Raw genomic sequence first — 115,343 nt, 5'->3', positions numbered from 1 at the left:
GCTACTGTCCGCCGCGACTTTCTGGCGCGGGCACCAGGCACCCGGCGGCGGCTTCGTCGCCGCACTGATCGCGGCCTGCGGCATTTTCATGTACTACCTGGGGCAGTCCCGCGCGAAGAAGCTGTTCTCCGACCAGGTGGCTTATTCCCTCGTCGGGTCCGGCATGGTTATGGCTCTCCTCGCCGGATTGGTCGGCTACGCCAAGGACGGGTTCCTGTCCCCCATCCATGGGGAGATTCTGGGGCAGCACATGACCACCTCCCTGATCTTCGACGGTGGCGTGTACCTGGCCGTGCTCGGCCTGGTGGTTATCGTCATCAACCAGATGGGTGGCCGCGACCGCCCGGGTACGGATCCGGCAACGCTGAAGTCGAAGTTCCGCGCCCCGGAAGCGAAGCAAAAGATGGGCCTGAACTCGAAGGGCAAGCGCCCCACCCCCATCGAGGCCAAGGCGGATCCCGCCAAGAGGCGCTCCCCGGTGGCAATCACTGCCGGCGGCAGCGACATTCTGCTCAACCCCTCCCAGGTCTCCGCGGCGGCAAAGGCAGAGGAGGAAGCCCACCGGGCAGAGCGCGAAGCGGCCCGCGCGCCGGTTTCCCCCGACAAGAAAAAACTGGAGGCCGAGTCTGCTGAGGCTGAGGGCGTCGACAAGAAGGGAGAGCACCAGTGATTATCGCAGCTATCATCGCCATCCTGGTGGCGGGCGGAGTGTACCTGGTGATGCAGCGCGGAATGCTGCGCATCATCATGGGTATCACGCTGCTGGGCCACGGCGTGAACCTGCTCATCCTCGCCGCGGGCATCGGCGCGTGGCGCATGGATCCGCTGATGGATCGCGCCACGCCCGAACAGGCCGCTGACCCGCTCCCCCAGGCGTTTGTGCTGACGGCGATTGTGATCTCCATGGCCTCCACGGCCGTGATGCTCGCAATGGCCGCACTGGGCCGCGACGACGACACGGTCGGCAGCGACGACGTGGAGACCGCCTCCCGGCGCCTGCGCACCCTGCAGACCATGGGGTGGAAGAACTACGAAGAGGCCAAGGCCCAGGGTGGCGTGGTCGAGGAAAACAAGGCCACCAAGCTCGGCGCGAACGACTACACCGAGGTGCACTCGTCCGCCGATGAGGACGGAGCCAAGGCCTCCAGCAAGAAGGGAGCGCAGAAATAATGCCCGGAAGTTCCCTGCTTAGCCTGTTCATCGTTGTTCCGCTGCTAGCTGCCGCCATCGCAGCAATGGCTCCGTGGAGCAGCGTGCGCCGCATACTCGGCCTGCTGGTGCCCGCTTTCGGCATCGTCGCCAGCATCTGGGTGCTGGTGAAGGTCAGCGACCCTCACACCGTGATGGTGGATAACGTCGGTGGGTTCGTCGGCGGTATCTCCATCCCGCTGGCTGCGGACAACCTGGCGGGCATCATGATCCTCACGACCTCTGTGGTCGCGCTGGCCGCCAACTGGTTTGCCGACGTGGTCGGCGAAACGCGCGCCCGCTTCTACCCCGCCCTCACGCTGATGCTGATCGGCGGCGTGTGGGGCGCGCTGCTGACCGCGGATCTGTTTAACCTGTTCGTGTTCATCGAGGTCATGCTCATGCCTTCGTTCGGCCTGCTGGCGATGACCGGCACCTGGGCGCGCCTGGCCGCGGGCAGGATGTTCATCGTGGTGAACCTGGTGACCTCCCTGCTGCTGCTCAGCGGCGTGGTGCTGGTCTACGCCGTCGTCGGCACCACCAACCTGGCAGCCCTGGCAGGCGCGGCCGGCCCGCGCGGCACCGAGTTCGCCGAGGGCGTGTTCGGAAACCAGTGGCAGCTGGTGGTTCCGCTTGGCATGGTACTGTTGGCGCTGGCCGTGAAGGCCGGCGTGGCACCGATCCACACGTGGCTGCCGCGCGCCTATCCTTCGACCTCCCCGGCCGTGATGGCTCTGTTCTCCGGCCTGCACACCAAGGTCGGTATTTACGCGATCTTCCGCGTATACCTGACCGTCTTCGAGGGCGACCCCACCTGGTCCTGGGGCATCCTGGTGATCGTGGTGCTGGGCATGTTGATCGGCGGCTTTGCCGGCCTAGGCGAAACCACGATGCGCAGCGTGATCGCCTACCAGATGGTAAACGGCATTCCATTTATGCTGATCGGCCTGGCTTTCCTCGGCGACAACGCACGGCTGATGCTCAGCGCGGCACTGTTCTACATGCTGCACCACATGATCGTCGCCGGGTCGCTGATCATGGCCTCCGGCGCGATCGAGGAGACCTACGGCTCCGGTCGCCTGCGCAAGCTGTCCGGCCTGATGCGCCGCGACCGTTTCGTCGCCATCGTCTTCGCCGCGGGCGCGCTGGCGATTGTCGGCCTGCCGCCGTTCTCCGGCCTCTGGGGAAAGCTCGCGCTGGTATTCGGTGTGGCTCAAGACGGCACGTGGAAAACCTGGCTGGCGATCGGCGCGATCATCGTCTCCTCCATCGGAGCCTTGGTCTCCATGATCTACGTGTGGCGCGAGGTGTTCTGGGGGCGTCAGATGAACTCCAACGAGACCGACCCAGACTTGCGGGTCCCGCACCGCTACGTGTGGCCATCCGCAGTCATGATGCTGTTTTCCGTCGGCATGTTCATCGGCGCCGGCCCGATCTTCCAGCAGGTCAACAAAGCCGCCGACAACCTGACCGATACGACGGCCTATGTCGAAGCGGTGCTCGGCGATCCAGACCAGGCCATCGGCGCGGTGCTGCCGCCCGGGCCGAGCGGATTGGACAACGTCCCCGCTGGTGCGCGTAGTACGACGAATGATGACGCCCTCCGGGAGCGCACCGAACGGGACAACGCGGAGCAACCGGCTCAGCACGGGAAGGAGAACTAAGCCATGGCGAGGTTCAATGTCGTCCAAGCAATAAGGTCCACCGGCCACGCGCTGGGATACGCCGTGTGGCTGACCGGGCAGATCATCAAGGAATCCGTCGTGATGGCGATCGATACCCTGGGCACCGGCCGCAACATCGCGCCGGTGGTGATCTACTACCCGCTGCGCGTAACCAGCGAGCGGGACATCGCGGCTTTCATCGCCTCGATCACCATGACCCCCGGCACGCTCTCTCTGGGCGTGACCGGCCCAAAGGAAGTCGATTACGACGCAGCTGCGGGCGAGCGCAGTTCGAAGGACGCCTTCGCCGTGGCTCGCTCGGAGTTCAATACCCACGGGCTGAACCACGTGCAGCGCTTCCTAGCGGTCCACGCCATGTACGGCGCGAACCCGGAGGAGTTGCTGGCCAGCCTGGCGGACATGGAGGAGCACCTCGCCCCGTCGGTGAAGGACAAGCCACTAAACTTCGACGTGCAGTACCTGGTGGAGAAAGGCCGCCCCGGCCCGCGCGGTTTCCGCGGCTCCCGCGGCGGACGCGCGTCGGACGAGACTGTCTTCGATGTGGAGAAGGTGGATTCCACCCCGCACGCCGCCGCGTTCGTCGCCGCGATCCTCCAGTCCGACGAGGAGGAAAAGAACCCCGACGACGCCCGCGACATGGATCGTAAGGAGCGCTACGAGATCGCCCGCCGAAACGCGGAACGCGCCAAGGCCCGGATCTCTAACGCAACCCCCGATATTGATACGTTCCGCGGGGACAACCTGGGGGCGTCCCAACCCGACCAGGAAGGGCGCACCAAACCTGGAGAGACCTTGTACGATCCGCTCTACCCGAGAGAAAACCCGGATAGAGCCAAGAAGCGAGCGAAGAAAACCCCGAGAAAGAAAGGCAAGTAGATGGAGCCCAAGGACCTACTCAACATCCTGGTGGGCATCGCCGCCGCCATCGTGGTCATCGCGCTGTTTACGGTGCTGTGGCGCGCGGTATCTACTCACAATGACGCCCGCCGCGCCGTACTTTCCGACATGGTATTCATGGCGATGGCAGGGCTGTTCCTGTGCTATTCGATCTTCCACCGCACATCCATCACCTACGAGGTCGCGCTGTTCGCCGGGCTTTTCGGCGCGCTGTCGACGATCGCTTACGCCCGCATCATTTCCCGAGGGAGGCGCTAAATGTCCACAACAATCCTCGCCGCCGCTGGCGACATGGTCGAGTTCAGCGAACCCGGGTGGCTCGGCGCGATTACCGCAGGTGTGCTCGCCATTCTCGGGGCGGTCTTTATCTTTGTTTCTGCCCGCGCGATGTATCTTGCTCCGGACGCCCTCAGTCAGGTCAACATGGTGGGCCCAGCCATCGGCGTGGGACTTCCACTGCTGATTAGCGCCAACCTGGTGTATTCCTGGTCGACGGAAGGGTTCATCCTGGGCGAGCTGATCCGCGCCATCGTCGCCATCACCGCTTTGCTGGTGATCGGCGCCACCGGCTCCTACGTGATGGGTCGTGCGCTGCACGCAACGCACTGGGATCACACGGTACCTCTGTCCGGCGGACAGAAGGCGAAGGAGCCGAAGTAGCGCCCAGCGCGCACACAAAACGAGCCCGCCCCCACGAACTTGGTGGGGCGGGCTCGTTTTTCGCTGTGTATCGCGGATTTAGCCGACGGTGGCGACGGCCTCCACGTCGATCTCGCCGCGCATTGCCTTGGAGTAGGGGCAGAATGCGTGGGCATCCGCGACCAGCTCGTCGGCCTTAGCTTGGTCAACGCCAAAGACGGTGGCGGTGATCTTAGCGGACAGGCGGAAGCCCTCCGGAACCTTGTTCAGCGTGGTCTCGACGGTGACCTCCGGGGACTGGGTCATCTCCACTCCAGCCTCCTTGATGGTCTTTTGCAGAGCACCGTTGAAGCAGGCGGCCCAGCCGGCGGAAACCAGCTGCTCCGGGTTCGTGCCCTCGCCAGAGCCACCCAGTGCCTTCGGCGGGCGAACATCCAAGTCGATCTGACGGTCGTCGGTGGCGACGTGGCCATCGCGACCACCGCCGGTAGAAATTGCCTTTGCTGTGTACAGTGCGTCGCTCATGTGAAGAACAATCCTTTCTTCAAACTGATCTTTGTAACCATCGGTCGGCGCCCAGCCTACGTGAACCCGCAGGCTTAGTTGCCGGTGAAGATTTCCTTCACTCGGTCGCGCAGGTTCTCGTCGACCTTGCCCCAGTAGGTCCAGCACTGCTCTGCGACCTGGTCAGAGACCCCATCCATCGCGCCCGCGATGTTGTTGGCCAGGCGCTCCCGGGCGGCGTCATCCAGAACCTCGCGCACAAGCTGACCGGCCTGGATGAAGTCGTCGTCCTCGGGGTGGCGGACATAGGCGCCGCGGGTTAGGTCGGTGCCGTGCAGGTCGTCGAACAGTCCCAGCTCCTCCGCCGCGGTCACGGCGGATTCCTGACCACGACCGAAGCCGTACTGCGATTCACCGGCGGCCACGCCCTGTTCGACGGCACCGGAGCCATCGTTGACGTCGTTGGCGCCCTCCCCGCGCTCGAAGCGGTTCGGGGAGTACACCGGGGTACCGGCCGGCGGGAACTCCTGGTTACCCGCGCCGTCCTTGGCGGTATAGTAGTTCTTCTCCGGAACCACGGAACGGTTGGAGGGCAGCTGGTGGAAGTTCACGCCCAGTCGGTAGCGCTGCGTGTCGGCGTAGGCGAAGGAACGAGCCAGCAACATCTTGTCCGGGGACAGGCCAATGCCCGGCACCAGGTTCGACGGCGCGAAGGCGGCCTGCTCGATCTGGGCGAAGAAGTTCTGTGGGTTCTCGTTCAGTGTGAAGTGGCCGACCGGGATCAGCGGGTAGTCCTTCTGCGACCAAGTCTTCGTCAGGTCGAAGGGATTCCAACGGTAATCCTCCGCCTCAGCGACCGGCATGATCTGCACCTTCACATCCCACGTGGGGTAATCGCCGCGCGCGATGGCGTCATAAAGATCCTGACGGGAAGAATCGAAGTTACCCGAAGCAATGACCTTGGCGGCCTCGTCGTCAGTGTAGAACTTCCAGCCCTGGCGGGTCTTGAAGTGGTACTTCACCCAGAAACGCTCGCCGGCAGCGTTGATCCACTGATAGGTGTGGGAGCCGAAGCCGTCCATGTGGCGGAAGTCGCACGGGATGCCGCGATCGCCCATCAGGTAGGTCACCTGGTGGGCGGTCTCCGGGGAGCGGGTCCAGAAATCCCACTGCATGTCCGCGGAGCGCAGGCCGGAATCCGCCAGGCGCTTCTGGGAGCGGATGAAGTCCGGGAACTTAATGCCATCGCGCAGGAAGAACACCGGGGTGTTGTTGCCCACGATGTCGTAGTTGCCCTGCTGGGTGTAGAACTTCAGCGAAAATCCGCGCACGTCGCGCACCGCATCGGGGAAGCCCTGTTCGCCCGCAACGGTGGAGAAGCGCGCCAGCATCGGGGTCACGCGCCCCGGCTGGAACAGATCCGCCTTGGTGTACTTGGACACATCCTCGGTGATGGTCAGCTCGCCGAAGGCGCCGGAGCCCTTCGCGTGGACGTTGCGCTCGGGAATGCGCTCGCGGTTGAAGTGCGCGTGCTTTTCCACCAGGTGCACGTCGGACAGCAGCAGCGGCCCCTGCTGGCCTACCGTCGCGGAGTGCTCCTCGGTGCTGACCGGGGAGCCGTTGACGTTCGTCGAATTCCCGGAGTACCGGCACACTCCACGGGAGGCGACGTCCTTAGCTGTGGTGATTGGGTCGTCGTTGGTCATTGGTACCTCCTTGATACCTAGCCTTGATACCTGGACTTGATACAGAGCCTGATACCTGGCCTCTAGTGCCGCACTAGAACCCGAGTGGCTCTAGTGGTTCTAGCACCCCACCTTGCCAGAATTTCGTACCCTGCGTGTTAGGCTTTTTCCATGACCAGCCAGGCAACCGACAGCCAGGCACGTGATGCCGCTGTGACCGACCTCGCCCTGCGCGCCGCCAGTGGCGACCGCCGAGCCCTCACGGAGTTCATCTCCGCCACGCACGATGACGTGTGGCGCCTGCTGGCTCACTTGGCCGATACCGACCGCGCAGACGACCTCACGCAGGAGACCTACCTGCGAGTATTGAGCGCCCTGCCTCGCTTCGCCGCCCGCTCCACCGCGCGCACCTGGATCCTTTCCCTCGCCCACCGCGTGTGGGTGGATAGCGTGCGCCACGACATGGCCCGCCCCCGCAGCTCCGCCACGGAGATCGAGGACGCCACCAGCTCCACCCCCGCCGCCGAGACGACCGGTGGGCAGAGCTGGGCCGAGTGGGTAGATACCCGCGCCCTCATCGACCAGCTGGAGGCCGACCGCCGCGAGGCTCTGATCCTCACGCAGGTTCTGGGTTACACCTACGCCGAGGCTGCGAAGATCGCGAACGTCCGCGTAGGCACGATCCGCTCCCGCGTCGCCCGCGCGCGTGCCGACCTGGTTGAGATGGCCGCCGGTGGGAACGGTGGCGTCACAAAGAAGAACAACAAGCGCCGCTTCGGTGTGGCCTAAATCGGGTACAGCCACGACCCCGCCACGTTTAAAGAACTGCGGGGTCAACGGGCTAGGCTGGTGAATATGAGCACGAGCCCCAGCAACCCGTCCATCGCCGCCGACTCCGCCCTGCTACTGCTATCTTTCGGCGGCCCGGAGAAGTCCGAGGACGTGGTCCCCTTCCTGGAAAACGTCACGCGCGGCCGCGGCATCCCCCGCGCGCGTTTGGAGAAGGTGGGCGAGCACTACTTCGCCCTCGGCGGCCGCTCCCCCATCAACGACCAGAACAAGCAGCTGATCAGCAACATTGAGGCCGAGCTTTCCCGCCGGGGCATCGACCTGCCGGTGTACTTCGGCAACCGCAACTGGGAGCCCTACGTAGAGGACGCACTGCAGCAGATGTCCCGCGATGGCATCCGCCACGTCTATGTCTTCGCCACCAGCGCCTGGGGCGGCTACTCGGGTTGCTCGCAGTACCAAGAGGACCTGCGCCGCGCCATCGCCGCCTGCGAGGAGGCCGGCCTGGATGTACCGACGGTGGAACGTCTGCCGCAGTTCCACTCCCACCCGACCTTCATCGCGGAGTTCGCCCAGGCAGTGGATGCTGCCCGCGAAGAGCTGCGCGCCGAGCACGGCGAGGGAGCAGCGGCGGAGGCCGACCTGATCTTCACCGCCCACTCCGTGCCGACGGTGGCGGATAAGTCCGCAGGTCCGCACAAGTTCGGCGGGAACCTGTACTCCCAGCAGGTTCTGGATGCCTCCCGCCTGATCCAGCAGGCCAGCAGCTTCGCCGATACCCCCGGCAGCGGCGCGGACTATGCCTGGACTGGCCGCCTTTCCCGTCACGAAAACGTTGGAGGCCGTGGCGACGGACCCGCCCACACTGGTGAGAAGGTGGGGGTTGATGTTGGCGTCGGCACCGCACTCGACGTCGAGCTCGTGTGGCAGTCACGGTCGGGCTCCCCGCATGTGCCGTGGCTAGAGCCGGACGTGTGCGACCACATCGAGGCGCGCGCGAAGGCCGGCAACAAACGCGCGATCGTGCTGTGCCCGGTGGGCTTCATCACCGACCATATGGAGGTCAAGTGGGACCTAGACACGGAGGCTCGCAAGGCCGCCGCGGAGGCGGGCATCCCCTTCGCGCGCGTTGCTACCCCGGGTTTGACCGCCGGTTTCGCAGGAATGGTGGTCGATCTTGTTGTTGCTGATGACGCCCCGCTCCCCGGCCTAACCGAAGATCAGCACGCCGCGCGAGCTCTGGCGGCGAAGGTGGCGGGCGACCTGGCGACGGTGCCGGACTTCGGCCACACTCTCAACGGCAAGCCGTGTGCCCCGGGTTGCTGCGGCAGCGAGGTTTAACGGCTGCAGTTAAGCCGCTGCGCTAGACCAGCAGCTCCGCGATCTGAATGGTGTTCAGGGCCGCGCCCTTGCGCAGGTTATCCCCGGCGACGACCAGCACTAGGCCGCGGTTGCCGTCGACGGTCTGATCCTGGCGGATGCGACCGACCAGACTCTCGTCGATTCCCGTGGCGGCCAGCGGGGTGGGCACATCCACGACCTTCACACCTGGGGTGTCGGCCAGCAGCTGGCGGGCGGTATCCGGGGTGATCTCCCGGTCGAACTCCGCGTGGATGGTCATGGTGTGGCCGGTGAAGACCGGCACGCGCACGCAGGTGCCGGCCACGCGCAGCTCTGGGATTCCCAGGATCTTGCGGGATTCGTTGCGCAGCTTCTGCTCCTCGTCGGTCTCCTCGGAGCCATCATCGACGAGGTTGCCCGCCAGCGGCAGGGCGTTAAAGGCGATGGGAGCGACGTAGGGGCTCAGGTCCTCTGCCTTCAGCGCCGAACTGTCGTGTACCAGCTTGCGAAGGCCGTCGACCGCGGCGCCACTCTGGGTGCCAGCTTCGCCACCGTCAGCGCCACCCAGGTTGTCCAGCACCTGGCGCACCAGTGCGTCCACGCCAGCCAGCCCGGAGCCGGAAACTGCCTGGTAGGAGCTCACGTGCATGCGGTTCAGCCCCGCCGCCTTGTGCAGCGCACCCAACACCGGCATGGCGGCCATGGTGGTGCAGTTTGGGTTGGCGATGATTCCCTTGGGGGTGTTCTTGACGTCCTGCGGGTTCACCTCGGAGACGACCAGCGGGACCTCCGGGTCCTTGCGGAAGGCCGAGGAGTTGTCCACGACGATCGCCCCGGCCTCTACGAAGCGCGGGGAGTGCTCGCGGGAAGTTCCGCCACCTGCGGAGAACAGCGCGATGTCGATACCACGCAGATCCTCGGTGGCGGTGGCGGCGACGTCCTCGATGACGATCTGCTCGGCGCGGAACTTCAGCGTCTTACCTGCAGAACGTGCGGAGGCGAAGAAGCGCACCTTGTCCGCCGGGAAGTTCCGCTCGACGAGGATGTCGCGCATCACGCGACCTACTTGGCCGGTTGCTCCGACGACGGCGATGGTTGTCATACGGGGATCTACCTCTTCTATCCTTCGAATGTGCTTGGGATACAGGTTACCGCGGCAAGCTACCGCGTTCAGTCACCGTAACAGGTGCTGTGATCTGCTGGTTTAGCGTCCCGTTCCAGCGTACACGGTGGCTTCTTCGTCGCCGCCCAGCTGGAAACGGTCGTGGATGGCGCGCACGGCCTTATCCACGTCCGTGTCGCGGATCAGCACGGAGATGCGGATCTCGGAGGTGCTGATCAGTTCGATGTTCACGCCTGCGTCACGCAGCGCCTCGCAGAAGTCGGCGGTCACGCCGGGGTGAGACTTCATACCAGCGCCGACCAGGGAGACCTTGCCCACGTGGTCGTCGAAGATAAGGTCCTGCCAGTCGTTCTGTTCCTTAATCCCCTTCAGCAGCTGCATTGCGCGGGTGGCGTCGGTGCGCGGGCAGGTGAAGGTGATGTCGGTGCGGTTGTTGTCGATCTTGCTGATGTTCTGCACGACCATGTCGATATTGATCTCAGCGTCGGCGACGGCGCGGAAGACCTTCGCCGCCTCCCCCGGGGAGTCCGGGATGCCGAGGACGGCGATCTTGGCCTCGGAGCGGTCGTGAGCCACGCCGGTGAGTACTGCTTCTTCCATGGGAATATCCTCCATTGATCCAGAGACGAGGGTGCCGATATCGGTGCTGTACGAGGAACGGACGCGCAGTGGCACGTCGAATGCGCGGGCGTACTCCACGCTGCGCAGCATCAGCACTTTCGCGCCGACGGCCGCCATCTCCAGCATTTCTTCGAAAGAGATCGTGTCGAGCTTCTTGGCATTCGACACGATGCGCGGGTCCGCGGTGTACACGCCGTCGACGTCGGAGTAGATCTCGCACACGTCGGCGTTGAGTGCCGCGGCCAGGGCTACGGCGGTGGCGTCCGAGCCGCCGCGGCCGAGGGTGGTTACGTCGCGCGTTTCGCGGTTCACGCCCTGGAATCCAGCGACCAGGCAGATCTTGCCTTCGTCCAGAGCCTCCTGCACACGCCCGGGGGTGACGTCCACGATGCGTGCGTTGCCGTGCCGCTCGGTAGTCAGCACGCCTGCCTGCGATCCGGTGAAGGACTGCGCCTCCGCGCCGAAGGAGGCGATAGCCATGGCCACCAGTGCGTTGGAGATGCGCTCACCGGCGGTCAGCAGCATGTCCATCTCGCGCGCGGGCGGCACGGGGTTGACCTGCTCGGCCAGTTCCAGCAGGTCGTCGGTGGTATCTCCCATGGCGGAGCAGACGACAACCACGTCGTTGCCCTGTTTCTTGGTTTCTACGATTCGCTCGGCTACCCGCCGGATCCTCTCCGCGCTTTCCAGCGAGGAGCCGCCGTATTTCTGAACGATGAGCGCCACTGGTTGTTGCCACCTTCCGGTTCTAGTCTTAACAAGTCCTTAGACTACTCGGTCTGTTTCCCTGGGGCTAGGTTTCGGGTAACTCTTTTTTACTTTATGACGCCACCTCTTCCGCAAACCACATTCGTCACATACGTAACACGCGCACCGCGGACTAATAATCGGCGCAGCCCTTGGCGTCCGATAAAGTACCCAGAGACCGACCTGGCGAACTGGACCAGAAAATCTACACAGAAGTGAGGGGGCACAATGCTCGAAAACAACGCTGTCGCAGTTGTTTTCGCTTTGGGCTCCGCACTCACCATCGCCTGGGGGACGGTGGTGCGCCACCGCATCGCCGTCGCCTCCGGCGAGAATCGCAGCGGCGCTATCTGGGATGCCATCAAGCAGCCCATGTGGTGGGTCGGCGTGGCCAGCGCCCTGTTCGGATACCTGCTGCAGATCGTGGCGCTGGCGTTCGGAACGCTGCTGGTGGTACAGCCGATCCTCGTACTCTCCCTAATGTTCACACTGCCACTGTCGGCGAAGTACGACGGGCGGCGGATATCGGCGTCCGAAACAGCATGGGCAGGGCTTTTGACGGCCGCAGTAGCCATCCTCGTTGTGCGCGGCAACCCGGCGCCCGGGCACCGCGAGCCAGACCTGAGCGTGTGGCTGGTGTGCCTGGGTATCGGCGCGGTGATTCTGCTGGCGTTCTTCGTGTATGCACTGCAGCAGGCGGCGGCGCTGCGCGCGCTGGTACTGGGTTCGATCACCGGCGCGATCATGGGATACGTCGCCGTACTCTCGAAAGCCGTGGTGGATGTTTTCAGCGATGCCGGGACGGCCGCACTGCTGGCTTCGTGGGAACTGTGGACGCTGATCGCCTTCGCGGCCATTGGCACAGCGGTGCAGCAGGCCTCCTTTAATGCGGGACCGCTAAAGAACTCCCTGCCCGCGATGACGGTGGTGGAGCCGCTGGTGGCATTCGTGCTGGGCTACATCGTGCTGGGCGAGAAGTTCCAGATCGAAGGCTGGGAGTACGCCTACATGGCAGCCGCTATTGCGGTGATGACGATCTCGACGGTGATCCTGAGCCGCAAGTCGATCGACGAGGAAGAGGCCTCAGCCGCAGGCGGGGCGAACCATACAGACACGGAAGCGGCACCGAATGCTGGAGCCACAGGGGCGGAGACGGCGGCGTCATAAAGAAGACACCATAAAGAAAACAGCAACGAACACCCCACAACGAGGGACAGATTTCCCAATATGTGGGATTTGGGGCGCGTTTGTCTCGTTTTCCTGTGACGCAGCTAATACTCGGGCTATAGTCGGAGCCATGACAACGCTAGCGCGCAACCTGCTTCTGTGACGCGGCGGGGCTCAAAGGTTTAAGCGATTGTGGGCTAACAGCTCACCCACCGACCGGCACCCCGTCGCGGAGTTTGGCGTTGCCGGTCGGGAAATACAAACAAGAACACCCACTTCTTTCCCAGGAGCCCCCGCACCCATGTCCAACGACACTTTCATCTCCGCACCCGCCCGCATCAACACTCCGAACGGTGAAATCCCCGCAGACCAGCCGACGTGGAACAAGCAGCGCAACTCCACCATGTCGCACGCGCGCTACCAGCCGTTCTTCGAAGAAGTAGAAGAGATCACCCTGCCGGATCGCACCTGGCCCGACAAGGTCATCGACCGCGCTCCGCAGTGGTGCGCCGTGGATCTGCGCGACGGCAACCAGGCCCTGATCGACCCAATGAGCCCCGAGCGCAAGCGCCGCATGTTCGAGCTGCTGGTCAACATGGGCTACAAGGAGATCGAGGTCGGCTTCCCGTCCGCCTCCCAGACCGACTTCAACTTCGTCCGCGAGATCATCGAGAAGAACATGATCCCCGACGACGTCACCATCCAGGTACTGGTCCAGGCCCGCGAGCACCTGATCCGCCGCACCTTCGAAGCCTGCGAGGGCGCGAAGAACGTCATCGTCCACTTCTACAACTCCACCTCGAAGCTGCAGCGCAAGGTCGTGTTCCGCAAGGACAAGGAGGCCATCAAGAAGCTGGCCACCGACGCAGCCGAGCTGATCAAAACAATCGCCAAGGACTACCCGGACACGAACTGGCGCTGGGAATACTCCCCCGAGTCCTACACCGGCACCGAAATCGCCTACGCCAAGGAAGTCTGCGACGCGGTCGTCGAGGTCATGGACCCCACCCCGGAGAACCCGATCATCCTGAACCTGCCCTCCACAGTCGAGATGATCACCCCGAACGTGTACGCGGACTCCATCGAGTGGATGCACCGCAACCTGAACCGCCGCGCCTCCATCATCCTGTCGCTGCACCCACACAACGACCGCGGCACCGGCGTGGCCGCCGCCGAGCTAGGCTACATGGCCGGCGCCGACCGCATCGAGGGCTGCCTGTTCGGCAACGGCGAGCGCACCGGCAACGTCTGCCTGGTCACCCTGGGCCTGAACATGCTGACCCAGGGCGTGGACCCGCAGATCGATTTCTCCGACATCGACCAGGTGCGCCGGACCGTCGAGTACTGCAACCAGCTGCGCGTGCCGGAGCGTCACCCGTACGGCGGCGACCTGGTGTTCACCGCGTTCTCCGGCTCCCACCAGGATGCGATCAACAAGGGCCTGGACGCTCTCGAGGAGGAGACCTGGGAGGTTCCGTACCTGCCGATCGACCCGAAGGACGTGGGCCGTTCCTACGAGGCCGTGATCCGCGTGAACTCCCAGTCCGGCAAGGGCGGCGTGGCCTACATCATGAAGACCGACCACAACCTGCAGCTGCCGCGCCCGATGCAGGTGGAGTTCTCTTCCGTCGTGCAGGCCGTCACCGATGCCGAGGGCGGCGAGGTGAACCCGAAGGCCATGTGGGACATTTTCTCCGGCGAATACCTGGACCGCGTCACCCCGATCGAGACGATCTCCCTGACCGTCGACGGCGGCCAGAACGAGGGCGAAGAGGCCAAGGTCACCGGCCAGATCGAGTTCAACGGCGAAGGCAAGACGGTGCAGGGCCGCGGCAACGGTCCGATCAGCGCATACTGCAACGCACTGGAGGAACTGGGCTACGACGTGGAGGTTCAAGAGTACAGCCAGCACGCCCGCACCTCGGGCGACGACGCGGAGGCCGCCGCATACGTCCTGGCCGAGGTCAACGGGGCGAAGTACTGGGGAGTGGGCATCGCCAGCTCCATTACCTACGCGTCGCTGAAGGCCATCACCTCTGCGGTGAACCGTTCGCAGGATGCCGCGGCTGGGGTTTCCCAGGGAGTCTAGGCTCCGGGGAACCGCGCAACCTGCCAGCGGGGCACGGTTCCCCGCTGGGTAGTATGTAGTCCATGAACGAGAACGATCACTCGGCCGCCCCCGGCCCCGAGCACACCGGCGCGCGCCGCCCAAGGCGCCCGCGCCGCAGGGTAACTCGCCCTGCAGGTTCTCTCGCTGTTTCTTTTTCTGACGGTAGTTCTTCGGACGCTAGTACTTCGGACGCCCCCTCCCCCGCCCACAACCATTCCCCCGCAGGTGCCGAGGGGCGCTCTGAGCCGGGGGCAGAGGTGTACTCCGCTCCGGTTGAAAACCCCGAGGCCCGAGCTGCCGCGGATTCCAGCGGGAGCGTCAGCGGGAGTTCCCGCGAGGACAACGACCAGTCGAGCCCCCGCGCGGAGCTCGAGTCCGCTCTGCACGACCTCCCCTCCAAGGAGGAGGCCCCCTTTGCGGCCGTGAGCATCTCCACCTCCGGCATTCACCCGAAAACCTCCCGGCTGGTAGCGCTTTCCGTAGTCTTCTTCGGCCCCGGTGCGGAAGCCCCCGGCGACGTTGCAAACGCCGATGAACTGCCGACTATCAACATCGGCCAGGAAGTCGGCGCGCTAACGCGCCACCTCAACCCCGGCGAGGACGCCGGCCCCTGGCACCTCCACGGCTACCAAGTCAACGAGCTCTCCCAGGCACTGGGCTTCAATTCCAGCGCGCAGCTGATCCACCAGGCCTTGGACGGACGCACGCTCATCATGCACGAGTCCGACTACGTGTGGGGCTTCCTCACCCACGAGTTCAAACTGTCCCAGCGCTCGGCGAACCGCGGCCGTCGTAGCCGCGGCCGCGGGCGCGCCGGTCGGCGCTTGCCAATCCCCGCACCGGTCTCCATCATCGACACTCTCGCCACCGCCCGTCGCCAGGCCGCCGACGCCACCGACCCGCGCCTCCGCGCCATCGTCGCCAGCTACGGCCTCGCCCCCGACGCCACCGCCGACTCCGCCCCAACCACTGAGGCTCACACCAGCGCAAACGTCCCCGCAAACGCCAGCCGGTCCGCCGTGCAGGCCTCTGCGGCGGCGCTGCCAGCGGTGGGCGCGGTGGCGTCAATAAGTAACAAAGACATCGACCCCGACACGCTGCTCGAGGCGAACGCGCGCCTCACCGCCGCACTCGCCCTCGCGCAGCAGCGCAGCGGCGAGCTGACCGTGCTGGATCCCGAGGACCTCGCGGCCGATCAATTTGGGCTGCGCCGTAGCGGCCTTCGTATTGACGCCGCAAACTCCCCCCGGCCCTACGTGAACCCCGGGGCGTGGAAGCGCGGGGAACCGCTGGTCGAAGGTATGGAATTTGTGGTCAGCCCGGATGTGGAGATCGACCCGGACGTGCTGATCGGGCAGGGCGTTGCGGCCGGGCTGGCGTATAGCGAGAAGTTGAATCGTCGCAGCTCGCTGGTGGTGTGCAACGAAAACTACGAGTTGCGAGGCAAGGCGATGCACGCCGACCGGAAGGGGATCCCCCTGATCCGGGATGAGGACTTCCTGGCTCTGCTCGATAGCGTGCAGCCCGGCGAGAAGGAGGCCGTTCCGACGAAGCCGGGTGCGGACGCGCGCCCGCGAACCAGCGGTTTGGCCGGCCCTCAGGGCGGTTCCGGTAAATCTGGCAGCTCTTCCGGCAATTCCGGCAGCTCTTCCGGCAATTCCGGCCACTCCGACAGCTCCTCTAATGCCGGTAACTCTGACACCTCTGGCACCTCTGCCCACAATTCCAGTAACTCCGGCAACTCTGGCCCCAATTCCGGAGGTCACAGAGGACATATCCCTGGCCCCAACAAGAAGCGAAATCGTCGGAGGCGCCGGCGCCGCAAGGGCTCCAGAGGATCCAATGGATCCGGCGGGTCCGGCGGCAAGAGTGGATCCGGTGGTTCCGGTGGCAAAAACAGTAGTAGCGGCAAGAATTCTGGTAGCGGCCAAGGCGGTGGCAAGCGTGGCAAGAACAGCAGCAGCGGTGGCCGTGGAAGCAATTCCCACTAACCCCATTGAGATCACCAGTCCCACCAGCACCACGCCGGAGCGCCCCGGCCGGCCTGCAAAATTACGGATGTCCCAAATCTTCGAGTTATTGAAAGTAGCGAACATGAAGCCCAAAAACGCAACCCCCTGACCTGCGCAAACAGAATAGTTATGTTTTAAGACGTGGAATTTGGGACACTGAACCCCTTGAGTGTCGGAAATGTTGCAAAACTCGCGGCAAACCTACGACGTCCGTCAGGCCGATTTGCACGCACCCGGCCTCGCGGGCGCCAATAAAACCGCTTAAACGGGATTAGGGACTATCCGCTCCAACCGTCGAGCAGTTCGGCAACGAGAGTCTGCACACGGGCGTCGATATCATCACGGATCAGCCGCATGCGCTCCATACCCTCTACCCCACGCGCGGAAGGCTCGTCAGTAACCCACCGCTGAAGACTGCCTCGCGCTTCATCTGGAAGCTCTAGCTGCGCATCCTTTCCGAGAATGATCACGCGATCAGCCTCCCGCAACAATGTTGAATCAACTTCCTTCGGGTGGCCGCCGGACATATCAGCGCCGACTTCACTTACAGCTTCCACCGATTCAGCGTTTAGGTTTTCGGCTGGTTTGGTGCCAGCGGAAAATATCTCAATCATCTCACCAGCATGCTTTTCGGCTAGGGCAGCAGCCATCTGTGACTTCCCGCCGTTGCCTACACAGACAAAGAGAACTTTAGGTTTCGCACTCATTTTGATTTGCTCCCTCATTAACCGGATCGTGTGGGGCTACCGGGCTGAGCGGGCAGCGTAGGATCCCCAGCAAAAAGTTTTGGCCCCATCGAGAGCATGACATAAACCAGTCCAACCAGCACCGGAATCTCAATAAGCGGGCCAATCGTTCCGGCCAATGCCTGCGCAGAAGTCGCTCCAAAAGTTCCGATTGACACAGCGATAGCAAGCTCGAAGTTATTTCCCGCAGCAGTGAAGGAAACCGATGCAGACTGCGCGTAGCTCAATCCCGTTACCTTTGAAACGACCAAGCTAATCGCGAACATGCCAGCGAAGTATGCGACCAGTGGAACAGCCGTACGCGCCACCGCCCATGGGTGTTCGGAGATCTGCTCCCCCTGCAGTGAAAACAAGAGCACGATCGTGTACAGCAGCCCAACCAATGCAAGTGGAGAAATTGCTGGCAGAAACTTGGTTTCGTACCACTCCCGCCCCTTGATCTTCTCACCAAACACGCGAGAAGCCAGACCAGCCGCCAATGGGATACCCAGAAATACTAAGACAGAAATCACAATTGACCAGAACGAGAAGTCGGCCGAGGTTGTAGGCAGCCCCAACCAACCCGGGAGTACCTGCAGGTAGAACCACCCCAACACGCCAAACATAAGCACTTGGAACACGGAGTTAACTGCCACCAGTACCGCAGTTAACTCCCTATCACCGCAAGAAAGCTCCGACCAGACCAGAACCATGGCTATGCACCGTGCCAAGCCAACGACAATCAAACCGGTGCGCAGTTCAGGCTCATCTGGCAAACACAGCCACGCCAAGACAAACATTAATGCCGGCCCCACGATCCAGTTCAAGACAATGGAAACTGTCATCAAGCGTCTATCAGAAGCGATCTGGCGAGTCTTGTCATACTGAACCTTTGCCAGAGGCGGATACATCATTACCAATAAGCCGAGTGCAATAGGAAACGAAATGCCCCCGACTTCTAGAGCTCCGAGCTTCTCCCCAATTCCCGGAACTACATGGTTCACTAACAGCCCCGCGACCATTGCGAAGATAATCCAAACAGGTAAGAACCGATCCAAAAAAGACATACGAGAGCGCGAGGAAGCTACCATGAGATCTTCTCCATATATTGATTAGTATCAATATTAAACTAGGTGCCGTATCGACATGTGTCAATATATGATTGTTGGCATGGCCACTCCACAGATTCTTCCGCTTTCCGACCTCTCAACATGTTGTTCACTTGGTAGCGGACCATTGTCGGACTTCGAGGCCACCAGGTATGCCATCTTGTTCAAAGTCCTAGCCGACCCTGCCCGCCTGCAAATACTCTCCCACCTGGCAGCCGAGGGCTGCGAGCCTATCAGTGTAAACCGGCTGGCAGATATCACTGGACTGAGCCAGCCTACTGTCTCCCATCATTTAAAGCGGCTCACCCAGGCAGGCCTGCTCCGCAAGATACGAACCGGTCGCACAGTCACACACCAGATACAACCCCAACTTTTTGCCGAACTCCGCACGGTTCTCCAGATGGACTAATGATCATCAGGCCCGGCGCGCCAGCCTCCAATTTCCAGCACACCCCGGCGGGTACACTTAGTCCCCATGGATAACTCTGATCAAACCGGCACTCAGCCTGCGGGGGCACAAGCCGCAGGTGCCCAGCAGAGCCAGGGCGCTCAAGCCGCAGGCGCACAAGCCGCAGCCGCCCAAGCCGCCGGCACTCAGCCCGCCGGCACACGCCGCTCCGGGCTGCAGCGGTTCCGCAGCTCCGTTGCGATTCGCATGGCGCAACTGGCGACGTGGGCGTCCAAAAAGGCAGGGCGAGGGGCCGGCGGCATGATCGGCGGCCTGGTCGGCGGGGCAATCGACCCGCAGCTGATGGCGAGCCTCGGCGCCGGAAAGGGTGGCACCAAACGTCCAACGGTGCTGGTCACAGGCACAAATGGCAAGTCCACAACCACTCGCATGTTGGCGAGTGCCGTCCGCACGGCTGCGACTGTCTGCACCAATGAGGGTGGCGACAACATGGACGCGGGCGTGATCAGCGCGCTGCTCGCCGGGCGCGATGCGGAAGCAGTCGTGCTCGAAGTCGACGAGCTGCACGTCCCCAACATTGCCGAGAAACTCGACGCGGACGTGCTGGTGCTGCTGAACCTCTCGCGCGACCAGCTAGACCGCGTCGGCGAGATCAACAAGATCGAACGTGCCCTGCGTGCGTGCGTGGAGGCGCGCCCGAACATGCAGGTCATCGCTAACTGCGACGACGTTTCCGTTACCTCCGCCGCGTGGGATTCCCCGAACGTCCAGTGGGTCAGCGCTGGCTTCGGCTGGACCGGCGATTCGACAAGCTGCCCGCGCACGGAAGGCGCAATCATCCACCGCACTGGCGAGGATGGCGTGGTGGACTGGTTCGCTGCGAAGAAGCTGCCGGACGGGCGCGAATTCCGCAGGCCAACGCCCGATTGGCGCATCACCGACGAAGGGCTGATCGACCGCGAGGGCACTCTGCACCCGATGAACCTGACGCTCCCGGGCAATGCGAACCGCGGCAACGCCACCCAGGCCGTCGCCGCCGCCGTGGCGGTGGGCGAGTTGCTAGCGCAGGGCACCGAACACTCCGCGCCAGCCACGCCAGCCATCTCCACCGAACAGGCCATCGCCGCTGCGGAGAAGGTGGATAACGTCGCGGGCCGCTACTCTGTGGTCCGCTTCGGCAACCACGAGGTCCGCCTGATGCTGGCGAAGAATCCAGCTGGCTGGCAGGAAGCTCTGTCGATGGTGGATCGTACCGCCGATAGCCTCGTGATCAGCGTAAACGGCCAGGTTGCGGACGGACAGGACCTGTCGTGGCTGTGGGATGTGCGCTTCGAAAACTTCGAGGGCGTGCACGTGGTGGCCGCGGGCGAGCGCGGCACGGATCTGGCGGTCCGCCTGGGCTACGCCTCTGTCGAGCACAACCTGATCAAGGACACGGTCGAGGCGATCCGTTCTTGCCCGCCCGGCCGCGTGGAGGTCCTGGCGAACTACACAGCGTTCCGCGATTTGAAGCGGGTGCTGGACAAGGAAGGGGATGCGTAAATGAGCACCACCGGAGCCGCAGGCGCCACCAAGCCTGCCGACCTGAACATCGGCCTGATCCTGCCGGACGTGCTGGGCACGTATGGCGACGACGGCAACGCCCTGGTTCTGCGCCAGCGCGCCCGCATGCGCGGCATTTCCGCGGAGATTCACCCCATTCACCTGGGCGAGCCCGTCCCGGAGACTCTCGACGTGTACACCGTCGGCGGCGGCGAGGATACCGCGCAGGTTCTGGCCGCAGAGCACCTCATCAGCGACGGCGGCATCGCCCGCGCGGTCGCCGTCGGCCGCCCGGTTCTGGCTATTTGCGCAGGTCTGCAGGTGTTTGGCCGATCCTTCACCAGCCATGGTCGCACGGTCGAGGGTCTTGGTCTTATTGACGCCACCACGTCCCAACTCGCCGAGCGCATGATCGGCGAGATCGCCTCCACCCCGACAGCCTCCGCTGTGACCGGCGCGGCAGGCCTGACCGAGCCGCTGACGGGGTTCGCCAACCACATGGGTGCGACAATCCTGGGCGCAGATGCGGAGCCTCTGGGGCGCCTAACCCGCGGCACGGGCAACACTGATAGCCACGGCGCGGAGGCCGCCGGGCTTTCCGGCGAAGATGCCCACCGGCAGACGCGCGCCGAAGGCGCGGTCCAGGGTTCCGTCGTGGCGACGTACATGCACGGCCCCGTGCTGGCCAGGAATCCGCAGTTGGCGGACTGGCTGCTGGCCCGCGCGATGGGGGTTGCGCTGAACGAGCTCCCCGAGTTCCAGGGTGAGCTGGCGGGGCAGTTGGAGCGCGAGGTGGCGTCGCTAAGAAAGGAACGCCTCTAAGCGCCTACGCTACAGCGCGGTGCGGCCCGCGAAGGCGCGGGACAGGGTGAGCTCGTCGACGAACTCCAAGTCCCCGCCCATCGGGATCCCCGAGGCCAGGCGCGTGACCGTCAGCCCGGGGAAGTCACGCAGCAGGCGACCCAGGTAGGAGGCCGTCGCTTCGCCTTCCGTGTTCGGGTCGGTGGCGATAATGACTTCGGTGATCTCGGGGGCGGTGTCGTACTCGACGTCGGCGGTGGCGCTGGGATCGCCACCGGCGGGTGTGTCGGCGTCGCCAAGAGAAGCACCGCCACCCTTCGCACCGAGCGCAACGTCCGGCAGCGCCCCGCCGATGCGTTGCACCAGCGGCGTGACGTTCAGCTCCTTCGGGCCGATGCCGTTCAGCGGGTCAAGCGCCCCGCCGAGCACATGGTAGCGCCCGCGATACTCTGCGGTTCGCTCAATCACCTGGATATCCTTGGGCTCTTCGACAACGCAGATGATGCTCTTGTCGCGGTTAGAGTCCGCGCAGATCCGGCACACATCTTCTTGGGAGATGTTGTGGCAGATTCGGCAGAACGTCACTCCGCGCTGCAGGCGGCCAAGTGCGCTTTGGAAGCGTTCGATATCTTCCGGCTCCTCGTTCAGCAGGTGCAGCGCGATGCGTTGCGCACTTTTCGGCCCGATGCCGGGCAGCCGGGAGAATTCGTCGATGACGTCCTGTAGGGGTCCTTCGAACAACTAGGTCTCTCTTTGAACTTGCAGAAAGTTTTAGAAGCCCAGGCCGCCCATGCCCTGGGACAGCGGGCCCATCTTCTCCTCGGCGAGGGTCTGCAGCTTCTGGTTAGCGTCCTTGAATGCGCCGAGCAGCAGGTCCTTCAGGGTGTCGATGTCCTCGGGGTCGACGATCTTCGGGTCGATCTCCATGTCGGTGACCTCGCCGGTGCCTGCGATGGAGATGGTGACCAGGCCGTTGCCAGCCTCACCCTTGACGGTGGACGCTGCGATCTCGCGCTGTGCTTCCTGCAGCTGTGCCTGCATCTGCTGAGCCTGCTGCATCAGTTGGTTCATATCTGGCTGGGTCATGTTCTTAACCTTTCGTCGGCTTTTACTGGCTTTGTTCTTTCACAACTGTACCGGTCGGCCCGGACAGGCGCGTTAGGCGCTGTCGCGTGTGGGCGGCGCGCTGTTCACGCTTAGCGAACTCGCTCCGCACCGAGGCTCTTTTCGATCAGTTCACCTGCGATTTCCAGCGGCGTGCGGTGGTCGCGCTGCCCGGGCGCGCTCTCTAGGTCGGCGAGCAGCTCGTCGCGTTCCCTCTGCTCATTTCTTTGGGACGCCCCCTCGTCCCCACCAGCAACCGTTTCAGCCTGGGGCTGGCGGTGTGCGGCCTGGGACATGGGACCTTCCGTCCGGCCGGTCGGTTCGGTCGGGCCAGTCGGTTCGGACGGTTCGGACGGTTCGGACGGTTCGGGAGGCAACGGCACGTCGGCGGCATAGCCGGGGTCGGCTGCTGCGTTGGTGCCGGCGGCTGCGCCGCCATTCCAGTTGTCGACGGGTCCGTCTCCGTAGGCATCAACTGGCGGCTCGTCGGGTAGGGGCACGCCGTTGAAGCCGTTCTCCATGTTGTATTTCTTGCGTGCCTTGGCGCGTTCAGCGCGGGCACGCCAGCCGGAGTTCGGGTCTTCCTGCGAGTCAGCCTGGTTGGCGTTGGTCGCCGTCCCAGCGCCAGCACCAGTTCCAGTGCCATTCCCAGTACCAGCGCCAGCTCTTGCGCCTTTGCCTGCTGCGCCTGCGTTGCGGTGGGAGTGCGAAGCCTTGCGCATGGCTTCTTCCATCGCGCGGGCGCGCTCCAGGGCACTGCTGGCTGCACTGCGGGAGGCCGCTACGTCCATCGGGGTTTCCGCTGGCACGGGGTTCACCGGTGTGGAGGCTGGCGTTGGTCCCTCACCGGCGGTGGGCTGTGCCGCCGCCGGTTCAGATTTTCCCGGCTCATCGCCTCCCGTGGATTCATTGCTCCCGGTAGCTTCAGCAGCTCCGGTGGCTCCGGCAGCTTCAGCGGCTCCGTTTGAACCAGCGCCGATAGCTTCGTCGCCGACGAAGACGACGATGCGGGCGGTGTTCCCTGTGACGTCCTTGATCGCCCGAGCATAGGCTTCCGCGTTCTTCTGCCCGCTGACCAGTCGCGCCAGCGAGCCGGTGTGGTGGTCAACGTGGATCTCGCCGGGGGTGGGTTGGGACGAACGAAGCGTGGCCCCACGGAGGGCAATCCAGGCGCTTAGATCCTGGTCATGGATGGCTTCCATGACGCGACCCCAGGTTTCAGAGTCGATCGTGGTGGCCTTAGCTGGTGCGGACGCGGGCTGTGCGGATTCTGCCGGTGCGGACGCCTCCTGGGACGCGGCCTCCGCGGAATCCTCCGCCACAAGGGCGGGTGCCTTGGAAGCAGCCTCCGCGGGCGCAGACTCCGCAGCGCTGGCCTGGCGATGACGCTGCAAGATGTCGCGAGCCCGGCGCGCCTCAGCGATGGCCGGGGATTCCTGCTCTGGGGAAGTTTCCGCTGCCGCTGCTACAGCCTCCGTTGTCGCGGCGGACTTCGCCTCTTGAGGCTGGGGCTGCTCCGTGGCGGGAGTCTGCCCCGCAGCCGAGGATTCAGCAGCTCGCGCCGGTTCGGCGTTCTGCGGCTCGGCGTTCTGGGGCTCGGCGTTCTGGGGCTCAGCCTGGGGCACGGCCTGCTGCGCGGCCTTCCTTCGGCGCGCGAACATCTCCGCACGACTGCCACGCACGCCAGTGTCGACGCTCGTGCGCGAGCCTGAACCCGCGCCTGCGCCAGAGCCAGCACCGCTGGCGCCCGCGCTCATTCCCGAGCCAGCCACGGCACCAGGCAAAGCACCCGCGCCGTTTCCCGCGGCGCCACTAGCACCCGCGCCGCCAGCTCCGCCGTGCCCCTTCTCCAAGGCCTCCACCCGCTGCGCCAGCGCTTCTACCGTCATGCCTGCGGCGGGCAGCGCCATGCGAGCACACAGGATCTCCAGCAACAGTCGCGGTGCCGTGGCGCCACGCATGTGCGCCAGCCCCTCGTTCACGAGGGACGCGCACCGCGTCAGCGTCGCCTGCCCCAGCTTCTGCGCCTGCTCGCGCAGCACGTCGCGGGATTCCTCCGGCGCATTAACCAACCCTCGGTCGAAGGCATCCGGCACGGCCTGCACCACCAGCAGATCGCGGAAGCGATCCAGCAGATCCTCGCCGAAGCGACGCGGGTCGTAGCCCGCGTCAATCACCTCGTCGACCACGGCGAACAGCGCCGCAGAGTCATGCTCCGCCAGCGCATCCACCGCGCGGTCGATCAGGGTGGAATCCGTAACACCCAGCAGGGCCAGCGCACGGTTGTACGTCACCCCCTCCGGACCAGCGCCGGCCAGCAGCTGGTCCATAATCGACAGCGAGTCACGCGGCGAGCCACCACCCGCGCGGATGACCAGCGGATACACGGCATCTTCCACCGGCACCCCCTCGCCGGACACCACCGATTCCAGCAGCCCGCGCATATCTGGTGGAGCCAACAGTCGGAACGGGTAATTGTGGGTTCGGGAACGGATCGTCTGCAGCAGCTTCTCCGGCTCCGTCGTCGCGAAGATGAAGATCAGGTGCTCCGGCGGCTCCTCCACGATCTTCAGCAGCGCGTTGAAGCCTGCCGTGGAGATCATGTGCGCCTCGTCGATAATGAACACCCGGTAGCGCGATTCCGCAGGCGCATAGAAGGCGCGTTCGCGCAGCTCGCGCATGTCGTCCACGCCGTTGTGCGTGGCGGCGTCCAGCTCCGTAACGTCCAGGTTCCCCGGCCCGCCAGGAGCCAGCGATACGCAGGATTCGCACTTTCCGCAGGGCATGGACGTCGGCCCTTCCACGCAGTTCAGCGACCGCGCCAGAATGCGCGCCGACGACGTCTTGCCACAGCCGCGCGGCCCGGAGAACAGGTACGCGTGGTTGATCCGCCCGCTGTCCAGCGCCACCGACAACGGCTCGGTCACGTGAGATTGCCCCACGACCTCGGCAAACGTCGCCGGACGATATTTCCTATAAAGTGCCACGAACCTACCCTACATTCCGCTGAGGACGACCAGTTGCGGTTGCCTTAGCGCCAGATGTTGTTGATATTGACGCCCTCACGCACCAACCGCTCCTGCACCGCAGCCACACCGGCCGTCTGCGCTAGTTCAGCTTCCTCGTCGGTGAGCATCACCAGTTGCGCGACGATCGTCAGCCGGCCGGGGTGGGTGAACTCCACGTCCGTGTCGCCTTCCTTCGAGTGGCGGCTCGCGCCGCCGGAGGTGACTTCGTGGACGTGCGGCACGCCGTCGTCCCATACATAGGGAACCACCAGCAGACCGTTGCGGGCGGTGATCTTCCGTTCGGAATCCGCATCCATCTGCTGCACCACGTCCGGCAGCAAGGTGCCCGGCTGCGGTGACCAGTGGCCGGGATCCTGGGAGATCATCGACGCGGCATGTGCCAGCAGGTCGGCGGCGGTATCGTCGTGCCCGCTGACCACTGTCAGCAGCTCAACGCGCAGGTCGGAGCCATCTTCTGTTTCCAGCCCCGATTCCAATCGCCCTGCGTCAATGGTCATGGCCACCGTCTCCGCTAGCACGGCTTCATCGCCACTCTCCGCGGATCCAGCGTCACCCTCCTGGGGTGTGTGGTTCTGGCCCGCGGGGGCGTCACCAAGAAACACCTCGGCGACAGCGAACTCGGGGAAGGAATCGCCGATCCTGCGACGCGCGATGGTCGGCTCGCCGGGCAGTAAGCCCTGGACCCAGACGAATGTTTCCTCGGTGTTGATGACGACCTCCTCGAAGCTGGCTGACGGTGCTAGGTCTGTGCTGTCTGCGCTGTCTGCGCTCTAGCGCTGGCCCGCGGCGTGCTCGACCATCTCGATCGCGGCGTAGAGCACGCAGGTGGCAAAGCCCTCCATGGCGATCTCCAGCTGTTCGATCGTCGGCATGGACGGCGCCAGGCGCAGGTTGCGATCGTTCGGATCCTGCTTCAGCGGGTAGGTGGAGCCCGCGGCGGTCAGGGCCACGCCGGCCTTCTTCGCCAGCTCCACAACGCGGGAGGCAGTGCCGTCCAGCAGGTTCACGGAGATGAAGTAGCCACCCTCCGGGACGGTCCACTCGGCAACGTTGGCCGAGCCCAGGCGGCGCTCCAGGATCTCCACCACACGGGTGAACTTCGGCCCCAGGGAACCCGCGTGCTTGCGCATGAGGTCGCGCACGCCCTCGGCATCCTTCAGGTACTGCAGGTGGGCCAGCTGGTTGACCTTGTTCGGACCAATGCCACGCACGTTGGCGATCTTCTTGTACCACTCCAGGTTCTCCGTGGAGGAAGCGAAGAAGGCCAGGCCCGCGCCCGCGAACGTGATCTTAGAGGTGGAGGACATGGCCCAGAAACGGTTCGGGTTGCCCGCCTTTTCGGCGACGTCGAGGATGTTGATGATCTCCGGGAACTCGCCGGTCAGCGTGTGTACCGCGTAGGCGTTATCCCAAACGATGCGGAAGTCCGGGGCGCCGGTTTCCATCGCAGCCAGCGCCTCGGCGGTCTGCTGCGAGTACGTCACGCCCGTCGGGTTGGCGAACATCGGCACGGCCCACATGCCCTTCACTGCCGGGTCCTTCGCCAACTCGCGAACCTGGTCCATGTCGGGGCCTTCGTCGGTCATATCAACGGTCAGCATCTCGAAGCCAAACAGCTCGGTGATGGAGTGGTGGCGGTCGTAGCCCGGCACGGGGCAGATCCACTTCAGCTTCTCCTCGGCCGACCACGGGCGCTCGGAATCGTTGGTGCCGAAGGTGTAGGCCCAGTTGATCAGGTCGAACATGATGTTCAGGCTGGAGGCATCACCGGCGATGACGTTATCCACCGGCAGCCCCAAGACGTCCGCCCACAGCTGACGGACCTCCGTCAGGCCAACGCCACCGCCGTAGTTGCGCACGTCAACCCCGGAGGGCGAGGTGAAGTTCTCCCCCGGCAGGCTCAGCAGATCCACCGAGAAATCCAGCTGCTCCGCCGACGGCTTACCGCGCGTGAGGTCGAGGTTCAGACCCTTGGAGTGAAGCTCTTCATAAGCCTGACGGACATCCTCCTTCATGCTGAGGAGGAGTTCGGCGTTGACGTTATCGATATTCATATGCAGTCTCTCCCGCTTGTGGCGTGCTGGGCTAGCCATCGGTGTGGCTTTCTTTCTGCAAGTCTAACCGAAGCCCCGGACAGCGCGCCCCGGCGCTGTGGGCGCCGCGGCCCCGGCGATCCGCACCACCGCTACCTGCAGGCGGCACCGCCGAGCGCTAGGATATCGACGAGTTGAAGCGCACAAGCATGCCCTAGCGCCCTCCCGCGCCCCGCGCGCACTACCCGTGCACTGCCCACGCACTGCCCGCGCACCGTCTGTCGGATTGAGTTGGAAAGGATCCACCATGGCACACACACCACCCAACCGAATCCGGGTACCCGTCGAACGCGCCATCCGTGAATGTCGCCTTTACGTGCAGGGCAAGCAGTACCCAGGCCAGGCGAACTACGCCACGGCGCTGAAAGACATTGAAGCGCTGTCGGATGGCACCAGCAAGGACTTCGTCCTGGTCGACCTGGAGGAACCCTCCGAGGAGCAGATGACGAAGGTGGCCCAGCGCTACGACGTCGACGAGCTCATCGTCGAGGATGCCGTTAACGCCCACCAGCGCGCCAAGCTGGAGCGCTACGAAGATCAGCTGTTCACCGTCGTCCGTTCCGTCCGCTACGCGGGCAACAAGGACCTGGTCGACCGGCGCGACATCATTCAGACCGGCGAGGTGCAGATGGTCATCGGCCGGAAGTTCATCATCGTCGTGTCCCACGGCACGGATCTGCCCAACCCGGAAAGGCGTCTAGAGCAGGCGCCGGAGCTGCGCAGCAAGGGGCCGCTGTCGATTGCCTGGGCGATCACCGACTACCTCGTCGACGAATACACGCGCATTGCGGAGGCTCTAGAAGACCGAGTTGATGGACTGGAAGAGGAAGTCTTCACCCTCGGCGCCGAGTTCGACATCGAGAATATCTACGTCCTCAAGCGCGAGATCCTGGAGATGCGCCACGCCATCGACCCCCTGATCCCCGCCCTGCGCGCGCTGATCGACAACCACAAGGATCTAACGTCGAAGCAGATCAGAGCGTTCTTCCGCGATGTTTTGGACCACGCCATGCTGGCCAAGGACAAGATCGATTCTTTCGACGAGCGCCTGACTTCCCTTATTCACGCGGGTTCGGCGATCATTTCTTTGCGTCAAAACCAAGATATGCGCACGATTTCCGCGGTCGTCGGTATGGCCGCTGCCCCTACGATGATTGCGGGTGTGTACGGCATGAACTTCGAAAACATGCCGGAGCTGCAGTGGCACTACGCCTACTACGTCTGCTTGGCCGCGATGGTCGGCGTGGTTGTGCTGATGTGGTGGTGGTTCAAGCGCAATAACTGGCTGTAGCGCGGGCACCGAAGCGGGCATAACACGGGCATAAAAAGGGGACCCCGCGCACCCGTCAGAGCTCGTTGACCCTTGCTGCATTCCTGCCCTGGGGGAGTTCACAAGATACACGCCGCGCGGAATCCGCTGCCCATACTAACTCACGCGCACTCGTTGTTCCAAAGGCTCGTTCTTTCTTGTGTATGGACGCCCACTTTCCAACCCCTAGCACCGGATTTGGAAACTAAAGGCAGCGTTGTGTAGCCTGTCATGAGTACGTCAGAGCTACTCTTTTGTTCTGCCGTTCGGCATGGAGGATTCGACTAGCGGCCTATGTCACACGCCTGGAACGCGTGCGGGAGTCACATCCCTCAGGGGTTCAAATCCCCTATCCTCCGCCACATCTCACATAGTGAGGCACCGGCGCTCGGTGACCGCAACGCGGTTCCCGGCGCCGGTTTTGTTTTTCTACTGCTTACCCTGGTGAACCTGCCTAGCCCCTGGTTTCTCCAATCCCGCCACTGCACGATCCGCCGTGCCCTAGGTTGAAAGGCATGACTGCTACCAGCCCGTCCAGCACCGGCGCGTCCGACACCAACCCACTCGTCACCACGGAATACTCCGAGTCCATTCCCGGCCTCGTCTACGTCCGCCTGAACCGCCCCCGCAAACTGAACTCGCTGACGATAGACCTGCTCCAGCAGTTGATCTCCACCGCGCACACGCTCCGCCGCGACCGCTCCGTCCGCGTGGTCATCCTCTCCGGTGCGGAAGGCAACTTCTCCGCGGGCCTTGACTTCGCGGATACGCTGAAAAGCCCGCCGCGCATGCTTTCGCATTTCATCCCGCGTCCCCTACGCGGCACCAACACATTCCAGGAGGCGCCGTGGACGTGGCGTCGCCTCCCCTTCCCGGTGATCGCCGCGGTGGAGGGCTACTGCTTCGGCGGTGGCGTGCAGATCGCTTGTGGGGCGGATTTTAGGTTTACGAGCAATGACGCCCACTGGTCAGTGCTGGAAGCGAAATGGGGCCTCGTGCCGGACATGTCGGGGATCATGTCCCTGAAGCAGTTGCTGCCGATCGACGAGGTGAAGCGACTGGCCATGACCGGGGAGATATTCTCCGGGGAACGCGCCGCGGAGCTAGGCCTGGCCAAGGCTGTGGAGGATCCACTGGCCGCAGCGGAGGAGCTGGCACAGCAGATCATTGAGCGCTCTCCCGATTCGGTGGCGTTGGCTAAGAAGCTGGTGGACGAGACGTGGGAGTCCGGCGAGCGGCGGACTTTCGCCCGCGAGCGCCTGCGCCAGGCTCGGCTGCTGGTGAGCAAAAACGCAGAGATCGCACGCAAGGCCGCGCAGAAGAAGATCCCGCCGAAGTTCCGCCCGCGCGCAGTGCGCTAGCGCGCGGAACCTCCGCAGGGCGCTAGCTTCCGCGCGTCGGCCACGCTGCGCATCGACTTGCCGCGCCCTAGTCCTCTGCGTTTTCCGCGGGGCGCCAGGTCACGGGCTCGCGGGGAAGTAGTTCGGGTCGGAACGTCCGCAGCATGCCAGCGGGCGAAATTCCCCCGCCCACTGCCACCTCAGGCTCGCCAGCGGCCCCGGCCACTCCCGCCGCCTCCACTTCAGCGCCTACTGTTTCTGCCGCCGAGACGTCCACCGCCTCACCGAGCGAGTCCGCGATCCACCGCAGCATCCCCTGCGCCCCGCCCGGGAAGTCCCGCAGCGTGACAGCCCCGTCCCGCTTCGCCAGGCGCTTGCCGTCCGGCCCCAACACCAGCGGAACGTGCACATACTCCACCGGAGGCAACCCCAGCAGGTGTGCCAGATACGCCTGCCTCGGCGCGGAACTCAGCAGGTCATCCCCGCGCACGACCTGCCCCACCCCGGCCAGCGCATCGTCAACAACCACGGCCAGGTTGTAGGCGTAGTCCCGGTTCACCTGCCCGCCCGCAGCAGCTCCGCCTGCCGACGCCCCCACGCCTGGTCTCGCAGCTCCGCCACCGTCCGGCGCGCCCGCGCCCACGCCGGCCCCCGCGCCCTTCGGCGCGTTCCCGCCGCGCCGCAGCACCATGTCATCCACCGCCCCGCGGTACACCCCGCCGCCCACGGCGAACCGCTCGCGCACTTCCCACTCGTCCACGCCCGCGCGCAGCCGCAACGCCGGCACTCGCCCCCGCGCCGCTAACTCCGCGCGCTTGGCCGCCCGCTCCGATTCCCCCAGGTCGCGGCACGTTCCCGGGTACGCTCCCGGCGCGGCGTGCGGCGCGCGGACCGCTTCGGCGATGTCCTTCCGCGAGCAGTAGCACTCGTACACGAGCCCCTTTTCTCGCAGCGTCTGTAGCGCTTTTTCGTACTCTGACCAGCATTCTTGTTGACGCCACAGCCTCCCCTCGAACCCAATCCCCATAGTGGCAAGGTCCCGTAGTTGCTGTTTCGCACTTTCTTCCGACGAGCGCTGAGCATCAATATCGTCGATCCGCATCCGAAACTCGCGGCCCTCGTGCTTGGCGAACAACCACGCCAGCACGGCGGTCCGAAAATTCCCCAGATGCAGATCCCCCGAGGGGCTGGGCGCGTACCGCCCCGCCCCTCGCTGTCCCCCGCTCGCAACCTCAGCCAACTCCGTCGCCTCCTGTTTCCACTTTCTCTGGCAAGGCTACCCGCGGATCTGCGATACTTTGAAGCCAAGGGGACAAGCTCAACGTGTGGGGGAAATGTGAATTCGTTGGCGTGGGGGCGTCAGAAAGAAAAGACAACAACAACGCTGCTCATCGAGGCGAAAGAGCTCCCGAGCAGCGCGCGGCGACGGCTGTCGCGCGGGCGGAAGCACCACAAGATTGCGCCGGGGATCTACGCCGAGCGCGCGCATTGGGACGAGCTGCCGCGTGCCGAGAAGGTGCGATTGAACGCGATCGCACATGGCCTGAGCTGCACAAACGGCGTGCTGTGCGGGCGCTCCGCGGCGCTGCTGCACGGGCTGCCGATCGCGGGACGGGCAGAACCGAACGCCGAGATCGGATACTACCCGCCGGGTGGTAGCAACGTGACACGCCACCTCCGAACAGCGCGGCCGTTGCATGCAAAAGCTACGCAACGTCTAGAAATGCTACAAGTAGTAACCGCGAATGGGCTGCGTGAAGTGCGGCTCACCTGCATAACGGACACAATCATCGACCTCGCCCGTTGGCACAGCGTGGCGGATGCTGTCGTGGCCGCGGAATTCGCCGCACCGGCCGGTGCCGACGGCGTGGGGATTTCGGAATTTATTACGGCTCTGCTCGCTGATGCAGGCAAACTGCGGAAACTCCGGGGGATCTCAAAGGTGAGGGACGCATTGCGACTGATCAACGGTGCATCCGAGAGCCCGCGAGAATCCGAGCTAAAAGTGAAACTGTGGGAGGCCGGACTGCCTGCGCCTCTCCAGCAGGTGGAGTTACACTACGAGGGCTACTTCGCAGGTCGCGTGGACTTTTTCTATCCCTGCGGACTGGTGATCGAATATGACGGACAGGGTAAGTACCAACCCGGTTCCACGAAACTCGACGATGGCCAACTGAGCGGCGCTGGTGTTGGCGCAGGCGGCGTGATCAACGAGGAAGTCTTCGCCGCGCGGCAGATCCTCAGTGAACGCGAGCGCGAGCGGAAACTGCAGAACCTAGGGCTGCGCATTTACCGAGTAGATCGCAATAACTTCCGCGATGGAAGCGCCGTGGCGGACATCTGCAGGATTCATAAGCAAATGACGCAGCATGGCCTCGAATTCCCCACCACCAACTACCGGGGAGGTGTGCCGGCGTGGGAGTAGCAGCTCCTAGCTGGAGGTAGTTGCTTTCCTAAGGAAGAAGAATGGCGTCGGCGCGGGAATAAGTTCACCTGTAGGGCGTGCATCGAGTCGGCACGGAAGACGCCAAATCCGGCAGAGCGATTCTAAGCCCGTTTAAGCGATTTTCTCCGCGCCGAAAGGGGCGAGAATGCGCCGATCAGTCAGACGAGCCGACGCCGTTCTGCAGGTTTTCCGACGCTTGGACGGCCAAATGTCCCAAATTCCACGTCTTAAAATATAACCATTCTGTTTGCGCAGGTCAGAGCGTTGAGTTTTTGCGCTTCATACCTGCTACTTTCAATAACTCGAAGATTTGGGACATTCGCATTTTGACCCGCCCCGAGATTCGGCAGCCCTGGGACTGATGGGACTAGAGGGACAGATGGGGCGGGCCGGAGGGAGGGGTAAACGCTCAGCCAATAGGCCCGGGCAGAAGATGGGACCAGTGGGGCTGATGTGGCGGCACGGGAGCCCGGCAAGCGGGAATGGGGAGGAATGCAGGCGGGAAATCGACCACACGGGAAGGGGAATCAGCCGCGCGGAAGGGGAATCGGCGGCGTGGAAGGGGGCGCCGACGGAAGCGGAGGATAAAATAGGGCGCCATGGCCGACAATCAGGGAAACACCAGCGCAGGTACAGGCGCACGCACTGCAGACCTATCCTTCGAGGTCCGCACCCGGCTGCGCGATAGCGACAGCGCGGGCGCGGGCGCAGGCGCAGGCGCGGGCGCTTACGGAAGCGCTGGCACGGACGCGGATGCCAATTCCGGCGGAAACGCGCGCCTTAACGGAAGCGCGCGCCTTAACGGAAGCGCTGGCGCGCTGGGGCGTACGGGCGTCATAAAGACTCCGCATGGGAACATCCACACCCCAGCGTTCATCCCGGTAGCGACAAAAGCAACGGTCAAGACCCTCACGCCCGAGCAGGTGCGGTCGACGGGCGCGCAGGCGATGCTGTCCAACGCGTACCACCTGTACCTCCAGCCGGGCCCGGACATCGTGGACGAGGCCGGCGGGCTCGCAGAGTTCGAGAACTGGCACGGGCCGACGTACACAGACTCCGGCGGCTTCCAAGTCATGAGCCTCGGCGTGGGCTACAAGAAAGTCCTGGCCATGGACACAAAAGGCCGCAGCGAGGCGGACATCATCCAGCAGCAGAAGAAGCGCATGGCCGTGGTGGACGAGGACGGCGTGGATTTCCGCAGCGTCATCGACGGCAGTAAGCACCGCTTCACGCCGGAGGTTTCGATGCAGATCCAGCACCAGCTGGGCGCGGACATTATGTTCGCGTTCGACGAGCTCACCACGCTGGTGAATACCCGCCCCTACCAGGAGCAATCCGTCGCGCGCACGCACCGCTGGGCTCGCCGTTGCCTGGCGGAGCACCAGCGCCTGACGGATCTGCGCCCGCACCGTCCGCTGCAGTCGCTGTGGGGCGTGGTGCAGGGCGCGCAGTACGAGGATCTGCGCAGGCAGGCCGCCCGTGGGCTGGTGCAGCTGTCCGAGGAGGCGGAGGCGCAGGGCAACCGCGGTTTCGGCGGCTTCGGCATCGGCGGAGCGCTGGAGAAGGAGAACCTCGGCACGATCGTCCGCTGGGTCGCCGAGGAGCTGCCGGAGGATAAGCCCCGCCACCTGCTCGGCATCTCGGAGCCGGATGACCTGTTCACGGCGATCGAGGCCGGCGCGGACACGTTCGATTGCGTCGCGCCGACTCGCCTGGGCCGCCGCGGTGGCGTGTACACGCTGGACGGTCGCCTGAATCTTATGGGCGCGCGGTTTAAGAGGGATTTTTCTCCTATTGACGCCGCAGTAGGCGGTTATGTCTCGGAGAATTATTCGCGCGCTTATATTCACCACTTGTTGAAGGCGAAGGAATATCTGGCCGGGACGTTGTGTACGCTGCACAATCTGCATTTCATGGTGGGGTTGGTGGATCGGATTCGCGAGTCCATGGAGCAGGGGCGTTTCTACGAGTTCCGGGAGGAGTTCATGGCGCGCTACTACGGGCCGACGTGGCGGGAGCGCCTGGGCTCGCGCTAGCGCGGGCAGGCCGGGCGGCCGGCGGGCAGGCGCGGGCATGCATGCCGCGCGCCTGTTCGCTAACGCACGCGCTCCAGCGAGCGCCCGTTCGCCGCTAGCGCGGGCTCGCCGGGCGCCCGGCGTTGTCGAAGCGCTGGATCTCCCCGGAGCGGAAGTCGCGCTCCAGCTGCGAGCCTTCAATGTCGAAGGTCGGCAGCACCCGGTCCAGCCACTTTGGCATGTACCAGGTGGCCTTGCCGAGCAGCATCATCATGGCGGGGATGAAGGTCATGCGCACGAGGAAGGCGTCGAACAGCACGGCGGCGCCCAGCGCGAAGCCGAAGATCTGCACGAACGGCAGTGGCTGGAAGATGAAGCTGGCGAACACGCCGATCATGATCAGCGCCGCCACGGTGACGACTTTCGCACCCATGCCAAAGCCGAAAATCACCGAGTCTTCGACGGGCGTGTACTTCGAGGTCCGCGCCGCCTCAGCGGATTCATGCTTGAAGCGTTCCCGCATGCGCGACACGATGAACACTTGGTAGTCCATCGCCAACCCGAACGTCACGCCGATGAGGAAGATCGGCATGAAGCTGATCAGCGGCCCCGGCGAGCTCCACAGCCCGCCCCAGCCTTCCTGCCAGACCAGCACGGTCAGGCCGAAGGCACCGCCGACGGACAGCAGGAATCCGAGTGCCGCCATGATCGGCACGGTGATGCTGCGGAAAATCATCAGCAGCAGCACGAGCGCCAACCCCACGACCAACGCAAGGTAGATCGGCATGGCCTTCGACAACTGGCTGGTGACGTCCTGCTGGATGGGGATCAGTCCGGTGATGCCCATGTCCACGCCGGTTTCCTTCTCGATCACGCTCTGCTGGCTGCGCAGAGCGTGGATCAGCGAGGCAGTGCCTTCGTCCGTCGGCCCGCCCTGCGGTGTGATCAGCAGCTGCGCCACGTACCCATCGTCGCTCTGGCCGATGAGCTGCGCATGCTTGACATGAATGTTGCTGCCCAGGTTCTCCATCGTGTAAATAAATGACGCCTGCGCCGCGGCCTTAGCCCGGTCGCCAGCCCCCTGGCCAGCCTCCGCGGCCTGCTCGTTTCCACCCGGCGCCTCCCCGCCCGGCGCCTCCGGCGCATCTCCGCCTGGCGCATCTCCGCCTGACGCGTCCCCGCCCGGCGCCTCCGCGGCCTGCATGTCCGCCTGGCCCTTAATGTACGTCGCCAGCGCGGACGAATCCGGATCCGCATTCTTGCCGTTGACGATCACGAGGAACGGGGCGTTGCGCCCCGGGCCGAAGCCCGCCTCCGTCATCTCCGCGGCCTTGCGCTGGGTGGAGTCCACGTTCGCCGTCTTGTCATTCGGCAGCGATAGCTGCAGGTTCAGCGCCGGCAGAGTCAGCGCTGCCAGCACCAGCATCACCACCGCGATCGAAATCCCTGGGAAGCGGTACACCAAGCTAATCCACCGGCTCGCCAGGCCGCGCTTCCGCGCACCGTCGTCCACGCGCTGGCGCTCCCCGTGAGTGTTCTCGCCGTCAACGCGCACCGCGCGCCTGCGACCCGCCGGACCGCCCGTGAAATACCCGTGCGCCGAATTCTCCCCCACGAGGGCGGAGGCGTACTGCTGCCCGAAATTGGCGTCCTTACGAAAGACCCGCGAGCCACACGCCCCCAGCAACGCGGGCAAGAACGTCAACGCCACAGCCACCGCGACCACCACACTGATCGCCGCGAAGAGGCCCATGTACGACAGGAACGGGATGTTCGCCAGGCGCAGCCCCAGCAGCGCAACCGTTACCGTCAGGCCCGCGAACACCACCGCCGAACCCGCAGTGCCCGAGGCCAGGCCGATCGCATCCGGGCGCGACCTGCCCTGCCGCAGCTCGTCGCGGTAGCGCGACATGATGAACAGCGCATAGTCAATGCCGACAGCCAGACCGATCATCAGCCCCAGCGTCGGGGTGATGGAGTTCAGCGGCAGCAGCGCCGTCGCGCCGACCGTCACCAGCGCGCCAATGCCCACGCCCACAATCGCGGTGGCCAGCGGCAGCCCCGCCGCCAGCAGCGAACCGAACGTGAACGCAAGGATGATCAGCGCCACGACCACGCCCGCGATCTCAGAGATCGGCTCGACCTTAATCGGGTCGCCGAAGCCGGGGCCGCCGACTTCAACCTCCATGCCCGCGTCGCGCGAGATCTGGATCGCGTCGTACACCGCCTGCCGGTCCTCGTCGGTCACGTCGGCGGGCAGCGGCACGTCGTAGCTGAAGGTCGTCGTGCCGTAGCGCCCGTCCGCGGAGTACATCCGCAGATTCTCCGCGTCGGATTTCGCGGTAGCTTCGGGCATGCCCTGCTTCGTCATCTGCTGTACCAGCAGTTTGCCCAGCTTGTCGTTGAGCTCTACGGGGTTGCCGAACTGCGGCCCTTCTTTGAAGTCGGGGACGTTCTTTCTTAATGACGCCACCGTCTCATCCATCGCCGCCATCAGCTCTGGGTCTTCGAGCTTCTTCCCCTCGGGGGCTGCGAAGACGATGTTGACGTCGGTGGATTCGGCCGGGTTTTTGGTGCCAGGGAAGTTCTCTTGCAGCATTTCCGTGGCGTGCGTGGAGGGGACGTTCTTAATCTCGAAGACGTCGTTGAAACCCTTTTGGAACCCCAGGGCGGCGGCTGCGATGCCGACGAACAGCAGTAGCCAGGCGGCAATCACCCGCTTTTTGTGCAGGTAGGACCATCGTCCGAGGTTAAACAGGATTTTCGCCACTGGTTGACCTTCCGCCGGCTGGTGCGTTCGCTTGTGTCTGCTTTTACGTTTGCTTGCGCTTGCTTCTAGTTTGCTCGCACTCGCTTGCGTTTCCGTTCACTTGCGCTTGCTTGCGTTTCGTTTACTTGCGCTTGCTTCTAGTTTGCTCGCACTCGCTTGCGCACGCACTTACGCGCGCTCGCGCTTGCTTTCGTGGAACTTCTGCACAGTGGGTATTTCCCAGCTTCGCAAATAGTTCTCGAAATATACATCCTACAATAACTAAAACTGCAGGTGGAATGTTACAGGAGTTGCGCGTGTTGCCAGAGTTTCCCACCCCGCCTGCGCCTCCAGTCCCCTCGTTCGCAACCGCCACATCACACTAACCTCACACCCACCACACCCCTACGACCCATGCCACACGCCACACGCCCACCACACCCCACGATCATTCGCTCAAGCCATTCCGAACCTTCACCCCCACCTACAGAGGCCGCTCGCGCGGGCCAATGTCCCAAATCTTCGAGTTATTGAAAGTAGCGGATCCGCAGCAGAAAATCGCGAGTCTCTGACCTGCGCAAACAGAATAGTTATATTCTAAGAGCTGGAATTTGGGACAATCCCCTCCCCGCCAAGCCCCCGAAAGGCTAGTTTCCAGACAATTTCCAAATAAGGGGCTCAATTTCACACCCCTACTCAGGTATCCCCTACCCCTGTTTAGGCCGTCTATGAGCCTTACAGAGCTTCGACCTTGCGGCCACCCCAGCCGAAAAAGTGTGCGAACTTAAGTTCACGCACCGCATCGGCACATCTTCAAAGGGGCATTGTCCCAAATCTTCGAGTTATTGAAAGTAGCGGATCCGCAGCAAAAAATCGCGAGCCTCTGACCTGCACAAACAGAATAGTTTTATTCTAAGACGTGGAATTTGGGACATCCCCCTGTTCGGCCGCACGGAGCAACGCCCTCACAAGACCCGGTCGCGCCACAGTGTTCGCCTCATCGCGCCCAGTCAGACAGGCGCTCGCGCTAACTCGCGTTCTCACCCTCCGCGCTAACCCGCGTTCTCACACTCCGCGCTAACCCGCGTTCCCACCCTCCGCGCTAACCCGCGCGCGCTCGCGCTGCTCGCGCTTTTCCTTCCTCCGGCGCCAAGCCCTGTACTCGCGCCACGCTACCAACAGCAGCACCAGGAGAATCACGATCAAATCCAGGATCATCCACCAGGACAGCACCGGTCGCCATCCGTCAAAGGACTCTCCCGAGTTCCCCAGCGGCACACGCTCCGCATTGACTAGCAAGCGGTCAGTATTGATGCCGTACGGCGTGCACGTCACCAATGTCAGCTTGTCTTTGCCTTTTTCATACGTCACCTGCTGCCACTGATCAGGTTTCACTACTTTCCGGCCGTGCACCTCATACTTCAGCGTTTCCCCCATCACTTCGACGAAGACCTCGTCACCGTCCTGCAATTTCCGCAGGTTATCGAACATGGAGGCGTTCACCATCCCGGTGTGCGCCGACAGCAGGGAGTTCGTCCCATCGCCACCAACCGGCAGGTCAGAGCCATACATGTGCCCCACGCCCTTGTACAGCACACTGGAGTTCGTGGTGTGGTAGACCGGCAGATCCACGCCGATGGCGGGGATCCGCAGACGCGCCATCACGCCTTTGGTCTCCGGCGGGTTTAGGGTCTTCATGTATTCGTCGAAGCCGTCGTCGCCGTTCACTGCGGGTCGCGCGTGGTGCCCCTTTCGCGCCAGCTCTGCATTGTATGCACGTGCTTCCTGCAGGTAGTGCTGGGTCAGCTGCGGTGGTTGGATGCTTTCAACGTCGTGGGAGTATTCCTCCGCCTGGCTGTTGAGCTGCCAGTCGTTGTATAGCGTCGCCACGATCGGATACAGCAGGATCAGCACACCCAGCAGGATCCACACGAGGTCCCGGCGTTTACGTCGCTTTTTTCTTTGTTGACGCCCCCTCGCTTCCGCCTGCCGACCGGCAGGTTCGGCCCGACCGTGCTGCGTTGGGGCAGCGTCGGTCGGGTCGTCAGCTGGTTCAGATCTCGTCATCGTCCTCCAGCTCGCCGTCCTCCAGCTCGCCGTCCTCCAGCTCGCCGTCCTCCAGCTCGTCATCCTCGTCATCATCGCGGCGTCGGAGGTAACGGTAGAGACCAAAGGCAACGGCAAGCAATCCGAGCAGGATCACGTACAGCAGGGTTTGCATGCCGGTATCAGGCAGCATCCAGCCAATAGCCTTCTGCAGGCGGATAGCGCCGTAGGTGTCCGTGTCGGAGACGGCGCCGGCCTTGTTATCCGCGGTGGCGGTCACCTTGACCTCACCCTTGTAGCTGAAGAACTGATCCTGTGGTTCGGTGATCTCCACATCGAAGACACACTCGTGAGTGTTGCCGCTTGCTAACTTCAGCCCTTCGATGGAGCAGAACGTCGGATCGATCGCGCCGTCTGGAGGCACGGTGATGCTCTGCCCCGCAGCGTTGGTGATTTTGCGTCCTGCCAGCGACGGATCCTTCAGCGCAATATCGCCAATGGCCTGCGCACCCGTGTTGGTGATCTTGTAGTGCATCTTCATGGCAGTCGCGTCGTCCGGCAGCACAGCAGTATCGGCCACGGCACCCGTTATAGAACTGATCGGTGAACCGTCGATCTTCTTTTCGATTTGCACGCTGGGGAAGTTGTTCTTCGCGGTCAGAGTCCATTCCGGACCACTGGTAGACGGGTCATCCGCACGTTCAACAGACAGGACCTTGAGGTCTACGCGACGCAGGTTCTCTTCCAGAGGCTCGCCTTCCTTCGGTTCCGGAGCAGGCTGTTGTTCCACGTTCACGTCCGTGATACGGCTGCCGTTCTGAGTTACCTCGAGGATGGAGTTGGCGGTCTTCACCCCATCGTCGGTCTCCTGCACGAAGCAGGAGGAATCGACAGGCACCGACTTGAACGTGAGCGATTCGCCGGACTTCAAGGTAAACGTCGGGTTATCAACCGAACAGGTCTGGCGGAAAGCAAAGGTAGCGTTCTTGCCCGCTTCACCCGCGGAGGTCTTGGTGAACGTGACGTCCGCAAAGCCACGGTAGCTGTGATTCTCCGCACCAATCACCATCTCATTCTCCGTGGAGGAAAGATCCGCGGGGACATTGAAAGTGAACTGGCGGTTCTTTTGCGCCGCAGTGACAGCGCCGGGATCCACCTTCGCCAGCGGGGTGCGGGGCGCGCCGTCGGGGTCCTTGCCCCGCACCCAGGAGTTGAACTGGGTAGCAGGGGTTCGAGCGCCAGCGGTAACAGCCAGCTGCTTGCGTGGCGCAAGCGCGGGGCTTTCGCTGAGGTCCATGTTGCACTCCGCGCCCACTGGCAGGTCGACGATGAAGCCACCTGGCACAGGTGCAGCTGTAGCAACGTTGACACCTACCGGAGTGTCCGCGGTCGTCACGGTTTTGGAGAATGTGGTTCCCTTCGGATCCTTACAGGTGAACTTGGCTGTGTAACCGCCCTGGTCAATACCCTGCAGGTAACCGGACTGGTTAATGCTGACGCGCACGGGAGTCGTGCGGCGCTCGTAGCGGTTCACGAAGTCCCAAGACTCCACCGGTGCGTCTTCCTTGTCACCGGCATACTTTGCGATTTTCGCCTTTTCTACCGTGTGCTTGAGCTCCTTCGGGGTGCCATTGGGCGGACTCTCCTCGAAGGTGCAGTAGGCACCGACGGGTACGGAGACCTCCGGCGAGGTGTACGTCCGCGCTACCTCACCGTTGCCAGCATCCGCATAATCGCTGAAGCCCTTGTCCAGGAAGATCGCGTTTTCGATCTTCTTTCCATCGGAGGCCAGTTCCGAGTACTGGTATCCCACACCCTTACACTGCATCGTAAAGTCGAACGCTTGGTTCGGCTTCAGCAACTTCAGGTCATCTTGTCGGCCAACGACCTTCTTGGACATCTTGATCTTGGTCGTAACGTATTCGTAGTAGCTGGTCAGGTCAACAATGTTGTTAACCTTTCCATCCGCACCGTCGTCAACGGTCGGGAAGTACTGCGAATCAGTCACTCCGTCAGCAAGGTCCTTGTCGAAGAACGATGTACCGTCGTTCTTGTCAACGACCCAGCCAATCTGACGCGGACGTAGCGTCGCCTTCAAGAGGGGTTCGCCCTTAGGCTGCAGTTCTAGGTTGAGGTCGCCGTAGTTGTCCCCTTGGAAGTGGCATTCAGCACCTACCGGTACCCCTTCGTATTTGGCAGTTCCCGCGCCAGCAATAGTGCCCTCGTAGGTCCCCAACAAGGCTCCCGAAGCGCCGTCGCCGGTTTCGGGGTCGTGACAATCCAGCTTGAATTGGTGGGAATTGTACGGAGGTTTTTTACCAGCAGCCTCGTACTGTTCCTCCACGGCTGCTGGCAAGTGTCCCCTGGTGTTTAGGGTTACCGTCGCAAGTCGGCGGGAATACGTGTTGGTGAAGGTCACAGCGTTGTCGCCGTTCACGACGTCGAAATCGTTCGACTTTTCCTTATTGGCTCCGCCATTGATCGATACTTCCTGTTTGACGGAAATACCTGCCGCAGTGGTCGTCGCTCCTTCGGTGGCCGTGCAGTCTGATCCCACCGGGAACTCACCGAAGTCTAGAGGCGTATTTGCGGTAGCGGCGGAAACCACACCAGAGTCAATCGTCGGAGTATCCGGGTTATCAGGCGGCAGGCAGGAAATCGAAACGTTGAACTTGCGGTTGTTCTTTACGTCCTTACGCTGAGCAGAAATGTACTGCTGGGTCGCCGGATCAAACACCACAGACTTTGCACCCGTTACGTTGGTGTAGATGAAGTCGTAGGCGTGCGTGATCGTCACAGATGTCTTAGCCCCAACCGTGACATCCTCCGTGACCGGCGCCAGTTCGCTGAAAATTGCTGGCTTGCCCACGCCATCTTCATTGGCCACGGAAACGGTTGTTTCACGGGTCATCGGGAAGTCACCCGGCTGCCCGTTAAGCTTCTTACGCGTACCGGGGTCCTTCCCATCCTCGGCGATGTTGCAGCTGCTGCCCTTAGGAACAACATTCGCCGGAATGGTTACAGAATTTGGTTCCTTTTCTGGTGTGGAGGGATCATCACCGAGAGTTACGTTTCCGTACTCGCCCATTTCCAATGCTTTGCCGTCAGAGGCAGTGCATTGAACGGTATAGGAAACTTTTCGCACAAAAGCCTTGTTGGATCCCGAGTTCTGGGTGATCAGCAGACCATCACCCGTGGCTTTGTAGTCATTGGTGATCGTCCGAATGTTATCCGGTTGGTTAACGGTAAACGTCGCTGTGTCAGCGTCAGTCTCCCAGACCACCCCACCTGTGCTCAGCGTTGGTGTCTGCTCATCAAAACTACATTTATTGCCATAAGGTACGCCAAGGTTGCCGTTTTGGTCGTTGACGAGGTTCTTCAGCTCTGGATCGCCGCTACTGAGCTTCAAGGTGCCCGTACCCTCTTCACTCACGTAAACGGTGCCTTCCAGGGGAACATACTCGACCTGGCCATTCGCCCTGGTAACCGAACGAGGACCACATTTGAAGTCGAACTTATATTCACTCGGCAAGTTAACCGATAGACCGTTGCGTTTGATCAACTTCCTAAGCTGAACCTGCCCCAGCTTCGGCTCGTAAGTATTCCGAACGTGTACCTCGTTCTGGGCATCAGACGTATCAGCATTGACCTTCAGGATTGGCTTAGTCTTGGCCTCTTCGTTCGTCAGCGTGGTTACGTTATCGCTGGCATCAGCAGAGGAAAGGGTTGTACCCTTCAACTTCACATTGGGGAACTCGGGCAGATCCTTTTCCCAAATGAGGCAATCCGCGCCCACCGGAATGTCCTTGATTCGGGCGACCGGTCCAGAATCCGCAGTCTGGATATCCACCGTTCCTTCCCGATTCTGGCGGTTGTTATTTCCGCCCCACGTGCACTTGTACTGCACGGGGAACTTCTTTCCGTCCAGGTCAGGCGAGGCCGCAGCGTTACCGACAAGCTCCTTCAACACCTTCACATCGCGCAGCTGGTAGGAGTACTTCGCCTTAACGTGCAGATCGCCTTCAGATGGAGTACTGCCTTCCTTAAAGTCAGGCAGACGGAAGTGGTACGTTCCCGCAGCGTCGGCTCCCACGGGCTTTCCGTCATAGGTCACATCGCGCCCATCGAACTTGATGCGAGCACTTTCCTCGGCGCTGAGACCGGTCAGCGGCTTCAGCCAACAATCGCGCTCCACCGGGACGTCGGTTAGCTCCACCGCGCCTGTCGGCACTCCGCCGCCACTGCGGTCGATCTTCATGGTGATGTGGCGGTTCTTAACAGTCGTTCCGTCACACGTCAGCTCGAAGTCGTACTGGCGCGGGTATGCGAAGTCACCCACCGGATCGCCCGCCAGTTCCTTGGAGAGGTGCACCTTGCCAGCACGATAGTCGTAGCGGTTGTTCGCACGCACAGACACGGTCGTCTGATCCAACTTATTTGTACTTGTGGGTAGCGGATCACCCGGGGTGGTGCCGGTGCTCCAGGTCAAGGTCAGTTTTTTACCGGGTCGCGCTGGCGGCGCACCATCGGGGAAGCTCTCGCTAATGGTGCAGTTAGTACCCAGCGGCAGATTGGCCACGGTGGCACTCTGCCCCTTTTGCAGCACCCTGTTGCCTTCCAGCTTCACCTCTGGGTAGGCATTGGCGAACCCGTTGACGTCCGAACACTTGTAGTTCAACTGGAACGTGCGCAGCTGAACTTCGTCGAATTGCGCAGCGGAACCATCCACAGTTTTAGATAGCTGCAGATTTGATGCCTTAAACTTCGGTTCCCACTTCACTACGCATTCGGTCAGGTCGTTGTTTCGCTCTGCAACGACCAGTTCGCTGGTGTTCGTCGACGTGTTCTTCGTTAGTTGGTACCCGGCAGGAACCGAACCTTCCTTGATGGTCACAGCATTTGCGTTGCCCAACGTGCATGTCCACACCGGGTTGTACCGGCCGAATACTTTGGATGCGTCCCGACCGCTTGCGGTGGATCTAAAGATGTAGTCGTCCAGGGTCTTGCCGTCTGGTCCGGATGCGGGAATACGAGTTGTCTCCGTGTACTTACCAGGGGTCAGTAGCACTGGGTTTTCTTTGGCTCCCTGTGACGGCAGGCGCGTAGCTGCCGTGATATCGAATTTCGTGGCCTGGTTTGTTGCCGCCTTTTCGTACGTTGTATCGGAGGCAACGGCTCCCGAAACTCGGCCAATATTGATGGCCAATGCGATCGCTTGGGTACGCAAAACGCCAGTTGCAAGGGCGAATTCCAATTTATTGGGGTTGGGGGCGCTGACCAAGAAGGTACCTGGAGATCCCGAGGCATCTTGGTAGCAGATAAATCCACGCTGGTATTTTCCAGCCTCCCCGCCCCAGTTCTGCGGCTCAGTGCCTTTACCGTAAATGCTGTTGCATGCTCCGATAAAGTCATTTGGGGTCAGTCGAGTGATCTCATCGACCCTGCCGCCGACGTTATCCATACTGATCATCTCGTTCGATACGCCAGCCACGGTGGTGCTTTCCGCATCGGCCATCATGATTCGAAAATCTGGAACCTTGTTGCCCTTTTCGTCCTTCAGCTCAACATTGTCCATGTAGAACCGAACGATTCGCTCGCTGAGGCCACCCGCAGTGAAGCTCAGGATAGGCTTCGAAGTGTCGTCACCATAGCGCGTAAAGGTTCGCTCGCCTAGCTTTTCCCGGCCGAAGGCGGAGTTGATCCACGTCGGATCGCTCGCACCGAAACGATTTGCAGGTCCGTAATCAACCTTGGCCGTGAAACTTAGGGTATACCGACCAATCTTTCGAGTTACCCTCTCTCCGTTCTTCCAATCGAAGTTGGATCCGTCCGGCTTAGCCATGTTGATCCAGCACAGCTGCCGAGCCCACGGTGCGCTCGCCCCGTCGCCCTGGCGGAAGTTGCAGTCGCCCAAGTCGTTTGCCGCGGTTGCAGCCCGATCTCCCGTTGCACGTGTCTGCGCGTCGGCCTTCGGTGGCTCTGGAACGAAAGGCACCTCCGGGATCGACATCAAGCCCATGCCCAGCACAAACGTCACTGCCACCATCGCAGTGCGGCGCAGCGCCCCGCGGGCGTTCGCATATACGGCGCGGATCGCGGCTCGGGTGGTATTCGCCAGCGATTGTGTCTGCTGTCCAAATCCCATGGTGTGCCTTTCGGAGGTTTCTTGCTGTGGGTGCTTGTGCTGTAAGTGTGCTTGCTTAGTGCTCTTGCGTCGCGGGTCGCGCGGGGTTCTACTCATGGTCGCCCCTGTCCTCTAGCTGGGATCCAGGGTCGCGGTGGGTGTGGGCGTCATTGTCTTCTTGTTGACGCCTACGTCGCGCAACAACAAAGAAACCAACCAACAGCAACGCCACACCGACAACGAGTACCCCGATCACGCTGGCACCAGTCATCGGCAAGCGGTCGAGGAGCCCCGGCAGCCCGGTGCGGGGCTCTTCCTTGCCGCCGGGCTTGCCTGTCGAGTGGCCAGGCGCGGTGACTCCCGGCTTGCCAGACCCGCACACACCATTAGGCGGGCACTGCGGACGGTGGCCCGGCAGCGGGTGATTGCCTGCTCCCGGAGGCAGGGGGCGCTGCGGATCAAAGATCCAGTCGGGCCACTCGCCTGGCTGAATCGGCAGTTGCTCTTCCGGGTCCGACGGCACGGCCTGGGCGGGCAGCACGGTAAAGACAACCTCGTTGGATTCGACCTGCCACTCCGGCGGTTCGGCGCCGAGCACCAGCCAATAGTCGTGCCCATCGGGGAACGACAGGGCGGTGTTGCGAATCTTGGTGCCGGCGGGAGTGCCGGGCTTCACCACGGCGTGCATGTCGAATACGGCGCGTGCCTCCGGGTGCCCGGCGCGCATCTCGGCAGCGGTTTTCAGGCCCTTGTCGGTCAGCGTGATCTTCACGGTCTTGTCCGCGTAGTCATAATCGCCGCCGTGCGGTGCGTCCTGCACTTCTACGCGGTAGTCCTCGCCTTCGCGCAGCTCCACGGTCTTCTTGCTGTTCGCGATCAGGCCGTTGGTCACGCCCTTGAAATCCAGGTTCTTGTCCAGCGGGTCGGCGACGATCAGCTGGTACAGCTTCCCGCGAACGTCCGGCGCGGGCATCGTGGTTTCCAGTCGGAAGCGAACCTCGCCCCGCTTCTGCTCTTCGGCAATGCGCTCGGCTTCCGGGGTGCCGGGCAAGCCTCCCAGAATGTTCTTCGTCGCCATGATCGGCTGGTTCTTCGGGCGCACCACCACGTTGCGCTTTCCTGTCACATCGGGCAACGCAACCAGGAACGGCGTGGTCACGGAGTAGCGTTTGTTGCCCACTCGGCTCGGCTTTTCCCGCACCAGGTACACGCCTTGCGGCAGGTCACTAAAGGTCGCTTTGCCGTCGGCACCGGTGGTTTCGGTGCGTTCCTTGCCCAGCGGGTAGCCGGACTGGTCCGTCAGCGTGCGCGGGTCGGCCTGCGCCAGTGCATTCAGCTTTGTCTGGTCGTTAATGTCCAGGCCTTCTAGCTGGTTGATCTGGAACGTGATTCCGCCCAAAGGTTGCGGTTCTGGGGCCTCTGCGCCCATTTTTTCGGACGCCGGATCCCCCCCGAGCTTCACGATCGTCACACTGTTGGCCTCGCGCCCGGAGCCGTTGTCCGAGTTCCCCCCGGACTGCGCGCCTGCGATCCCGGCACCCGGAAACGCAGCGCCTAGCGTCATAAACAAAACACCAAAAATAGCAACAAGAGCCAGAACGCATGCACGGCCGCGAGCCGTCGCGTTTGCAAGCTGCGCGCGAGCGCTAGACCGTGCGTGCATCACTGTTCTGCTTCCTCGTGTTGTTCTTCTTGGTTTCTTTTACGACGCCTACGCCACAGCCACCACAGGAGGTACAGCAAAGCGATAAGGCTGATCACGATGGCCGCGATCATCCAGGGTTGCCAGGGACTGTGGTATTCCTGCTCGATACCGCCCGGCGGAAGGGCAGTGCGCTCCCCACGGACCAGCAGTCGGTGAGAGTTCACGCCATACGGCGTACACGTCACCAGCGTGACATAGTCTTTGCCCTCTTCAGGGCGTATTTTCTTGATTTCGCTGGGCAGTACGGTTTCGATCTGGTCGACTTTGTACGCCAGCTTCTCGCCCATCACTTCGATGACGAAAATATCGTTCATCTTCATGTGAGTGAGGTTGTCGAACATGGTCAGCGTGGCCAGGCCGGTGTGGCCTGTCAGCACACTGTGGGTGCCGGGTCCGCCGACTGGCAGCGCGGTTCCGTAGAGGTGGCCGATGCCGTGGGACAGGGTGCTTTGCGACGTGCCGTGGTAGACCGGCAGATCCATGCCCACAGTGGGGGCGTGGAGCCTAGCCATGACTGAATTGACGTTGAGCTGCTGCTCGTACTTCTTGTATCCGGGCGAGTTCACGTCCACGCCGTTGACCCACGGGTCCGCGGCACCGAAGGGCGGGAGCTCCCGGTTGTACTGGCGGGCGGATTCTAGTGCCCTGCTGCGTTCCTCGGGGGTCAGGGCTTCAACGTCGCGGCTATATCCCTGGGCTATGCGATTCTGCTCCACGTTCTTGTAGTGGGTCAGGATCACAGGCGCTAGCAGCACCAGGATGCCCAGGAGGATATAGACCAGGGAGCGTCGACTGCCGGCCTTGCCTCGCTTGCCTGACTTGGCACGTTGAGCCGGCTTGGCGTGCTTGCCTTGCGTGGCGCGCGCGGCGTGGCGGCTAGGTGCAGCCATGTGCTCCCTCGGACTTTCTCCCTATCTACGCGGTTGCCTGTTCCTTGTTATCGCGGTAGCTGGTGTACAGGCCGCGGGCCAGCAGGGCCAGGCCCAGCAGGAAGATCAGGACGATGCCCCATGCACCCGTGGCCGGCAGCTGGCCGAGGATGGAATCCTTCTTGTTGTCCACCTTGACGGTCATGGCGCGGGTCTGGGCGTTGACCTCCACGTGGCGCGGTTCCGGATCTCGGACGAAGCCTTCCGGAGCCTTGGTCTCGATCACGCAGTAGTCGAACGTCTGAGTACCGGTAGCTCCACCTGCGGTGGTGCTGATCGGGATACCGTATGCGTTAGCCTTGGAGACCTTGTTGGCCGTGTCGCCCGTGGTGAGGGTCGTGTTCAGAGTCTTGCCGTCCTGGGCGGTGGCAACATTCAGAGCGTCGCCGAGGACGTTCCACTTGCCATCCTTTTCCGGATCCTCGCAGCGGTAGAGCTCAAAATCGGCACCCTTCAGGTTCGGATCGCTTTCCGCCTCGGCAGTCTTGGTGATCTCCAGGTTGCCGAAGGTGGTGCTGGTCGGCTGCTTCTCGCCATTGTTGTCAACGTCGGTCGTGATCTTGCCGCCGTTGGGCAGGGTGATCTCTGCGGTGTTGTTGATCTGACCGTTCGCGGGCAGGGAAACCACCTTGGCGTCAAAAGCAACATGTACCTGCATGCCAGCGTTGGTCTTGCGTGCCTCCTGCAGCTTCGCACGACCGGCATCGGTGAACACGACGTTGACGGTGTTGTCATCGGTCTTCAGGGTGTAATCACCAGCAGCCAGCTCTACACCGTCCGCGGTTACCTTGACGCTGCCGGTCTGCAACTCGAGGTTTTTGACCAGCGGGTCCTTGATCTCGAACTGGGTCAGGTTACCAGCCGGAACCGGGGCGTTAATTGTGTAGGTCATGTTGCTACCCAGGGAAGTCTTGGAAGCGTCGACCTGCTTGTTCGGCTGCACATTCTGGTTCTTCGGGTAAACGGTGCGCTCGTAGACCCACTTACCGTCGGTGCCGGAGTACGGCAGGGTGATCAGGAACGGCGGAGCGACAGTGTAGCCGCCCTTCTGGAGCTCGGTGACGCGGTAAACGCCGACCTTGAACTCTGCGTTGGAGGCGGTATCGATAGTGGCCTTGCCGTCAGCGCCGGTTTCGATCGTGTCGACTACCTTGGCAGTCTTTCCCTTCAGATCGGCCGGGGTCATGCCAGCCAGCTCGCCCCAACCCTGAGCGGTGGTCAGGTCAACGCCTTCGATGCGCTCGATCTTGAACTGGACACCTGGAACAGGCTTGAGCTTGCTGGTGTCCTGCGGAGCACCGCTTCCCTCACCTGGCTCGCCTTCGTACTTCTGGATGTCGAGCTTGACCTTGGCATTAGCGTCAATGAGGTTGGCGGATTCCGATGCGGTGGGAGCAGCTGGGACACCGGAGGGGGTGGTAGCGCTCGGATCCTGCGCGAGCGCGGAAGGCGCACCCAAAGCAGCGGTGGACAGAGCGATGGTGGAAGCGGCGACGGTAGCGACGAGCTTCTTAGAGAACGTGGTCATACATCTTCCCTTGTGTAGTGGTGAGGCCAGTGAGGGGCGAGGCAGCAAAGTACTACTCGAGCTCACGCAACGAGACGGCGCCCAACAGGATCATCTAACCAGCTTCAAATGCTTTTACCAGCTGGATTTTACTTCCATCCCACGCTGCCAGCAAGTTAACCTGACCAGCCCCTTAACCTCCACTAATTGGGTTTGCCGACCGCAGCCAAGGCGTCACGTAGGCCTCTTCGTCCCAATCAGCCCCCGCGCGACCGGATCCCCCGGAGCCCCGCTGCACATACCAAAACCGCGCGCCGCCCCGGGATCTCATCCCGGACAGCACGCGGTAAAAACTTTGGCGGTGGCGGAGGGATTTGAACCCTCGGTTGCTTTTACACAACACTCGCTTTCGAGGCGAGTACCTTCGGCCGCTCGGACACGCCACCATAGTCGGCGATTGCAGACTCGTATTAGGTTAACACCCCCACTTTTTCGCACCAAAACCCCACCCCGCGCCCCGTGCATGCGAAAGCCCGCCGCGAACCTCCACCAGTTCGCAGCGGGCTTGCAATTCAGCACATCAGCGCGCCGACAGCCTCGGAGGACTTACTTGTCGCCCTCGCCGAAGACCTTGTCCATGCCCTTGTTCAGGCCGTCCTTGGCCTTGTCAGCCTTGTCGCCATCCAGCTTGCCGTCGATGAACTTGTCGGCGCCGTCCTGGATCTTGTCGCGGTGCTCGCCTGCCATGTCCTTTGCCTTGTTCAGATCCATTGATCTCTCCTTGGTATCGGTGTAGTAGCTAACTTTGTTGTAATTTGTGCGCCCCAGCCGCAGCATTCGTACGACCAGGACGCTCCATTCCCAACGTAGGTTCGTTTCCGCCACCTCGCCACCGCCGCGCCCATTTCCACGCCGCCAGCCAGCTTTTCCGATTGCAAATGCACTGTTCAGCGCCAGTCATTAAATTTCTGTAAAGGTTTTTTGACGCCCCGCTCCAGCTAGCACAAACCCCGGCGCAAGTGCTAGCGCACCCCCACCTCGAGGTCAGCTCATCCGCTACCGCAGGCGGGCGAAGAACTGCCGCAACAGCTCTTCGCATTCCCCCGCCAGCACACCTCCGCGGACGTCCGCCCAATGCAGCGGAGATTCCCGCGGCACGTCCCAGACGCTGCCGCAGGCGCCGGTGCGGGGCTCAAAGGCTCCGAAAATGATTCTTCCAATCCGCGCCCCGACCAGTGCCCCCGCGCACATGGCGCAAGGTTCCAAAGTGACCACTAGCGTGCAGTCCTCCAGCCGCCACGCGTCCCCAAGCTCCCGCACGGCTTCCCGGATGGCGAGGATCTCCGCGTGCGCAGTGGGGTCGCTGTCGGCTTCGCGCCGGTTAACGCCCCGCCCGAGCTCCCGCCCGTCCGGGCCGAAAATCACAGCGCCGACGGGCACGTCGCCCGCGGGAGTCTCCGCCGCAACCTCCAACGCCCGGCGCATCAGCGCTTCCGCGCGCACGGTCCCCGCGGCCCGCGGTAGGCCGCCACCAACGCCCACGTCAGCGCTGCTGTCCGTTCCAGCCCCGCGTACGTCAGCGCCACCAGTGCGCAGCGCGCCCGGCGCGCACACCCTGTCCCCACGCTCGCGCCGCTCCTGCGACTCCCGTCCCACCGGCTAAAACTCCAGCTCCACGCCCACCAGGTCCGCCAGTTCGTCGGCGAAGCCCAGCTCGTCCGCCACGCGCAGAACCTGCTCCGCGCCGTACAAATCATCGTCGTAGAAGATGATGGACATAATCTGCTCGCTGGCGCCTAGATCCTCCAGCAGGTCGAAGTCGCCCTCGGGCCACGGATCGTCGGAAGCGTCCGCCTCGTCCTCCGAAGGCGCATCAATATCGAGAGTGTCCAGCGCCTCGCTGGCAATGTTGTAGTCCAAGGCGGCGGTGGCGTCACTAAGAAGAATCCGCACACCCCCCGGCACCGGACGGAGCACAACGGACCAGTCGTCGTCAACGCAGAGCAGGCCGACGACGGGGCCTTCCGCGCGCGAGGCCCGCAGCTCCGCGATCAGGTCGGACAGGCTTTCGGTGGCGCGGGTGGGGAGTTCGCGCAGGTTCCACTGGCCGTCGGCGCGGATGGCGGACACGGCGAAGGTCAGGTCGCTGTCGGTGCTCATGTCCACCAACGCTAGTCGGCTTTGTGGAACACTGGGTAGCGTGAGCCACGAAATTTCTTCCGATTACCGCCTGAGCACCCTCCCCGAGGATCGCCGTCCGCTGTGCATCCTGGGGCTGGGTCTGATCGGAGGGTCGCTGATGCGCGACGCGCAGGCCGCCGGCTGGCCGGTGTTCGGCTGGAATCGTTCGGAGAAAACCGTCACCCGCGCGCGCCGCGATGGCTACGACGTCTCGGGGGACCTCGAGGCCACGCTGCGCCGCGCCGAGGAAGCCGACGCGCTGCTGATCCTTGGGGTGCCGATGCCAGCACTGTCTTCTCTTCTGGACGCCATATCCCAGCACGCACCGACCTGCGGCTTCACGGACGTGACCAGTGTGAAGCAGGAGGTGCACGACCTCGTGGAGGCGAAGGGCATGTCCGATCGCTTCGTGGGTGGGCATCCGATGGCTGGCACTGCGAACTCGGGTTGGCAGGCGACGATGCACGGGCTGTTCAAGGGCGCGGTGTGGGTCGTGACGTACGACAACGCGCGGGAGCTTGCGGGGGATGGGGCAAGCGCGGGCGGCGCAGGTTCCAGCGCGGCAGGCGGCGGCGCAACTTCGGGCGCAGCGGGCGCGGCTGCAGGCGCCGGCAGCGTGGCAGGCGCAGACGGCGCTGACAGCGCCGACGCGGTGAATAAACGCTGGCTGGATACGTGGGTGCGCGTCGTCGGGCTAGCCGAGGAAGTCGGCGCAGCGGTCATCCCCGCCATCGCGCACCGTCACGACAACGCCGTCGGGCGCGTGAGCCACCTGCCGCACATCCTGGCCGAAGCACTTGCAGTTGCGGGCGATTACGGCGGGCCGCTGGCGCTGAGCCTGGCTGCCTCAAGTTTCCGCGACGGCACCCGCGTGGCGGGCACCGACCCTGACCTGGTCCGCGCAATGGTGGAAAACAACCGCCCCGCGGTCCTGGACGCCCTCGATCAGACCATTGAGCTGTTGCAAGGAGCGCGCGCGGACCTTGCGAACCCAGACCGCTCGCTGAAGACCCTGGCCGAGGAAGGCAACGCCGCCCGCGGCCGCTTCGAGGCCCGCGCCGGCCGCAACAAAGGGGACGCCTCCAACCGGCCGATTATCCGCGTCCGGCCGGGGGCTCCGGGCTGGCTGGATCAGCTCCGCTCGGCGGAGTCCATGGGTGCGCAGATCGGCATCTTCTAGCGGGCGCTAGCATGGCGCGGCACTGCGCGCCCGCTATACCCGCGCCCGCGCTAGCACTCCTCCTCCGCCTTCGCCGCTGGAGCCCCTTCCAGCAGTTCAGGCAGCTTCTTCCCCAGCGCATCCACGCCATCCCACGCAGTTGGTTCCAACCCATCGTTTGGAATCGCCATAATCGCAACGGGGGTCATTTCCCCGTCCGCGCCCGGCACCAGCCCAAGCTGCCGGTAGATGAAACGCCCGTCCGGCTCCGGCCCCCAGCCGCCCTTAAACTGCGCGCCCTTGATCTTCGCCAGCCCGTACTTGTGCTCCGGGATGATGTGCCCCATGCGTGCCAGCACCTTGTCCGAGCCATTCATGCACCGGAACCCGTCCATGAATTTCACCTGATCCGTCAGCTTCCACTTGATCGCGCCGAACCCAATGTAGGCCCCGTCTTCAAACTGCTTCGCCGCGTTCGTCGGGTCGCCTACGCGCCGCATGTAATCGCGTACATTGTAGGCAGCGGTACGGTCCGCGCCGTCGCCGACATACATCCAGAGCCGAAACGCGGCGTCATTATCCGAGTAGTGAATCGCCGCGTCCATGTCGGCTTCCATCGCGGCGCGCGGGGCGGGCTGGCCGTGAGCTTCCGCGTGCCGCAGCTTCTCCTCGACCGCGCCGGAGATCGGCACCTTGATCGTCGACCAGGCGCCTTCCTCGTTGAGCTTGCCCGCGTGCAGTGGCCCATTCTCCCCTAGGATCGCCACCCCGACCTGCACATTGTGCTTCTTCGAAACCTCGGTCGCCAGCTTGTCCAGCTTCGCCTGCTGTTCCTCGTCGGTCGGCGGGGCCGCGTCGGCGCCGTCGCCGTCGCCGCCGTTGTCGCTGAGGGGCGTTGCGGCTTGTTGGGTCTGTTCGCCCTGTTCCTTCTGGACGCCACCCTCTCCCCCGCGCAACCCCATCACCAAACCGACCGTGATGGCGAGGACGGCGGCTCCCACCGCGACCATTGCGGCGATCCCGCCTTGCCCGCCGGCCTGCGCGCCAGCCCTGCTGGCCTGCCCCTCAAAAGGAGGGCGCGAAGCACCCTCTGGGCGCTCGTTGTTCGCCATTTTCCCTCCTTGACCAGGCCTTTCCTTCTTCTCGCACGCATCCCGCGCACGACTCCGCTACCCAGCTCCCGCCGTGCGGCTTCACCACTGGCCGACGTTTCACCGCCGGGCGGCTTCACCACTATGCAACATCGTCGCCGCGCAGCTTCACCACTATGCAACATCGTCGCCGCTCGGAGCTTCGCAGCTGAGAACAACAGGCGTTAAGTCTAGTAAGGAAACCCCGCGCTCGCGCTTCATTCACTCCCCTCTGGCGATTCTCTTAGCCAGCGATTATCCTCCCGCTGACATTATCCGTACCCTCCCGCTGGCAACCCCTGACCTCAGCTTGGCGGTTCCCCCGACCGCCAGTTGGCAGCTCCCATACCCTCTGGTTGGCGATGGTCTCAGCACCCTCTGCAGTTTCCCGCCCCAATGTCCCAAATCTTCGAGTTATTGAAAGTAGCGGATCCGCAGCAGAAAATCGCGAGCCTCTGACCTGCACAAACAGAATAGTTATATTCTAAGAGCTGGAATTTGGGACAATCCCCTCCCCGCCAAGCCCCCGAAAGGCCGGTTTCCAGACAATTCCCGAATAAGAGGCTCGATTTCGCACCCCTACTCAGGTATCCCCTACCCCTGTTTAGGCCGTCTATGAGCCTTACAGAGCCTCGACCTTGCGGCCACCCCAGCCGAAAAAGTGCGCGAACCTAAGTTCACGCACCGCACCAGCGCATCTTCAAAGGAGCAATGTCCCAAATCTTCGAGTTATTGAAAGTAGCGGATCCGCAGCAGAAAATCGCGAACCTCTGACCTGCACAAACAGAATAGTTATATTCTAAGACGTGGAATTTGGGACAACGTCCTCCGAGACTGTCCGCATTTGAGGCTCCGGGGGACGTCAGGCGCGGGTCAGACCCCGGTCAGACGCGGACCGGCGCCCGGCCACGTGGGGTTTCAGCCACGGACCGGGGCGGGACAACGTCAGGGGCAGGCAGCGCACCCCGGGGTACGGTCAGGCGCGGCGGCGGGCGACCCAGCCCAACGCGATCGCCAGCACCAGCCCGGCCGCAGCCACCGCGAGGTACCGCCCGACGTAATCGGCGCTGGTCTGCGGAGTTTTCGGCGGGGCGGGAGTAGTGTCCGCTGTCAGTACGCTCGACGTGTCACGTCCGCTGGTGATGTCCTGGATCCAGGACTTGGCGTCCGAAAGGGTGGTGATGGCCGCAGTCGGCGATGGCAGGTCCGGGTCTCCGTTGGCCGTGCCCGCGGTGGCGAGGCCCGCGAGCTTGCCGCCGACGAAGAACGGCGCGCCCGAGTCGCCGCCCTGCATTGCGGCGCGCGAGAGGGACTCTGCCTCGAGGATGCCGCCGACGATCTTTGGCATGACGCCACCCGCCCCATCCGCGGCAACCTCCCCGCCGCCCATGGCAATGTCGGCGGGGACGGACTCCACGCCATCGGGGCTGGGGGCTTCAGCGGAAGCGGAAGACTTCGAGGAGCTGGGCTTTCCGGAGGTCTCCGGGGCCGTCGCGCCTGGCTTGCCCGGCGCAGCGGCGCCCGGCGCGGCGGATCCGGGCTCCGGCATCGGGCCGTCGCCGCGGAGGATCTGCGGCGCACCCGCGCCGCCGGAACCACCGGGGGCGGGAATGGATTCCGTACCACCCTCAACGTGCGGCGCACCAGCACCCGCGCCACCGCCAGCGCCTTCACCACCGCCCGGCCCCTCAACGTGCGGCGCACCCGCGCCTCCGCCGGCACCCGGCCCGGCGAGAATCTCCCGCACTCGCATCCGCGCCACAGGCAGCTGTCCCTTGCGCGCCATCAGCGAGCTGCTACTCCAGCCGTAAAGATTCCCCTCGTCGCCCTGGGCGGGCATACTATCGGCCAGCTTCGCCGGCTCGACCCCCTCGACGGGTCGGGTGAGGTGCAAGAGGCCGGCGTCCATAACAGGCGACAGGGACCACGAATCAGCGTCGTACACAGTGCCCGCGATGCGCGCCTGCGTGCCCTCGTTGGAGACGGACTCCAGGCAATGACGCGCGGTCAGGACCCACTGCGGCGCGACGAGCGTGCCCGTGCAGTCTCCGAAGTTGCCCACGCGGCCGATCCGCAGCGAGGCGACAGTCCGCGATTCCGCGTTGTCGGGCGCGTGCTCGCCGTATTCCATGGCGCTGGCCGGGGCAACGCAGGCGCCGCTCAGGGCTGCTACAGCCGCGACGGCTGCTGCTCGAGAGGCTAGTTTCTTCATGTTCGTCCTCATGCTCGTTCTCCCGCGATCAGTCGGACAGTCTGCGCGACGCATCGTTCCGCCGGCCCCTGCCCTGCAAACAACTTCTTCGCCGGCCCGCTGGCCAGCTTCTTCCACACCCACGCGAACACCAGGAACGCCGCGATAAACGCTGCCGCCCACAGGTCGGAGTGCAGGGACACGTGCGTCTGCCACCACAGGGCCGTCAGCACGTGCAGGATGTACACCGTCAGCGCCATGGAACCCAGCGCGACCAGCGGATTCCCCGCGCGCACGTGGCGCCCGACGATCATGCACAGGTGCAGCACGATGGCGGCGACGGCGATGGAAAGCACGATCTCGCCCAGCACGCCCGTGTGCCCGGTCGCGCGCGCCCACCCGGGCACGTCGGTCTGGAATCGCAGGTAGAAGCCTGCTGCTGCGGCGAGGCACGCGATTGCGGTTGTTAACTTTTGGACGCCACCAGCCCCAGTGCCGTCCTTCCCCACGTACACGTCGAAGAGGATCATCCCGGCCAAGATGTACGCGACCCACGCGAGGTGTGGGTACGGAAGCGGAAGTTCCAGCGGGGCGTAGCGCCACGTGGCGGCGGCTGTGGCAATCAGCAGAAGCGCGGCCTTTGCGGCCGTCGGCAGTGGAGGTACCCAGGCGGTGGCAAGCATCGTCGCGCCGAGGACGACCAGCACGACCTGGATCTCCCCGCCGGCGGGCAGGAGCGCCAGGCCGATGAGGGTGATGATCGCGCCGCGGGCTGCAAGCTTCGCGATGGTCTGCGTTGGGGTGGCTTGCGGCTTGCGCGCGTTTGCGCCCGTGCCGGTTTGCGCCTGCGCTGCGGCCTGTGCCTGCGCTGCGGCCTGTGCCTGCGCTTCGGCGCGGCGGGTGGCGTTGTTCCAGATGAGCATCATGGTCACGCCCGCGATCACCGCGAACAGTGCGGCCGGAAGCCCGGACAGGATCACCTTCGCCTGCCACAGCGGGTGTCCCAGGTGCAGGTAGATCATTCCGAGGATTGCCAATCCGCGGGCGATATCTAGCCCGAGGATGCGCGGGCGCTTTTCTCCGCGGTCTGTGCTGCGGTCAGTGCTGCGGGCTGCGTCGCGGCTTTCCCCGCGGTCTGCGTTTGCCGATCCGTCGGCGGCTGTTGCAGCGCTGTTGCTGGCGCCGTTACCAGCGGTTTCGTCTCCGCGTGCTTTCGCGGAGCTCTTAGAAGTAGGTGTTCTAACCACCCGGCTGTCTCCTTTTTCAGTTCTCAAATATCGAAGCAATCCGCATCGCGTCGGCGAGCGCACATTTGTCGTGCTGTCGCACAGTTCGCGTGCCAGCGCACAGTTCGCGTGCTCGCGCACAACCGTCGCGCCAACGCTCTTAAGCGGAACCATCGTCTTTTCTAGCCCCCGAACATTGAATCCCCCTGCCCCGAAATTGTGAGCAGCCTGTAAGTTCCTCTTAAGTTTCCCCCACCCTGGCATCAACGAGCCTGAAACCCCACTTCGCGGCGACATTTCGCGCCACAATGGCACCTTCTCGACAGGACGATGTCCCAAATCTTCGAGTTATTGAAAGTAGCGGATCTGCAGCAAAAAATCGCGAGCCTCTGACCTGCGCAAACAGAATAGTTATATTCTAAGACGTGGAATTTGGGACATTCCCCTCCTCGCCCGGCTATCGAATCGCCCGATTGCCCGCGTCTCCCGAGTAAGAGGAGTAAGAGATAGCAGTTCCCACCCTCGGCAGGTCGTGCCCACTCCTCGGCGGGGTCGTGCCCACTCCTTGGCAGGTGGTGCCCGCCCCCTCGCCAACGCAAAGCCACGGGGGACAAACACAAAGCTCCGCACCAACGCAAGAACCCCCGTGACCGGCGGGGAACCGCTGGTCACGGGGGAAATTTGTGCGCCCGGAGGGATTCGAACCCCCAACCTTCTGATCCGTAGTCAGATGCTCTATCCGTTGAGCTACGGGCGCATCATCGCCACCACAATGGGCTTGCGATTAGGTCTGCAAGGTTACCCCTGCAACGCAGGTTTACTTTACACACCACGGGCACAAAACAACAAATCCCTTCCTCACCTGCGGAGATGAAACCACAGATCCCGCGGAAACGGGGCGGTGCGTCACGGGCACAACGGGAATCACAACGAAAATCACAACGGGAAAGGCAACAGGGAATCAGTACGAGCGCGGGGATGAGGCGCAAACGCGGGAACGGGGCGCAAACGCGGCGCGCGCCGGAAGACTCAGCAGCCGAAGTGTGCGGGTGTGCGGAGGCGATCGCTCCGCGATCGCCGCTGTAGCCGCACACCGCCTGCGGCGCGCACGCTACCGCATGCGCGCGGCAGTCGGGAAGACGCACGTCGCGCGTAGGTCGCGCAGCTTTCGCGCGACCTACGTGCGCCGTGCTGACGCTCCGCGTGCGCACCCGCGCACGCTCCGCAAACCCCAACCAACACAAAACCCCCGCAACCAGCGGAAAACCGCCGGTCACGGGGGAAAATTGTGCGCCCGGAGGGATTCGAACCCCCAACCTTCTGATCCGTAGTCAGATGCTCTATCCGTTGAGCTACGGGCGCTTGGGAACTTCGACAAAGCGCTTCACGCCGGCACAATCCCAGCGGACCACCACAGGCGCACCACACGCCCCACAACACTGTCCGCAGCTGTTAGCCCCGGAACCTCACCACAAGTAACCGGGCAGCTATGTGGGCAGCTCTGGCGTTCCACGCTCTGTCGAAGTTGCGGAGGCGACAGGATTTGAACCTGCGGTCCCCTAAGGGACAACTCCTTAGCAGGGAGCCCCATTCGGCCGCTCTGGCACGCCTCCGTACGTCGTATTATGGCGTACCGTTTCCAGTTTCCACAATCTCGACCGGATTTAGCCTACACAACCTGCCCACCTTCCCCAAAATCCCGCACACTCCCCGATCCGCGCCCCCATCTGCCCTAGCCACATCCCATCTGCCCCGCCACCGCACACTCCCCGATCCGCAGGCCCGTCCATCCCGCCAACTACACTGAGCAGTATGATTCGCCCCGACCTTTCGACCCTGCCCGCCTACGTCCCCGGCTCGCTCCAGCCGGGCGCGCTAAAGTTGGCCTCCAACGAGTCTTCGTTCTCCCCGTTACCTTCTGTTAGTGCCGTTATTAATGACGCCACCTCACACCTCAACCGCTACCCGGATATGGCTTCGGGCGCGCTGCGTGGAAAGCTCGCGCAGTGGTTGGGCGTGGACCTCGACAATGTGGCGGTAGGCAACGGCAGTTCCGCCATCTGCCAGCAGCTGGTGCAGGCCACATGCAAGGACGGCGATGAGGTTGTGTACGCCTGGCGGTCGTTCGAGGCATACCCGATCCTGTGCAAGATCGCCGGTGCGGTGGGGGTGGGTGTGCCGCTGGAGAGGGGGCGTCATGACCTAAAGGCAATGAGCGACGCGATCGGCGAGCGTACGCGCCTGGTTTTTGTGTGCAACCCGAACAATCCGACGGGCACGACGGTGAGCCGTGGCGAGTTCCGCGAGTTCATGGGGCGCGTGCCTGCGCATGTGACGGTTGTGCTGGATGAGGCGTATGTGGAGTACAACCGGAATGCGGGGTCTCCGGTGGCGTTGGAGGAGTTGCAGCGCTACCCGAACCTGGCGGTGTGCCGGACGTTTTCGAAGGCGTATGGGCTGGCGGGGCTGCGGCTGGGCTACATGGTCGGGCCGGCGGAGCTGGTGGAGGCCGTGAATAAGGTGGGGATTCCTTTCGGCGTGAATGCGCTGGCTCAGGCGGCGGGGGTTGCGAGCGTGGAGGCGCAGGGCGAGCTGGCCGCGCGCGTGGACGCGACAGTGGCGGAGCGCGAGCGGGTGGAGGCGTACCTGGCGGGGGTTGCTCCGGCTGGGGGTGCGGACGGTGCTGAGAGCGCCGACGAAGCCGCAGCGGCCGAGCCGCTGACGTACCCGTCGCAAGCGAACTTTGTGTGGCTGAACGTGGGCGAACGCGCGGAGGCGCTGGATGAGGCTCTGAAGCGCGAGGGTGTCATCGCACGGTGTTTTGCGGGCGAGGGCGTGCGCGTGACGGTGACGACGGCAGAGGAGACGGATGTGCTGCTCCGCGCGCTGGATCGTGCGCTGCCCGCTGCTGGGCTGGCTGAGGCTGGCAATGTGCAGGCCGACTCGCAGACCTCCACACAGGCCGACTAGAGCGCCATGCATCCGGAGGATCCGACGCGCATCCCCGCCGTGGTGGAACGTCTGCGCGCGGCGTGGGAGGCTCAGCCTTCGGTGCCGTTTGCGCAGTTGTGGGCTCAGTTGGAGTCGGTGGGCGTGGGCTTCAACGCCACCGACGCGGAGCTGGTGGAGGCGTGCGATGAGTTGCTGCGCCGTCACCCTTATTCTTTTGCCCCGGTTCTTTCTGGTGACGCCCCTTCGGCCTCCCCTGCCCCGCGCACCGTCGTGGTGGAGACGGCCGATCCGGGGCCGGTGGTAACACTGTCCGTGGAGCCTGGGGAGCCGCTGGGCTGGGCGGTTGTTCGCAGCCGGCGTGCGGGGGCTCAGCCGGTGGTGTGGCGTTTTCGGGCGGTGCGGGCGTGCCGGGCGGGGGCTCCTTTGGTGATGGAGGATGCGGAGGGGTTTGTGCATCGTCTGGGCGTGGTGGAGCGTTTGACGGCTGCGGGGTTCTCGGTGGCGCCGGGGGAGAATGCGGCCGCGTTGGAGGGGTTGCAGCGTGCGGAGTTGGGGGATCGGGTGTTTGTGGTGCGCTTTGGGGATGATTCGTGGGCGCTAGTGGGGCACGCTGTGTGGTGGTTTAGGGTGGGGCGCCGTGCGGTGGATGCGCGGAGGTTGAAGTGGGTGGGGTTTGATTCTGGAATGCCAGGAGCCCCGCTCCTGGTGCGTACACCGGGAGCGGGGCTCGAGGAGTTGCCGCTGGTCGCGGAGGTTTTCCGCGCCAGCTGACGAGAGGCAACCCAGCCTGCGGAAGTAGAGGGATTTGAACCCCCGGATGGTTTCCCATCGCTGGTTTTCAAGACCAGTGCATTCGGCCGCTCTGCCATACTTCCAACACGGCTCATCGCCGCCCAAAGTATCTTACACGCCACCCCACTACGCACCCATTCCCAGCCACCCATTGTTTCATTAGGGTGGGGAACATGAGCATCACCACGAACGCAATCGTCCAGACCGACTCCACCGACCCCAGCTCCCTAGCCTGGCAAACCACCAGCATCGCCGACCCCCAACCTGGCGAAGCACTGGTGCGCATCCACTACGCGGGCGTCAATAGAGCAGACACCCTACAAGCCCAAGGCCACTACCCACCACCCCGCGGAACCACTGACATCATCGGGCTCGAAGCCGCTGGCGTGATCGAAGACCCCAACGGAGCCGCCCGCCCCGACGGCTCCCCCTGGCACCCAGGCGACGAAGTCGCAGTCCTGCTCTCCGGAGGCGGGTACAGCGAATTTGCCACCGTACCCGAAGGCCAACTCCTGCCCATCCCCGCCGGATACAGCCTTGCCGAAGCCGCCAGCGTGGTGGAAGTCGCCTGCACCGTCTGGTCCAACATCATGATGACCGCCCGCCTACGCGAAGGCGATACCATCCTGTTCCACGGCGGCGGCGGAGGCATCGGCATCTTCGGCATCCAACTGGCCAAAGCCCTGGGCGCCACCGTGGCCGTCACCGCCGGCTCCGAAGAAAAGCTCCACGTGTGCCGCCGCTACGGCGCGGACATACTCATTAACTATAAGGAAGAAGACTTCGCCGACACCCTGGCCGCAAACGGCGGGGCGGACGTGATCCTGGACATCATCGGCGCCAAATACCTCGACCAGAACATCCAAGCCCTGGCCCCCGACGGGCACATCGTGATCATCGGCATGCAAGGCGGCGTGAAGGGCGAGCTGAACATCGCCAAGCTACTCAACAAGCGCGGAAACATCAGCGCCACCGGCCTGCGCTACCGCGACAACCAAGATAAGGCACACATCGTCGCCGAAACCCTACGCAACGTGTGGCCGCTGTTGGAAAGCGAGAAGATCACCCACCACATCGACCGGATCATGCCCATCGCCGAAGCCGCCGCCGCGCACCAGGCGCTGCTGGCCGGGGAGGTCACGGGCAAGATAGTGCTCGAGCTGCCGCAGGGCTAGGCGCGCGGCTTGCCGCGCCGCCCGCGGACCCCACGCGAGCGCCTACGCGGCCACCCGCCCGTCTGCACCAACACCAGCGCCGCCAGCACCAGCAGCAGGCCAACCCACTGCACCAGCGAAAGCCGCTCACCAACGAACACCACCCCCAGGAACGTCGCCGTCACCGGGCTCAGCACGCCCAGGATCGCCACCTGCACCACATCCAACCTGGCCAGGCCGTGGAACCAAATGCCATACGCAATCAGGGCACCGAAGATCGTCAGGTACGCATAACCCAATACGTTCTGGCCGGTCAGGTGATCCGGCAGCCCCTCCATCACCAGCAACAGCGGAACCAGGAACAGCCCGCCGAAAGTCAGCTGCCAGCCCGTCACCGCCAGCTGTGGCACATCGTCCGGCTTACCCCACTTCTTCGCCAGAATCACACCCAGCCCCATGCACACACTGGCGCCTAAGCCCGCGAGGATGCCGGCGACATTGAGGGCTGCGGAAGGCGTCAATACCAAACAAGCCACACCCACCACAGCGACAAGCGCGCCGATCACCTGGTACGGCTGAATGCGCGTGCCCAATAGCGCAGGACTCAGGGCGATCACCCACAGCGGCGCCGTGTTCGTCACAATCGCCGCCACGCCGCCCGGCAGCAGGTACGCCGCCGCGAAAAGCAGAGCAAAGAAGCCGCCGATGTTCACCACCCCCAGCACCGCGGACTTCCACCACCACTGCCCGCGCGGCAGCCTGCGGAACCACAGCAGCAGTAATAGACCCGCAGGTAGCGCGCGCAGCACTCCCGCCAGCAGCGGCCGCCCAGGCGGCAGCAGGTTCGTGGTGACGATGTACGTCGTTCCCCAAATTATCGGTGTAAGCGCAGTAATCAGTCGTAGCACACGGCCACGCTATCTTACGGACGCCACCACCCGCACCAACTGGTCCACATCATGCGCGGTGTTGTGCGGGGCGAACCCGACGGAAACTGCACCGGCCTGCTCTAGTGCCGATCCCAGCGCCGACCCCAACGCCGCGGCCGACCCCTGCGGAGAGCTCTGCGGAGAACTCTGTGCCGAGGCGGCGTCCGCCGCCTTGCGACCGTGGCGGCCACGGGAGTTCGCGCCGGGTGCCGCGGGGAGCTCCTCGAAGACCCCCATGCGCTCCAGCAGCTGCGACTGGCCCGGCGCGACCACTCCCGCGACCACTCCATTGGCCAGCAGGCGCTGCACCACCACGCCCGCGGGCACACCATCCACCAGGAAGCTCACGCGCGGAATACGATCCACGGCGGCGAACTCCTCCAGCACAGGGCCGTCCCCATCCACGCCAATCACGTGCACGGTACCGAGGCTCTGCAGGCCCTCCACCAGGTGCGTTGCCAGCGTGTTCAGGTGCTCGGCGGCGCGGGGCAGGCCCTTCTTCAACCGCGTACGGCGGGTGCCGCGGGCGGAATCGTCCAAGCGGGCCAGGTGATCCACGGCATCCGCCACGCCACCCAGCAGGCCCTCCGACACGCCGCCCACGCCATGCGCAGAGTGGAAGACCTCGCGGCGGGTGGCATCATCCTTGAACACCAACGCGCCGACACTCGGGCCGCCCAGGCTGGCGACTTCCAGAGCCAGCACATCAGCACCCATCTCCTCCACGTCCACCACGCGATAAGGAGCGAAGGAATCCACATCCACCACCAGCAACGCCCGGGACTTCGCCCGTACGCAATCCGCGATGGCCCGCACATCCGTCACCGCGCCGACGTACCTGTTCGCGGCGGAGACTGCCACGACGGTGGTCTCCGGCTCCACGAGGTTCGTGTACTGCCAGGCCGGCAGCACTCCACTGGAAAGATCCGGCTCCGCCCAGCGCACCCGCGCGCCATATAGATCCGCCGCATGCTTCCACGGGGTGACGTTCGCCGGATCGTCGATACGGGACAGCACGACCTCCTGCCCCAGGCGCAAGCGCCGGTACAGAGCATGCGCCAGATCATCCAGCAGCGCCGCGCGGGAGGCTCCCAGCACCACATTCTCCGGGCGCGCGCCCGTCAGATCTGCGATGGCGATCCGCGCGGAATCGCCGAAAGACTCACCGATCCGGCGGCCCGGACGCTGCGCGCGGGAATGCGAACCCGTCGCCGACTCCGGAGGCTCCAGCAAAGAAGCCACCCGGAAACTACGCGCCACCGCCGAAGACACCCGCTCCGGAACCTGCGGGAAATCCTGCGCGTTTAAATACGTCCAGCCATCCGACAGCGATGCATACAATCCCCGCACCCGTGGCACATCGAACACTGGAACTCCTTATCCACCTAGACTGCACTCCCAGACTGCGCTACCTGGGCTATCTAGATTGCTTCAAACTGCGATTGCTTCAGACTGTGCTTCTGCCCAACCGATACTAGCCTGCCAGCCGGACACGCAACACCGTCGCCGGTCGCGGCCACCGCCGTCGCCGGTCGCGGCCACCGCCGTCCCCGGTCCCCGGTCCCCGCCGTCCCCCGTCCCCGCGAGCCAACGCAGCCACCAACACGATCGCGGGACGCGCCGAGAATAGGAGGCGTGGGCGTCACAAAGTAAAATAGACTGCCTCAAAGCAACAGCAACAGAAGCAGGAACACATGCCACAGAAAATGCCAGAGGCCGCGGATCTCCAGCGGATCACCGCCGCGGCAGACGGCGACATCCCAGCTAGCAACTCCCAAACCTTCGCCGCCGCGTGGGCGGACCTGAAGAAGGGGCTGGCGCAGCGCGAACTTTGGCTGGCGCTCGGCTGGCAGGACATCAAGCAACGCTACCGGCGCAGTACCCTCGGCCCGCTGTGGATCACCATCGCCACCGGCGTGATGGCCCTGGCCCTCGGCCTGCTGTACAGCCTGCTGTTCCAGCAAGACCTGGCGAGCTTCCTGCCGCACGTCGCCGTCGGCCTGATCCTGTGGGGCTTCATCGCAGGCTGCATCAAGGACGGCGCCGAGGTCTTCATCGCCAACGAAGGCCTGATCAAACAACTGCCGTCCGCCCTGTCGGTGCACGTATATCGCCTGGTGTGGAGGCAATTCCTCTTCCTGCTGCACAACCTCGTGATCTGGCTTGTACTGCTGGCCGTGTTCCGCCCATCGCTCGGGTGGGAAGTGCTGCTGATCGTGCCCGCCATGGCCCTGATGATCGCCAACGGCATCTGGGTGACCATGTTCTTCGGCATCATCGCCACCCGCTTCCGCGACGTAGCCCCGCTACTGGATTCGCTTGTCCAACTGGCCTTTTATATGACGCCCATCGTCTGGACCACCAAAACCCTCCGCGACCAAGGCGGGGCAGTGGCCGAGCGAGCAAAAATTGCGGAGATCAACCCGCTATACCACTACCTGGAGATCGTCCGCGGGCCGATGATCGGCGAGCCAGTCCCCGCCTACCACTGGGGCATCGTGGGCGTGCTGACCGTGCTGGGGCTTTCGCTGGCTCTGCTGGTGATGCGCCGCTGGCGCTTCCGCGTGAGCTACTGGGTTTAGCCGTGCTAGCTGGTGTGCTTGGTATGGCTTGGCTTGCGGCTGGCTTAGCGGCAGGCGGGCTTGGGGCCCGCCAGCCGCGACAACTGAAACAACAAAGTGAGATGACATGGTTTCGATTGACACTTACGACGCGTGCGTAGACTTCCCCATCTTCGATGCGAAGACCCGCTCCATGAAGCAGACATTCCTGGGGGCTGCCGGCGGCGCGATCGGCAGGAACTCGTCGAATACGGTGATGGTGGAGGCGCTTAAGGGCGTCAATCTGCATCTACAAGACGGCGACCGGATCGGCCTGGTCGGGCACAACGGCGCCGGCAAGTCCACTCTGCTGCGCCTGCTCAGTGGGATTTACGAGCCGACGCGCGGGTCCGCGATCGTGCGCGGGCGCGTGGCACCCGTGTTCGACCTGGGTGTGGGCATGGATCCGGAGATCTCCGGGTACGAAAACATCATGATCCGCGGACTGTTCCTGGGGCAGACGCGGAAGGCAATGCGGCGGAAGATGGACGACATTGCGGAGTTCAGCGAGCTGGGCGACTACCTGGAAATGCCGCTGCGCACGTACTCGACGGGTATGCGGATTCGGCTGGCTTTGGGGGTTGTGACCAGCATCGACCCGGAAATTCTGCTGCTGGACGAAGGCATCGGCGCCGTGGATGCTGCGTTTATGGCGAAGGCGCGCGGGCGGCTGGTGGAGATGGTTGAGCGCAGCGGCATCCTGGTTTTCGCCTCGCACAGCAACGAATTCCTGGCGCAGCTGTGTGACAGTGCGCTGTGGATCGACCACGGGGAGGTTCGGCAGGTCGGGCGCGTGGATGATGTGGTTGAGGCGTATGAGGGGCCTGAGGCTGGTGAGCACGTCCGCCAGGTGCTGAAGGACCTGGGCCGGGGTTAGTGCTGGTTGGGTTGGGCGCCTGCTGAGGTTTGGTGGGGGTGCTGGGGTTTGCTGAGATTCGCGGGGCTCTTGGCGGGCCGGAATGTCGCTAGAACGAGAAAGCACCAGCTAAATCAGGCTGTGCAGGGCGCTCGGCGGGCCAGAATGTCGCTAGAATGGGAAAGCACCAGCTAAATCAGGCTGCGCAGGGCGCTCGGCGGGCCGGAATGTCGTTAGAACGGGAATACGTCGGCGCCCGCAGAGCTCCGCAAAAATCCACAACGCCCTGACCTGCAGTTTTGCAAACTTGCAAACCAATCCCATTAACCCATTCCCGATCTAACGACATTTCCAGCAGGCCGCAGCCTCCGGGAAACCCCCAGGCAACCCAGCCCTCCGCACTCCCCAGCGACATAAGTGGAGCTAGGGAGAGGCTGGGGCGTCAAAAAATAGGAACAGATAGTACCGCCTGTGGTACTATTAGTGTATGGGCAACAGCGTCCCCGAGATCCTCGAGAAAATGCGCAGAGCGCCCACGAGCATCCGGTTTACCGAGCTCACGAAGGTCTGCGACCATTATTTTGAAAGCCGGAAAACCACCAAAACCTCCCACCGAACATACAAAACACCCTGGCGCGGCGACCCGCGCGTGAACATCCAGAACTCCAGCGGAAAAGCGAAGCCCTACCAGGTCCGACAAGTCCTGCGGGCCGTCGACAAGCTAGAAACTAGCCACAGGAAAGGCGAACAATAACCATGGACGTGCACAAGTACACCTACCAAACCGCCTGGTCAGACGAAGATCAGGAGTTCGTCGCAACCGTGACCGAGTTTCCGTCGCTGTCGTGGCTGGCCTGCGACCGCGCGCAGGCCGAAGCTGGGTTGCTGGACCTGGTGACCGAAGTTGTTGAGGACATGACGCAGGCTGGGGAAACCGTGCCGGAGCCGTTGGGATTGCGGCGATTCTCGGGGAAGTTCAACGTGCGGACCTCGCCGTCGTTGCATCGGATGCTGGCGATCGAGGCTCAATCGGAGGGTGTTTCGCTGAATACGCTGGTTAATCAGAAGTTGGCGGCGCGGTAGTTGCGGATTTTTATTGACGCCCCCTAGGAGGCGGCGGTTGAAACATTCGTCTGGCCTGGGAGCTTCGGCGCGCAGGGGGTTGTGGGGGCGCTTGGTGGGCCGGAATGTCGCTAGATCGAGAAAACGTCGGCCGGAGCAGGCGGTGCGGGGCGCTCGGCGAGCCGGAATGTCGCTAGAACGGGAAAGCACCAGCTAAATCAGGCTGTACAGGGCGGCCACCGAGCCAGAATGTCGCTAGAACGGGAATACGTCGGCGCCCGCAGAGCTCCGCAAAAATCCACAACGCCCTGACCTGCAGTTTTGCAAACTTGCAAACCAATCCCATTAACCCATTCCCGATCTAACGACATTTCCACCCAAAGACAACCCCCGGAGCCCCTCCATCGGCCCCCATTCCCGATCTAACGACATTTCCAGCCAGGCAGCCGCGCAGTGTCCCAGCTTCCATACACCATCGCGGGGATCTCTGCATCAAAAATTCTTGTGCCTGTGGATAAATCCGATGACGGGCGCAAACTATCCACAGCCCACCGGAACTGGAGCACACTACTCACGTGAAAAGTGTAAAGATACATCCCATGACGGGGGACAACACCAAAGCAAGCGCCAGCAAATCCACCAAGCCAACAGCCACCAAGCCAACAGCCACCAAGCCAACAGCCACAAAGCCGACAGCCACCAAGCCAACAGCCACCAAGTCCAGCGCCTACACGCCAGCCAAGCATCACCAGCCCTTAAAACACCTGGTCGACGTGCGCCGAATTGACCCCTCCCAAGCCCGGAAGTGGCAACGCTGGGTCGAGAAAGGCGAGGCCGTCCGCCTCACCCGCGGGGTCTACATACCCACGGGCCTCTGGCGCGAGATCAGTCAACAACCAAACGCGGCAGAAATCCAAGCACAGGCCTTCATCGTGGCGGAGTACCTGCGCTATTCGCATAGAATCTCTGCCGTCGTGGCGGGCAAATCCGCGGCCTTCCTCCACGGCCTGCCCCTAGAGAAGTTCGGGCCGCCGGAGACGGTGGAGTTGGCGTCACCAAAAAGAAGCCTGATGGGAAGAAACGGCAGGTCAGAACGCCACCTCGCTACGCCGGGGCAAGGCCAGCGCGCCGTGCTGATTCCCACAGAGTTCGGCGAAATCTGGACCAGCGGACTGCTGGATACGTGCCATGACCTGGGGCTTCGGCATTCACTGGACGACGCAGTCATCGCCACGGAGGCCGCGCTACACACAAAGAAAATCACGTGGCATGAGTGGTGCAACTGGCGCGCGTGGCAGAGTGAACAGCCAATCCGCCACGGCGCGCAGCGGGCTCGCACGGCGGCGCGCCTCATCACCCGCTACTCCGAAAGCCCGCGCGAGTCGCAGCTGAAGATCCGCTTCTGGGAACACGGCCTGCCCGCACCGTTTCAGCAGGTCAACATACTCAATGAGGCCGGCTGGACCATCGGGCGCGTCGACATGTTCTTCGACGTCGGCCTCGCCATCGAATACGACGGCCGCGAGAAGTACGGCTCCACCGCGCCGGCCATCGAGCGCGCCCTGCTGCAGGAACGCCAGCGCGAGAACGACATCCAAGCCCGCGGCGTCACGCTGCTGCGCATCACGGCGGAAACGTACCACTCCGGCCACGCAATCGAGCAGGTCAGCGAACATTTCCACGCCCTCGCGGCACGCCCAACCCGCCCGCCGTGCACGCTCTGGAGTGGCGGCGCGCTCGCCTGGTCGTAGCCATTTCTGTCCTTTCTTATTGACGCCCCCTCGCCTCCACCGACTTCACCTCCAGCTTCGCGAACCGTCAGCCCCGCGGGCCGTCTGCCGAGCCCGGCGCGAGCTAGGCGCGAACTAGAGATAAAAAGAGAATTAATGAACCGCGCCAGTTGGGGCACGCGAAGCGTTAGACTCGGTCACGGACGTGCAAGCGTGACTGACGGCACAGTGCAATTAGACACTGACGGCACAGTGCAATTAACGCAGCCACGCAGAGCAAATACTCCCCCCAGAACACACGCAGAACCAGGTGAAACAGTTGACCAACCCAGCAGGCGACAACGGCGCAGGCACCCCCGCCGGCAGCGAGGAAGCCACTCCGGCCAGCACCCCCGCCGGCACCAACTCCAGCGACGGCGCAACCGCATCCGAGGCCTTCAACTCCAAGGCATGGCTGCAGCACTACACCCCGTGGACGCAGCGCACTATCGACCTCGACGACCCGGCGGAAAACCCCGCGGGCTTCACCATCCCGGAGGTCTTCTGGCACGCGGTGGACACGATCGGCGAACGCAACGCCTTCACCTTCTTCGGCAAAGCCACCACCTACGAGCAGTACGGCCGCCAGGTCGCCATCGCCTCCTCAGCCCTGGAGAAGCTCGGCGTGCAGCGCGGAGACCACGTCGCCATCGCGCTGCCGAACTGCCCCCAGGCCCTCATCGCCTTCTTCGCAATCCAGAACGTCGGCGCGGTTCCGATCCTCCACAACCCGCTGTACACCGCCACCGAGCTGCACCACCCCTTCAACGACCACGGGGCAAAGGTCGCCTTCTTCTGGGACAAAGTCGGCGACGTCGCTGAACAGCTCCGCCTGGATAGCCCCCTGGATACAGTCATCGCCGTCACCCTCCCCGACGAAATGCCCGCCCCGCTGCGCTACGCCCTGAAGCTGCCGATCCCGAAGATCAAGGCTATGAAGGACAAGCTCACCGGCCCGGCGCCCTCCGCCGTCTCCTGGAAGAGCTTCATGCGCACGGGCGGAAATGGCGAGAAGTGGCTGCGTGGGGGCGTCAATAATAAGAAGACCGACCCCACCGACCCCGCGCTGATCCTCTATACCTCCGGCACCACCGGCAAGCCGAAGGGCGCCGTGCTGACTCACCGCAACCTCGTAGCGAACCTGCGGCAGGGCCAGGCCTGGGTGAAGGGCCTGGGCAAGGGGCCGAAGCCGGAGGTCATGCTGGCCGCGCTGCCGATCTTCCACGCCTACGGTCTGACCATGAACATCACGCTCGCCCCGATGATCGGCGGCGAAATCCAGCTGCTGCCCGCGCCCGAAATGCCGCTGGTCATGCGTGTGATGAAGAAGAACATGCCCTCCTGGATGCCGGGCGTGCCCGCGCTGTACCAGAACATCATGAAGGAAGCCGAGCAGCGCGGCATGTCGCTATCCGGCATCCGCAACTCCTTTAGCGGTGCCAGCGCACTGCCCGCAGAGACCGTCCGCGAGTGGGAAAGCTCCACCGGCGGCAACATCGTCGAAGGCTACGGCCTGACCGAAACCGCGCCGATCATCGCAGGTAACCCCATGGGCAAGGGCCGCGAGGGCTACATCGGCGTGCCTTTCCCCTCCACCGAAATCCGCGTAGCTAACCCCGACAACCCCGCCGAAACCATGCCCGACGGCGAGGCCGGCGAGCTAGTCGTCCGCGGCCCGCAGGTGTTCAAGGGCTACCTCAACCGCCCGGACGCCACCGCCGACGCCTTCTACGAGGACTGGTTCCGCACCGGCGACATGGCCGTCATGGAGTCCGACGGATACCTGAAGATCGTCTCCCGCATCAAGGAAATGATCATCACCGGCGGCTTCAACGTCTACCCCGCCGAGGTCGAGGAAGTCCTGTGTGAGCACCCCTCCATCGAGCAGGCTTCCGTCGTGGGCGTGCAGCGCAAGGATGGTTCCGAGACCGTCGCCGCCGCTGTGGTTCTGGCGAATGGCGCTGTTATTGACGCCGACGACTTCCGCGACTTCGCCAAGAAACGACTGACCGCATACAAGGTGCCGAAGGTTTTCCATGCTTTCCAGGAGCTGCCCGCCGACCAGCTGGGCAAGGTGCGCCGCCGGGAAGTGCAGGAGCTAGTCGCAGAGAAAGAACAGGCCTAAAACATGCCGCTGAGCAGGAAAGACACCGTCGCCGCAGTGATCGTCACGCATAACCGCGTGGAATTGCTGGAGGCCTCGCTGCGCCAGGTTGCAAACCAGGAGGGCGCGGAGGTCGCACACGTGGTGGTCGTGGATAACGGCAACGACCCGGCGGTGCGCGAGCTGGTGGAAGCGGTGTGCGGGTCGCGGGCGCACTACGTGGGATCCGCGACGAACCTGGGTGGAGCCGGGGGTTTTGCGCTGGGATTCCTGACGGCGCTGTCCCTGGGTGCCGACGCGATCTGGTGCGCCGACGACGACGGGCGGCCAGCCGACGAGCACGTGCTGGCCACCCTGCAGGAAGCTGCCGAGCGCGAGGGGCTGGAGGAAATCAGCCCGGTCGTGTGCAACATCGAAGATCCGGAGCGGCTGGCCTTTCCTCTGCGCCAGGGGTTGGTGTGGCGGCGGACGCTATCCGAGCTGGAAGGTTCTTTCCTTCCGGGGATCGCCAGCCTGTTTAACGGCGCGCTGATCAGTGCGCGGGCGATGGAGATAATTGGCGTTCCCGACTATCGACTGTTCATCCGTGGCGACGAAGTGGAATACCACCGCCGCCTAGTCCGCAGCGGCCTTCCCTTTGGAACGTGCCTGACCTGCGCTTACCTGCACCCCGACGGATCGGACGAGTTCAAGCCGATCCTCGGCGGGAAGATGCACACGCAGTACCCGGACAACGAATTCAAGCGCTACTTCACGTACCGCAACCGCGGGTACATCATGAGCCAGCCGGGCATGCGCAAACTACTGCCGCAGGAGTACGCCCGCTTCGGCTGGTTCTTCCTAGTGCAGAAGAAGGACCCGAAAGGGTTCGCCGAGTGGCTGCGACTGCACGCACTCGGCCGGCGCGAGCAGTTCCGCCGACCGGGACGGTAGCGGGCGGCGCACCCCGGAGCACGAGTGCGCCCGCCGCCCGCCGCCCGCCGGCCGAAGTTCTAAGCAACTTTTTAAGCGCACACACCGACTTCCATTTTCCTTTTATCCCGGCCACGGGCGTAGTCTAAAGAGACTGTCGCGGTGCCAATGCACAATGTCATTGCACAATGCCAATGCAAAATGGCATTGCAAAATCCAGCAAACCAAAGCAAACCCCCCGGCACCGCCTTGCACCACCTAGCCGAGGATAAAGTTAGCCGAAGTGACCGTGTCCGAAACCCAAACGACCCCTAGCGCTGAGCCCACCGGGCCCGCTGACGACGTAGGCGTCAATAAGAAGAACGCCGAAGGCGCCGCTCCTTCCCGAGCCCGCCGTCACCGCCACGTCGCGCGGCAGTTCATCCAATTCGGACTGGTCGGCGCGTCGGGATTCGTGGTAAACCAGGCGATTTTCGTGCTGTCGAAGAAGCTCGCGGAGTCTGGCTGGGATATTCATGTGCAGGATGCGTTCCTGAACCTCCTCGGCAGCCAATACCATTTGCGCTGGTACCACGTGTTTTCTGTGATCGCGTTCCTACTGGCTAACATTTGGAACTTCTGCCTGAACCGCTACTGGACTTTCCGCCACGAGCCGAAACGCGCCTGGTGGAAGCAGCTGCCGCAGTTCATGGCCGTGGGAGTGTTCGGGCTGCTGATCACGCTGGTGGTCTCGACGGCGTTGGTGAATCCGGAGTCGCCGATCGCGCTGCCGCACGACATTTTCGATAACTCGACGGGGCTGCGCACGCGCGCGTACTGGGGCAACTTCATCGGCGTGATCCTGGCGGTGCCGGCGAACTTCCTGTTCAACAAGCTGTGGACGTTCCGCTCTGCCCCTCGCGAGCCGAACCGGGTGGTGCGCGTAGTCGAGCCGCGAAGTGGCGGTGCGGATGACTAGCCCTTCTTCTAATGACGCCCCCTCGCCGCAACAGGCCGGCGGTACCAGCCGGGCCGGGCAGATGCTCCAGTCACAGCTGGTGAAGTTTGTGCTGGTCGGAGGCTTCAGCGCCATCGTCGACTTCGGCTCGACGGCGCTGTTCACCTTCGCGTTTGGCTTGAGCGATGGCGTGGCGAAGGCACTGGGATTCGTGCTGGGAACCCTGACGGCGTATTTCATCAACCGTCGGTGGACTTTCCAGGCGGAGCCGAGTGGGCGTCGATTTGCAATAACCATGGCGACCTACGGCCTAACCTTTGCGGTGCAGTGGGGACTATACAAGGTGTCGATCCCGTGGCTGGAAGGCTTCGACCTGAATGCGTTCTGGGTGCGTGCGATCAGTTTTGTGATTGCGCAGGGCACGGCGACGGTGCTGAACTTCCTGATCCAGAAGTTCCTGATTTTCAAGCGCTAGCTGGGCTTCGCCTCTGCCTCTGCCCCGCCGGCTCTGGCTTCGCCTCTGCCTCTGCCCCGCCGGCTTCGCCTCTATCTCTGCCCCTGCCTCGCCGGCTTCGCCTCTCCAGTCACTCCGAGCTCTCCAATCACTCCAGCCCCTTTCATGTCTTGATGTGAGGCAATATGAGGCAACGTGAGGCAAGCTCAGCCACTCCCAGATGCTTAAATGTCGGAAATGTTGCATTTTGTTATTGACCTCCATTTCCAACTTTGTAAACCTGCAGGTCAGAGCGTTTTCCCAGTCTTCCTCAAACTACACTCAGGAACGTTTTGCAACTTTTCCGACATTTAACAACTGGGACTGCAACTTTTCCGACAGTTAAGACCCTAAGCAGCTCCGCCGAGGTGCGGATGTCGCTAGAACGGGAATCCTGCGCTATTTGAGGTCCTCCAGGGGCTCCGCCGAGGCCCAAATGTCGTTAGAACGGGAATCCGTTAATGGCAATGCTTTGCAAATCTGCAAAAGCGCAGGTCAGAGAGTTGCGGAATTTTGCAAGGAGCTGCGGGCGCCGACAGATTCCCGTTCTAACGACATTTCAGCCCGCCGGGCGCCCTGTTGGGCCTGATCGGGCGGACAGATTCCCGTTCTAACGACATTGCGACCCGCCGGGCGCCCTGTTGGGCCTGTTTTGGCCGACAGATTCCCGTTCTAACGACATTGCAACCCGCCGGGCGCCCTGTTGGGCCTGTTTTGGCCGACAGATTCCCGTTCTAACGACATTGCGACCCGCCGGGAGGGGCATCTAGGGCAGGTCAGCGGGCAGGCTCAGCCGGGTCAGCGGGCAGCCTCGGTCAGTTCAGCGGGCAACTAGGGCAGGTCAGCGGGCAGGCCCAGCCAAGTCGGCGGGCAGAGGCGCAGGCCCAGCCGGGTCAGCGGGCGAGCCCAGCCAGGCTACAGCTGCAGGATGAAGCGGTACATCTCCAGCCGCTCCAGCACCGAGCACTGCGGAACCAACGGAACCGCCTGGTCATCGGGCTGACGCTCCCATTTGCAAGCCCCCACCTGCGCCAAGATGCGCCCGGTCCGCCGCGACAGCCATTTGATTTCGCTGGCGCTGAGGGCGTCCGTACCAAGAGCAGTTTCGGTCGGCGGCAGCTTCGCGTCCGCGCGCGTGTAACCGAGTGCCGACATGAAGGCTTCGCTGACCTCGTCGGTTTCCGCATCAACCAGGGTCGACAGGGCGATGATCCGCGCCCACGCGGCGGCGCGCCCGATTTTGCTTTTCTCGATCGGCGCGTCGGCCAGCAGCTCGGCGGCGTGCTCGGAGACGTTGGCTGGCCGCTCCAGATCCAGCGCCTGCAGCAGCGGGATGAACTCGTACATGGCCCCGTCGCGCAGCAGTTCGCGCAGCTCAGGGTCAACCTCGGCGAGGACCTGCTCGACGGTATCCTCGCCGGCCAGCGCCACATTCACCTCGGTGATGTCGACCATCGCCGGAATTCCGGCAGGGTGCAGGTGCGCGGCGAGCTCGTCTTCCTGATTTTTATCGACGCCACCCGCCTCCGCCGCATCACCATCAGCATCGCTGAGGAAGTCGGCGGCCAGGAGGACTGCTTCGGCGTTGGTATCGCCGGGCGTGTCAGCGGTGGAGCCGAAGAGGGAGTTGGAGGATCCGAAAGGCGTGTCGGCCGAGACGGCGAAGGGGGAGTCGTAGGCGGGGTCGAGCTCCTCGTGGCGGGTGGTGGTGTCGGTGACGGTGATGCTGAAGTCGTAGCCTTCGACCTTCAGCACGCCGATGGTTCCGCGGCGGAAGATATCGCTGAGAGCAGTGCCGATGGAGTTGGCTCCCTTGGCGTAGACGCGAACGCGGCCGGCGGTGCGGGCGCGGAAGCTCCAGGTTGGGGCGCCGGGTGTGCCAGCGCCAGCAAAGCCGGCGGCGGCAGGCTCGCCGTTGTCGGCGGCCTGATCTTCCAGCGCGCCCCGATCTTCCCGCGCGACGTAGCGCGTGGGGTGCGCCTCGGGCACCCGGTTGACGGCCTCTGGCCAGCGGAAACTCGTGAGGATTGCGTCGGCGAAATCGGCCACGCTCATGGCGCCGGAGACGCTGAGCAGGCGCGAGTACCTCCCCACGCTGGGGTAGTGGTGCTCCACTGCCACGGTGAATGCTGTGGTTTGTGCCCTGAATTCCCTGTTCATCCCCATCCCCCGTGTGGACATGACCCCCAGGGTTTCCTGTGTCCAACCGGCTCTGCTGCCCTCCGCCCGCGCAGCACCAGAACCGCCAGCGGATTCATACCCGCCGACGGCTCTGATGAGGGGTGTGGGTTTCATGGGTTTAAGCGTAACCGCGCCCGGCTAACCTCGCTTGGTGAGCACCACCGGCAGCGGTCGGGCATTCGAAAACTCGCTGTTCACGGCACCAATTCTGCGAACCCGGAGCTTGTCGAACGCATTGTACTGGGAGATCCAGCCTCGGAGGGCGGCAGCTTCTTTCAGTGCGCTCGCCACGGCCGCGCGCTCTGCGTAGTCTGCGTCGCCCGCGCCCGCACCGTCAGCACCCTCGCCGTCCGCGGCCGCATCGTCGGCACCGTCGCCCGCGGAAGCGCCAGCGCCCGCAATCCCCGCCTCGGCCTCGCGGAACTCCGCCAGCGGGCGGAAGCTCCCCCACGCTGGCTGCTTCTTATCCGGGAACTCCGAGCTGAAGTGCTGCTTTGCGGAGGCGAGGGCGTCCTCAAGACCAGCCTCCGTGGCGGCCACATCAATCAGCGCGACCTCCCGCGGCAACAGCTCGGCCGCCGCCGCGTCCCCCACGAACAGCACCGGATAGCGCAACAGGGCCGCGAGCATGGCCGCCCGGTCGTCGGTACCCTCAATCCAGTCGGCGTTGGCGGCGAAGCCGTGGATGCCCGCGCCGTCGATCAGCCAGGCTCCGGAGAAGTCGCCGAGCTGCACGTCAGGGTCGGTTTCCACCTGCCAGATGGCGAAGGTGGGGTCGTCCGCGGGGCCAGCAGCAGAGCCAGCAGCAGAGCCAGCGGCGGCAACGACCATGATCGGGTCGTAGCGGACGGATGCGGACTCGCCAGCCTCGGTGGAGTTCGCGACGGCGCCAGCGGCGGTGCTCTCAGGTGCAGTTGTGCTCATCGCTTTCGGAGGTTACCACCAACTATGATCATCCCCATGGCTGTTTTTGATAGGTTCCCCGCCGCCGCGAAACTCTTCAAGCGCACCAAGCCCTCCCCCGCCGAACAGGAACACAGGAGTGCGCCGGTGCGAATTGGTGGCGTCGGTAAAGAAAGCAGTTACGAGGCTTCCACCCGCACGAACCTGCCGCTCAACGAGTACATGACCCGCCTCATGGCCCAGGAACTCCCCATCCTCGACAGCACTAGCCGCCAGCGCGTGCGCGACATCCTGCGCGACTACGACGGCCCGACCATCACCGAACCCGAGGAGTTGCCGGAGGAAATCCGCCAGATCATGGAGCTCTACTAGCCCTCCGTTTGCCCTTTTTTAGTGACGCCACCCACACCGCAACTGCGAAAACGCTGGCAACTTGAGCCCCACGCGGCGCCGCACCCCGGAGTTGTCCCACCCGGGCGCTAGGGTAGAGAACATGGAATTGCACACCAGCACTCGTACCCTCACCGGGTGGGGCCGCACCGCCCCCACGACCGCCGAAGTTCTGTCTACGCAGGATGTCGACCAGATTGCCGCCGCCGTTGCGCGCGTGGCCGACGATAACGCGGATAAGCCCAGCCACCTGCAGCGTGGCGTAATCGCCCGCGGCATGGGCCGCAGTTACGGCGACCCGGCCATGAACGCCGGCGGGCTCGTTATCGACATGCAGCAGCTGAACACGATCCACAGCATCGACCCCGATACCGCCATCGTGGACGTGGACGCGGGCGTGACGTTGGACCAGCTGATGAAGGCCGCCCTGCCGCACGGCCTGTGGGTGCCGGTGCTGCCCGGTACGCGCCAGGTGACCATTGGCGGCGCTATCGGCCCGGATATCCACGGCAAGAACCACCACTCCGCGGGTTCCTTCGGCAACCACGTCCGCTCCATGGAGCTGCTGGTGGCCGACGGTCGCGTGCTGCACCTGACCCCGGAGGGCTCCGAGGACGACCCGGACGGCGAGCTGTTCTGGGCCACCGTCGGCGGCATGGGCCTGACCGGCATTATCCTGCGCGCGACCATTGAGATGACGAAGACGGAGACCGCGTACTTCATCGCCGATGGCGACATGACGCACTCCCTGGACGAGACCATCGCCTTCCACTCCGACGGTTCGGAGCACAACTTCACCTACTCCTCCGCCTGGTTCGACGCGATCAGCCCGGAGCCGAAGCTGGGCCGCGCGGCGATCTCCCGCGGTTCCCTGGCCACCCTGGACCAGCTGAAGGAATACGCGCCGAAGCTGGCGAAGGATCCGCTGAAGTTCAACGCCCCGCAGCTGATGACCGTGCCGGATATCTTCCCGAGCTTCACCATGAACAAGCTGTCCATGGTGGCCATCGGCGAGCTGTGGTGGCTGAAGTCCGGCGAGTACCGCAACCAGGTGCAGAACCTCACGCAGTTCTACCAGCCGCTGGACCTGATCGGCGAGTGGAACCGCGGCTACGGTTCCAAGGGCTTCCTGCAGTACCAGTTCGTCGTGCCGACGGAGGCCGTGGAGCCGTTCAAGGAGATCATCCGCGACATCCAGGCTTCCGGCCACTACTCCGCGCTGAACGTGTTCAAGTTGTTCGGCGAGGGCAACAAGGCTCCGCTGAGCTACCCGATGCCGGGCTGGAACGTCTGCGTGGACTTCCCGATCAAGCCGGGCCTGGGTGCCTTCCTGGATGACCTGGACCGCCGCGTGATGGAGTTCGGCGGCCGCCTGTACCTGGCCAAGGAGTCCCGCACCTCCGCCGAGAACTTCCACAAGATGTACCCCGGCCTGCCCGGCTGGCTGGCCACCCGCAAGCGCATCGACCCGACGGGGGTTTTCGCCTCCGACATGTCCCGCCGCCTAGAGCTCTAACTGCACAGAGCTTTAACTGCACAGCGCTTTAACCCCGAAAGAGAGTCACAATGATTGATGCCGTTGGCAAACCCCAGTCCATCCTGCTGCTCGGCGGCGCGTCCGACATGGGCCTCGCCGTCGTCGAGGAGTTCCTCTCCCGCGGCCCCGCACGTGTGATCCTGGCCGCCCGTGCTGGCGAGTCTTTGGATGACGCCACCGCACGCATGAACGCCGCCGGTGCCAGCGAGGTCGTACCCGTCACCTTCGACGCAGTGGACTTCGATTCCCACCCGCAGGTTTTCGAGGAAATCTTCAGCCACGGCGACGTGGATCTGGCCATCGTTGCGTTCGGAATCCTGGGCGATAACGAGAAGCAGTGGACCAACCAGAAGCTGGCCGTGCAGGCCGCACAGGTGAACTTCACCGGTGCTGTCTCCGTCGGCGTACTGCTGGCGGACTACATGAAGAAGCAAGGCCACGGCCAAATCGTGGCGTTCTCCACCGTTGCAGGTGAGATGGTTCGCCGCTCCAACTTCGTCTACGGCTCCACCAAGGCCGGCCTGGATGGTTTCTACCGCATGTTGAACGAGGCCCTGCGTGGCACCGGCGTGCGCGTGCTGACCGTCCGCCCGGGCCAGGTGCGCACCAACATGACCAAGGACCTGGACGATGCCCCGCTGACAGTGGACAAGGAAGACGTGGCCAAGGCCATCGCCAAGGCCGTGGATAACCGCAAGTCCCTGATCTGGGTACACCCCCTGTTCCGCCCGATCATGCTGATCCTGAAGCACCTGCCGCTCCCGATCCTGCGCAAGCTGCCGCTGTAGCCGTATGGTCCAGGACCGTTGATCGACTGTTTTACCAGTGTTGAGGGTTGACGCTTCGCGCATGGACAGGCGGTATTCCGACCTCGTTGATGTCGTGACCGGAACAACGTTCACTGGTCACAACAGCCTTCTTCACCCGTGACAGCGCGAACCAACGGATCGCTGATCGCAATCGGCACCATGCGACCAGATACCAACGCCCGTCGGTAAAGGCGAACAGCACCGGTTCAACATCGCGGCAGCTTTCAACCCCCTCATTGGTGACGTACTGGATCCGAGCCACCTTTTGGTCTGTCATCGCTTGTTCCAATGCAGAGCGTGTAGTCCTCAACGAAGTGGCAGAGGGATTAACCCATACACGCTCAGCTAGTCGCTCAGCTTGCTGTCTCGTACGAGGATCAAGAACGTCGACGATTTTCTCTGCCGCCGCTGTTGCCAGGTCGGCATACGGCGCATCAGTCGACACGCTCGCAGCCAACAAGGCCATTGCCTCCGTCGGGGACAGCCGCACCGGGGGAAGCGATGCACCCGGGACCAGACCATATCCACCGCCCGGACCAGGGCGCGACCAGATGGGCAGTCCGGCACTTTCCAACGCAGCTAGGTCACGCTTGATGGTGCGGACCGACACCTCAAACTCGCTCGCTAGTCGCTCAGCGCTGGCCCCTCGGGAGCCGCTACGCCGCAAAACATCCGTGAGAGCGTGAAGACGCTCGGAACGCTTCATGAAATTGCCCATTCAAAATTCATGACATAAATAGTGACACACAGCTGTCCAACAGCACTGAAATGATGGCACCATGACATCAAAACAGCAGGAAAAGACCCCTCCCGTGATAATTCTGATCGCGGGCCATTGGCTCGGGGCATGGGCATGGGACGAAGTCGCTGAACAACTGACATCCAACGGCATGCACGCTATCCCCATCACTCTTCCCGGCCTCGACGATCAAGACCCACAGCGCGCAACCAGGACTCTCGATGAGCAAGTCGCGGCGATCCAATCAGTAGTCGACGCACAGGGAGGCAATGTAATTCTCGTCGCACACAGTGGTGCTAATGCTCCGGTCAGTGTCGTCATCGATCGACACCCGGAACTGATCCAGCGGGTCGTGTGGGTCGACTCCGGTCCAGTGTTGCCCGGTAGCATCTTCGCCCCGGATCTCCCCGAATCAGTTTCGGAGATACCCCTGCCCTCTTTCGAAGAGCTCGGCCAACAGGCCAGTCTTGAAGGCCTCAGTCCAGAGCACCTCCAGCGCTTCCGCGAGAAGGCCGTCGCCGAACCGGGACCTGTCATGCGTGCAGCTGTCGAACTAACCAACGATGGCCGCTTCAGCGTGCCGACCACGATGGTGTGCTGCTCGATACCAAGTGAGCAAGTGCTGGAGTTGGCCGAGGAGGGACACGCGATGTTCGCTGAAGTGGCCCGACTCGACAATATCTACGTCATTGATCTTCCCACCGGGCACTGGCCGATGTGGAGCTGTCCCGATGAATTGGCCAAAGTGATTAGCCACACTGCGGGGCAAACTGCCTGAGCGGCCCCTAGCTCTTCGGTGCGCCCGGGTGCGCGGACTCCCGCGCGTCCAACTTCAGGAACGCCGACAGCACCATCAGCACCACCGACGCGAAAGCCGCAACCAGGAACGCCACGTGGATGCCCTGGCCCACCACCTGCGCCTCCACCAGCGCAGGATCCGTCGCAGCCAGGCCTGCCAGCTCCGCCGCATTACTAGAGGCGTAGCGGGCGGATGCGAAAGTCATCACAGCCACGAAAATCGCCGTTCCGGCGCCACCCGCGACCTGCTGAAGGGTATTCAAAATTGCCTGCGCGTGGGCAGCCAAAGAGTCCGGCACGGCGGCCAGGGCGTTGGACATAAGGGGCGTCATCATCAAAGCAATGCCCAAGTTCAAGATCACCGTAAGAACCATGAGCTGCACAAACGCCGGCCACGTCCCGGATCCGACCCAGGCGAACAGGTGCTCCGTCTGTTCCAGGGCGGCGAAGCCCATCATCGCGATCGTGATCAATATGCTGCCCGGGATGATCAGCATGCGCGTGCCACGGGCATCGTAGGCGCGCCCAATGGCCGGGCCCAGCAGGCCCATGACCAGGCCACCGGGCAGGGAAACCATGCCGGTCTTCAGCTCCGACAGGCCCGCGACGTTCTGCGCATACAGCGGCATCAAGATGATGAAGCCGAAGAGCATGGAGAAGGAAAACAGCAGCAGCCCCAGCGAAAGGTTGTACTCGCGCACGCGCACCGGCTGCAGGTTCAGCAGCGGGGTGGCGTTCGGCTTGTCGCTGCGCTCCAGGGAACGCTGGCGCAGGAAGAAAACCACCAGGATCGCCAGGCCTGCGGCGAGGATAACCAGACGCTGCACAGGTACGCCGTCGGCCAGCTCCGACAGGCCGGCCAGGCCGTAGACCAGGCCCGCAAAGCCGAAGGCAGAGAGGAAAACAGAGAGCACGTCCAGGGAAGGGCGGGTCGGCTCCTCGAAGTTCTTCACCAGGAACAGGCCCGCGACCAGGGAAATCAGAACCAGCGGAGCGACGAGGATGAAGATCCAGCGCCAGCCCAAGGCCTCCAGCGCCACCCCGGAGAACGTCGGGCCCAGTGCCGGAGCCACCGCGATAACCACCGACACCAGGCCGAACACCGCACCACGGCGGTTGATTGGCACCAGGCGGATGATGGTGGTCATCAACATCGGGATTACCAGCGCCGTGCCGCTGGCCTGCACCACGCGCGCGAGCAGCAGGATCGGGAACGTCGGCGCTGCCGCAGCCAGGATCGTGCCGACAAGGAACGTCGTCAGCGCCGCAATGTAGATCGACCGCAGCCGGAAGCGCTGCATGATGTAGCCCGTCATCGGAATGACCACGGCCATCGTGAGCATGAACGCTGTGGTCAGCCATTGCGCTGCATCGGCGGTGACGCCAAACTCTCCCATCAAAACGGGCAGCGCCACAGCCAGGGTAGTCTCGTTGAGAATCACTACGAAAGCCGCAGCGACGAGCACGCCGATCAGGAGTTTTGCACCGGGCGCTGGCTCGCCGGGAGGGACGGAGTGCTCCGCGCGGTCGGAGTCGGGCCTAGCGCTCAATTTCGCCCTGAGCTTCGCCAGTGCCTTCGCCGCTACCCTCGCCCCGCTCGAGAGCGTTAGCACCGTTTTCGGCATTCATCTGGGCGCGGATTTCCTCCAGGCGGGAGCTGGCTCGCATGTCATTTCCAGCCGATTCGATTTCCGCCATCCGACCCTGCACGGAGTTCTCGACAAGCTCCTGACTGCCGAGCGCCTGAGCGTAGCGCTGCTCGATCTTCTCGCGCACGCTATCGAGGGTCGGCACGTCATCGTTCTGCACCAGGCCATCCATCTGCTGCATGGAATTCGCGGTGGCCTCCTGCATCTTCGCCTGGTCAATCTGGGTGCGCAACTGGTTGATCTGCGCCATCTGATCCTCCAGGCGGGCAGCAGACTGCTGCTGTTGCTGCTGCGCCTGACGGGCTGCTTCTTCCGCGCCGGCGTACAGCTGCTTGGTTTCCTCCAGCTGCTGTTCGACGGAGACCAGCTGCGATGCGAAGAGCTCTGCAGTCTGGTTCAGCTCGTTAGCCTTGGTCTGGTCGCCGTCAGCTGCGGCCTTGTCGGCCTGCTGGATGGCGGTGCGGGCATTGTTGGAGAGCTTGTCTGCGTCCTGCTGCAGGCGGTTCAGCTTCATCTCCAGCTGGTTGCGGTTGCCGATCACGCGCGCTGCACTTTCGGAAATCTGCTGGTGCTGCTTGCGGGCCGCTTCCGTGGCCTGCTGGATCTGCACATGGGGATCCGCGTTCTCCTCGATCTTGGTGTCGAGGGACTGCATCAAGTACTTCCAGCCCTTAGAAAAAGGATTCGCCATGGGAAAACTCCTGTGTCGGTGTGTAGTCGGTACTTAGTCGGGATGTAGTGGTTTGTTTAAGTTAACTGCATTCCAGCGTACTGACTTTCCGTGTGGCGCACGGGGCGAAAGCAAGAGCGGGGCGACAACCCGCCACTAGAGCGGGTACAGGTGAACCACCGGGGCATTCATGTCCCGCCCGGTCAGGTGCAACAGGTCCAACTTCACTTGCTTCAGGGAGACGACCTCCATCACCGGGTCCGGGATCGGCGCCTCGCTAGGAACCAAGCCCAGCTGGTGTAACACATCCCCCGCGCCAGCGGAGATATCGACCTTCACCGGTACCGTGGAAATCTCAGCCAGCGCGGGCACGGCCTCCAGGGACGTAGCCTCCACCACGACGGGGCCGTCGATCACGTAGGTCTCCACATCCGGGCCGGTCTGCATCAGTCCGTCACCCCACTGGCCGGGCAGCTTGATCTGCAGGTTCTTGATCTCCAGTCGGTCGCCGGTGATGCGCAGCAGGTCGCGGCGGCCCTGCTCCGTGCCCACGGAATCCACGCCGACACGCACGTTCCCCTTGAAGGTCACGTTATCTGCGGTGACCTGGCCTACGTCGCCCACGCGCGCGGGCTGCGCCACACTGTACGGGGCATTCGCATTCAGGATGCCCAAGCCGGTCGCAATCCCCACTGCCACCAGCAGGGCTGCAACCGTCGCGGAGTACCCGCCGCCGGAGCCCCCGTCCTCGTCCTCGCCCCGGGCCTTCTTCGGCTTACGCTCCCCAGGCTCCCAGGCTAGGGCAAACGCCCCGCCGAATATACCCAGCAGCGAGCCCAACAAGAACCCGCCGATATTGGAGGCCGGCAGCGCCACCAGCGATGCCAAAATGGCGAAAACTCCCAGGTAGGGCGCCGTGGCAGGCTTCAGCCAAATACCCAGTGCAAACATGATCTGCGCTGCGCCCAGGAATAGCGTGGAAACTCCCGACAGCGTGGAGATCATCACCAGTAGGTCAGAGATCCGCAACGTCAGATACGCGGGCGTCATTATGACAACACCCGAAAGCAGCACCAACAGTCCCGGCACAAACGGTCGGTTGCGGCGCCACTCGGCGAAGCGCGCTAACCGCCCTTTAGCAGGCATTCTCGGTTCCTCGGCGCACGCTCGCCTCCACACCGGAAACGTTCAGCTGCTTTGCACCAACCGACGTGGCAATGATCTTATCCGCCACAACCTGCACGTCCTTCGAGTGCAGACCCCAAGCGTCGTCCGGTGCTTCGGGGTTGACCTGGCTGGCGTCAATACCAAGGTTGGGATCGGCCATCCGCAGGCTGCCCTTGATGTCGGTGGAGCCTACGATCAGGTCGTCCGCATCAACGCTGTTCTGTCCGTTGGCGCGCAGCGAAAGGGTGGCCTCGCCGACGGCGGGAAGGTTCGGCACAGTGGTGGAAAGGCACAGGTCAGAGGCCTTCGCCTCCTTTATCTTCACGCGCGCGACGGGCAGGTGGTCGTCACCTTTCGTGTCGTTATCCATGAACAGGGAGAAATCCTGCCCGGACAGGCCGCCGATAGTCACGGTGAAGAAGGTTCCGGAAAGCGCCAAGTTCGCGGAAATACCACCCTTCGCCACGGCCATTCCGGTGCCGGCAAAGCCGACCAGCCCGGCGGTAAGCGCAACTGCGGCCTTCCTGCCGTTGATCCGTCCCATTCTTCGTGCCTCCTGTTGTAATGCCCTTATGCATTATCCCCGCGGTGGCACCGTTGCGCGAATTGCGGTTCTTTTTGGTGACGCCCTCTAGGCCGCGCCCGCCCGCGCCTCAGCGCGCGCTTACTACTGCTCGGCCTGCTGAGCCTCAAGCTGCTTGCGAACCTCGTCCATGTCCAGCTTCTGCGCCTGATCCATCAGGTCGTTCAAAGCCTTCGCAGACAGCAACCCAGACTCCCTGGCCAGCAGCACACCGTCGCGGAACATCATCACAGTCGGGATCGACTGGATCTGCAGCGCAGCGGACAACTCCTGCTGAGCCTCAGTGTCCACCTTGCCGAACACCGCATCCGGGTGCTCCTCGGAGACCTTCTCGAAGATGGGTGCGAAGCGCTGGCACGGGCCACACCACTCCGCCCAGAAGTCCAGAACAACGATGCCGTCGCCCTGCACGGTTTCCTGGAAGTTCTCACCGGTGATTTCTACGGTCGCCATTTCTTTCCCTTCGGTTGGTTGTCGTTGGGCGTGCACGTTTTTCCAACATTACGCAACGCACACTTTATTCCCCGTTTAGAGTTCTTTTTATGTCTATTTATGACGCCAACGTGAATCCATCCGGCACTTTCAAAATGTACAAGAAGCTTGCGCAGAAGCCATTCGGCAATGGCCTGTTCTCGCTGGTAGCCAGCGCAAAGGCGCCATACTTCCTTACCGTGCAGCCGCGCCTGCAGGAGTTGCGCCCCGGCTACTGCAAGGTTCGGTCGAAGAAGTGGTGGCTGCTGAACAACCACATTGGAACCTTCCACGCCATTGCGGCCTGCAACGTCGCAGAGTTTGCGATGGGGATGCTAGCTGAGGCGTCCATACCAAACACGCACCGCTGGCTACCGCAAGGAATGCGCACGCAGTACCTGAAGAAGACGAAGGGCAGCCTGACGGCCACCGCGACGGCGGAGCTGCCGGACTTCGAGAAGATCACGAAGGAATCCGGCGGGCAGACCGTGCCGGTGAAGATTCACTTCGCGGATGACGAGGGCACGGAATCCACTTACGTGGAGATCGACATCTGGGTGACGGCGAAAAAGTAGCGGGTCAAGTACCCGCCAAGACCGCGCCAGCTAGGCGCCCGCCAGTGCCGCGCCGCCCCAGATCGCGGGCAGGAATACCGCGCAGCAGGCCAGCAGCATCGCCGCCACGCCGACGATCCGGCGGGCCGGTTGGGGTTGGGTGAACACCTCCACCATGGCCGTGGAGAACGTGGTGAAACCTCCGGCTACGCCTACTCCTATCAGCGGAAATAGGATACTCAAGGGGCTGTCGCCGTTGAAGGATTTGCCCAGAGCGCTGGCCGCTCCCCCGGAAGGTTGCAAGGCTTCGGGCTGTTGCAGAGCCCCGGGGTGCTGCAAAACAAAGCCGAGGACCACTCCCAGCGCGATGGTGCCTAAAAGGTTGACAACCGCCAGACTCCACAGCGGCGCCCAGCCGCGCCGGGATTTCAGATACGTATCCAGCTGGTAGCGCGCAGCGGCGCCTGCTCCGCCGCCGATTGCGACGGCCACCAATTCCACGAGTGTTGCCCCGGCGCTCATCGGCCTCCCCCTCCCCGAGCCTCGCGGCCTGCGTCAGTGCCGCCTGTGGGAGCTTTGCCGACCGCCGCGCTCCGCATGCGCCCCAGCGTGTTCAGGTCGCGCCCCAGCCGCAGGCCAGCGGCGGCCGCAAACAGGCCAAGCGCCAGCGTGCACACCCCGTAAGCTGCGCCGATGAGGACGGGTGTGGTGGAGGAGGTGGCGTCATGAAAAAAGAGCGCCCGAGCCGCATCGGCACCGACCACGGCCGCGGCGAGCGAGCTAAACGAGGTGAATCCGCCGAGCACGCCCGTGCCCCAGAAGGCCCGACGGGGGTCGGCGGCGCGTGGGATAAGGCCGACAAGTAGCGCCAGGATGAGGGCTCCGAGGACGTTGACCAGCAATAATGCGGCGTCCCCGAGGGTGACGAAGCCGAAGGCGTTTAGCTGCGTGGCCGCGCCGGGGACGCGCGTTGGGTCGCCGAGGGCGGGGAGCCAGATGGTGAGCGCCCAACGAAGAATCGCCCCCAGCGCGCCACCGAGGAAGACCAAGGCGACGGGCGGGAGGCGTTTCATAGGGGCTATGTTACCTAGCCCGGTGAGTGAGGTGAGTTAGGCCTGCTTAATGGCGACGAAGCCGATCTCGGAGTGCGCTGCGTCGATCTGGAAGTTGTCGGCGTAGTTGATGCGTCAACTAAGTTGACTGATGTGCGATACTGGAGCACATGACACGAGCAAACACTTCTCTCCCGCCAAGCAAGCAGGCGAAAGAGGAAACTCAGTGGTTGAACAGCCGCGAACAGCAGGTGTGGCGAGCGTGGCTCAACACCCACATCCAGATCAATGCCGAACTGGCACAGCAGCTATCGGCGGACACGTCCCTTTCTTTGTCGGACTACGAAGTTCTGGTGCACCTTTCGGAGTCGCCGGACAACCAGCAGCGAATCGTCGCCCTGGCGAACACGATGCAGTGGAGCCGTTCCCGCTTGTCGCACCAGATCACGCGCATGGCTAAGCGCGGCCTGGTGCGGCGCGAGACATGTGACGCCGACGGCCGCGGGGCCTTCGTTGTCCTCGAACCCGCAGGCCTCGAGGCGATTACTAATGCTGCTCCCGGGCACGTGAAGAAGGTCCGGGAGCTGATCTTCGACCACCTCAGCGACGCCGAGGTGGAGAAGTTGCTCGCGCTACTTTCGAAGCTGGACGCGCAGTTCTAGCTCCGCGCGAACGCGCAGGGAGGCTGGGCGCTGGGGCTGGACTGCTGGGGGGGCAGCTACCTAGGGCATCGGGCTGATGTCGCGCGCCATGTCAGAGAACTTGGAGAACTGTAGCTGGTTCGCCACCGTCACGGTGCCAATCGGGCCACCACGGTGCTTCGCCAGGATGATGTCGGCCTCGCCGGCACGCTCGTGATCCGGATTCTGGGAATCCGGGCGGTTGATCAGCATGACCATGTCGGCATCCTGCTCCAGCGAGCCAGATTCGCGCAGGTCAGAGACACGCGGCAGCGCGTCGTCACCACGGGACTCCACGCCACGGTTCAGCTGCGAAATTGCGATCACCGGGACGTTGACCTCCTTGGCCAGCAGCTTCAGCTGGCGGGAGAACTCCGAGACCTCTTGCTGGCGCGATTCCACGCGCTTACCGGAAGACATCAGCTGCAGGTAGTCCACCACGATCAACTGCAGGTCCACCTGCTGCTTCAGGCGGCGCGCCTTCGAGCGGATCTCCATCATCGTCAGATTTGGCGAGTCGTCGATATAGATCGGCGCATCCTCGATCTCGCCGATACGCACGGTCAGCCGGTCCCAGTCGTCATCGGTCAACTTGCCGCCGCGCATAGAGGCCAGGCGCACCTCCGCCTCCGCGGAGAAGATGCGCATCATCACCTCCGACTTGCTCATTTCCAAGCTGAACAGCGCCGACGCTTTTCCATGTTGGATCGACGCCGAACGCATGAAATCGAGAGCCAACGTCGACTTACCTACACCGGGTCGCGCGGCCACAATCACCATCTGTCCGCCGCGCAGGCCGTTCGTCAGATCATCCAGGTCGGCGAAGCCCGTGGGGATGCCCATCTCCACGCCATCCTGGCTCTCCAACTGCTCGATCTCCCCCACCGTGGAGGCAACCAGTTCCGCGAAGACCTCGTAGTCCTCTTTCGCGGCATCGTTGGTGATGGCGAACATCTCCTGCTGCGCGCGGTCGACCACGCTGTCGACTTCCGCACCCTCCGTGCCCGCGTATCCTAGCTGCACGATCGTCGTGCCCGCCTGCACCAGGCGCCGCAACGTGGCCTTCTCGCGCACGATCTCGGTGTAGTAGCCAACGTTTGCCGAGGTCGGAGTCTTTGAATAGACGCTGTGAATGTAGTTCGCGCCACCAACGAAGCCCAGCACGCCGTCCCGGTCCAAGCGCCCGCTGACGATCACCGGGTCTACTTCCTTACCCTCGCCGTAGAGCTGAAGTATGGCGTCAAAAATAGTCTTGTGCTTCGGCACATAGAAATCGTCGCCGACCAGGACCTCCACGACATCCGCGATCGCGTCCTTGTTCAGCATCATGGCGCCGAGCACGCCCTGCTCGGCCTCGGCGTTCTGCGGCATCTCGCGCACGATCTGCTGGTTGCCCGCGCCACCGCCGCCTCGCCGGCTGCCACCCCGGAAGTTGCCGCCCTGGAAGTTTCCACCCCGTCGGCTGCCGTCGTTGAAGTTGCCGCCCTGGAAGCTTCCCGCACCCGCCCCGGAAGCTCCGCCAGCTCCGCCGTCGAAGGCGCCGGGGTCGCCGAAATCATCGAAAGGCTCGTCGGGCAACGGGGCGCCGTCGTCGAAGTTCATGCCTGCGTTCTTCTGGCTCATGCAGTCCACTTTAGTGGTACGGCCAGACAACCCCCTAAGCATGTTTTCCGCGCCTTCCATGCGAGCTTTTCTGGCGCGTGCTGGGCGCGCGCTGGGCGTGAATTGGGCTCGAGTTGGGCGTGAGTTGGGCGTGAGTTGAGCGCTATTTTGCACGGAAGCAAATCGAGTTATCCACAGGCTCTGTGGATTATTCTGTGGAGGCTCTGTGTATAACTCACAACGCCCCAGGATGGCTTGTGGATAAGTTGTGGATAGTCGACGCCCTCACCTGCACCTTTTCACATTCTCCCAGGTCAGGAGCGTGTGACTAGTGTGAAAAGTGCTTTTTACATCAGTGGATAACTTGGGGATAAACAAACATGCAGGCCAGGCGATTAGGCTCCTGTAAAGTCCCAGGTCGCCCGATCTTGGAAAAATATTCACACAGAATTCACCTTTCACCCCAAGAGTCACGCTGCTTATGCACAAGCCTCAGCGCGCCACCTGCGGCAAGCCGATCCGCGCCCCTACAACGCTGCCGTCAACGCCGTCCCCACAGCGCTGCGCACCACGCCACAGTCAACACCGCCACAGTTTTCTATATAGAAGCAAAATATTGGTTTCCCCACGGCACCCTCCCGGGGTGAAGTAGCCTGTCCCCCATGAACGCCACACCCGACACCTCAACTGCACCGACCAACGCCACCTCTCCCCTGCCTCAGCTTGCAGACGCCACCGCCGAGCGCCCCCTCGACATCCTCATCGTCGGTGCCGGCCTCTCCGGCATCGACCTCGCGCACCACGTCGCCAAGAACTTCTCCGACTGGAACTGGGCGGCCGTCGACTCCAACTACGACCTCGGCGGCACCTGGGCCACCTTCCAATATCCCGGCATCCGCTCGGACTCCGACATGGCCACCTTCTCCCTCCCCTTCAAAAAGTGGCCACACAAGGGCACCCTCGGCTCCGGCAAGCAGATCCGCGACTACTGCCACGAAGCAGCCGAAGAAATCGGCATGCTGGACCGCCTGCAACTATCCACCTGGGTGCAGGCCGTGAACTTCCACACCGACCAGGGCCTGTGGGAGGTCACCATGCGCCTTGGCCGCCCCGGCCACGCAAACTCGGAGGGCACCGACGGAGCCACCGCCCCCGCCAGCCCCGAGCAGCCAACCCTCACCACGTGGACCCGCCGCCTCCACTTCGCCACCGGGTACTACCGCCATTCTGAAGGGTTCACGGCGGACATTGAGGGCGTCAATACCTTCGAAGGCACCGCCCTGCACCCACAGCAATGGCCCCGCGACCTCGACGTGCGCGGCAAGAAGGTCACGGTGATCGGCTCGGGCGCGACCGCGATCACGCTGGTCCCGGCGCTGCACGAGATGGGCGCGGAGGTCACCATGCTGCAACGCACCCCCACCTACATCGCGCCGCTGCCGGAGACCGACACGATCAGCTCGTTCGTCGGCCTGGGCCTCAGCACCGAGCCCGGCACCTTCGGCCACCGCCTGGCGCGCAGCCTACACATCGGCCGCGACATGGCGCAGTACCACCTGTGCCAGACATTCCCGAGCATCGCGAAGCTGGTGTTCCGCGGCTGGAACCGCCTGTACCTGCCCGCCGACGAGGTCCGCCGCAACTTCACGCCGCCCTACGGCCCGTGGGATCAGCGCGTCTGCAAGTCCCCCGGCGGCGATTTCTTCAAGGCTGTGCGCGGCGGGGCGCGGGTCGTCACCGACCACATTTCGCGCGTTGACGCAAGTGGGGTGCAGTTGCGCTCCGGCGGGTACATCGAGTCGGACGTTCTGGTGATCGCCACAGGACTACAACTTCTTGCTTTTGGTGACGCCCACTTCTCAGTCGATGGCACCCCAGTTCCCACTGAGTCTTTGGTGGCTTATCGTGCCATGATGGCTAACCGCCTGCCGAACTTCTCCTACACCATTGGCTATTTGAACCAGTCGTGGACGCTGCGTGCGGACATGACCTCGCGGTACTTGGTGCAGCTGTGGAAGGACATGGATGCCCGCGGCGAGCAGTGGGCTTGCCCGGTCCTGCCCGCCGGCGAGGCCGCTGACCTGCCGTTGTTGGAGATGTCCAGCGGTTATATTCAGCGCAGCGTGGCGACTCTGCCGCGCCAGGGCGCTGGGGATCCGTGGCGAATGGAGCAGGATTACATCAAGGAACGCCGCGCCTACACGGGCGCTGACAATAAGCACGACATGGCTTTCGGCACGGATGCGCTGGAGGCGGCGGCACCGCTGGCAGCTGGCGAGGGCGGCGGCGGTGCCGCTGAGCTGCGGGTTTAGCTGCAGCGCTGGCTTTGCGCTGGCTTTGCGCTGCTTTGCGGCGGTACTTGGGGCGGCTTTGCGCTGACTTTGCGCCGGCTTTGCGCTGGTACTTGGGGCGGCTTTGCGCCGGTACTTGGGGCGCCGTGTGTGTGCTGAGCTTCGCAGGTTGGGCTCGGCACAGAGCCTTCTGTCACTATGGGGAGCGTCCAGGGGCTCGGGCAGAGTGCCCGAGGAGCGCAAATGTCGGAAAAGTTGCAGTTTGTTATTGAAAGTCATTTGCAGATTTGCAAACATGCAGGTCAGAGCCTTTCACGTGGCCTGCGAGACTGACGGAGTTTTTGGTTTTGCAACTTTTCCGACATTTAGCCCTACGAAGTGCAACTTTTCCGACAGCTAACGCCACCTACTGCAACATCCACGACCTTTAGTGCCGCGCACTGCAACTTCCCCAGACTTGGACTGCCGCCTACTGCAGTTTCCTTGACATTTAGCGCCCCTGGCGAGGGCAGCCAGGCAAAATTTGTGCAGCTCTACTGAGGATCAGCCGGAAGCAATCAGGCAAAGGAAAAGGCCCCACGCACGAATGCGTGGGGCCTCAACCTGCTGTTGTCTAAGTTGAAAAGTTTTCTACTGGTGCGTTCTCGTCGCACGCGCAATTTCGCAGCTCGTTGGCTTGGTAGTAGGGCTCAGCGGCATGTTTGCAGCTCAACGCCACATTGTTGCAGCTCAGAGCCTAAAGCCCACGCGTGTTGTCTAGGCACGCGACCCGTGGTTGTCTAGGCACGGGAACAGGGCTTCGCTGGCAAACAGCTATGCGAGCCGGCTCAAACGCCAGCCAAGCAAAGCCAGCCAACTGAAACCAGCCAAGCCGACTCAAACGCCAGCCAAGCAAAGCCAGCTGAAATGTCAGCCAAGCAAAGCCAACTGAAAACCAGCCAACTAGCTGGAAAGCCAACCAAGCGGGGCGAAGTTACGCGGAAACGACCTCGAAGCTCAGGGATGCAACGATGCCGTCGTGCAGCTGAACGTCCACAGAGTAAACGCCGGTTGCCTTAACATCGCCCTTGCGAAGCTTGATGCTGTGCTTGTCCAGGGAACGACCGTTGGCCTTCTTCACTGCGTCAACAATGTTGTCTGCAGTAACAGAGCCGAACATCTTGCCGGATTCTGCAGTGCGGACCGCGATGGTCACGCCGCTCAGGTTCTCCAGCTCTTCCTTAACTTCGCGTGCGTGGTCCAGGTCACGGATCTGTCGTGCTTCCTGTGCGCGCTTAATTCCTTCGATCTGCTTCTCAGCGCCGCGGGTAGCAACGATTGCGTAGCCGCGCGGAAGCAGGTAGTTACGTCCGTAGCCAGCCTTGACCTCTACGATGTCGCCGGGGACACCGAGCTTGTCAACGTTGGCGGTGAGGATCAGCTTCATGATCCAGCCTTTCGTTGTGCTTTGGTTTGACCAATTATGTTCAAAAAAAGTTTTAACGCTGACCAGCAGCTTTTAAGCTAACCGATCAGAATGGCGGCTCGTCGTCGCCATCACCAAATCCGGACTGTGGGGCAGAGTTCCACGGGTCATCATCCATGGCAGCATTGTGGCCGCCGAAGCCCTGGTTGTTCTGACCCTGATTACCCTGGCCACCCTGGTTGCCGGCATTACCGCCGAAGCCACCCTGGCCGCCATTACCATTACCCTGGCCACCAGCGTTACCGCCGAAGCCACCGCCCTGGCCACCCTGGCCGCCGAAGCCACCAGCGTTGCCGCCCTGGCCGCCCTGACCGTTGCCGCCCTGGCCACCGCGGAATGCCTTGTTGATATCCGCAGTTGCAAAGCGCAGCGAAGGTCCGACCTCTTCAACTTCAATTTCGAAGACGGTGCGGCGCTCGCCATTGCGATCCTCGTAGGAACGCTGGCGCAGTCGGCCGGTCACGATCACGCGGTCGCCCTTGTTCAGGCTGTTTGCCACGTTCTCGGCAGGTTGGCGCCACACGTTGCAGGTCAGGAACAGCGGCTCACCGTCGACGAACTGACCAGCCTGCTGGTCGTAGCGACGGGGCGTGGAGGCCACGCGGAAGTTCGCCACTGCGGCCCCGTTGGGGGTGTAGCGCAGCTCCGGATCCGCAACGATGTTGCCGACCACGGTGATTTGGGTATCTCCCTGTGCCATGTTTCTTTCCTAACGTTGTGTGGTGACGTGTGGGCGTCAAAAAGAACAGAAGCCCGAAATGGTTACAGTGCTTAGGTTAATGGTTTAAAGGTGCCTGTACAGTCCGATCGGAGCCTGCAGCTTTCGCCTTATATGGCGTGGTGAAAGCTACTGGTCCTTCCGCAGCACCTTGGTGCGCAGAATCTGGTCGTTGATGTTGAGCAGGCGGTCAATTTCCAGCACGGTAGCCGACTCACACTTCAGGTCGAGAACAACGTAGATGCCCTCGTCCTTCTTGTTGATCGGGTACTCAAGGCGACGCTTGCCCCAGACATCAACCTTTTCCACGGAACCGTTTTCCTTGCGGACAATCTCCAAGTACTTGTCCAGCGACGGGGCAACGGTGCGTTCATCCTGGGAAGGGTCGATGATGATCATCATCTCGTATTGACGCACGGACCTCATCACCTCCTATGGTCTTGTGTTTCGGCCATACCCCTTTTGGGCATGGCAGGAGGGTCGTTGCGTCAGCAACGTTCTCAGCCTACAGGTTGCCCCGCGTTTTAAGAAATGCTCCCTGCGCCCGCCCCGCGCAACCCTGCGCCTCTTTACGTCGCGGCGAATACCGCCAGGCTCACCGGCACGATCGTCAGGCACACGATGGCGATGCAGAAAAGCGTCCACACTTGTTTCTTCGATTTGCCGTACATGAAGCTGGCGAAGCTGCCGCCAAAGAAGAGGAACCCCACAAACACGCTGGCCATGGTGATGAGGAGTGTCGTGTTATTCATCGTTGCTCTCTTTCGCTGCCGTTGTTGTGGTTGTCTTCTTTATGACGCCCACTTTTCCGCCCGAGCCATTCCCGTGACGGTGGTGCTTTCCTGTCGGAACGTCTGCAGCCAGCACTCCGGCCAGCGGATCGCGACCGCCATGGGCCTCGCGGATCGGGTCGGCGCTGCGCCCCATGATTTGGCGGATGACTAGCACGGCCATGAATACCAGCAGCGCCAGGCGCACGACGGTCACGGTATCGACCAGCCAGTTCGGGGCCGCCTGGTTGGCTGGCAGGAACTGCCACATGCGCAGGTACCAGTACACGGCTTCCAGTGCTGCCCAGCTGAAGACCAGGCGCCAGCGGGGGAGAGCCAGCACCAGCAGTGGCACCAGCCAGATGGAGTACTGGGGGCTCCATACCTTGTTGGTGATCATGAAAGCCAACGTGGCCAGGAAGGCCACCTGGCCGACCCGCGGTGTGCGGGGGGCTGCGATAATGACCAGCCAGGCCAGGCCCAGCAGTGCGACGAGCAGCAAACCACTGGTCAGCAGGTTCAGCGTCTCTGCGCCGTCGACGGACTTGGAGGGGCTTACGCCGTTCCAGGAATCGTTACCCGTGATGTGGGCGATGACGGCGTAGATCGTGGAGCCTTCCCAGCCGCGCTCGGAGTTCAGTCTGAAGAACTCCCCCCAGCCTTCGGGCGCGGCGACCATGATGGGCACGTTAACGATCAGCCAGGTGCCGAGCGTCCCGCCGACCAGCTTGGCAAGTGGCCCCCACGCACGCTGGCGCAGGCACAGCAGGATCAGTGCGCCGCCGATGAACGCGGGCCACAGTTTCAGCGCCACGCCCACGCCGACCGCCACGCCCGCCCAGCCGGGACGCCGATTGGCCCAGAGGCTGAAGATGGCTACCGCCGCCGCGCACGCCAGAAGGTCGAAGTTGGTGAAGGCGTGGACGATGACTAGGGGAGAGGCCGCCATCAGCAGCGTGTCCCATACCCGGTTGCCGGTCAGTTTCGTCATCAACCCGGTGGCGACCAGCCAGAACAGGCCCAGGAAGAAGGCGTTAACGCCGAAGAAGATTGCCACGGGAGTTGCCTCTGGCAAGGGCAGGAAGTCCCACAGCACGCCGACCGGCCGGGCGATAGCCGCAATGATCCACTGGTACAGGCCCGTCAGCACGGGGTATTCCATGTAGTGCACGGAGCCGTCGCTGCCGGTTATGGACGTGAAGTAGGGGAAGTCGAGGTTATCTAGGCCTCGGCCAGAGTAGAGCGAGATTGTGTCTGAGTAGCAAGCGGAGGTGTATTGACGCTTACCGGACCAGTCCACATAAGCCTCACCTGCAGAGGTAAATCCAGTGCGGATGCACTGTGCTTTTTGCAACCAGCCGAAGGCCAGGAAGGTAGCGGCGGTTGCCAGCAGCACGCGGAGGGGAGTCCACCACTTTGCCCGCCCGATGAGGGCGTGCGCCCCCGGTGGACCGCCGATGAAGCGGACGAATCCGCGCGCCATCGGCTCGGTCCGGGAAGGCAGTACGCGCTGCTGAGAACTGGTCTTCTTATGGGTTGAGGATTCCATCGAGCAGGTTCTGTAGATCGTTGTTTGGCGGACGGTTACCACCCTGCGGAGCGGGCTGGCGCGGCGCCGGGGCCGGAGCTGGCGATGGCGGGGAAGCGGGGGAGGCCGGTGCCGGAGATTCCTGTTCCTGCTCCTCTGGCTGGTCGGCGCCTGCTGCGCCGCCTGCGTTTCCGCCGCCAGCGTACCCACCGGTGTAGCCGGAGCTGGCGGCTGCGCCGGTATTGAACTGCTCGATCTCCGTGTTCTCCAGCGAGCGATCCATCACGCCCTTCCAGATCTGGGCGGGCAGGCCGGAGCCGTACATAATGCCGCCGTAGCTGTTGTGAATCGGCTTGCCCTCGGCGGTACCAACCCACACTGCGGTGGACAGCTGCGGGGTGGAGCCGATCATCCAGGCGTCCTTATTTTCGCCGGTATCGCCCAGCTGCGCCGTACCGGTCTTTGCAGCCGAGGGACGGCCACCGGCCAGCGAGTTGCCGTTGGAATACGCCGCAATGGGCTGCATCGCCTGGATAACGCCGTTGGCAACTTCCTCAGAGACCACGCGGTCGCCGTCGTCGTTGGTGTTATCCAGCAGCACGTCTCCATTGGAGTTCTCCACCTTCTGCACGAAGTGCGGGCGGTGGTAGATGCCACCGTTGGTCAGGGTCGCCAGCGCGGTTGCCATGTCCAGCGGGCTGGACTGGTACATGCCCAGCGTGATGCCATCCGCCGGCTTGCCGTTCTTTTCCTGCAGGGTCTTGCCCACACCCGGCAGCGACTCGGCCACGCCCAGGCGGTGCGCCATGTCAGCCACGTCTTGCGGACCGCCCTTCAGCGCCTGGGTCAGGCGGATGAAGCTGGTGTTCAGCGACTGCTTCAACGCTTCGGCGATGCTGCATGTGCCGCAGCTTGCGCCGCCGTCGTTGTTCACCTGCGCGTCACCGGTCATGACGGGGGAGGAGTCGAACTGGTCGTAGAGGCTACCGCCCTGGTCCAGGTATGCGGCCAGCGTAAAAATCTTGAACGTAGAACCGCTCTGCAGGCCCGCACCGGCGAAGTCGAAACCAACTGGGTCGTCGCCGCCATACCAGGCGCGCACCCCGCCGGTCTTCGGATCCACCGAGGCCACGGCCGTACGCAGTCCCTGCTGCTGGCCTTCCATCTTCTTGTGGATCTCATCCACCGCGTCGGCCTGCATCTTCGGATCGATGGTGGTGGTGATCTTCAAGCCACCCGTGTTCACCTGTTCCTCGGTGATGCCCGCCTGCTCTAGCTCCTCGATAACCTTCGTCTTGATCAAGCCATTCGTACCGACGGCCTGGGTGTTCTCCGCGGTCTCCGCAGGGTCCTTCACCTTCGGGTACACGGCCTTCCGACGATCGGCTTCCTTCATGGCGCCGATCCCAACCATTCCGTCCAGAACGTAGTTCCAACGCGATTCTGCGCGCTCGCGGTTCGTCCACGGATCCAGGCTGGAAGGCGCCTGGATCGTCGCGGCCAGCACTGCGCCTTCCTCCGGGGTGAGGTCCTTGACGTCCTTGTCGAAGTACGCGTGCGACGCTGCGCTGATGCCGTACGAGTTACGCCCGAAATAAATGGTGTTCAGGTAGGCCTCCAGAATCTCGTCCTTCGACCATTCGCGCGCCATCTTCGCGGAGATCACCAGCTCCTTGGCCTTTCGGCTAAGGCTGAATTCGTCGCCGACCAGCGCGTTCTTCACGTACTGCTGGGTGATGGTCGAGCCACCGCCGGCGCCCTCGCGCCCCAGCACCTGGCCGACTGCCGCACGGGCGAAACCAGACACGGAGAATCCGGGGTTGCTGTAGAACTCGCGGTCCTCTGCTGCCAGAACAGCCTGGCGGACGGACATTGGAACCTCGTCCAGCTTGACGTTCTGACGGTTGCCCTCTGGCGGAACGATGCGTGCCAGTTCAGTGTTGTTGTCGCTGGCCATGATGTAGGAGATCTGGTTGTTCACCAGCTCTTCCGGCTCCGGCACCTTCGTCACCGAGTATGCGGTAAAAAACGCCACCAGCGGCACAATAATCATCACTGCCATGACGGCTGCTAGGCCCGCGAAGAAGTTGCGCAGGGTGCGCTTGTCGCGCCAGCTGCGCTTCTTGCGAGTTCTTGCCTTTAGTTTTCCATCTCCCACGGAGCGGCTTCCATTCTTCTTCACACGAGTCTGTGGCCCATTGTTTTGGGGCCTCTTTCTTTGTGACGCCGACACGCCCGCCGCACCAGCTCCAGCTCCAGCTGAGGCTCGTGCCCGGTGGGCACCACCGGATCTCACCGGCTTGCCGCCGCGCTGCACGGTTCCACGCTGTGGATTTCCACGCTGAGGATTTCCCCGCTGCGCAGCTCCCCGCTGAGGATTGCGCTGCTGTCCAGCACGCCGCTGGCCCGGCTTAGCGGGCTGTCCAGCACGCCGCTGGCCCGGCTTAGCGGGCTGCCCGGCGCGGCGCTGGCCCGGCTTAGCGGGCTGACCTTGTCCAGCACGCGGCTGACCGGCACGCGCCTGGCCCGCGCGGCGCTGGCCCGGCTGACCCTGACCTGCCCGGCCCTGCCCAGCGCGGCGCTGACCCGGCTGCCTGTGCCCACCACGGCCTGCACCGGAGTCACCAGCACCACCGCGGGAGAAAGGGTTCTTGGACGGCTTGTCGCTACTCAACTAGACGAGTCTCCTGATTGTCGATCGTGATCCCGATCAGCTCTTCTCGGATCAAGTGATTCCATCTGCATTTCATGCACACTTCAACAGTATGTATCGAAAACTCAGCATCCTGCTGTTCATTCACTAGCGTCTCAATCACACCATTGATCTCTCTTACACTACGCGCTGTACCCGACTTTTCGCCTAATACACCGCCATGAATCCACAGTGTTTCCCTTAATTCATGCCTCCCACACACCGGGCACGGACGGTCGACTGCCCGTCCTAGAACCTCCGCGGAGGAAAGGAGGCGCGGGGTGGCGTCCCCAACAAAACGCTTAACCCCACGCACCTCCAACAGGGAGCGACGGCGATCAAGCGACCTATCTATAACCCTTCGCGAAATCGACACACCCACATTCTAAACACCGCCCGGACAACCCCACCCCGCGCGAGCTTGATCGATAAACTCGCCGGGCTTAATCGGTTAACCAGCCAAAGAACAAGGGTTCTTAGCAGCCAGCGCCCTACGGTGATTCGCATGACATCTAAGACTTGCAACATCGCCATCGTGGGACTCGGCAACTGCGCGACTTCCCTGATCCAGGGCATTCACCTTTATTCCGACGCCGACGCGACCCAGAACGTCCCCGGCCTCATGCACACCAAGTTCGGCCCCTACTCGGTGGGCGACGTGCGCGTCACCGCCGCCTTTGATGTGGACGCCGACAAGGTCGGCAAGGACGTCTCCGAAGCCATCGACGCGGGCATGAACTGCACCATCAAAATCGCCGACGTGCCACACACCGGCGTGACGGTCCAGCGCGGCCACACCTTCGACGGCCTGGGCCGCCACTACCAGGAAAGCATCACCGAATCCGACGCAGAACCCGTCGACGTACCCCAGGCGCTGCGCGACGCAGAGGTGGACGTACTGGTCAGCTACCTGCCCGTCGGCTCCGAAGAGGCCGACCGCTTCTACGCACAATGCGCCATCGACGCAGGCTGCGCCTTCGTCAACGCGCTGCCGGTGTTCATTGCCTCCGACCCTGAATGGGCCGAGAAGTTCCGCGCGGCCGGCCTGCCGATCGTCGGCGACGACATCAAGTCCCAGGTCGGCGCGACCATCACCCACCGCGTGCTGGCCCGCCTGTTCGAGGAGCGCGGCGTGCGCCTGGAGCGCACCATGCAGCTGAACGTCGGCGGCAACATGGACTTCAAGAACATGCTGGACCGCGACCGACTGGAGTCCAAGAAGATTTCCAAGACTCAAGCCGTGACCTCCAACCTGAAGGAAAGCCCGCTGGCTGGCAAGGTGCACGACCGCAACGTCCACATCGGCCCGTCCGACTACGTGGAATGGCTGGACGACCGCAAGTGGGCATACGTCCGCCTGGAAGGCTCCGCCTTCGGCGAAGTGCCGCTGAACTTGGAGTACAAGCTGGAGGTCTGGGACTCCCCGAACTCCGCGGGCATCATCATCGACGCCGTGCGTGCCGCCAAGATCGCGCTGGATAGGGGAGTAGCCGGCCCCGTCGACGCGGCCTCGAGCTACCTGATGAAGTCCCCGCCCGTGCAACTGCCGGACGACGTCGCCCGCGCGCAGCTGGAAGAGTTCATCAACGGCGCATAGGGCGGAGGCGGTGGCGTCATTAATAAATTGCGTCACCGCGTAAACACCCAGAAACATCCCCACAAACGCCGGACGACGTGCCCGAAAACACCGGGCTAAGCACCCCGCGTGAGTATTTACAGCCAAAACTGTTGTATTTTAGTACCTATGGCTTCCACACCTTTAGAAATCGCCAAGGAACTGCGCCTCCCGTTGACGCGGTTGTACCTGCTGTACTTCCGCCAGACGGAGAACTCCCACATCAGCATGGCGCAGCTATCGATCCTGATGATCCTCGAAGAAAACGGCCCGATGCGCATCAGCCAGATTGCGGCCACCGAGACGATCCGCATGCCCACCGCCTCCAACGCGGTCAACCAGCTGGAGACGATGGAGCTGGTCACGCGCGTGCGCGACACGTCCGACCGCCGCGGCGTGAGCGTCACCCTCACCGACAAGGGTCGCGAGGAACTGCGCCGCCTGTCCGAAGAACGCGCCGAGCAGCTCGCCAGCATGCTGGATAGCCTCAGCGACGAAGAGCTCAAGGAAGTTGCAGAGGCCACCCCAGTTATCGAACTGGTCCTGCGCCGCTACACTGAAGCTATCGAGGCAAAGCTGAACAACGACCAGCAGTAGTGCTGGAGCTAGCGAGCATCTTTCTTGAGCAACACCCCTAAGTCCGACGTCCCCCGCACATCGGGCGCATCCCGCGCGCCCCTCCGCCTGCTTCTTACATGGCGCCCCGAATCGGCCGGTGACGAGGCCGCGCAGGTCGCCGCCTGGCTCGGCCGCACGGAGACCATCGCGGTGCGCACGGCGACGGTGATCTCGCGTTCCTGGACCGCGCAGCCGGAGCTTGAGTTCGACAACTACTCGGAGTGGATCGACAAGGAATCGCAGGCCGTGTCCTCCGCCGCGCAGAAGGCGCTGGCCCTGGCCAAGCTGCCCGAAGCGATGCTGGACGCCGACGAGCCCTCCACTGTCACTGTTGATCATTCGGAAACGAAGGCTCTTATCGACGCCGCCGCCGAGTTCAACGCCGACATGATGATCTTGGGCTCCCATCCCGCCGCGCCGCATTCTCGGTTCCGGATCGGCTCGACGGCGGATGCCCTGCTGCACTATGCCCCGCTGCCGCTACTGTTGGCTCCGCGGACGCCGAAGCTGTCGAAACGTGGCGTCACCAGGGTCAATTGCTGCTACATCGATACCGACCAGTCGCACGAGGCGCTGCGTCGGGCGGCGGACCTGGCGCACCGCTGGGGAGTGCCGCTGCGGCTGGTGGCGTTCAGCCCGCGCGGGGCGACGATGTATCCGACGGAGACGGAGTTCATCGACAACTCGGACATGATGGTCGAGTGGCGTGAGCAGGCTCTGGCGCTGCTGGACCGCGGACGGGACCGGGCTCTGAACAGGCACGGCGACCTGACAGTGCAGATGGAGGTCGGCAGCGGCTACGGCTGGTCCGGCGCGATTAACGCCCTGAAGTGGAAGAAGGGCGATCTGCTGGTGATGGGCTCCAGCACGCTGGGCGGTTTCCACCGCGTGTTCATCGGCCCGTCGACGAACCAGATTCTGCGGCACAGCCCGGTGCCGGTGCTGCTGAGCACCGTCTAAGCACTGTCTAGCGCGCCTTAGCGTGCCGCCCGGGGGTCGGCCGCGGGCGTCGGCGCTGGTCGTTCCGCAGGCTCGGCTCCCCGCCCACCGCGCGCCATTCCCCGCGCACCCCGCAGCCACCGCGCTCCAGGCTCGCGCGGGTTCTGATTACCCCCGGGGACGTGTAGATTTAAGGGCATTATGAGCACCGACGGTTTGAACAACGGCCCCTCACCTGCTGATAACCCGGATTCTGCCTCCGGTTCCGCGGACTCCCAGCCCTTTGGTCGCCCGTCCGCGGGCTCTCAGCCCGCCGGCTCCCCATCCGCGGGATCCCGGCCCGACGGCTCCCAATCCTATGCCTCCGAGCTGGACCGTCCCGGCGCGCCCTCCGAGCTGGACTACGAGGCCGACCCCTTGCTCCGCCTCGAGCGCAACAATAAGTCCACTCGCCAGGCCATTTGGTTCTTCGTCGGCGTGATCGTGTCCACCACTTTGTCCGCGATCCTGATCTGGATCGCCTCCAAGGTCATTGGCGGCCCCTACTGCGAGGCCGACTCCTCGGCACAACTGTGCAGCCGCACGTTCCAGCTTCTGTTCTCTATCGTTCCCACTTCGATTGCGTTCTTTGGCCTGTTCGGCTCGGCGTTTATCACCTACTACAAGTGGAAAAACCACCAGCGCTGGCGCCCGTGGGTAGCGGTGATCTGGTTCATCATGCCGTTCTGCATGGCTTGGATCACCTCGGTCGGTGCGTACCTGCTCATCGACCACAGCCTCTAGACCCGCCCGACGGTCCCGCTTCCGCTCAGGCTCCGCCCCTGCTGTCCCGCCTCCTCCAGCCCCGTCCGTCGGTCCCGATTCCGCTCAGGCTCCGCCGTACCCGCTGGAATGTCCCAAATCCTCGAGTTATTGAAAGTAGCGCGTTTGAAGCACGAAATCGCAGCTCTCTGACCTGCGAAAATAGAATAGTTATATTCTAAGAGCTGGAATTTGGGACAATCGCCCCGCAATTAGGTCATCGGAGCGCCGAAAATCGCCGAATTCGCGCCCGTCAGGAGCGTCACTGTGACGTTTCGAGGGCACACATTCGCACCGCTGTTCGATTCGGCGCCTTAGAATCCCTCAACACCGCGGGTAGAAAAAAGGGTCACCCCCGGGCACGCAGTAGCCGGGAAGCGAGGGACACACCCCAGGCCGCTACTTTGCGACGATGTTCACCATCTTGCCTGGCACGACGATGATCTTGGCCACCGTCTTGCCCTCGATGTGCGCAGCGACGTTTGGCTCCTCCAGCGCAGCAGCCTCGATCTCCTCCCGCGAAGCATCCGCCGCCACGTTAATGCGCCCGCGCAACTTGCCCATGACCTGCACGGGAAGCTCGATGGAGTCGTCGACCAGCCACTTCTCGTCCCACTCTGGGAACGGCTCGTAGGTGATGCCCTCGGAGTGCCCCAGGATCTCCCACATCTCCTCGGCAATGTGCGGCGCCACCGGCGCGAGCATCTGCACCAGCGGTTCAACGGCAGCCCGCGGAGCCGCCCCAGCGGAGTACGTCTTCGTCAGGTAGTTCACGTATTCGATCATCTTCGCCACGGCTGTGTTGTCGCGCAGCTCCGCATAGTTCTCGTGAACCCCCGCGATGGTCCTGTGCAGGGCCTTTAGGTCGTCATCCGTGAGGGCGTCATCACTCACAGAACCCTTACCCGTGCCCTCATCAACGGCGAGGCGCCACGCACGCTGCAGGAATCGCTGCGCGCCCACAACGTCCTTCGTCGCCCACGGCCGCGACGTGTCGAGTGGCCCCATCGCCATCTCGTACACGCGCAGGGTGTCCGCACCGTAGTCGTCGCAGATCTCGTCGGGCGAGACCGCGTTCTTGAGGGACTTACCCATCTTGCCGTATTCCTGAAATACTTCTTCTTCCTTTGTGACGCCCTCAGCATCATCCGCCTCACGAACCCAGAAGAACTTACCGTCGCGTTCGGTGACCTCCTCCGCGGGGACGTACACGCCGCGGGAGTCCGTGTACGCGTAGGCCTGGATGTAGCCCTGGTTGTAGAGGCGGTAGTAGGGCTCGAAGCTGGAGACTACGCCCAGGTCGAACAGCACCTTGTGCCAGAAGCGGGCGTACAGCAGGTGAAGCACGGCGTGCTCCACGCCGCCGACATACAGGTCCACGCCGCCGGAGGGGCGGCCTTCGCGCGGGCCGACCCAGTAGCGTTCGTTTTCGATATCTACCAGGGCGTTGTCGTTGTTCGGGTCGATATAGCGCAGCTGGTACCAGGAGGAACCCGCCCACTGCGGCATGACGTTCGTGTCGCGGTAGTAGGTCTTTTCCCCGTCGCCGAGGTCCAGGGTGACCTCGACCCACTCCTTGGCCTTGGCCAGCGGGGGCTGGGGTGCGGAGTTCTTGTCGTCGGGGTCGAAGCTGACGGGCTTGTAGTCCTCCACTTCGGGCAGCTCAACGGGGAGCATCTCCTCCGGCAGGCCGTGTGCCATACCGTTCTCGTCGTAGACGATGGGGAAGGGCTCGCCCCAGTAGCGCTGGCGGGCGAACAGCCAGTCGCGCAACTTGTACTGGATCTTGCCAGCGCCCTTGTCATGGGATTCCAGCCATTCGATGGCCTTGTCGATGGCCTCTGCCTTGCCCAGACCGTTGAGCTCCAGGCCGTCGGAGTTGTTGGAGTTGATGTGCGGGCCGTCCTCGGTGAACGCCTCGGTGAGCTCGGCGCCCGCCGCAACCCCGGCGCCGCCCTGCTCGGCAGCACCAGCGGCGCCAGCTGCGCCTTCCGCCGCGCCCTCAGCTGCCAGCACCGGCACGATCGGCAGCCCGAACTCGGTGGCGAACTCGAAGTCGCGGGTATCGTGCGCCGGCACAGCCATAATCGCGCCGGTGCCGTAGCCCGTCAGCACATAGTCCGCGATGAAGACCGGCACCTGCGCCCCGTTCACCGGGTTGGTGGCATAAACGCCCAGGAAAACGCCCGTCTTCTCCTTGTTCTCCTGGCGCTCCAGGTCGGACTTGGCGGCGATTGCCGCGCGGTATGCCTCCACTGCCGCAGCCGGGTTTGCCTGGCCGTAGGTCCACCGTGGGTCGACATCCGTGTAGGCGTCCTTACCCGCAGAAGAACCACCGGCCTGCGCAACGAGCGTATCGACCAGCTCGTGCTCCGGGGCCAGCACCATGTAGGTCGCGCCGAACAGCGTGTCGGGGCGCGTGGTGAACACGTCAATGTCGTGACCCAGGCAGTCGAACGTGACCTCCGCGCCGCGCGAACGGCCGATCCAGTTGCGCTGCATGGACTTCACCTTTTCCGGCCAGTCCAGGAACTCCAGGTCGTCGATCAGGCGGTCGGAGTACGCGGTGATGCGCATCATCCACTGCTGCAGGTTCTTGCGGAAGACGGGGAAGTTGCCGCGCTCGGAGCGGCCCTCTGCCGTGACTTCCTCGTTCGCCAGTACCGTGCCCAGGCCCGGGCACCAGTTCACCGTGGAGTTCGAGCGGTAGACCAGGCGGTAGCTATCCAGCACCTCCTGCTTCTCGGCGGCGCTGAGATCCGCCCAGTCCGCGCGCTCGGCAGCGAGCTTTTCCTCCAGCTCTGCGATCGGGCGCGCCTTGCCCAGGGTGCCGTTGGCGTTCTTGGCCTCCGGGTCAAACCAGGAGTTGTAAATCTGCAGGAAGATCCACTGCGTCCAGCGGTAATAGTCCGTGTCCGTGGTGGCGAAGCTGCGGCGCTTGTCGTGGCCCAGGCCCAGGCGGCCCAACTGGCGCTCCATGTTCGCGATGTTGGCCATGGTCGTGGTGCGCGGGTGGGTGCCAGTCTGCACGGCGTACTGCTCGGCGGGCAGGCCAAACGCATCATAACCCAGCGTGTGCAGCACATTTGCGCCCTTCATGCGGTGGAAGCGCGCGAAGACGTCCGTGCCGATGTAGCCCAGCGGGTGGCCGACGTGCAGACCCACGCCGGACGGGTAGGGGAACATGTCCTGGATGAACTTGCGGTCTTCCGGCAGCTCCGCGCCCGGCTCCGCGAGGTCGCCCGTCGGGTTCGGGGCGTTAAACGTGCCGTTGTCCGCCCAGTGCTGCTGCCACTTGGCCTCGATCTTGGCCGCGAGTTCAGGGGTGTAGCGGTAGGAGGTTGCGCCCGCGGACGTGCCCGCGGAGGTGTCTTCAGTGCTGCCGTTCGTCATGGTTTAACAGTCTAGTAGGTGCCACGGACAGGGCAGGCTATTGCGTTTGGCTTGTTGACCACCTGCGGTAATAGACTGTTTCGCATGATCGTGTTGACCGTTGTGTTGGTAATTGTGGGGCTGGTGTTCTTTGTTGCGGGTCTGCTGGGGGCTGTGGGGAAGCTGCCGGGTAATCCGGTCGTTGGCCTGCGCGTTCCGGAAGTCCGCAAGTCCCAGGAGCTCTGGAACACCGCACACCGGATCGTCGGCCCGGCCTGGATGGGCGCCGGTGCGGCATTGCTCGGAGCGGCTCTGATCACCCTGAAGGTGAGCGGTTGGATGTGGCTGGTCTTTGCGTTGTTACTGGTCGGGGCTGTTTTCTTGATCGGTCTGGGCTCGGCTTTGGGCGCTCACACCGTCGCGCGCCTGGATTCCCGCGCCGCCCAACTCGAGGCCGCCGATTCTTCTTGCTGCTCTAGTGGTGACGCCACCTCGGCCTCCTGCTGCTCCGATTCCAGCGAGGCCACCGGCGCTTCCGACTCCGCTGGCGCTTGCTGTTCCGACGCCGGCGCTGGCGCCAACACTGGCACGGTGAGCGCGGAGGCGTGCGCAAGCGGCCAGGCCTGCGGCAGCTGCTCGCTGAATGGCTCCTGCGAGGGCGGTGGCGTGGACTGGGAGGCCGCCCGCCGGGCCGCTTCCGCCCAGGACTCCGCCCAGGACTCGGCGCAGAACCCCGCCCAAGACCCGGCACAGGCCTAGCCCCCGATCCTTAGGCCTTCAATCTTTGGCCCTTCGATCCTTGGACCCCGATTCCTTAAGCCCCCGACCCACGTCGGGGGCTTACTTTTGCCCACATTGAGGCGGCTAAAAGGGCAATGTCCCAAATCGTCGAGTTATTGAAAGTAGAGCGTTTGAAGCACAAAAGCGCAACTCCCTGACCTGCGGAAATAAAATAGTTATATTCTAAGAGCTGGAATTTGGGACATCGCCCCCTCGATTGGGACTTCGGCACTCCGGAATCCGCCTGATTCTTCCCTTTCCCTACCGTCACTGTGACGATCCAACGCATTCCCCCCTCCTGCCCGGCAACGCAGTACCCTGGGGAACCATGAGAGACTCCAACGCCACCGTCGTCGTATCAGGCACCACCAACGTCGACACCTTTGTCACCGTCCAGAATTTCCCGCAACCAGGGGAAACGACAATCGCAAAACCCGGCATAGAGGCCCTCGGTGGCAAGGGCGCTAATCAGGCGGCGGCGTGCGCACACATGGGCGTCAATACCGTCCTTCTGTCTGCGGTAGGCAACGACCCGCAGGGCGAGCTCGCGCTGAAGCAGCTGCGCGAACACGGCGTGAATACCGACTACATCGTGATTAGTCGGCAGCCGACGGGGCGCGCGTTCATCATGAACGACCCCAGCGGCGAGAACATCATCATCGTCACCTCGGGCGCAAACGAGCTGGTCAGCCCCGCCCAGCAGCGCGAAACCGTTGACGAACTGCGCCGTCAAGGGCCGGTTCCGATCGTTCTGGCACAAGGCGAACTGACCCCCGAGCACAGCGCGCAGCTGCCGAAGCTGGTGGCGAATTCGGACTCGCGGCTGGTGCTGAACCTCGCGCCGGTGACCACGCGCGACCCCGACCTGATGGCCGCCGCCGACCCGCTGGTGCTGAATGAGGGCGAGGCCGCCGCGGTGCTCGGCGAAGCCCCCGGCACGCCCGTTGAAGAGCTCACCGATCGCTTGCGCACCATTGCGCGCTCTGTGGTGATTACTTTGGGGCAGCGTGGCGCGCTGATCTTGGAAAAGGGCGCCGAACCGGTCCACATTCCAGCCGTTCACGTTGACCGCGTGGTCGACACCACCGGGGCAGGCGACGCATTCTGCGGCACCCTCGCGGCCGCGCTGGCGCAAGGGGAGACCCTGGTGGATGCCTGCACGCTAGGCGCAGCCGCAGGAGCCCTGGCCACTCAGAAGCGAGGGGCGGCGGTTAGCTACGCCAGCGAAAACGAAGTCCGCCGACTGGGAGAGGAATAGAGACATGACTGCCAACAGCCCACAGAAAATCATTCTGGACTGCGACCCGGGGCACGATGACGCGATCGCGATGCTCCTGGCCTGGGGAAACCCTGACCTGGATCTGCTGGCGGTCACGACGGTTGCGGGTAATCAAACGCTAGAGAAGGTCACCAAAAACGCCCTGGCGCTGGCGCGGGTCGGCAACATCACTGGCATTCCTTTCGCCGCCGGGGCGGATCGCCCGCTGGTCGCGCCGCAGATCATCCCGGAGGAAATCCACGGAGACAGCGGCCTGGACGGCCCCCAGCTGCCCGCCGCCGGCGCCACCCAGGATCCGCGCCACGCGGTGAACCTCATCGCGGACATCATCCGCGACAACGAACCTGGTGCCGTAACCATCGTCCCGACGGGCGCGCTGACCAATATCGCCCTGTTCGCCCGCATGTACCCGGAGCTTGTGGAACGCGTGGGTGGCGTCACTTTGATGGGCGGAGCGCACCACGCGGGCAACATGACCGCGAGCGCCGAGTTCAACATCCTGGCTGACCCGGAGGCCGCAAAGATCGTGTTCGGCGCGGGCTGGCCCGTCACGATGGTCGGGCTGGACGTCACGCACAAGGTGCTGGCCACGCCCGAGCGGATGGCGCAGCTGGCGGAAGTTGGCACCGACGTGGCTGCGTTCATCGCGGAACTAGTGGAGTTCTTCGGCGCGGCCTACATGAAGGAACGGCACTACCCCGGCCCGCCGATGCACGACCCGCTGGCCGTAGCGGCGGTGGCTGATCCGCAGGTCGTGCGCACGATTCTGGCGCCGATCGACGTGGAGACTCAGGGCGAGCTCACGCGCGGGGCGACCGTCGTTGACCTGCGGCGCACCTGGGGCAGCCAGGCAGGAGGGCAGGACCCGACTGCTCTGGGCACGGCGGATGATTCTGATTTCGACGCCCACACCTCAGCGGCCACAGCAGGCGCAGCCGAAACGGGCACAGGCGCGGTCGCCGCGGCCGATTCCTTGCGCACCCGCGTGGCGGTAGATGTGGATGCGGATCGCTTCTGGAACTTGCTGGTAGACGCACTGCAGCGCATCGACAACACCGGCTTCTAGTCAGGCGCGCCTTCATGGCTTAGAGTTCTAGCTGCAACTACTGAAAAATCCCAATTGACTTTCAATTGGCGCTGAATCGGAGCCGCTTATGAACTCCAGCAATCCTTCCTCTACGCCAAAGCCCGGCCCGACCGCTGCCGCTTCGCCGGATCCGGTCGATTCCCGCCCGGGCGGCATCGGCCTGCTGATGACGGTGCTCATCACCGCAGCAGTCGCCTTCCAGCTCAACGCCTCCATGCTCTCCCCGGTGCTGGCCACCATGGCCCGCGAGCTGAACACCGACGAGGCCGCCACAGGCCTCACCCAGACCGCATTCTTCACCGGCGGCGCGATGTGCGGCCTGTTCCTGCCCCGCCTGTCGGATATTGTCGGTCGCCGCAAGATCCTAGTTATCATGCTGGGCGTGATGTCCCTCGGCGGCCTTATCGCCGCGCTGGCGCCCAACATTGGCGTGCTGATGGTCGCCCGCGCCATGCAGGGTATCGCGGGTCCGACGATCCCCATGACTTTGATTATCCTGCGTAGCCAGGTGAAGGAAGAGGTCCGCCTGGGCACCCTCATGGGCCTGCTGGCCGCCATCAACGGTGGTGTGGCAGGCATCGACGTGATCCTCGCCGGCTGGCTGGCAGAGAACCACGGCTTCCGCTCCGTGTTCTGGCTGATCGCCATCATCGGCATCATCGCCACCGTGGTGGTCGCGTTCGGCGCGCCGGAATCCAAGCCCTCAGACAACGTGAAGATGGACTGGGTTGGCGCTGCTCTGCTGGTGGTATCGGTGCTGTGCATCACGCTGGGCGTCAACGAGGCCGGCAAGGCCGGGGCAGCGAACTGGCTGTACGTCATCGCCATGTTCATCATCGGCCCGGCGGTCTTCGTGGCCTTCTGGAAGTACGAGAGCCGCCATGACCAGCCGCTGGTCGCCCCGAAGTACCTGGCCCGCCGCCACACGTGGGCGCTGCTGGCCACTACGGTGCTGACCATGACTGGCGTGTTCGCGGCAGTCAACGGCGTGGCTATCTCCTTGGCACAGAACCCGGACGCAGGCTTCGGCCTGGAGGCAGACAAGGCCTCCCTGTGGCTGCTGACCCCCTACGCGCTGATCGGCTGGGCCGTCGGCCCCTTCGCAGGCCGCTGGGCACCTAGGATCGGCTACGGCCGTTTGGTCATCATCGCCAACCTCGCCAGCGCAGTGCTCATGCTGGGGCTCGCCTTCGTTGGTGTGAAGTCCCTGGCCGTACTGATCATCGCCGTCATCCTGCTGGGCATCACCTACGCGGGCATCGGCAACATCGTCATCAACAACCTGGGCGTGGTGAACTCCCCGAAGGACAACGAGGGCTTCCTGCCGGGCATGAACTCCGCGGGCTTCAACCTCGGCGCAGGCGTGTCCTTCGCTATCCTGCCGGTATTCCAGGTCGCTGGTTCGCCCCAGGGTTCGGATTCAGTCGCGGGTTATGTCACCGCATTCATCGCCGCCGCGGTCATCCTGGGCATCGCTGCCGCCGTGGCCTCGCTGATCCCCAAGCAGACCGTCGCGGAGCTCGACCGCGCCATCGTCTAGCCGCCACCCAGGCGCACCCAGGCGCCACGCTCAGGCGCGCCACCCCACCCCGCCTGCGACTTTTTGAACGGTTGCGGTTTGCGGGGACGGGGGCGTCAATAAAATAGAGACACATGGCAGAAAAACAGTCGCTGTGGCAGCGCGTGATCAACTACCGCCCGGACTTCCTCATCGTCCTGATCGTCATCGCGGTCGTGGCAGCGGTGGTCGTGCCCGTGCGCGGCGAGGCGGCGGATGTCGCTGGCATCATCACGAAGGTCGCCATCGCGTTCCTGTTTTTCCTCTACGGCGCGCGCCTGTCGCCGCAAGAGGCGCTCAAAGGCCTGATGCACTGGCGGCTGCACCTGCTGATCATGGCGTTTACCTTCGTGGTGTTCCCGCTGATCGGCGTGGCGATGATGCCGCTGAAGGCGGTCGTCGGAAATGAGCTCTACCTGGGCATTCTCTTCTGCACCCTCGTGCCGTCGACGGTGCAATCGTCGGTCGCGTTCACCAGCATCGCACGCGGCCACGTCGCCGCCTCGATTGTCGCGGCTAGCGTCTCTAGCCTGCTGGGAGTGCTTTTCACGCCGCTGTTGGTGCTGTTGCTGATGTCTTCTTCGGAAGGCTTTCATATTGACGCCACCACCTTCCTCGACATCGGTATCCAACTGCTGTTGCCGTTCGCCATCGGCCAGCTTCTGCGCAGGTGGGTATATAAATTTGCGGCCACACCTGCGACCAAGAAGGTGGACCAGATTTCGATCGGGTTGGTGGTGTACGTCAGTTTCTCGGAAGGCATCGTCTCTGGCGTGTGGAGTTCCGTCAGCTGGCTGACGATTCTGGGCCTGGTGCTGGGCTCCATCGCGGTGGTGTACTTGATGCTCTCGGTAACGAGTGTGACCTCGCGGAAGCTGGGCTTCGCCTACGCAGATCAGGTGGCGATCCAGTTCGCGGGCACGAAGAAGTCCCTGGCCTCGGGTCTGCCGATGGCGGCGGTGATGTTCGGCGGGGCGAGCCTCGGCATGATGATTCTGCCGCTGATGATCTTCCACCAGGTGCAACTGGTGATCTGCTCCATGCGCGCCAGCTCCTACGCCGCGCGCTTCCCGGAGGGCGGGACGACCGTGGGCGCGCGCACCTGGTAGGCACGCGCTAGCTGGCTACTCCGGCTGCTGCAGGCGCTTGACGTAACCCATGCGCGGGCGGAAACCCGCCGGGTGTTTCAGCTGCGCCACCGCGTCGGCAATCACCAGGCGGAAGCGCGGCTGCATCGGCGGCATCTGGGAAATCGAATACCAACCCACCTGCGTAGACTCGTCGTCGCCGATCACCGGCTCATCGTTGAACTCGCCGGTCTCCGGATCCGGGATCACGGTGCAGCGGACGGTCGTATCGACGTAGCTGGTGACGTCCCCGTTCGGGTACTCGACCGGGCCGACCTGCCCCACTCCCAGCAGCGCATCCACTTGCACGTGCAGGCCGGTTTCCTCCCGTACCTCGCGGATCGCCGCCAGGTGCGGCTCCTCCCGCGGGTCGACAATGCCCGTGACGGGGGTCCACTGCCCGTCGTCGGCGCGCTTGACCAGCAGCACCTCTGGAACAGCCCAGATGGGCGCATCCTCCGGTACGTCCCGGATGACGATAGCTGTCACGCCGGGAAGCCACAGCTCGTCGTGGCCAATCTTCTTGCGCAGTTCAACGATGAAATCTGGGGTCGGCATGGGCGCCATTCTACGGTGCTGAGGCTGCGGGTGGCGGGGGAGGGGGCGTCAAAGAATAAGGTTCACCAGCACCAGATACAGCACCGTGCCCAACAAGATCGACAACGTGGCCGAGCGGCGCCAAAGGTGCAGCGCGACGGTGAAGGCGAGCGCGATGCCGACCGCAGTGAAACCACCCGGCGCGTCGGCCTGACCGGAGACGGTGTAGACAACCAGAAGGGTCATCACTCCGACGGGCATGGCCAGGCCGAGCCACGCGACCAGGTCGGATTCGCGGACGAAACGCAGAGCAGCAAAAGGCAAGCCACGCAGGGCGAGGGTGACCAGGAAAACCGCGCCGAGGATCGCCAGGGTGGGGCCAAGCTGCACGCCCTCGGGGAGGCCGGCGGCGGCGTGCAGGTGAACGGCGGGCGCAGCAGGCGCAGAGAACCCGGTGGCAGGCGCAGCCATCTACTCCACCTCCCGGGAGGCAGCGTTATCCGCGCCAACCTTCAGGCGCAGCGCGCGATCCAGCGGCGGGCACAGGAAGCGGACGATGAGGCTGAGGAAGTAGAGGCTCATGCCGATCATCAGCATGTTGTCCGGAGAGACCAGCAGGCCGACCGCACCGCACAGCGCAGCCGCAATCGGCAGGGAAAGGTCCTTGAAGCTCACGAACGCCTCGATCGCCAGCACCGCGAACAGGGCGATCAGTGCGAACTCCATGCCCTGGATCTCGAAGGGCAGGGCACTGCCACACCACGCACCGATCAGGCCACCGCCGACCCAGCCGGCCTGCTGCAGAATCTGCACCGCCATCACGCGGGCTGTCGACCACTTCGCGTCGCGCCGGGCGGCGAGGATCGCATACGTCTCATCCGTCAGCGCATAGATGCCATAAGCCCTGGCCAGCCAGCCGCGGACCTGGGCGATGGGGTAGTTCAGGGCGTAGAAGGCGTGGCGGAAGTTCACCAGGAATCCGTACAGCGCGGCACTCAGTGGCCCCACGCCACCGGTGACCAAGGAGACCGCCAGGAACTCCATCGACCCTGCGTAGATGACAAAAGAGAAGATCGGCGCCCACCACCACGTGAAGCCGACCTGGCTGATCAGCAGGCCAAAGGCCAGACCCAGCGGCACCATGCCCAGGGCCACGGGCCAGGCGTCGGCGATTCCGGCGCGCCAGGCGCGGTTGCTGTGCTGGCTCACCTAGTTGCGCTCCGGGTGGCTCGCCCAGGTCACGAACAGGTTGTCGGGGAAGGGGCGCTTCTTCATTAATTGACGCCACGTCTCCGCCGGCCGGTCTGTGAACACATCCTCGGCGGTTGCGGCCTGCACACCGACTAGCCCGGTCTCCACCCAGGTGCGGAGGTCCTCTACCTCCAGGCGGACGTAACTGTGGAAAAGTCGCAGGCCCCGCAGCATGGAAGGATCCACGTGACCGACAACCTCCGCGACCTGCTCATCCACGCTGGGTGCGCTTTCGGCAGTGCTGATCAGCAGAAATTGGCCACGCTTGCCGAAGCGTGTGGGGGCGGGGGTTGAGGTGGCGTCCAGCTCCAAACGATCAGAGTCTAGAAGGCCGACGGCGAGCACGACGGGTTCCTGGTTGCCGCCGATGAAGAAAACCTTCGGCTTGGTGAGCCGATCCGCGAGGGCGGGCATGTGGTTGGCGGCGGCCTCGCTGCTCATGAGGCCGAGCTGGACCGCGATGATCGTGGCGCCGTCCGCGCTGGATTCAGCGCTGTCCCTGCCTGGTTCCGTGCCGTCCGTGCCGTCCGTGCCGTCGACGCCAGCGCCGTCCTGCACCTCCAGCACCAGTAGCGCATCCGCGCCGGGCAACCCCGGCTCGGCCAGCACGCCCGGCGCGTTGCCGAAGACAGACATGAATTTCTGCAGGTCATCGACGGTAACATCGGCGGAATCGACAAAGCCGGCCGGGTCGACGACCGCGGCTGGGGATTGGAATATCACGTCGCCGGGCTGCACGTCGAACGGCAGCTGCTGGTCCCGGCTCTGGTCTTGGCTCTGGTCCCAGCCGTCGCTTAGCTGATCCGCGGTCACTTCTGCGTTCCACCTTCCTGCTCGGCCCACCATTGCTTCAGCGCGGTGATGGCGTCGTCGCGCTCCATCGGCCCGCGATCCAGCCGCAGTTCCTTCAGATAGGCCCACGCCTTGCCCACATCGGGGCCGGGCTTCAGATCCAGGATCTGCATGATCTCATTGCCGTCCAGGTCGGGGCGGACGGCGGCGAGGTCCTCCTGCTCCTGCAGCTGTTCAATACGCTTTTCCAAGTTATCGTAAGTACGCTGCAGCCTCTGGGCTTTTCGCTGGTTGCGGGTGGTGCAGTCCGCGCGGACCAGTAGGTGCAGCAGTGGCAGCAGCTCGCCCGCGTCGTTGACGTAGCGGCGCACCGCGGAGTCGGTCCAGGTGGATTCGTTGTT

General features: G+C 63.5%; 98 protein-coding genes, 6 tRNA genes and 1 other RNA gene (2 of these 105 running past the window's edge). 49 read left to right on the top strand and 56 right to left on the bottom strand.

Annotated features, from left to right (window positions below; all coding sequences use genetic code 11):
• The 6 genes in view from CRD15_RS04435 to CRD15_RS04410 are tightly spaced (at most 3 nt apart) and all read left to right on the top strand, a layout consistent with a single transcriptional unit that may run on beyond the window.
• Positions 1-670: the end of a DUF4040 family protein gene (locus tag CRD15_RS04435; protein ID WP_370546783.1), read on the top strand. The gene continues 2,552 nt to the left of window position 1, outside the view; the window shows 670 of its 3,222 coding nt (coding positions 2,553-3,222); its start codon lies off the left edge, out of view; the stop codon is at positions 668-670.
• The gene (locus tag CRD15_RS04430) at positions 667-1,170 is read left to right on the top strand and encodes a cation:proton antiporter subunit C (RefSeq protein WP_035002473.1); all 504 of its coding nucleotides are present in this window, start codon (positions 667-669) and stop codon (positions 1,168-1,170) included. Before CRD15_RS04435 ends, CRD15_RS04430 begins: the two co-directional genes overlap by 4 nt.
• Complete coding sequence (locus CRD15_RS04425) at positions 1,170-2,852, top strand: monovalent cation/H+ antiporter subunit D family protein (RefSeq protein ID WP_187402011.1); 1,683 nt, start codon at positions 1,170-1,172, stop codon at positions 2,850-2,852. Before CRD15_RS04430 ends, CRD15_RS04425 begins: the two co-directional genes overlap by 1 nt.
• A 3-nt stretch (positions 2,853-2,855) precedes the next feature.
• Positions 2,856-3,749, top strand: coding sequence for a Na+/H+ antiporter subunit E (locus CRD15_RS04420; protein WP_187402010.1), 894 nt, complete (start codon positions 2,856-2,858; stop codon positions 3,747-3,749).
• Positions 3,750-4,028: a monovalent cation/H+ antiporter complex subunit F gene (locus CRD15_RS04415; RefSeq protein ID WP_034975626.1), complete on the top strand. Its 279-nt coding sequence runs from the start codon at positions 3,750-3,752 to the stop codon at positions 4,026-4,028.
• Positions 4,029-4,430 carry a Na+/H+ antiporter subunit G gene (locus tag CRD15_RS04410; protein ID WP_034968740.1) on the top strand — a complete coding sequence of 134 codons (402 nt, stop codon included), beginning with the start codon at positions 4,029-4,031 and terminating at the stop codon, positions 4,428-4,430. It begins immediately after the preceding gene.
• 78 nt (positions 4,431-4,508) lie between these two features.
• On the opposite strand, the gene CRD15_RS04405 is transcribed toward CRD15_RS04410, so the two are convergent.
• The gene (locus CRD15_RS04405) at positions 4,509-4,934 is read right to left on the bottom strand and encodes an organic hydroperoxide resistance protein (protein WP_034993181.1); all 426 of its coding nucleotides are present in this window, start codon (positions 4,932-4,934) and stop codon (positions 4,509-4,511) included.
• A 74-nt stretch (positions 4,935-5,008) separates the two neighbouring features.
• Positions 5,009-6,619: a catalase gene (locus CRD15_RS04400; protein ID WP_187402009.1), complete on the bottom strand. Its 1,611-nt coding sequence runs from the start codon at positions 6,617-6,619 to the stop codon at positions 5,009-5,011.
• Between the two features lie 150 nt (positions 6,620-6,769).
• Between CRD15_RS04400 and CRD15_RS04395 the strand changes: the two genes are divergently transcribed.
• A complete protein-coding gene (locus CRD15_RS04395; RefSeq protein ID WP_034968729.1) occupies positions 6,770-7,387 on the top strand; it encodes an RNA polymerase sigma factor in 618 nt (205 codons plus the stop codon).
• Positions 7,388-7,453: 66 nt separating this feature from the next.
• Entirely contained in the window at positions 7,454-8,728 is a 1,275-nt protein-coding gene (locus tag CRD15_RS04390; protein WP_187402008.1) for a ferrochelatase, read from the top strand.
• Positions 8,729-8,750: 22 nt separating this feature from the next.
• Here the strand turns inward: CRD15_RS04390 and CRD15_RS04385 are convergent, their stop codons facing one another.
• Both CRD15_RS04385 and CRD15_RS04380 read right to left on the bottom strand, forming a co-directional pair.
• On the bottom strand, positions 8,751-9,830 hold the full coding sequence (locus CRD15_RS04385) for an aspartate-semialdehyde dehydrogenase (protein WP_187402007.1): 1,080 nt from the start codon (positions 9,828-9,830) through the stop codon (positions 8,751-8,753).
• Positions 9,831-9,932: 102 nt separating this feature from the next.
• Entirely contained in the window at positions 9,933-11,198 is a 1,266-nt protein-coding gene (locus tag CRD15_RS04380; RefSeq protein ID WP_034968717.1) for an aspartate kinase, read from the bottom strand.
• A 249-nt stretch (positions 11,199-11,447) separates the two neighbouring features.
• On the opposite strand from CRD15_RS04380, the gene CRD15_RS04375 reads away from it, so the two are divergent.
• From CRD15_RS04375 to CRD15_RS04365, 3 genes are all read left to right on the top strand, one after another.
• Positions 11,448-12,386 (top strand): DMT family transporter, encoded by a 939-nt coding sequence (locus tag CRD15_RS04375; protein ID WP_043015136.1) that lies wholly within the window; start codon positions 11,448-11,450, stop codon positions 12,384-12,386.
• A gap of 301 nt (positions 12,387-12,687) precedes the next feature.
• Entirely contained in the window at positions 12,688-14,475 is a 1,788-nt protein-coding gene (leuA, locus tag CRD15_RS04370; RefSeq protein ID WP_187402006.1) for a 2-isopropylmalate synthase, read from the top strand.
• Between the two features lie 62 nt (positions 14,476-14,537).
• Entirely contained in the window at positions 14,538-16,487 is a 1,950-nt protein-coding gene (locus tag CRD15_RS04365) for a DNA polymerase III subunit epsilon (protein ID WP_187402005.1), read from the top strand.
• Positions 16,488-16,786: 299 nt separating this feature from the next.
• Here the strand turns inward: CRD15_RS04365 and CRD15_RS04360 are convergent, their stop codons facing one another.
• Positions 16,787-17,215 (bottom strand): low molecular weight phosphatase family protein, encoded by a 429-nt coding sequence (locus tag CRD15_RS04360; RefSeq protein WP_187402004.1) that lies wholly within the window; start codon positions 17,213-17,215, stop codon positions 16,787-16,789.
• 17 nt (positions 17,216-17,232) lie between these two features.
• A complete protein-coding gene (gene arsB / locus CRD15_RS04355; protein WP_187402003.1) occupies positions 17,233-18,324 on the bottom strand; it encodes an ACR3 family arsenite efflux transporter in 1,092 nt (363 codons plus the stop codon).
• Positions 18,325-18,403: 79 nt separating this feature from the next.
• Here arsB and CRD15_RS04350 point away from each other — a divergent pair, with 79 nt between their 5' ends.
• The 3 genes from CRD15_RS04350 (at position 18,404) to CRD15_RS04340 (ending at position 21,115) form a co-directional block, all read left to right on the top strand.
• The gene (locus tag CRD15_RS04350; protein WP_034968915.1) at positions 18,404-18,751 is read left to right on the top strand and encodes a helix-turn-helix transcriptional regulator; all 348 of its coding nucleotides are present in this window, start codon (positions 18,404-18,406) and stop codon (positions 18,749-18,751) included.
• Between the two features lie 66 nt (positions 18,752-18,817).
• Positions 18,818-20,293, top strand: coding sequence for a MurT ligase domain-containing protein (locus CRD15_RS04345; protein WP_187402002.1), 1,476 nt, complete (start codon positions 18,818-18,820; stop codon positions 20,291-20,293).
• On the top strand, positions 20,294-21,115 hold the full coding sequence (locus CRD15_RS04340; protein WP_187402001.1) for a type 1 glutamine amidotransferase: 822 nt from the start codon (positions 20,294-20,296) through the stop codon (positions 21,113-21,115).
• Positions 21,116-21,124: 9 nt separating this feature from the next.
• Here CRD15_RS04340 and recR read toward each other — a convergent pair whose 3' ends face one another.
• The 4 genes from recR to CRD15_RS04320 form a co-directional block, all read right to left on the bottom strand.
• Positions 21,125-21,835 carry a recombination mediator RecR gene (recR, locus tag CRD15_RS04335; protein ID WP_187402000.1) on the bottom strand — a complete coding sequence of 237 codons (711 nt, stop codon included), beginning with the start codon at positions 21,833-21,835 and terminating at the stop codon, positions 21,125-21,127.
• Between the two features lie 30 nt (positions 21,836-21,865).
• Positions 21,866-22,180 carry a YbaB/EbfC family nucleoid-associated protein gene (locus CRD15_RS04330; RefSeq protein WP_034968685.1) on the bottom strand — a complete coding sequence of 105 codons (315 nt, stop codon included), beginning with the start codon at positions 22,178-22,180 and terminating at the stop codon, positions 21,866-21,868.
• A 110-nt stretch (positions 22,181-22,290) separates the two neighbouring features.
• Positions 22,291-25,185: a DNA polymerase III subunit gamma and tau gene (locus tag CRD15_RS04325; protein ID WP_187401999.1), complete on the bottom strand. Its 2,895-nt coding sequence runs from the start codon at positions 25,183-25,185 to the stop codon at positions 22,291-22,293.
• Between the two features lie 44 nt (positions 25,186-25,229).
• The gene (locus CRD15_RS04320; protein ID WP_255463732.1) at positions 25,230-25,724 is read right to left on the bottom strand and encodes a suppressor of fused domain protein; all 495 of its coding nucleotides are present in this window, start codon (positions 25,722-25,724) and stop codon (positions 25,230-25,232) included.
• Between CRD15_RS04320 and CRD15_RS10110 the strand changes: the two genes are divergently transcribed.
• On the top strand, positions 25,723-26,001 hold the full coding sequence (locus tag CRD15_RS10110) for a hypothetical protein (protein WP_187402044.1): 279 nt from the start codon (positions 25,723-25,725) through the stop codon (positions 25,999-26,001). The genes CRD15_RS04320 and CRD15_RS10110 overlap by 2 nt on opposite strands.
• Here CRD15_RS10110 and CRD15_RS04310 read toward each other — a convergent pair.
• Positions 25,998-27,281: an aminotransferase class I/II-fold pyridoxal phosphate-dependent enzyme gene (locus CRD15_RS04310; RefSeq protein ID WP_187401997.1), complete on the bottom strand. Its 1,284-nt coding sequence runs from the start codon at positions 27,279-27,281 to the stop codon at positions 25,998-26,000. The genes CRD15_RS10110 and CRD15_RS04310 overlap by 4 nt on opposite strands.
• Before the next feature lie 286 nt (positions 27,282-27,567).
• Between CRD15_RS04310 and CRD15_RS04305 the strand changes: the two genes are divergently transcribed.
• Positions 27,568-28,611, top strand: a complete 1,044-nt coding sequence (locus CRD15_RS04305; protein WP_187401996.1) for a magnesium and cobalt transport protein CorA — start codon at positions 27,568-27,570, stop codon at positions 28,609-28,611.
• A gap of 33 nt (positions 28,612-28,644) precedes the next feature.
• Here CRD15_RS04305 and ffs read toward each other — a convergent pair.
• An RNA gene (gene ffs / locus CRD15_RS04300) (signal recognition particle sRNA small type) lies at positions 28,645-28,739 on the bottom strand.
• Positions 28,740-28,902: 163 nt separating this feature from the next.
• Between ffs and CRD15_RS04295 the strand changes: the two genes are divergently transcribed.
• Together CRD15_RS04295 and CRD15_RS04290 are read left to right on the top strand one after the other, a co-directional pair.
• Positions 28,903-28,991, top strand: a tRNA-Ser gene (locus CRD15_RS04295).
• A 153-nt stretch (positions 28,992-29,144) separates the two neighbouring features.
• Positions 29,145-29,990: a crotonase/enoyl-CoA hydratase family protein gene (locus CRD15_RS04290; protein ID WP_187401995.1), complete on the top strand. Its 846-nt coding sequence runs from the start codon at positions 29,145-29,147 to the stop codon at positions 29,988-29,990.
• A 67-nt stretch (positions 29,991-30,057) separates the two neighbouring features.
• Here the strand turns inward: CRD15_RS04290 and CRD15_RS04285 are convergent, their stop codons facing one another.
• Positions 30,058-31,209, bottom strand: a complete 1,152-nt coding sequence (locus CRD15_RS04285) for a glutamyl-Q tRNA(Asp) synthetase (RefSeq protein WP_255463731.1) — start codon at positions 31,207-31,209, stop codon at positions 30,058-30,060.
• 96 nt (positions 31,210-31,305) lie between these two features.
• On the opposite strand from CRD15_RS04285, the gene CRD15_RS04280 reads away from it, so the two are divergent.
• Positions 31,306-32,394 carry a hypothetical protein gene (locus tag CRD15_RS04280; protein ID WP_187401994.1) on the top strand — a complete coding sequence of 363 codons (1,089 nt, stop codon included), beginning with the start codon at positions 31,306-31,308 and terminating at the stop codon, positions 32,392-32,394.
• A gap of 620 nt (positions 32,395-33,014) precedes the next feature.
• Complete coding sequence (tgt, locus tag CRD15_RS04275; protein ID WP_187401993.1) at positions 33,015-34,451, top strand: tRNA guanosine(34) transglycosylase Tgt; 1,437 nt, start codon at positions 33,015-33,017, stop codon at positions 34,449-34,451.
• A 94-nt stretch (positions 34,452-34,545) separates the two neighbouring features.
• Here the strand turns inward: tgt and CRD15_RS04270 are convergent, their stop codons facing one another.
• From CRD15_RS04270 to CRD15_RS04225, 10 genes are all read right to left on the bottom strand, one after another.
• Positions 34,546-37,200: an MMPL family transporter gene (locus tag CRD15_RS04270; protein ID WP_187401992.1), complete on the bottom strand. Its 2,655-nt coding sequence runs from the start codon at positions 37,198-37,200 to the stop codon at positions 34,546-34,548.
• Between the two features lie 1,056 nt (positions 37,201-38,256).
• Positions 38,257-39,246, bottom strand: coding sequence for a class C sortase (locus CRD15_RS04265; RefSeq protein ID WP_187401991.1), 990 nt, complete (start codon positions 39,244-39,246; stop codon positions 38,257-38,259).
• Entirely contained in the window at positions 39,233-45,466 is a 6,234-nt protein-coding gene (locus CRD15_RS04260; protein ID WP_187401990.1) for a DUF5979 domain-containing protein, read from the bottom strand. Before CRD15_RS04260 ends, CRD15_RS04265 begins: the two co-directional genes overlap by 14 nt.
• A complete protein-coding gene (locus tag CRD15_RS04255) occupies positions 45,459-47,012 on the bottom strand; it encodes a SpaH/EbpB family LPXTG-anchored major pilin (RefSeq protein ID WP_187401989.1) in 1,554 nt (517 codons plus the stop codon). Before CRD15_RS04255 ends, CRD15_RS04260 begins: the two co-directional genes overlap by 8 nt.
• The gene (locus tag CRD15_RS04250; protein ID WP_255463730.1) at positions 47,012-47,944 is read right to left on the bottom strand and encodes a class C sortase; all 933 of its coding nucleotides are present in this window, start codon (positions 47,942-47,944) and stop codon (positions 47,012-47,014) included. Before CRD15_RS04250 ends, CRD15_RS04255 begins: the two co-directional genes overlap by 1 nt.
• A gap of 25 nt (positions 47,945-47,969) precedes the next feature.
• On the bottom strand, positions 47,970-49,511 hold the full coding sequence (locus CRD15_RS04245; RefSeq protein WP_187401988.1) for a SpaH/EbpB family LPXTG-anchored major pilin: 1,542 nt from the start codon (positions 49,509-49,511) through the stop codon (positions 47,970-47,972).
• Between the two features lie 335 nt (positions 49,512-49,846).
• Positions 49,847-49,936, bottom strand: a tRNA-Ser gene (locus CRD15_RS04240).
• A 160-nt stretch (positions 49,937-50,096) separates the two neighbouring features.
• Positions 50,097-50,261 (bottom strand): hypothetical protein, encoded by a 165-nt coding sequence (locus tag CRD15_RS04235; protein WP_187401987.1) that lies wholly within the window; start codon positions 50,259-50,261, stop codon positions 50,097-50,099.
• 285 nt (positions 50,262-50,546) lie between these two features.
• The gene (locus CRD15_RS04230; RefSeq protein ID WP_187402039.1) at positions 50,547-50,975 is read right to left on the bottom strand and encodes a nucleoside deaminase; all 429 of its coding nucleotides are present in this window, start codon (positions 50,973-50,975) and stop codon (positions 50,547-50,549) included.
• Positions 50,976-51,149: 174 nt separating this feature from the next.
• Positions 51,150-51,650, bottom strand: coding sequence for a tRNA adenosine deaminase-associated protein (locus tag CRD15_RS04225; protein ID WP_187401986.1), 501 nt, complete (start codon positions 51,648-51,650; stop codon positions 51,150-51,152).
• Positions 51,651-51,690: 40 nt separating this feature from the next.
• Between CRD15_RS04225 and CRD15_RS04220 the strand changes: the two genes are divergently transcribed.
• Entirely contained in the window at positions 51,691-52,851 is a 1,161-nt protein-coding gene (locus CRD15_RS04220) for a prephenate dehydrogenase (RefSeq protein WP_187401985.1), read from the top strand.
• A gap of 50 nt (positions 52,852-52,901) precedes the next feature.
• On the opposite strand, the gene CRD15_RS04215 is transcribed toward CRD15_RS04220, so the two are convergent.
• The 6 genes from CRD15_RS04215 to CRD15_RS04190 form a co-directional block, all read right to left on the bottom strand.
• The gene (locus CRD15_RS04215; protein ID WP_187401984.1) at positions 52,902-53,942 is read right to left on the bottom strand and encodes a hypothetical protein; all 1,041 of its coding nucleotides are present in this window, start codon (positions 53,940-53,942) and stop codon (positions 52,902-52,904) included.
• A 994-nt stretch (positions 53,943-54,936) separates the two neighbouring features.
• Positions 54,937-56,172, bottom strand: a complete 1,236-nt coding sequence (locus tag CRD15_RS04210; protein ID WP_187401983.1) for a trypsin-like serine protease — start codon at positions 56,170-56,172, stop codon at positions 54,937-54,939.
• 8 nt (positions 56,173-56,180) lie between these two features.
• Complete coding sequence (locus tag CRD15_RS04205; protein ID WP_370546775.1) at positions 56,181-57,398, bottom strand: hypothetical protein; 1,218 nt, start codon at positions 57,396-57,398, stop codon at positions 56,181-56,183.
• A 663-nt stretch (positions 57,399-58,061) separates the two neighbouring features.
• Positions 58,062-58,134, bottom strand: a tRNA-Arg gene (locus tag CRD15_RS04200).
• 532 nt (positions 58,135-58,666) lie between these two features.
• Positions 58,667-58,739 (bottom strand) — tRNA-Arg (locus tag CRD15_RS04195).
• 166 nt (positions 58,740-58,905) lie between these two features.
• A tRNA-Ser gene (locus CRD15_RS04190) sits at positions 58,906-58,990 on the bottom strand.
• 199 nt (positions 58,991-59,189) lie between these two features.
• Between CRD15_RS04190 and CRD15_RS04185 the strand changes: the two genes are divergently transcribed.
• Both CRD15_RS04185 and CRD15_RS04180 read left to right on the top strand, forming a co-directional pair.
• Positions 59,190-60,347: a pyridoxal phosphate-dependent aminotransferase gene (locus CRD15_RS04185; RefSeq protein WP_187401982.1), complete on the top strand. Its 1,158-nt coding sequence runs from the start codon at positions 59,190-59,192 to the stop codon at positions 60,345-60,347.
• A 6-nt stretch (positions 60,348-60,353) separates the two neighbouring features.
• The gene (locus CRD15_RS04180; protein WP_187401981.1) at positions 60,354-61,100 is read left to right on the top strand and encodes a hypothetical protein; all 747 of its coding nucleotides are present in this window, start codon (positions 60,354-60,356) and stop codon (positions 61,098-61,100) included.
• 19 nt (positions 61,101-61,119) lie between these two features.
• On the opposite strand, the gene CRD15_RS04175 is transcribed toward CRD15_RS04180, so the two are convergent.
• Positions 61,120-61,204: transfer RNA gene (locus tag CRD15_RS04175), tRNA-Ser, on the bottom strand.
• A 90-nt stretch (positions 61,205-61,294) separates the two neighbouring features.
• Between CRD15_RS04175 and CRD15_RS04170 the strand changes: the two genes are divergently transcribed.
• Positions 61,295-62,296 (top strand): NAD(P)H-quinone oxidoreductase, encoded by a 1,002-nt coding sequence (locus CRD15_RS04170; RefSeq protein WP_187401980.1) that lies wholly within the window; start codon positions 61,295-61,297, stop codon positions 62,294-62,296.
• On the opposite strand, the gene CRD15_RS04165 is transcribed toward CRD15_RS04170, so the two are convergent.
• Together CRD15_RS04165 and CRD15_RS04160 are read right to left on the bottom strand one after the other, a co-directional pair.
• Positions 62,293-63,183 carry a DMT family transporter gene (locus tag CRD15_RS04165; RefSeq protein WP_187401979.1) on the bottom strand — a complete coding sequence of 297 codons (891 nt, stop codon included), beginning with the start codon at positions 63,181-63,183 and terminating at the stop codon, positions 62,293-62,295. The two genes, CRD15_RS04170 and CRD15_RS04165, sit on opposite strands and share 4 nt — an antisense overlap.
• A 9-nt stretch (positions 63,184-63,192) precedes the next feature.
• Positions 63,193-64,572 carry an aminotransferase class V-fold PLP-dependent enzyme gene (locus tag CRD15_RS04160; protein ID WP_187401978.1) on the bottom strand — a complete coding sequence of 460 codons (1,380 nt, stop codon included), beginning with the start codon at positions 64,570-64,572 and terminating at the stop codon, positions 63,193-63,195.
• 326 nt (positions 64,573-64,898) lie between these two features.
• Between CRD15_RS04160 and CRD15_RS04155 the strand changes: the two genes are divergently transcribed.
• From CRD15_RS04155 to CRD15_RS04115, 9 genes are all read left to right on the top strand, one after another.
• Positions 64,899-65,786: an ABC transporter permease gene (locus CRD15_RS04155; RefSeq protein ID WP_034975108.1), complete on the top strand. Its 888-nt coding sequence runs from the start codon at positions 64,899-64,901 to the stop codon at positions 65,784-65,786.
• Between the two features lie 106 nt (positions 65,787-65,892).
• The gene (locus tag CRD15_RS04150) at positions 65,893-66,681 is read left to right on the top strand and encodes an ABC transporter ATP-binding protein (RefSeq protein WP_187401977.1); all 789 of its coding nucleotides are present in this window, start codon (positions 65,893-65,895) and stop codon (positions 66,679-66,681) included.
• A gap of 466 nt (positions 66,682-67,147) precedes the next feature.
• Positions 67,148-67,414, top strand: a complete 267-nt coding sequence (locus CRD15_RS04145) for a toxin HicA (protein WP_034992418.1) — start codon at positions 67,148-67,150, stop codon at positions 67,412-67,414.
• Positions 67,415-67,416: 2 nt separating this feature from the next.
• Positions 67,417-67,743 (top strand): type II toxin-antitoxin system HicB family antitoxin, encoded by a 327-nt coding sequence (locus CRD15_RS04140; protein WP_187401976.1) that lies wholly within the window; start codon positions 67,417-67,419, stop codon positions 67,741-67,743.
• Between the two features lie 578 nt (positions 67,744-68,321).
• Entirely contained in the window at positions 68,322-69,473 is a 1,152-nt protein-coding gene (locus tag CRD15_RS04135) for a hypothetical protein (RefSeq protein ID WP_187401975.1), read from the top strand.
• A 289-nt stretch (positions 69,474-69,762) separates the two neighbouring features.
• The gene (locus CRD15_RS04130) at positions 69,763-71,616 is read left to right on the top strand and encodes a long-chain-fatty-acid--CoA ligase (RefSeq protein ID WP_187401974.1); all 1,854 of its coding nucleotides are present in this window, start codon (positions 69,763-69,765) and stop codon (positions 71,614-71,616) included.
• 3 nt (positions 71,617-71,619) lie between these two features.
• Positions 71,620-72,528 carry a glycosyltransferase gene (locus tag CRD15_RS04125; protein ID WP_187401973.1) on the top strand — a complete coding sequence of 303 codons (909 nt, stop codon included), beginning with the start codon at positions 71,620-71,622 and terminating at the stop codon, positions 72,526-72,528.
• 247 nt (positions 72,529-72,775) lie between these two features.
• Positions 72,776-73,465, top strand: coding sequence for a GtrA family protein (locus tag CRD15_RS04120; RefSeq protein WP_034966676.1), 690 nt, complete (start codon positions 72,776-72,778; stop codon positions 73,463-73,465).
• Positions 73,458-73,919 carry a GtrA family protein gene (locus CRD15_RS04115; RefSeq protein ID WP_304505227.1) on the top strand — a complete coding sequence of 154 codons (462 nt, stop codon included), beginning with the start codon at positions 73,458-73,460 and terminating at the stop codon, positions 73,917-73,919. The genes CRD15_RS04120 and CRD15_RS04115 overlap by 8 nt, the downstream gene beginning before the upstream one ends.
• 933 nt (positions 73,920-74,852) lie before the next feature.
• Here the strand turns inward: CRD15_RS04115 and CRD15_RS04110 are convergent.
• Positions 74,853-76,232 (bottom strand): hypothetical protein, encoded by a 1,380-nt coding sequence (locus CRD15_RS04110; protein WP_187401972.1) that lies wholly within the window; start codon positions 76,230-76,232, stop codon positions 74,853-74,855.
• Between the two features lie 24 nt (positions 76,233-76,256).
• Positions 76,257-77,042, bottom strand: coding sequence for a hypothetical protein (locus CRD15_RS04105; RefSeq protein ID WP_187401971.1), 786 nt, complete (start codon positions 77,040-77,042; stop codon positions 76,257-76,259).
• A gap of 36 nt (positions 77,043-77,078) precedes the next feature.
• Here CRD15_RS04105 and CRD15_RS04100 point away from each other — a divergent pair, with 36 nt between their 5' ends.
• The 3 genes from CRD15_RS04100 to CRD15_RS04090 all read left to right on the top strand — a co-directional run bounded on the left by CRD15_RS04100 (position 77,079) and on the right by CRD15_RS04090 (position 79,736).
• Positions 77,079-77,393, top strand: coding sequence for a hypothetical protein (locus CRD15_RS04100; RefSeq protein ID WP_370546771.1), 315 nt, complete (start codon positions 77,079-77,081; stop codon positions 77,391-77,393).
• Positions 77,394-77,514: 121 nt separating this feature from the next.
• Entirely contained in the window at positions 77,515-78,927 is a 1,413-nt protein-coding gene (locus CRD15_RS04095; protein WP_187401970.1) for an FAD-binding oxidoreductase, read from the top strand.
• Positions 78,928-78,977: 50 nt separating this feature from the next.
• Positions 78,978-79,736: a decaprenylphospho-beta-D-erythro-pentofuranosid-2-ulose 2-reductase gene (locus tag CRD15_RS04090; protein ID WP_034966665.1), complete on the top strand. Its 759-nt coding sequence runs from the start codon at positions 78,978-78,980 to the stop codon at positions 79,734-79,736.
• A 31-nt stretch (positions 79,737-79,767) separates the two neighbouring features.
• Here the strand turns inward: CRD15_RS04090 and CRD15_RS04085 are convergent, their stop codons facing one another.
• Entirely contained in the window at positions 79,768-80,463 is a 696-nt protein-coding gene (locus CRD15_RS04085) for a YafY family protein (RefSeq protein ID WP_034966811.1), read from the bottom strand.
• Between the two features lie 73 nt (positions 80,464-80,536).
• Here CRD15_RS04085 and CRD15_RS04080 point away from each other — a divergent pair, with 73 nt between their 5' ends.
• Positions 80,537-81,274, top strand: coding sequence for an alpha/beta fold hydrolase (locus tag CRD15_RS04080; protein WP_043015121.1), 738 nt, complete (start codon positions 80,537-80,539; stop codon positions 81,272-81,274).
• A gap of 7 nt (positions 81,275-81,281) precedes the next feature.
• Here the strand turns inward: CRD15_RS04080 and CRD15_RS04075 are convergent, their stop codons facing one another.
• From CRD15_RS04075 to trxA, 5 genes are all read right to left on the bottom strand, one after another.
• Positions 81,282-82,844 carry a DHA2 family efflux MFS transporter permease subunit gene (locus tag CRD15_RS04075; protein WP_237745525.1) on the bottom strand — a complete coding sequence of 521 codons (1,563 nt, stop codon included), beginning with the start codon at positions 82,842-82,844 and terminating at the stop codon, positions 81,282-81,284.
• Complete coding sequence (locus CRD15_RS04070; protein ID WP_187401969.1) at positions 82,834-83,634, bottom strand: PspA/IM30 family protein; 801 nt, start codon at positions 83,632-83,634, stop codon at positions 82,834-82,836. Before CRD15_RS04070 ends, CRD15_RS04075 begins: the two co-directional genes overlap by 11 nt.
• A gap of 135 nt (positions 83,635-83,769) precedes the next feature.
• Positions 83,770-84,759 (bottom strand): DUF6114 domain-containing protein, encoded by a 990-nt coding sequence (locus CRD15_RS04065; protein ID WP_051893687.1) that lies wholly within the window; start codon positions 84,757-84,759, stop codon positions 83,770-83,772.
• The gene (locus CRD15_RS04060) at positions 84,749-85,324 is read right to left on the bottom strand and encodes a DUF6230 family protein (RefSeq protein ID WP_187401968.1); all 576 of its coding nucleotides are present in this window, start codon (positions 85,322-85,324) and stop codon (positions 84,749-84,751) included. Before CRD15_RS04060 ends, CRD15_RS04065 begins: the two co-directional genes overlap by 11 nt.
• A 123-nt stretch (positions 85,325-85,447) precedes the next feature.
• Positions 85,448-85,816, bottom strand: coding sequence for a thioredoxin (gene trxA, locus CRD15_RS04055; protein WP_034966658.1), 369 nt, complete (start codon positions 85,814-85,816; stop codon positions 85,448-85,450).
• A gap of 89 nt (positions 85,817-85,905) precedes the next feature.
• On the opposite strand from trxA, the gene CRD15_RS04050 reads away from it, so the two are divergent.
• Entirely contained in the window at positions 85,906-86,409 is a 504-nt protein-coding gene (locus CRD15_RS04050; protein ID WP_034966656.1) for a hotdog fold domain-containing protein, read from the top strand.
• Between the two features lie 30 nt (positions 86,410-86,439).
• Here CRD15_RS04050 and CRD15_RS04045 read toward each other — a convergent pair whose 3' ends face one another.
• Together CRD15_RS04045 and CRD15_RS04040 are read right to left on the bottom strand one after the other, a co-directional pair.
• Positions 86,440-86,910: a CrcB family protein gene (locus tag CRD15_RS04045; RefSeq protein ID WP_043011745.1), complete on the bottom strand. Its 471-nt coding sequence runs from the start codon at positions 86,908-86,910 to the stop codon at positions 86,440-86,442.
• Complete coding sequence (locus tag CRD15_RS04040; protein ID WP_187401967.1) at positions 86,907-87,461, bottom strand: CrcB family protein; 555 nt, start codon at positions 87,459-87,461, stop codon at positions 86,907-86,909. The genes CRD15_RS04045 and CRD15_RS04040 overlap by 4 nt, the downstream gene beginning before the upstream one ends.
• Before the next feature lie 209 nt (positions 87,462-87,670).
• Between CRD15_RS04040 and CRD15_RS04035 the strand changes: the two genes are divergently transcribed.
• Positions 87,671-88,102 (top strand): MarR family winged helix-turn-helix transcriptional regulator, encoded by a 432-nt coding sequence (locus CRD15_RS04035; RefSeq protein ID WP_230580171.1) that lies wholly within the window; start codon positions 87,671-87,673, stop codon positions 88,100-88,102.
• A 60-nt stretch (positions 88,103-88,162) separates the two neighbouring features.
• Here the strand turns inward: CRD15_RS04035 and dnaB are convergent, their stop codons facing one another.
• Entirely contained in the window at positions 88,163-89,743 is a 1,581-nt protein-coding gene (gene dnaB, locus CRD15_RS04030; RefSeq protein WP_034966799.1) for a replicative DNA helicase, read from the bottom strand.
• 641 nt (positions 89,744-90,384) lie between these two features.
• Between dnaB and CRD15_RS04025 the strand changes: the two genes are divergently transcribed.
• On the top strand, positions 90,385-92,034 hold the full coding sequence (locus CRD15_RS04025) for an NAD(P)/FAD-dependent oxidoreductase (protein ID WP_187401965.1): 1,650 nt from the start codon (positions 90,385-90,387) through the stop codon (positions 92,032-92,034).
• 952 nt (positions 92,035-92,986) lie between these two features.
• On the opposite strand, the gene rplI is transcribed toward CRD15_RS04025, so the two are convergent.
• The 7 genes from rplI to CRD15_RS03990 all read right to left on the bottom strand — a co-directional run bounded on the left by rplI (position 92,987) and on the right by CRD15_RS03990 (position 99,562).
• The gene (gene rplI / locus CRD15_RS04020) at positions 92,987-93,439 is read right to left on the bottom strand and encodes a 50S ribosomal protein L9 (protein WP_034972646.1); all 453 of its coding nucleotides are present in this window, start codon (positions 93,437-93,439) and stop codon (positions 92,987-92,989) included.
• Between the two features lie 85 nt (positions 93,440-93,524).
• Positions 93,525-94,178, bottom strand: a complete 654-nt coding sequence (locus CRD15_RS04015; RefSeq protein WP_034966646.1) for a single-stranded DNA-binding protein — start codon at positions 94,176-94,178, stop codon at positions 93,525-93,527.
• Positions 94,179-94,325: 147 nt separating this feature from the next.
• Positions 94,326-94,613: a 30S ribosomal protein S6 gene (rpsF, locus tag CRD15_RS04010; protein WP_034966795.1), complete on the bottom strand. Its 288-nt coding sequence runs from the start codon at positions 94,611-94,613 to the stop codon at positions 94,326-94,328.
• Positions 94,614-94,765: 152 nt separating this feature from the next.
• The gene (locus CRD15_RS04005; protein WP_034966644.1) at positions 94,766-94,948 is read right to left on the bottom strand and encodes a hypothetical protein; all 183 of its coding nucleotides are present in this window, start codon (positions 94,946-94,948) and stop codon (positions 94,766-94,768) included.
• The gene (locus CRD15_RS04000) at positions 94,941-96,515 is read right to left on the bottom strand and encodes a glycosyltransferase family 87 protein (RefSeq protein ID WP_187401964.1); all 1,575 of its coding nucleotides are present in this window, start codon (positions 96,513-96,515) and stop codon (positions 94,941-94,943) included. Before CRD15_RS04000 ends, CRD15_RS04005 begins: the two co-directional genes overlap by 8 nt.
• Positions 96,496-98,676: a transglycosylase domain-containing protein gene (locus tag CRD15_RS03995; RefSeq protein WP_370546800.1), complete on the bottom strand. Its 2,181-nt coding sequence runs from the start codon at positions 98,674-98,676 to the stop codon at positions 96,496-96,498. Before CRD15_RS03995 ends, CRD15_RS04000 begins: the two co-directional genes overlap by 20 nt.
• 484 nt (positions 98,677-99,160) lie before the next feature.
• Positions 99,161-99,562: a DUF5318 family protein gene (locus tag CRD15_RS03990; protein WP_070551161.1), complete on the bottom strand. Its 402-nt coding sequence runs from the start codon at positions 99,560-99,562 to the stop codon at positions 99,161-99,163.
• A 129-nt stretch (positions 99,563-99,691) separates the two neighbouring features.
• On the opposite strand from CRD15_RS03990, the gene CRD15_RS03985 reads away from it, so the two are divergent.
• The 4 genes from CRD15_RS03985 (at position 99,692) to CRD15_RS03970 (ending at position 103,141) form a co-directional block, all read left to right on the top strand.
• Complete coding sequence (locus tag CRD15_RS03985; protein WP_034966785.1) at positions 99,692-100,783, top strand: inositol-3-phosphate synthase; 1,092 nt, start codon at positions 99,692-99,694, stop codon at positions 100,781-100,783.
• A 147-nt stretch (positions 100,784-100,930) separates the two neighbouring features.
• Positions 100,931-101,398 carry a MarR family winged helix-turn-helix transcriptional regulator gene (locus CRD15_RS03980; protein ID WP_034966639.1) on the top strand — a complete coding sequence of 156 codons (468 nt, stop codon included), beginning with the start codon at positions 100,931-100,933 and terminating at the stop codon, positions 101,396-101,398.
• 24 nt (positions 101,399-101,422) lie between these two features.
• Positions 101,423-102,379, top strand: coding sequence for a universal stress protein (locus CRD15_RS03975; protein WP_051892159.1), 957 nt, complete (start codon positions 101,423-101,425; stop codon positions 102,377-102,379).
• Between the two features lie 180 nt (positions 102,380-102,559).
• Complete coding sequence (locus tag CRD15_RS03970) at positions 102,560-103,141, top strand: hypothetical protein (RefSeq protein WP_034981339.1); 582 nt, start codon at positions 102,560-102,562, stop codon at positions 103,139-103,141.
• 417 nt (positions 103,142-103,558) lie between these two features.
• On the opposite strand, the gene CRD15_RS03965 is transcribed toward CRD15_RS03970, so the two are convergent.
• Complete coding sequence (locus tag CRD15_RS03965; RefSeq protein WP_187401963.1) at positions 103,559-106,552, bottom strand: leucine--tRNA ligase; 2,994 nt, start codon at positions 106,550-106,552, stop codon at positions 103,559-103,561.
• An 84-nt stretch (positions 106,553-106,636) separates the two neighbouring features.
• On the opposite strand from CRD15_RS03965, the gene CRD15_RS03960 reads away from it, so the two are divergent.
• From CRD15_RS03960 to CRD15_RS03940, 5 genes are all read left to right on the top strand, one after another.
• On the top strand, positions 106,637-107,290 hold the full coding sequence (locus CRD15_RS03960; protein ID WP_187401962.1) for an SdpI family protein: 654 nt from the start codon (positions 106,637-106,639) through the stop codon (positions 107,288-107,290).
• Positions 107,291-107,639: 349 nt separating this feature from the next.
• Positions 107,640-108,569, top strand: coding sequence for a ribokinase (locus tag CRD15_RS03955; RefSeq protein WP_034993790.1), 930 nt, complete (start codon positions 107,640-107,642; stop codon positions 108,567-108,569).
• 4 nt (positions 108,570-108,573) lie between these two features.
• Complete coding sequence (locus CRD15_RS03950) at positions 108,574-109,656, top strand: nucleoside hydrolase (protein WP_034993788.1); 1,083 nt, start codon at positions 108,574-108,576, stop codon at positions 109,654-109,656.
• 88 nt (positions 109,657-109,744) lie between these two features.
• Complete coding sequence (locus CRD15_RS03945) at positions 109,745-111,217, top strand: MFS transporter (protein WP_034993786.1); 1,473 nt, start codon at positions 109,745-109,747, stop codon at positions 111,215-111,217.
• A 113-nt stretch (positions 111,218-111,330) separates the two neighbouring features.
• The gene (locus tag CRD15_RS03940; protein ID WP_034993784.1) at positions 111,331-112,344 is read left to right on the top strand and encodes a bile acid:sodium symporter family protein; all 1,014 of its coding nucleotides are present in this window, start codon (positions 111,331-111,333) and stop codon (positions 112,342-112,344) included.
• Between the two features lie 15 nt (positions 112,345-112,359).
• Here the strand turns inward: CRD15_RS03940 and CRD15_RS03935 are convergent, their stop codons facing one another.
• The 5 genes in view from CRD15_RS03935 to CRD15_RS03915 are tightly spaced (at most 48 nt apart) and all read right to left on the bottom strand, a layout consistent with a single transcriptional unit that may run on beyond the window.
• Complete coding sequence (locus CRD15_RS03935) at positions 112,360-112,920, bottom strand: NUDIX domain-containing protein (protein WP_034966620.1); 561 nt, start codon at positions 112,918-112,920, stop codon at positions 112,360-112,362.
• A gap of 48 nt (positions 112,921-112,968) precedes the next feature.
• The gene (locus CRD15_RS03930; RefSeq protein WP_187401961.1) at positions 112,969-113,370 is read right to left on the bottom strand and encodes a branched-chain amino acid transporter permease; all 402 of its coding nucleotides are present in this window, start codon (positions 113,368-113,370) and stop codon (positions 112,969-112,971) included.
• Positions 113,371-114,108 carry an AzlC family ABC transporter permease gene (locus CRD15_RS03925; protein WP_187401960.1) on the bottom strand — a complete coding sequence of 246 codons (738 nt, stop codon included), beginning with the start codon at positions 114,106-114,108 and terminating at the stop codon, positions 113,371-113,373.
• Positions 114,109-114,963 carry a hypothetical protein gene (locus CRD15_RS03920; RefSeq protein WP_043011774.1) on the bottom strand — a complete coding sequence of 285 codons (855 nt, stop codon included), beginning with the start codon at positions 114,961-114,963 and terminating at the stop codon, positions 114,109-114,111. It abuts the gene before it with no gap.
• Positions 114,960-115,343: the 3' portion of a CCA tRNA nucleotidyltransferase gene (locus CRD15_RS03915; RefSeq protein WP_187401959.1), read on the bottom strand. Its footprint extends 1,320 nt past the window's final position; the window shows 384 of its 1,704 coding nt (coding positions 1,321-1,704); its start codon lies beyond the right edge, outside the window; its stop codon occupies positions 114,960-114,962. Before CRD15_RS03915 ends, CRD15_RS03920 begins: the two co-directional genes overlap by 4 nt.

It is taken from the genome of Corynebacterium sp. LK28, from assembly GCF_014335105.1.
GTDB classification, from domain to species: Bacteria; Actinomycetota; Actinomycetes; order Mycobacteriales; family Mycobacteriaceae; genus Corynebacterium; species Corynebacterium macclintockiae.
The sequence above is the reverse complement of the archived record's forward strand: the minus strand, read 5'-3'. Positions and strand labels throughout refer to the sequence as shown.

Coding starts and splice junctions, on each gene's coding strand:
- CRD15_RS04425 (WP_187402011.1), top strand. CDS start 1,170: ATGCCCGGAAGTTCCCTGCTTAGCCTGTTCATCGTTGTTCCGCTGCTA.
- CRD15_RS04420 (WP_187402010.1), top strand. CDS start 2,856: ATGGCGAGGTTCAATGTCGTCCAAGCAATAAGGTCCACCGGCCACGCG.
- CRD15_RS04415 (WP_034975626.1), top strand. CDS start 3,750: ATGGAGCCCAAGGACCTACTCAACATCCTGGTGGGCATCGCCGCCGCC.
- CRD15_RS04410 (WP_034968740.1), top strand. CDS start 4,029: ATGTCCACAACAATCCTCGCCGCCGCTGGCGACATGGTCGAGTTCAGC.
- CRD15_RS04405 (WP_034993181.1), bottom strand. CDS start 4,934: ATGAGCGACGCACTGTACACAGCAAAGGCAATTTCTACCGGCGGTGGT.
- CRD15_RS04400 (WP_187402009.1), bottom strand. CDS start 6,619: ATGACCAACGACGACCCAATCACCACAGCTAAGGACGTCGCCTCCCGT.
- CRD15_RS04395 (WP_034968729.1), top strand. CDS start 6,770: ATGACCAGCCAGGCAACCGACAGCCAGGCACGTGATGCCGCTGTGACC.
- CRD15_RS04390 (WP_187402008.1), top strand. CDS start 7,454: ATGAGCACGAGCCCCAGCAACCCGTCCATCGCCGCCGACTCCGCCCTG.
- CRD15_RS04385 (WP_187402007.1), bottom strand. CDS start 9,830: ATGACAACCATCGCCGTCGTCGGAGCAACCGGCCAAGTAGGTCGCGTG.
- CRD15_RS04375 (WP_043015136.1), top strand. CDS start 11,448: ATGCTCGAAAACAACGCTGTCGCAGTTGTTTTCGCTTTGGGCTCCGCA.
- leuA (WP_187402006.1), top strand. CDS start 12,688: ATGTCCAACGACACTTTCATCTCCGCACCCGCCCGCATCAACACTCCG.
- CRD15_RS04365 (WP_187402005.1), top strand. CDS start 14,538: ATGAACGAGAACGATCACTCGGCCGCCCCCGGCCCCGAGCACACCGGC.
- CRD15_RS04360 (WP_187402004.1), bottom strand. CDS start 17,215: ATGAGTGCGAAACCTAAAGTTCTCTTTGTCTGTGTAGGCAACGGCGGG.
- arsB (WP_187402003.1), bottom strand. CDS start 18,324: ATGGTAGCTTCCTCGCGCTCTCGTATGTCTTTTTTGGATCGGTTCTTA.
- CRD15_RS04350 (WP_034968915.1), top strand. CDS start 18,404: ATGGCCACTCCACAGATTCTTCCGCTTTCCGACCTCTCAACATGTTGT.
- CRD15_RS04345 (WP_187402002.1), top strand. CDS start 18,818: ATGGATAACTCTGATCAAACCGGCACTCAGCCTGCGGGGGCACAAGCC.
- CRD15_RS04340 (WP_187402001.1), top strand. CDS start 20,294: ATGAGCACCACCGGAGCCGCAGGCGCCACCAAGCCTGCCGACCTGAAC.
- CRD15_RS04330 (WP_034968685.1), bottom strand. CDS start 22,180: ATGACCCAGCCAGATATGAACCAACTGATGCAGCAGGCTCAGCAGATG.
- CRD15_RS10110 (WP_187402044.1), top strand. CDS start 25,723: ATGGCCACCGTCTCCGCTAGCACGGCTTCATCGCCACTCTCCGCGGAT.
- CRD15_RS04320 (WP_255463732.1), bottom strand. CDS start 25,724: ATGACCATTGACGCAGGGCGATTGGAATCGGGGCTGGAAACAGAAGAT.
- CRD15_RS04310 (WP_187401997.1), bottom strand. CDS start 27,281: ATGAATATCGATAACGTCAACGCCGAACTCCTCCTCAGCATGAAGGAG.
- CRD15_RS04305 (WP_187401996.1), top strand. CDS start 27,568: ATGGCACACACACCACCCAACCGAATCCGGGTACCCGTCGAACGCGCC.
- CRD15_RS04290 (WP_187401995.1), top strand. CDS start 29,145: ATGACTGCTACCAGCCCGTCCAGCACCGGCGCGTCCGACACCAACCCA.
- tgt (WP_187401993.1), top strand. CDS start 33,015: ATGGCCGACAATCAGGGAAACACCAGCGCAGGTACAGGCGCACGCACT.
- CRD15_RS04265 (WP_187401991.1), bottom strand. CDS start 39,246: ATGACGAGATCTGAACCAGCTGACGACCCGACCGACGCTGCCCCAACG.
- CRD15_RS04260 (WP_187401990.1), bottom strand. CDS start 45,466: ATGAGTAGAACCCCGCGCGACCCGCGACGCAAGAGCACTAAGCAAGCA.
- CRD15_RS04255 (WP_187401989.1), bottom strand. CDS start 47,012: ATGCACGCACGGTCTAGCGCTCGCGCGCAGCTTGCAAACGCGACGGCT.
- CRD15_RS04250 (WP_255463730.1), bottom strand. CDS start 47,944: ATGGCTGCACCTAGCCGCCACGCCGCGCGCGCCACGCAAGGCAAGCAC.
- CRD15_RS04245 (WP_187401988.1), bottom strand. CDS start 49,511: ATGACCACGTTCTCTAAGAAGCTCGTCGCTACCGTCGCCGCTTCCACC.
- CRD15_RS04235 (WP_187401987.1), bottom strand. CDS start 50,261: ATGGATCTGAACAAGGCAAAGGACATGGCAGGCGAGCACCGCGACAAG.
- CRD15_RS04230 (WP_187402039.1), bottom strand. CDS start 50,975: ATGCGCCGGGCGTTGGAGGTTGCGGCGGAGACTCCCGCGGGCGACGTG.
- CRD15_RS04225 (WP_187401986.1), bottom strand. CDS start 51,650: ATGAGCACCGACAGCGACCTGACCTTCGCCGTGTCCGCCATCCGCGCC.
- CRD15_RS04215 (WP_187401984.1), bottom strand. CDS start 53,942: ATGGCGAACAACGAGCGCCCAGAGGGTGCTTCGCGCCCTCCTTTTGAG.
- CRD15_RS04210 (WP_187401983.1), bottom strand. CDS start 56,172: ATGAAGAAACTAGCCTCTCGAGCAGCAGCCGTCGCGGCTGTAGCAGCC.
- CRD15_RS04185 (WP_187401982.1), top strand. CDS start 59,190: ATGATTCGCCCCGACCTTTCGACCCTGCCCGCCTACGTCCCCGGCTCG.
- CRD15_RS04180 (WP_187401981.1), top strand. CDS start 60,354: ATGCATCCGGAGGATCCGACGCGCATCCCCGCCGTGGTGGAACGTCTG.
- CRD15_RS04170 (WP_187401980.1), top strand. CDS start 61,295: ATGAGCATCACCACGAACGCAATCGTCCAGACCGACTCCACCGACCCC.
- CRD15_RS04155 (WP_034975108.1), top strand. CDS start 64,899: ATGCCACAGAAAATGCCAGAGGCCGCGGATCTCCAGCGGATCACCGCC.
- CRD15_RS04150 (WP_187401977.1), top strand. CDS start 65,893: ATGGTTTCGATTGACACTTACGACGCGTGCGTAGACTTCCCCATCTTC.
- CRD15_RS04145 (WP_034992418.1), top strand. CDS start 67,148: ATGGGCAACAGCGTCCCCGAGATCCTCGAGAAAATGCGCAGAGCGCCC.
- CRD15_RS04140 (WP_187401976.1), top strand. CDS start 67,417: ATGGACGTGCACAAGTACACCTACCAAACCGCCTGGTCAGACGAAGAT.
- CRD15_RS04135 (WP_187401975.1), top strand. CDS start 68,322: ATGACGGGGGACAACACCAAAGCAAGCGCCAGCAAATCCACCAAGCCA.
- CRD15_RS04125 (WP_187401973.1), top strand. CDS start 71,620: ATGCCGCTGAGCAGGAAAGACACCGTCGCCGCAGTGATCGTCACGCAT.
- CRD15_RS04115 (WP_304505227.1), top strand. CDS start 73,458: ATGACTAGCCCTTCTTCTAATGACGCCCCCTCGCCGCAACAGGCCGGC.
- CRD15_RS04110 (WP_187401972.1), bottom strand. CDS start 76,232: ATGAAACCCACACCCCTCATCAGAGCCGTCGGCGGGTATGAATCCGCT.
- CRD15_RS04105 (WP_187401971.1), bottom strand. CDS start 77,042: ATGAGCACAACTGCACCTGAGAGCACCGCCGCTGGCGCCGTCGCGAAC.
- CRD15_RS04100 (WP_370546771.1), top strand. CDS start 77,079: ATGGCTGTTTTTGATAGGTTCCCCGCCGCCGCGAAACTCTTCAAGCGC.
- CRD15_RS04095 (WP_187401970.1), top strand. CDS start 77,515: ATGGAATTGCACACCAGCACTCGTACCCTCACCGGGTGGGGCCGCACC.
- CRD15_RS04090 (WP_034966665.1), top strand. CDS start 78,978: ATGATTGATGCCGTTGGCAAACCCCAGTCCATCCTGCTGCTCGGCGGC.
- CRD15_RS04085 (WP_034966811.1), bottom strand. CDS start 80,463: ATGAAGCGTTCCGAGCGTCTTCACGCTCTCACGGATGTTTTGCGGCGT.
- CRD15_RS04080 (WP_043015121.1), top strand. CDS start 80,537: ATGACATCAAAACAGCAGGAAAAGACCCCTCCCGTGATAATTCTGATC.
- CRD15_RS04070 (WP_187401969.1), bottom strand. CDS start 83,634: ATGGCGAATCCTTTTTCTAAGGGCTGGAAGTACTTGATGCAGTCCCTC.
- CRD15_RS04065 (WP_051893687.1), bottom strand. CDS start 84,759: ATGCCTGCTAAAGGGCGGTTAGCGCGCTTCGCCGAGTGGCGCCGCAAC.
- CRD15_RS04060 (WP_187401968.1), bottom strand. CDS start 85,324: ATGGGACGGATCAACGGCAGGAAGGCCGCAGTTGCGCTTACCGCCGGG.
- trxA (WP_034966658.1), bottom strand. CDS start 85,816: ATGGCGACCGTAGAAATCACCGGTGAGAACTTCCAGGAAACCGTGCAG.
- CRD15_RS04050 (WP_034966656.1), top strand. CDS start 85,906: ATGTCTATTTATGACGCCAACGTGAATCCATCCGGCACTTTCAAAATG.
- CRD15_RS04045 (WP_043011745.1), bottom strand. CDS start 86,910: ATGAGCGCCGGGGCAACACTCGTGGAATTGGTGGCCGTCGCAATCGGC.
- CRD15_RS04040 (WP_187401967.1), bottom strand. CDS start 87,461: ATGAAACGCCTCCCGCCCGTCGCCTTGGTCTTCCTCGGTGGCGCGCTG.
- dnaB (WP_034966799.1), bottom strand. CDS start 89,743: ATGAGCCAGAAGAACGCAGGCATGAACTTCGACGACGGCGCCCCGTTG.
- CRD15_RS04025 (WP_187401965.1), top strand. CDS start 90,385: ATGAACGCCACACCCGACACCTCAACTGCACCGACCAACGCCACCTCT.
- rplI (WP_034972646.1), bottom strand. CDS start 93,439: ATGAAGCTGATCCTCACCGCCAACGTTGACAAGCTCGGTGTCCCCGGC.
- CRD15_RS04015 (WP_034966646.1), bottom strand. CDS start 94,178: ATGGCACAGGGAGATACCCAAATCACCGTGGTCGGCAACATCGTTGCG.
- CRD15_RS04005 (WP_034966644.1), bottom strand. CDS start 94,948: ATGAATAACACGACACTCCTCATCACCATGGCCAGCGTGTTTGTGGGG.
- CRD15_RS04000 (WP_187401964.1), bottom strand. CDS start 96,515: ATGGAATCCTCAACCCATAAGAAGACCAGTTCTCAGCAGCGCGTACTG.
- CRD15_RS03985 (WP_034966785.1), top strand. CDS start 99,692: ATGACATCTAAGACTTGCAACATCGCCATCGTGGGACTCGGCAACTGC.
- CRD15_RS03980 (WP_034966639.1), top strand. CDS start 100,931: ATGGCTTCCACACCTTTAGAAATCGCCAAGGAACTGCGCCTCCCGTTG.
- CRD15_RS03970 (WP_034981339.1), top strand. CDS start 102,560: ATGAGCACCGACGGTTTGAACAACGGCCCCTCACCTGCTGATAACCCG.
- CRD15_RS03965 (WP_187401963.1), bottom strand. CDS start 106,552: ATGACGAACGGCAGCACTGAAGACACCTCCGCGGGCACGTCCGCGGGC.
- CRD15_RS03960 (WP_187401962.1), top strand. CDS start 106,637: ATGATCGTGTTGACCGTTGTGTTGGTAATTGTGGGGCTGGTGTTCTTT.
- CRD15_RS03955 (WP_034993790.1), top strand. CDS start 107,640: ATGAGAGACTCCAACGCCACCGTCGTCGTATCAGGCACCACCAACGTC.
- CRD15_RS03950 (WP_034993788.1), top strand. CDS start 108,574: ATGACTGCCAACAGCCCACAGAAAATCATTCTGGACTGCGACCCGGGG.
- CRD15_RS03945 (WP_034993786.1), top strand. CDS start 109,745: ATGAACTCCAGCAATCCTTCCTCTACGCCAAAGCCCGGCCCGACCGCT.
- CRD15_RS03940 (WP_034993784.1), top strand. CDS start 111,331: ATGGCAGAAAAACAGTCGCTGTGGCAGCGCGTGATCAACTACCGCCCG.
- CRD15_RS03935 (WP_034966620.1), bottom strand. CDS start 112,920: ATGCCGACCCCAGATTTCATCGTTGAACTGCGCAAGAAGATTGGCCAC.
- CRD15_RS03930 (WP_187401961.1), bottom strand. CDS start 113,370: ATGGCTGCGCCTGCCACCGGGTTCTCTGCGCCTGCTGCGCCCGCCGTT.